This window comes from Mesorhizobium sp. ORM8.1 (assembly GCF_053005525.2).
The window spans coordinates 57,672-172,123 of sequence record NZ_CM132600.1 but is presented as its reverse complement, the minus strand read 5'-3'; the positions used below and the strand labels follow the sequence as shown (position 1 = coordinate 172,123).

At 63.0% G+C, this 114,452-nt stretch carries 99 protein-coding genes, 2 tRNA genes and 10 pseudogenes (2 of these 111 cut by a window edge); 67 read left to right on the top strand and 44 right to left on the bottom strand.

The features are described 5' to 3' along the window. A protein-coding gene (locus tag ACVDG8_RS00820; RefSeq protein WP_447253009.1) for a hypothetical protein crosses the window boundary here: on the bottom strand, positions 1–258 show its 5' end (the start). It extends 369 nt beyond the left edge of the window; 258 of the gene's 627 nt are visible here — the first part of the coding sequence; it begins with the start codon at positions 256–258; the stop codon falls past the left edge of the window. Positions 259–362: 104 nt separating this feature from the next. After that, positions 363–1,010: a 5-formyltetrahydrofolate cyclo-ligase gene (locus ACVDG8_RS00815; RefSeq protein ID WP_447253008.1), complete on the bottom strand. Its 648-nt coding sequence runs from the start codon at positions 1,008–1,010 to the stop codon at positions 363–365. Between the two features lie 172 nt (positions 1,011–1,182). Here ACVDG8_RS00815 and ACVDG8_RS00810 point away from each other — a divergent pair. The 21 genes and pseudogenes from ACVDG8_RS00810 to ACVDG8_RS00710 all read left to right on the top strand — a co-directional run bounded on the left by ACVDG8_RS00810 (position 1,183) and on the right by ACVDG8_RS00710 (position 18,687). Beyond that, positions 1,183–2,444, top strand: a pseudogene (locus ACVDG8_RS00810) (NAD(P)/FAD-dependent oxidoreductase). A gap of 131 nt (positions 2,445–2,575) precedes the next feature. Further along, a pseudogene (locus ACVDG8_RS00805) lies at positions 2,576–4,563 on the top strand (bifunctional 2',3'-cyclic-nucleotide 2'-phosphodiesterase/3'-nucleotidase). Between the two features lie 66 nt (positions 4,564–4,629). Next, positions 4,630–4,851, top strand: a complete 222-nt coding sequence (locus tag ACVDG8_RS00800; protein WP_447253006.1) for a hypothetical protein — start codon at positions 4,630–4,632, stop codon at positions 4,849–4,851. Positions 4,852–4,950: 99 nt separating this feature from the next. Continuing rightward, entirely contained in the window at positions 4,951–5,241 is a 291-nt protein-coding gene (locus ACVDG8_RS00795; RefSeq protein WP_447253005.1) for a Dabb family protein, read from the top strand. Positions 5,242–5,303: 62 nt separating this feature from the next. Next, a complete protein-coding gene (locus ACVDG8_RS00790) occupies positions 5,304–6,179 on the top strand; it encodes a VOC family protein (RefSeq protein ID WP_447253004.1) in 876 nt (291 codons plus the stop codon). Further along, entirely contained in the window at positions 6,176–7,021 is an 846-nt protein-coding gene (kdsA, locus tag ACVDG8_RS00785; RefSeq protein WP_447253003.1) for a 3-deoxy-8-phosphooctulonate synthase, read from the top strand. The genes ACVDG8_RS00790 and kdsA overlap by 4 nt, the downstream gene beginning before the upstream one ends. A 95-nt stretch (positions 7,022–7,116) precedes the next feature. Beyond that, a complete protein-coding gene (locus ACVDG8_RS00780) occupies positions 7,117–7,323 on the top strand; it encodes a dodecin family protein (protein WP_447253002.1) in 207 nt (68 codons plus the stop codon). A 65-nt stretch (positions 7,324–7,388) separates the two neighbouring features. Continuing rightward, positions 7,389–7,754, top strand: a complete 366-nt coding sequence (locus ACVDG8_RS00775; RefSeq protein ID WP_447253001.1) for a PRC-barrel domain-containing protein — start codon at positions 7,389–7,391, stop codon at positions 7,752–7,754. A gap of 362 nt (positions 7,755–8,116) precedes the next feature. Then, positions 8,117–9,391, top strand: coding sequence for a phosphopyruvate hydratase (gene eno, locus ACVDG8_RS00770; protein WP_371012049.1), 1,275 nt, complete (start codon positions 8,117–8,119; stop codon positions 9,389–9,391). A 158-nt stretch (positions 9,392–9,549) separates the two neighbouring features. After that, positions 9,550–9,873, top strand: coding sequence for an FtsB family cell division protein (locus ACVDG8_RS00765; protein WP_447253000.1), 324 nt, complete (start codon positions 9,550–9,552; stop codon positions 9,871–9,873). Between the two features lie 174 nt (positions 9,874–10,047). Continuing rightward, positions 10,048–11,085, top strand: a complete 1,038-nt coding sequence (gene pdhA, locus ACVDG8_RS00760) for a pyruvate dehydrogenase (acetyl-transferring) E1 component subunit alpha (protein ID WP_447252999.1) — start codon at positions 10,048–10,050, stop codon at positions 11,083–11,085. A gap of 14 nt (positions 11,086–11,099) precedes the next feature. Continuing rightward, positions 11,100–12,491, top strand: coding sequence for a pyruvate dehydrogenase complex E1 component subunit beta (locus ACVDG8_RS00755; protein WP_447252998.1), 1,392 nt, complete (start codon positions 11,100–11,102; stop codon positions 12,489–12,491). 11 nt (positions 12,492–12,502) lie between these two features. Further along, entirely contained in the window at positions 12,503–12,790 is a 288-nt protein-coding gene (locus ACVDG8_RS00750) for a hypothetical protein (RefSeq protein ID WP_447252997.1), read from the top strand. A gap of 3 nt (positions 12,791–12,793) precedes the next feature. Next, on the top strand, positions 12,794–13,318 hold the full coding sequence (locus ACVDG8_RS00745) for a biotin/lipoyl-containing protein (protein ID WP_455707485.1): 525 nt from the start codon (positions 12,794–12,796) through the stop codon (positions 13,316–13,318). Then, positions 13,246–14,206, top strand: a pseudogene (locus ACVDG8_RS00740) (2-oxo acid dehydrogenase subunit E2); the annotation flags it as partial. The gene ACVDG8_RS00745 and the pseudogene ACVDG8_RS00740, both read left to right, overlap by 73 nt. A 13-nt stretch (positions 14,207–14,219) precedes the next feature. After that, on the top strand, positions 14,220–14,645 hold the full coding sequence (locus ACVDG8_RS00735; RefSeq protein WP_447252996.1) for a hypothetical protein: 426 nt from the start codon (positions 14,220–14,222) through the stop codon (positions 14,643–14,645). Further along, on the top strand, positions 14,642–15,280 hold the full coding sequence (locus tag ACVDG8_RS00730; RefSeq protein WP_447252995.1) for an SGNH/GDSL hydrolase family protein: 639 nt from the start codon (positions 14,642–14,644) through the stop codon (positions 15,278–15,280). Before ACVDG8_RS00735 ends, ACVDG8_RS00730 begins: the two co-directional genes overlap by 4 nt. Before the next feature lie 21 nt (positions 15,281–15,301). Further along, positions 15,302–16,750, top strand: coding sequence for a dihydrolipoyl dehydrogenase (gene lpdA, locus ACVDG8_RS00725; protein ID WP_447252994.1), 1,449 nt, complete (start codon positions 15,302–15,304; stop codon positions 16,748–16,750). Between the two features lie 99 nt (positions 16,751–16,849). After that, entirely contained in the window at positions 16,850–17,107 is a 258-nt protein-coding gene (locus ACVDG8_RS00720) for a GlsB/YeaQ/YmgE family stress response membrane protein (RefSeq protein ID WP_447252993.1), read from the top strand. Positions 17,108–17,259: 152 nt separating this feature from the next. Continuing rightward, the gene (gene lipA / locus ACVDG8_RS00715; protein ID WP_447257194.1) at positions 17,260–18,225 is read left to right on the top strand and encodes a lipoyl synthase; all 966 of its coding nucleotides are present in this window, start codon (positions 17,260–17,262) and stop codon (positions 18,223–18,225) included. Positions 18,226–18,231: 6 nt separating this feature from the next. Beyond that, positions 18,232–18,687, top strand: coding sequence for a type II toxin-antitoxin system RatA family toxin (locus ACVDG8_RS00710; protein ID WP_447252992.1), 456 nt, complete (start codon positions 18,232–18,234; stop codon positions 18,685–18,687). On the opposite strand, the gene ACVDG8_RS00705 is transcribed toward ACVDG8_RS00710, so the two are convergent. Both ACVDG8_RS00705 and ACVDG8_RS00700 read right to left on the bottom strand, forming a co-directional pair. Then, the gene (locus tag ACVDG8_RS00705) at positions 18,684–19,172 is read right to left on the bottom strand and encodes a CinA family protein (RefSeq protein WP_447252991.1); all 489 of its coding nucleotides are present in this window, start codon (positions 19,170–19,172) and stop codon (positions 18,684–18,686) included. The two genes, ACVDG8_RS00710 and ACVDG8_RS00705, sit on opposite strands and share 4 nt — an antisense overlap. Beyond that, positions 19,169–20,397: pseudogene (locus tag ACVDG8_RS00700) on the bottom strand (bifunctional 2-C-methyl-D-erythritol 4-phosphate cytidylyltransferase/2-C-methyl-D-erythritol 2,4-cyclodiphosphate synthase). Before ACVDG8_RS00700 ends, ACVDG8_RS00705 begins: the two are co-directional and overlap by 4 nt. A gap of 140 nt (positions 20,398–20,537) precedes the next feature. On the opposite strand from ACVDG8_RS00700, the gene dusB reads away from it, so the two are divergent. The 8 genes and pseudogenes from dusB (at position 20,538) to hflX (ending at position 30,799) form a co-directional block, all read left to right on the top strand. Continuing rightward, the gene (gene dusB, locus ACVDG8_RS00695) at positions 20,538–21,566 is read left to right on the top strand and encodes a tRNA dihydrouridine synthase DusB (RefSeq protein ID WP_447252989.1); all 1,029 of its coding nucleotides are present in this window, start codon (positions 20,538–20,540) and stop codon (positions 21,564–21,566) included. After that, positions 21,563–22,705 carry a two-component system sensor histidine kinase NtrB gene (locus ACVDG8_RS00690; protein WP_447252988.1) on the top strand — a complete coding sequence of 381 codons (1,143 nt, stop codon included), beginning with the start codon at positions 21,563–21,565 and terminating at the stop codon, positions 22,703–22,705. The genes dusB and ACVDG8_RS00690 overlap by 4 nt, the downstream gene beginning before the upstream one ends. Continuing rightward, the gene (gene ntrC, locus ACVDG8_RS00685; protein ID WP_371012033.1) at positions 22,702–24,162 is read left to right on the top strand and encodes a nitrogen regulation protein NR(I); all 1,461 of its coding nucleotides are present in this window, start codon (positions 22,702–22,704) and stop codon (positions 24,160–24,162) included. The genes ACVDG8_RS00690 and ntrC overlap by 4 nt, the downstream gene beginning before the upstream one ends. A gap of 215 nt (positions 24,163–24,377) precedes the next feature. Continuing rightward, the gene (locus ACVDG8_RS00680) at positions 24,378–26,669 is read left to right on the top strand and encodes an ATP-binding protein (RefSeq protein WP_447252987.1); all 2,292 of its coding nucleotides are present in this window, start codon (positions 24,378–24,380) and stop codon (positions 26,667–26,669) included. Continuing rightward, a pseudogene (ntrX, locus tag ACVDG8_RS00675) lies at positions 26,659–28,019 on the top strand (nitrogen assimilation response regulator NtrX). The gene ACVDG8_RS00680 and the pseudogene ntrX overlap by 11 nt, the downstream one beginning before the upstream one ends. Positions 28,020–28,157: 138 nt before the next feature. Further along, on the top strand, positions 28,158–29,018 hold the full coding sequence (locus ACVDG8_RS00670) for a D-amino-acid transaminase (RefSeq protein ID WP_447252985.1): 861 nt from the start codon (positions 28,158–28,160) through the stop codon (positions 29,016–29,018). A gap of 143 nt (positions 29,019–29,161) precedes the next feature. Then, positions 29,162–29,407, top strand: a complete 246-nt coding sequence (gene hfq / locus ACVDG8_RS00665) for an RNA chaperone Hfq (RefSeq protein ID WP_006202172.1) — start codon at positions 29,162–29,164, stop codon at positions 29,405–29,407. A gap of 3 nt (positions 29,408–29,410) precedes the next feature. Further along, entirely contained in the window at positions 29,411–30,799 is a 1,389-nt protein-coding gene (hflX, locus tag ACVDG8_RS00660) for a GTPase HflX (protein ID WP_447252984.1), read from the top strand. A gap of 8 nt (positions 30,800–30,807) precedes the next feature. Here the strand turns inward: hflX and mazG are convergent, their stop codons facing one another. Further along, complete coding sequence (gene mazG / locus ACVDG8_RS00655) at positions 30,808–31,632, bottom strand: nucleoside triphosphate pyrophosphohydrolase (protein WP_447252983.1); 825 nt, start codon at positions 31,630–31,632, stop codon at positions 30,808–30,810. An 80-nt stretch (positions 31,633–31,712) separates the two neighbouring features. After that, entirely contained in the window at positions 31,713–32,897 is a 1,185-nt protein-coding gene (locus tag ACVDG8_RS00650; protein ID WP_447252982.1) for an amino acid aminotransferase, read from the bottom strand. A gap of 229 nt (positions 32,898–33,126) precedes the next feature. On the opposite strand from ACVDG8_RS00650, the pseudogene ACVDG8_RS00645 reads away from it, so the two are divergent. The 6 genes and pseudogenes from ACVDG8_RS00645 to ACVDG8_RS00620 all read left to right on the top strand — a co-directional run bounded on the left by ACVDG8_RS00645 (position 33,127) and on the right by ACVDG8_RS00620 (position 37,328). Continuing rightward, positions 33,127–33,673: pseudogene (locus ACVDG8_RS00645) on the top strand (sigma-70 family RNA polymerase sigma factor). Next, positions 33,673–34,446 (top strand): anti-sigma factor family protein, encoded by a 774-nt coding sequence (locus ACVDG8_RS00640; RefSeq protein ID WP_447252980.1) that lies wholly within the window; start codon positions 33,673–33,675, stop codon positions 34,444–34,446. Before ACVDG8_RS00645 ends, ACVDG8_RS00640 begins: the two are co-directional and overlap by 1 nt. A gap of 47 nt (positions 34,447–34,493) precedes the next feature. Next, positions 34,494–35,210: a Bax inhibitor-1/YccA family protein gene (locus tag ACVDG8_RS00635; RefSeq protein WP_447252979.1), complete on the top strand. Its 717-nt coding sequence runs from the start codon at positions 34,494–34,496 to the stop codon at positions 35,208–35,210. Positions 35,211–35,395: 185 nt separating this feature from the next. After that, positions 35,396–36,265 carry an aldose 1-epimerase family protein gene (locus ACVDG8_RS00630; protein ID WP_447252978.1) on the top strand — a complete coding sequence of 290 codons (870 nt, stop codon included), beginning with the start codon at positions 35,396–35,398 and terminating at the stop codon, positions 36,263–36,265. A gap of 42 nt (positions 36,266–36,307) precedes the next feature. Beyond that, positions 36,308–36,742, top strand: coding sequence for a hypothetical protein (locus ACVDG8_RS00625; RefSeq protein ID WP_447252977.1), 435 nt, complete (start codon positions 36,308–36,310; stop codon positions 36,740–36,742). A 46-nt stretch (positions 36,743–36,788) separates the two neighbouring features. Then, a complete protein-coding gene (locus ACVDG8_RS00620; protein WP_447252976.1) occupies positions 36,789–37,328 on the top strand; it encodes a hypothetical protein in 540 nt (179 codons plus the stop codon). Here ACVDG8_RS00620 and ACVDG8_RS00615 read toward each other — a convergent pair. From ACVDG8_RS00615 to ACVDG8_RS00580, 8 genes are all read right to left on the bottom strand, one after another. Then, entirely contained in the window at positions 37,291–38,205 is a 915-nt protein-coding gene (locus tag ACVDG8_RS00615; protein WP_447252975.1) for an agmatinase, read from the bottom strand. The two genes, ACVDG8_RS00620 and ACVDG8_RS00615, sit on opposite strands and share 38 nt — an antisense overlap. Before the next feature lie 226 nt (positions 38,206–38,431). Further along, the gene (locus ACVDG8_RS00610; RefSeq protein ID WP_447252974.1) at positions 38,432–39,253 is read right to left on the bottom strand and encodes an MBL fold metallo-hydrolase; all 822 of its coding nucleotides are present in this window, start codon (positions 39,251–39,253) and stop codon (positions 38,432–38,434) included. A gap of 3 nt (positions 39,254–39,256) precedes the next feature. Then, positions 39,257–40,051 carry a TatD family hydrolase gene (locus tag ACVDG8_RS00605; RefSeq protein WP_447252973.1) on the bottom strand — a complete coding sequence of 265 codons (795 nt, stop codon included), beginning with the start codon at positions 40,049–40,051 and terminating at the stop codon, positions 39,257–39,259. After that, positions 40,051–41,601 carry a methionine--tRNA ligase gene (metG, locus tag ACVDG8_RS00600; RefSeq protein WP_447252972.1) on the bottom strand — a complete coding sequence of 517 codons (1,551 nt, stop codon included), beginning with the start codon at positions 41,599–41,601 and terminating at the stop codon, positions 40,051–40,053. Before metG ends, ACVDG8_RS00605 begins: the two co-directional genes overlap by 1 nt. Positions 41,602–41,727: 126 nt before the next feature. Then, the gene (locus tag ACVDG8_RS00595; protein ID WP_447252971.1) at positions 41,728–42,783 is read right to left on the bottom strand and encodes a DNA polymerase III subunit delta'; all 1,056 of its coding nucleotides are present in this window, start codon (positions 42,781–42,783) and stop codon (positions 41,728–41,730) included. Then, a complete protein-coding gene (gene tmk, locus ACVDG8_RS00590) occupies positions 42,780–43,454 on the bottom strand; it encodes a dTMP kinase (protein WP_447252970.1) in 675 nt (224 codons plus the stop codon). The genes ACVDG8_RS00595 and tmk overlap by 4 nt, the downstream gene beginning before the upstream one ends. Before the next feature lie 72 nt (positions 43,455–43,526). Next, positions 43,527–44,705 carry a D-alanyl-D-alanine carboxypeptidase family protein gene (locus ACVDG8_RS00585; protein WP_455707484.1) on the bottom strand — a complete coding sequence of 393 codons (1,179 nt, stop codon included), beginning with the start codon at positions 44,703–44,705 and terminating at the stop codon, positions 43,527–43,529. Between the two features lie 76 nt (positions 44,706–44,781). Beyond that, positions 44,782–46,023: a septal ring lytic transglycosylase RlpA family protein gene (locus tag ACVDG8_RS00580; protein ID WP_447252969.1), complete on the bottom strand. Its 1,242-nt coding sequence runs from the start codon at positions 46,021–46,023 to the stop codon at positions 44,782–44,784. Positions 46,024–47,360: 1,337 nt separating this feature from the next. Between ACVDG8_RS00580 and ACVDG8_RS00575 the strand changes: the two genes are divergently transcribed. Further along, positions 47,361–47,450 (top strand) — tRNA-Ser (locus ACVDG8_RS00575). 540 nt (positions 47,451–47,990) lie between these two features. Here ACVDG8_RS00575 and ACVDG8_RS00570 read toward each other — a convergent pair. The 3 genes from ACVDG8_RS00570 to ACVDG8_RS00560 form a co-directional block, all read right to left on the bottom strand. After that, positions 47,991–48,368: a hypothetical protein gene (locus tag ACVDG8_RS00570; protein WP_447252968.1), complete on the bottom strand. Its 378-nt coding sequence runs from the start codon at positions 48,366–48,368 to the stop codon at positions 47,991–47,993. A gap of 255 nt (positions 48,369–48,623) precedes the next feature. Further along, positions 48,624–49,001 (bottom strand): phospholipid-binding protein, encoded by a 378-nt coding sequence (locus ACVDG8_RS00565; RefSeq protein WP_447252967.1) that lies wholly within the window; start codon positions 48,999–49,001, stop codon positions 48,624–48,626. A gap of 65 nt (positions 49,002–49,066) precedes the next feature. Further along, a complete protein-coding gene (locus tag ACVDG8_RS00560) occupies positions 49,067–55,981 on the bottom strand; it encodes a hypothetical protein (RefSeq protein ID WP_455707483.1) in 6,915 nt (2,304 codons plus the stop codon). Between the two features lie 499 nt (positions 55,982–56,480). Here ACVDG8_RS00560 and ACVDG8_RS00555 point away from each other — a divergent pair, with 499 nt between their 5' ends. The 3 genes from ACVDG8_RS00555 (at position 56,481) to rimO (ending at position 59,215) form a co-directional block, all read left to right on the top strand. Then, a complete protein-coding gene (locus ACVDG8_RS00555) occupies positions 56,481–56,888 on the top strand; it encodes a DUF930 domain-containing protein (protein ID WP_447252965.1) in 408 nt (135 codons plus the stop codon). Positions 56,889–57,056: 168 nt separating this feature from the next. Then, complete coding sequence (locus tag ACVDG8_RS00550) at positions 57,057–57,722, top strand: TerC family protein (protein ID WP_447252964.1); 666 nt, start codon at positions 57,057–57,059, stop codon at positions 57,720–57,722. Positions 57,723–57,901: 179 nt separating this feature from the next. Beyond that, positions 57,902–59,215, top strand: a complete 1,314-nt coding sequence (rimO, locus tag ACVDG8_RS00545) for a 30S ribosomal protein S12 methylthiotransferase RimO (protein ID WP_447252963.1) — start codon at positions 57,902–57,904, stop codon at positions 59,213–59,215. A gap of 113 nt (positions 59,216–59,328) precedes the next feature. Here the strand turns inward: rimO and ACVDG8_RS00540 are convergent, their stop codons facing one another. The 10 genes from ACVDG8_RS00540 to ACVDG8_RS00495 all read right to left on the bottom strand — a co-directional run bounded on the left by ACVDG8_RS00540 (position 59,329) and on the right by ACVDG8_RS00495 (position 68,569). Next, positions 59,329–59,775, bottom strand: a complete 447-nt coding sequence (locus ACVDG8_RS00540) for a hypothetical protein (RefSeq protein WP_447252962.1) — start codon at positions 59,773–59,775, stop codon at positions 59,329–59,331. 329 nt (positions 59,776–60,104) lie between these two features. Continuing rightward, complete coding sequence (locus ACVDG8_RS00535) at positions 60,105–61,172, bottom strand: BMP family ABC transporter substrate-binding protein (RefSeq protein WP_447252961.1); 1,068 nt, start codon at positions 61,170–61,172, stop codon at positions 60,105–60,107. A gap of 52 nt (positions 61,173–61,224) precedes the next feature. Next, a complete protein-coding gene (locus tag ACVDG8_RS00530; protein WP_447252960.1) occupies positions 61,225–62,145 on the bottom strand; it encodes an ABC transporter permease in 921 nt (306 codons plus the stop codon). Then, positions 62,145–63,275 (bottom strand): ABC transporter permease, encoded by a 1,131-nt coding sequence (locus ACVDG8_RS00525; protein ID WP_455707482.1) that lies wholly within the window; start codon positions 63,273–63,275, stop codon positions 62,145–62,147. The genes ACVDG8_RS00530 and ACVDG8_RS00525 overlap by 1 nt, the downstream gene beginning before the upstream one ends. Further along, positions 63,272–64,849 (bottom strand): ABC transporter ATP-binding protein, encoded by a 1,578-nt coding sequence (locus ACVDG8_RS00520; RefSeq protein WP_447252959.1) that lies wholly within the window; start codon positions 64,847–64,849, stop codon positions 63,272–63,274. The genes ACVDG8_RS00525 and ACVDG8_RS00520 overlap by 4 nt, the downstream gene beginning before the upstream one ends. Before the next feature lie 108 nt (positions 64,850–64,957). After that, positions 64,958–65,110: a hypothetical protein gene (locus ACVDG8_RS00515; protein WP_455707481.1), complete on the bottom strand. Its 153-nt coding sequence runs from the start codon at positions 65,108–65,110 to the stop codon at positions 64,958–64,960. A 16-nt stretch (positions 65,111–65,126) separates the two neighbouring features. Beyond that, positions 65,127–66,104 carry a quinone oxidoreductase family protein gene (locus ACVDG8_RS00510; protein ID WP_447252958.1) on the bottom strand — a complete coding sequence of 326 codons (978 nt, stop codon included), beginning with the start codon at positions 66,102–66,104 and terminating at the stop codon, positions 65,127–65,129. Between the two features lie 128 nt (positions 66,105–66,232). Then, the gene (gene pcsA, locus ACVDG8_RS00505; RefSeq protein ID WP_447252957.1) at positions 66,233–67,051 is read right to left on the bottom strand and encodes a phosphatidylcholine synthase; all 819 of its coding nucleotides are present in this window, start codon (positions 67,049–67,051) and stop codon (positions 66,233–66,235) included. After that, complete coding sequence (locus tag ACVDG8_RS00500) at positions 67,048–67,662, bottom strand: DUF1326 domain-containing protein (RefSeq protein WP_447252956.1); 615 nt, start codon at positions 67,660–67,662, stop codon at positions 67,048–67,050. Before ACVDG8_RS00500 ends, pcsA begins: the two co-directional genes overlap by 4 nt. A gap of 13 nt (positions 67,663–67,675) precedes the next feature. After that, the gene (locus ACVDG8_RS00495; RefSeq protein WP_447252955.1) at positions 67,676–68,569 is read right to left on the bottom strand and encodes a DUF2182 domain-containing protein; all 894 of its coding nucleotides are present in this window, start codon (positions 68,567–68,569) and stop codon (positions 67,676–67,678) included. Positions 68,570–68,661: 92 nt separating this feature from the next. Here ACVDG8_RS00495 and ACVDG8_RS00490 point away from each other — a divergent pair, with 92 nt between their 5' ends. Together ACVDG8_RS00490 and hspQ are read left to right on the top strand one after the other, a co-directional pair. Continuing rightward, positions 68,662–69,873 (top strand): UbiH/UbiF family hydroxylase, encoded by a 1,212-nt coding sequence (locus ACVDG8_RS00490; RefSeq protein ID WP_447252954.1) that lies wholly within the window; start codon positions 68,662–68,664, stop codon positions 69,871–69,873. A 206-nt stretch (positions 69,874–70,079) separates the two neighbouring features. Continuing rightward, on the top strand, positions 70,080–70,403 hold the full coding sequence (gene hspQ / locus ACVDG8_RS00485) for a heat shock protein HspQ (RefSeq protein ID WP_447252953.1): 324 nt from the start codon (positions 70,080–70,082) through the stop codon (positions 70,401–70,403). A gap of 110 nt (positions 70,404–70,513) precedes the next feature. Here the strand turns inward: hspQ and ACVDG8_RS00480 are convergent, their stop codons facing one another. Next, entirely contained in the window at positions 70,514–71,140 is a 627-nt protein-coding gene (locus tag ACVDG8_RS00480) for an invasion associated locus B family protein (RefSeq protein WP_455707480.1), read from the bottom strand. 265 nt (positions 71,141–71,405) lie between these two features. On the opposite strand from ACVDG8_RS00480, the gene ACVDG8_RS00475 reads away from it, so the two are divergent. The 5 genes from ACVDG8_RS00475 to mgtE all read left to right on the top strand — a co-directional run bounded on the left by ACVDG8_RS00475 (position 71,406) and on the right by mgtE (position 78,105). Continuing rightward, positions 71,406–73,226, top strand: a complete 1,821-nt coding sequence (locus ACVDG8_RS00475) for an extracellular solute-binding protein (protein WP_447252951.1) — start codon at positions 71,406–71,408, stop codon at positions 73,224–73,226. Between the two features lie 26 nt (positions 73,227–73,252). Further along, positions 73,253–73,933 (top strand): DsbA family oxidoreductase, encoded by a 681-nt coding sequence (locus ACVDG8_RS00470; protein ID WP_447252950.1) that lies wholly within the window; start codon positions 73,253–73,255, stop codon positions 73,931–73,933. A gap of 43 nt (positions 73,934–73,976) precedes the next feature. Continuing rightward, on the top strand, positions 73,977–74,225 hold the full coding sequence (locus tag ACVDG8_RS00465) for a hypothetical protein (RefSeq protein WP_447252949.1): 249 nt from the start codon (positions 73,977–73,979) through the stop codon (positions 74,223–74,225). 360 nt (positions 74,226–74,585) lie between these two features. Beyond that, positions 74,586–76,478, top strand: a complete 1,893-nt coding sequence (locus ACVDG8_RS00460; RefSeq protein WP_447252948.1) for an ABC transporter ATP-binding protein/permease — start codon at positions 74,586–74,588, stop codon at positions 76,476–76,478. Positions 76,479–76,740: 262 nt separating this feature from the next. Then, a complete protein-coding gene (mgtE, locus tag ACVDG8_RS00455) occupies positions 76,741–78,105 on the top strand; it encodes a magnesium transporter (protein ID WP_447252947.1) in 1,365 nt (454 codons plus the stop codon). 52 nt (positions 78,106–78,157) lie between these two features. On the opposite strand, the gene gor is transcribed toward mgtE, so the two are convergent. From gor to rpiA, 3 genes and pseudogenes are all read right to left on the bottom strand, one after another. Further along, entirely contained in the window at positions 78,158–79,546 is a 1,389-nt protein-coding gene (gor, locus tag ACVDG8_RS00450; protein WP_447252946.1) for a glutathione-disulfide reductase, read from the bottom strand. 172 nt (positions 79,547–79,718) lie between these two features. After that, positions 79,719–80,347: pseudogene (locus tag ACVDG8_RS00445) on the bottom strand (DUF2059 domain-containing protein). Continuing rightward, positions 80,334–81,065, bottom strand: coding sequence for a ribose-5-phosphate isomerase RpiA (rpiA, locus tag ACVDG8_RS00440; protein ID WP_447252945.1), 732 nt, complete (start codon positions 81,063–81,065; stop codon positions 80,334–80,336). The pseudogene ACVDG8_RS00445 and the gene rpiA overlap by 14 nt, the downstream one beginning before the upstream one ends. 150 nt (positions 81,066–81,215) lie before the next feature. Here rpiA and ACVDG8_RS00435 point away from each other — a divergent pair, with 150 nt between their 5' ends. Further along, a complete protein-coding gene (locus tag ACVDG8_RS00435; RefSeq protein WP_447252944.1) occupies positions 81,216–81,896 on the top strand; it encodes a phosphoglycolate phosphatase in 681 nt (226 codons plus the stop codon). A gap of 123 nt (positions 81,897–82,019) precedes the next feature. Next, positions 82,020–82,094, top strand: a tRNA-Val gene (locus ACVDG8_RS00430). Between the two features lie 66 nt (positions 82,095–82,160). On the opposite strand, the gene ACVDG8_RS00425 is transcribed toward ACVDG8_RS00430, so the two are convergent. The 4 genes from ACVDG8_RS00425 to ACVDG8_RS00410 all read right to left on the bottom strand — a co-directional run bounded on the left by ACVDG8_RS00425 (position 82,161) and on the right by ACVDG8_RS00410 (position 88,612). Beyond that, positions 82,161–82,964 carry a hypothetical protein gene (locus ACVDG8_RS00425; protein WP_447252943.1) on the bottom strand — a complete coding sequence of 268 codons (804 nt, stop codon included), beginning with the start codon at positions 82,962–82,964 and terminating at the stop codon, positions 82,161–82,163. A 152-nt stretch (positions 82,965–83,116) separates the two neighbouring features. Then, positions 83,117–83,332 (bottom strand): hypothetical protein, encoded by a 216-nt coding sequence (locus tag ACVDG8_RS00420; RefSeq protein ID WP_447252942.1) that lies wholly within the window; start codon positions 83,330–83,332, stop codon positions 83,117–83,119. A gap of 92 nt (positions 83,333–83,424) precedes the next feature. Beyond that, positions 83,425–84,945 carry an MBL fold metallo-hydrolase gene (locus ACVDG8_RS00415; protein ID WP_447252941.1) on the bottom strand — a complete coding sequence of 507 codons (1,521 nt, stop codon included), beginning with the start codon at positions 84,943–84,945 and terminating at the stop codon, positions 83,425–83,427. Then, positions 84,938–88,612, bottom strand: coding sequence for a S8 family serine peptidase (locus tag ACVDG8_RS00410; RefSeq protein ID WP_447252940.1), 3,675 nt, complete (start codon positions 88,610–88,612; stop codon positions 84,938–84,940). The genes ACVDG8_RS00415 and ACVDG8_RS00410 overlap by 8 nt, the downstream gene beginning before the upstream one ends. Positions 88,613–89,205: 593 nt before the next feature. On the opposite strand from ACVDG8_RS00410, the gene ACVDG8_RS00405 reads away from it, so the two are divergent. Next, positions 89,206–89,889: a Crp/Fnr family transcriptional regulator gene (locus ACVDG8_RS00405; protein ID WP_447257192.1), complete on the top strand. Its 684-nt coding sequence runs from the start codon at positions 89,206–89,208 to the stop codon at positions 89,887–89,889. Between the two features lie 106 nt (positions 89,890–89,995). Here ACVDG8_RS00405 and ACVDG8_RS00400 read toward each other — a convergent pair whose 3' ends face one another. From ACVDG8_RS00400 to ACVDG8_RS00390, 3 genes are all read right to left on the bottom strand, one after another. Next, positions 89,996–91,432 carry a Dyp-type peroxidase gene (locus ACVDG8_RS00400; protein ID WP_455707479.1) on the bottom strand — a complete coding sequence of 479 codons (1,437 nt, stop codon included), beginning with the start codon at positions 91,430–91,432 and terminating at the stop codon, positions 89,996–89,998. Further along, positions 91,392–94,298 carry a cytochrome P450 gene (locus tag ACVDG8_RS00395; RefSeq protein WP_455707478.1) on the bottom strand — a complete coding sequence of 969 codons (2,907 nt, stop codon included), beginning with the start codon at positions 94,296–94,298 and terminating at the stop codon, positions 91,392–91,394. Before ACVDG8_RS00395 ends, ACVDG8_RS00400 begins: the two co-directional genes overlap by 41 nt. A 118-nt stretch (positions 94,299–94,416) precedes the next feature. Continuing rightward, positions 94,417–96,198 carry an adenylate/guanylate cyclase domain-containing protein gene (locus ACVDG8_RS00390; protein WP_447252937.1) on the bottom strand — a complete coding sequence of 594 codons (1,782 nt, stop codon included), beginning with the start codon at positions 96,196–96,198 and terminating at the stop codon, positions 94,417–94,419. A gap of 409 nt (positions 96,199–96,607) precedes the next feature. Here ACVDG8_RS00390 and ACVDG8_RS00385 point away from each other — a divergent pair, with 409 nt between their 5' ends. The 3 genes from ACVDG8_RS00385 (at position 96,608) to ACVDG8_RS00375 (ending at position 98,243) form a co-directional block, all read left to right on the top strand. Further along, positions 96,608–96,865 carry a PepSY domain-containing protein gene (locus ACVDG8_RS00385; RefSeq protein ID WP_447252936.1) on the top strand — a complete coding sequence of 86 codons (258 nt, stop codon included), beginning with the start codon at positions 96,608–96,610 and terminating at the stop codon, positions 96,863–96,865. A 76-nt stretch (positions 96,866–96,941) separates the two neighbouring features. After that, positions 96,942–97,670, top strand: coding sequence for a lysozyme inhibitor LprI family protein (locus ACVDG8_RS00380; RefSeq protein WP_447252935.1), 729 nt, complete (start codon positions 96,942–96,944; stop codon positions 97,668–97,670). A 108-nt stretch (positions 97,671–97,778) separates the two neighbouring features. Continuing rightward, a complete protein-coding gene (locus tag ACVDG8_RS00375; protein ID WP_447252934.1) occupies positions 97,779–98,243 on the top strand; it encodes a hypothetical protein in 465 nt (154 codons plus the stop codon). A 23-nt stretch (positions 98,244–98,266) separates the two neighbouring features. On the opposite strand, the gene ACVDG8_RS00370 is transcribed toward ACVDG8_RS00375, so the two are convergent. Then, positions 98,267–100,144, bottom strand: a complete 1,878-nt coding sequence (locus ACVDG8_RS00370) for a L,D-transpeptidase family protein (protein ID WP_455707477.1) — start codon at positions 100,142–100,144, stop codon at positions 98,267–98,269. A 220-nt stretch (positions 100,145–100,364) separates the two neighbouring features. Continuing rightward, entirely contained in the window at positions 100,365–101,111 is a 747-nt protein-coding gene (locus tag ACVDG8_RS00365; protein WP_447252932.1) for an SDR family NAD(P)-dependent oxidoreductase, read from the bottom strand. A gap of 102 nt (positions 101,112–101,213) precedes the next feature. Between ACVDG8_RS00365 and ACVDG8_RS00360 the strand changes: the two are divergent. Beyond that, a pseudogene (locus tag ACVDG8_RS00360) lies at positions 101,214–101,821 on the top strand (TetR/AcrR family transcriptional regulator). A gap of 62 nt (positions 101,822–101,883) precedes the next feature. Further along, positions 101,884–102,282: a rhodanese-like domain-containing protein gene (locus tag ACVDG8_RS00355; protein WP_447252930.1), complete on the top strand. Its 399-nt coding sequence runs from the start codon at positions 101,884–101,886 to the stop codon at positions 102,280–102,282. Positions 102,283–102,439: 157 nt separating this feature from the next. On the opposite strand, the pseudogene ACVDG8_RS00350 reads toward ACVDG8_RS00355, so the two are convergent. Then, positions 102,440–103,347, bottom strand: a pseudogene (locus ACVDG8_RS00350) (alpha/beta hydrolase). A 47-nt stretch (positions 103,348–103,394) separates the two neighbouring features. Between ACVDG8_RS00350 and ACVDG8_RS00345 the strand changes: the two are divergent. After that, on the top strand, positions 103,395–103,847 hold the full coding sequence (locus ACVDG8_RS00345) for a MarR family winged helix-turn-helix transcriptional regulator (RefSeq protein ID WP_447252928.1): 453 nt from the start codon (positions 103,395–103,397) through the stop codon (positions 103,845–103,847). Between the two features lie 17 nt (positions 103,848–103,864). Here ACVDG8_RS00345 and ACVDG8_RS00340 read toward each other — a convergent pair whose 3' ends face one another. Together ACVDG8_RS00340 and ACVDG8_RS00335 are read right to left on the bottom strand one after the other, a co-directional pair. After that, entirely contained in the window at positions 103,865–104,476 is a 612-nt protein-coding gene (locus ACVDG8_RS00340) for a pyridoxamine 5'-phosphate oxidase family protein (RefSeq protein ID WP_455707476.1), read from the bottom strand. 66 nt (positions 104,477–104,542) lie between these two features. Then, a complete protein-coding gene (locus tag ACVDG8_RS00335) occupies positions 104,543–104,896 on the bottom strand; it encodes a gamma-butyrobetaine hydroxylase-like domain-containing protein (RefSeq protein ID WP_041006636.1) in 354 nt (117 codons plus the stop codon). 196 nt (positions 104,897–105,092) lie between these two features. Between ACVDG8_RS00335 and moaA the strand changes: the two genes are divergently transcribed. From moaA to ACVDG8_RS00275, 12 genes and pseudogenes are all read left to right on the top strand, one after another. Beyond that, positions 105,093–106,088, top strand: a complete 996-nt coding sequence (moaA, locus tag ACVDG8_RS00330; RefSeq protein WP_447252926.1) for a GTP 3',8-cyclase MoaA — start codon at positions 105,093–105,095, stop codon at positions 106,086–106,088. Between the two features lie 53 nt (positions 106,089–106,141). Further along, positions 106,142–106,654 carry a hypothetical protein gene (locus tag ACVDG8_RS00325; RefSeq protein WP_447252925.1) on the top strand — a complete coding sequence of 171 codons (513 nt, stop codon included), beginning with the start codon at positions 106,142–106,144 and terminating at the stop codon, positions 106,652–106,654. Positions 106,655–106,744: 90 nt separating this feature from the next. Further along, positions 106,745–107,101 carry a hypothetical protein gene (locus ACVDG8_RS00320; RefSeq protein ID WP_447252924.1) on the top strand — a complete coding sequence of 119 codons (357 nt, stop codon included), beginning with the start codon at positions 106,745–106,747 and terminating at the stop codon, positions 107,099–107,101. A gap of 127 nt (positions 107,102–107,228) precedes the next feature. Then, positions 107,229–108,149 (top strand): DMT family transporter, encoded by a 921-nt coding sequence (locus tag ACVDG8_RS00315; RefSeq protein WP_447252923.1) that lies wholly within the window; start codon positions 107,229–107,231, stop codon positions 108,147–108,149. Positions 108,150–108,154: 5 nt separating this feature from the next. After that, on the top strand, positions 108,155–108,787 hold the full coding sequence (mobA, locus tag ACVDG8_RS00310) for a molybdenum cofactor guanylyltransferase MobA (RefSeq protein WP_447252922.1): 633 nt from the start codon (positions 108,155–108,157) through the stop codon (positions 108,785–108,787). Further along, the gene (gene mobB, locus ACVDG8_RS00305) at positions 108,784–109,299 is read left to right on the top strand and encodes a molybdopterin-guanine dinucleotide biosynthesis protein B (RefSeq protein ID WP_447252921.1); all 516 of its coding nucleotides are present in this window, start codon (positions 108,784–108,786) and stop codon (positions 109,297–109,299) included. The genes mobA and mobB overlap by 4 nt, the downstream gene beginning before the upstream one ends. Positions 109,300–109,452: 153 nt before the next feature. After that, positions 109,453–110,238: an ABC transporter substrate-binding protein gene (locus tag ACVDG8_RS00300; RefSeq protein ID WP_447252920.1), complete on the top strand. Its 786-nt coding sequence runs from the start codon at positions 109,453–109,455 to the stop codon at positions 110,236–110,238. 79 nt (positions 110,239–110,317) lie between these two features. Further along, positions 110,318–111,034, top strand: a complete 717-nt coding sequence (locus ACVDG8_RS00295) for an ABC transporter permease (RefSeq protein WP_447252919.1) — start codon at positions 110,318–110,320, stop codon at positions 111,032–111,034. Next, positions 111,031–111,855 (top strand): ABC transporter permease, encoded by an 825-nt coding sequence (locus tag ACVDG8_RS00290; protein WP_455707475.1) that lies wholly within the window; start codon positions 111,031–111,033, stop codon positions 111,853–111,855. Before ACVDG8_RS00295 ends, ACVDG8_RS00290 begins: the two co-directional genes overlap by 4 nt. Before the next feature lie 201 nt (positions 111,856–112,056). Continuing rightward, positions 112,057–112,925: pseudogene (locus ACVDG8_RS00285) on the top strand (NAD(P)-dependent oxidoreductase). An 8-nt stretch (positions 112,926–112,933) separates the two neighbouring features. Next, positions 112,934–113,638 (top strand): DNA alkylation repair protein, encoded by a 705-nt coding sequence (locus tag ACVDG8_RS00280; RefSeq protein ID WP_447252916.1) that lies wholly within the window; start codon positions 112,934–112,936, stop codon positions 113,636–113,638. After that, entirely contained in the window at positions 113,598–114,176 is a 579-nt protein-coding gene (locus ACVDG8_RS00275; RefSeq protein WP_447252915.1) for an N-acetyltransferase family protein, read from the top strand. Before ACVDG8_RS00280 ends, ACVDG8_RS00275 begins: the two co-directional genes overlap by 41 nt. A 42-nt stretch (positions 114,177–114,218) precedes the next feature. On the opposite strand, the gene ACVDG8_RS00270 is transcribed toward ACVDG8_RS00275, so the two are convergent. Continuing rightward, positions 114,219–114,452, bottom strand: partial view of a hypothetical protein gene (locus ACVDG8_RS00270; RefSeq protein WP_447252914.1) — the 3' portion only. It continues 1,116 nt past the right edge of the window; only the last 234 of its 1,350 coding nucleotides appear in the window; its start codon lies beyond the right edge, outside the window; its stop codon occupies positions 114,219–114,221.

Sequence of the window (114,452 nt, the reverse complement as noted above, 5' to 3'; positions counted from 1 at the left end):
TATGTCGGATCCCGGGGTACCAAAGCATTCATCGTCGCCAGGGCAGTCAAGTCCCAAAGTGACATCAGATATTCTAACTTTTGGAGACACATTCGTGAAGCGGTATACCATATATGGCGGCGAAGCATCGCGGCCATTTTCACTTGTCTCATAGCGCAGATACGGCGTGGTGCTTATGTGTTCGTAATACGTAGACAGAACCCACGTAATTACCGACATTAAAACCGTAATGACGTAAGGCGCCGATGTACCAAACATCTTATATTCCCCCAACGTCCAAATCTATCAAGATCGGAGACTGGGTGCAAAGCAAATCTTGGCCAATCAAAAAAGGCACAAGAGCCAGCCAGTAGCTCTCGGCCCTAAACCTCCGTCACCACCTCGCTCATCGGGATGTCGTGCGGCTGCGGATAGATGGTTGGAATGCGCTGCAAGTCGTAACCGACGCCGATGACCAATGGCCTGAATGGCATGGCGGCCAGCGTTCGGTCGAAGAAACCGCCACCATAGCCCAGACGATAATTGCCGGGATCGATGCCGACGATCGGTGAAATGACGATGTCCGGCAGCACCGGTTCACCTTCGGCAGGGATCGGAATGTTCCACACACCTTTGTCCAAACGGTCGCCCGGCTTGTAGGCCCGGAACACCAAAGGCTGGCCTTTCTCGATCACCACGGGTAGGGCGGTGCGCCCGCCGCGCGCATTGACCGCCGCCATCCAGCCGCGCAAATCCGGCTCGCCGCGAAACGGCCAGTAGAGGCTGACCATGCGGCCGGCGATGTCGCCGATTCGTGCGTCGAGACCTTCGGCAATACGCGTCGACATGGCCGCGCGGACATCCGCCGAGACCGCAAGCCGAGCGCCGATCAATCTCTCGCGTTCCGCCTTGCGCCAGCGCCGGACATCGGCCCATTCGGTGAGCGGGGCCCGGTATTCCGGATCGAGCTCATGCATGAAACAGGGTGGCGAAGCGTATTGCGCCGGGTCGTCGTCGAGATTGTCGGCCATGCTTGGCTCCCATGGTTTCATTTCACGCTATACCTGCCTTTGTCCCGGCGACATGTGCATTCACGACGCCGCGCGACGACTCCGAGGCATAGGTCTCGCTCGCCGCGACGTTGTTGCAGCGCACAAAAATACCTACATAAATGTGGTACTTTTTATGCCGCGAGGTGGGATGATGAGCGAAAACAGGCATCATGTCGTCGTTGTAGGCGCGGGGTTCGGCGGCCTCGAACTGACCCGCGCACTGAACGGTGCGCCGGTACGCATCACCATGATCGACAAGCGCAACCACCATCTGTTCCAGCCGCTGCTCTACCAAGTGGCGACCACATCGCTCGCCACCTCGGAGGTCGCCTGGCCGATCCGTCACCTGCTGCGCAAGCGCAAGGATGTAACCACGCTGCTTGGCACCGTCACCAGCGTCGACCGCGCCGGCAAACGCGTCCTGCTCGAGGACGGCAGTTCGATAGGCTACGACACGCTGGTGCTCGCTACCGGCGCCCGCCACGCCTATTTCGGCCATGACGAATGGGAGCCGTTCGCGCCAGGGCTGAAGACGCTCGAGGATGCCACGACGATCCGCCGCCGCATCCTGCTCGCCTTCGAGCAGGCGGAGCGCGAGACCGATCCCGCCAGGCGCCAGGCGCTGCTGACGCTGGTCATCGTCGGCGGCGGGCCGACCGGCGTCGAGCTTGCCGGCACCATCACCGAACTCGCGCATGACACGCTGCGCGGCGAGTTCCGCAACATCGACACGCGCCAGGCGCGTGTGGTGCTGGTCGAGGCCGGCGACCGCATCCTGGCCAATTTCGCACCACAGCTATCCGCTTACGCAAAGGCGTCGCTGGAACGGCTTGGCGTCACGGTGGAGCTCGGCCGACCTGTCACAAAGCTCGACGCGGAGGGTGTCGTCTTCGGCGACACATCTGCCGGCACGCACGATCCTGTGGGCCGCCGGTGTTGCCGCTTCGCCCGCGGGAGAGTGGTTAAAGGCACCGGTCGATCGCGCGGGCAGGGTGCTGGTCGAGCCCGATCTCACCGTGCCAGGCAGCCCGGAGATCTTCGTCATCGGCGACACCGCGCATGTCTTGCGGCCGGATGGCAAGCCTGTGCCGGGCGTGGCGCCTTCCGCCAAGCAGGAGGGCAAGCATGTTGCGGCGACGATCAAGGCGCGGCTTGCCGGCGATATCGCAGCCCGTCCTTTCCGCTACAAGCACGCCGGCGACCTGGCGACCATCGGCAAGCGGGCGGCCGCGATCGACTTCGGCTGGATCAAGCTCACCGGCTGGCTCGCCTGGTGGCTCTGGGGCATCGCGCACATCTATTTCCTGATCGATTTCCGCAATCGCCTGGCGGTTTCGCTTAGCTGGCTATGGATCTATTTTACCGGCCAGCGCAGCGCGGCTGATCACCCAGGGCGACGACGACAAGAGCTGACAGGCTCGGCTTCATCGCGGCGTCACCTTGTCGTGATCGAAAGGGTTTCCGTACGCATGGACTCGAAGGACCTCTAGCGCGATGCTCCGTGCCGGGGCAGGGGTTGGTGTGTTGTCGAAGAGGAGAGAACGATGTCACCACTGCCCATCTCCAGTCGCGAATTCTCCCGCCGGGAATTCCTGGCCGGCGCCGCCGCGAGCGGCGCGCTGATCATGCTGCATCCGTTCTCCGCCCGCGCCGCGACCAATCAGGCGCATCTGAGAATCATGGAAACGACCGATATCCATGTGAATGTGCTGCCCTATGACTACTACGCCGACAAAGCGAACGACACGATGGGCCTGTCGCGCACCGCCTCGCTCATCGATGCGGTGCGCAAGGAAGCCACCAATGCGATGCTGATCGACAATGGCGACCTTTTGCAGGGCAACCCGATGGGCGACTACATCGCTTATGAGAAAGGCCTCAAGGATGGCGACCTGCATCCGATCATGAAGGGCATGAACCTGCTCGGCTACGAATGCTCGACGCTCGGCAATCACGAATTCAACTACGGCCTGCCCTTCCTCGACAAGGTGCTGGCCGGTGCCAATTCCCCTTCGTCTGCGCCAATTTGATCCGCGGCACGACGCTTGCCGCCAACCCGCGCGACGACAAGCTCTATCTCAAGCCCTATGTCATCCTCGAAAGGAAGATCAAGGACGGTTCCGGCGCCGAACAGCCGATCAAGATCGGCGTCATAGGTTTCGTGCCGCCGCAGATCATGGTCTGGGACCTGAAGAACCTGGAAGGCAATGTCCAGACGCGCGACATCGTCGAGGCTGCCAAGGCCTGGGTGCCGCAGATCAAGGAGGAGGGCGCCGACATCGTCATTGCGCTCTCGCATTCGGGCATCGACGTCAAGCAGGGCGATAAGATGGAGAACGCCTCGTTCTTCGTCGCCGGCGTCGAGGGCATTGATGCCGTCTTCACCGGCCACCAGCACCTGGTCTTCCCTGGCAAGAAGGATTTCCAGGCGCTTGCGGGCGTCGACACCGAGAAAGGCACGTTGCAGGGCAAGCCGGCGGTGATGGGCGGCTTCTGGGGCTCGCATATGGGCCTGATCGACCTGTTGCTGGAGCGCGACGGCTCGAAATGGCGCGTGGTTTCGGCGACCTCGGAGGCGCGTCCGATTTATGAGCGGGCCGACAACAAGAACAAGCCGACCGTTGCGGACGACAAGCGCATCATCGCCGCGCTCGAGCAGGATCATCAGGCAACGCTCGCCTATGTGCGCCGTCCGGTCGGCAAGACATCGGCGCCGCTTTATTCTTATTTCGCCCTGGTCGCCGACGATCCGTCGGTGCAGATCGTCAACCAGGCGCAGAGCTGGTACCTCAAGGACATCTTGAAGAGTACCGAGTGGAAGGACGTGCCGCTGCTGTCGGCGGCAGCGCCCTTCAAGGCCGGCGGGCGCAACGGCGCCGACTATTATACCGACGTCCCGGTAGGCGATATTGCCATCAAGAACGTCGCCGACCTCTACCTCTATCCGAACACTGTGCGTGCGGTCGAAATCACCGGAGGTGAAGTCAAGGAATGGTTGGAGATGTCGGCCGGCATTTTCAACCGGATCGAGCCTGGCAAGGCCGATCAGGCGCTGATCAACACCGAGTTCCCATCCTATAATTTCGATGTGATCGACGGTATCACTTACAGGATCGATCTGTCGCAGCCGCCGAAATATGATTCGAAGGGCGGCATCGCCAATGCCGGCTCCAGCCGCATCGTCGACTTGAGTTTCAACGGAAAGCCGATTGATCCGGCAGCGAAATTCGTCGTCGCCACCAACAATTACCGCGCTGGCGGTGGTGGCAATTTCCCCGACATCAATGCCTCGAAGATCATCTACGAAGCGCCGGACACCAACCGCGATGTGATCGTGCGCTTCGTCATCAGCCAGGGCACCATCAATCCGTCGGCCGACGACAATTGGTCGTTTACACCACTGCTGGGAACCAGTGTCGTCTTCGAGACCGGACCGAAGGCCAAGGACTTCATCGACCAGGTGAAAACCCTGAAGATAGAAGCCGCGGGCGACGGCGACGCGGGATTTGCCAAATACCGCATCACGCTTTGAAGCTTCGTGCCCACATCGTCTCACGAGCATGTGGTTTGCGGCCTGCCACGTCGTCGGAGGCCCGCTTTGGTTAAGGCCGGGCGGCCCGGTAAAAAAGCCGTGGAGTGGAACACCCGCTCTGGCCCCGACGGCCTGCATACGATAGTTTTAGCTATGCGTTATGTGATCGTCATCGCCGCCATCGCCTTTTTCCTGATCTGGGATGGCCTCTACAACCATGGCTACTACCTGGATCAGACGGTGAGGCAGATGTCGCGGATCGTGCGCACCGTCACCGGAGCGGTCTGAGCTGCGGGCATCTCCGTATCGCGGGCGCGACATCGTTGCCGGTTGACGCTTGCGTGTTGCTCCCACAAGAAAGCTGAATTGACGATCAAGGAGGCTGGGTTGATCCGGCACATCGTTTTCTTCAGCGTGCGGCGCAAGGAAGATGTCGAGGCCGTGCAGACAGGTCTGCAGGCTCTCGGCAACATCCCGCATTCGAGCCATTTCGAAGTGACGCTCAACACCAAGGTCGACCTGTTCTCCAACGCGATCGACGTTGTCGTCTATGCCGAATTCGAGGATGAGGCGGCCCTTGCGGCTTACAAGGCGCATCCGACCTATGCGGAGACGACCAACAAGGTGAAACCGCTGCGCGAGCTCCGCTATTCGGCGGATGTGGTCGCCGCCGCTTGAGGTCGCCGATCCATCTCAGTTGCACTTGAACCGCCGGCAGGAATGAGGCACACCGCGCCGGCATGACCAAAACATCACCTCATCCGCTCGACCATCTGGTGCTGCCGACCGGAAGCCTTGATGTCGCGCGCTCACGTCTGACCGCGCTCGGCTTTGTCGTCGCGCCGGTTGGCGTTCATCCTTTCGGCACCGAGAACGCCTGCGTCTTTTTCGCCGACGGCACCTATCTTGAGCCGCTTGCCATCGGCAACGAACAGGTGGCGGACCGGGCAATAGGCGAGGGCAACGTCTTCGTCGGGCGCGACCGCCTTTACCGCCAGAACCTTGGCGAAGAAGGCTTCTCCGCTGTCGCGCTCGGTACCGGCAACGCCGATGCCGACCACGCGCGCTATCTGGAGGCCGGCCTGTCGGCAGGCAACATGCTGAGCTTCTCGCGGACCTTTGCCGATGCAAACGGCAAGAGCGACCTAGCATCCTTCAAGCTCACCTTCTGCGCCAGCAAGGATGCCGACGATGCCTTCCTCTTCGCCTGCCAGCGCATCAACGCGCCAAGCATTGACCGAACGGCCCTGCAGGCGCATGTCAATGGCGTCACCGGCATCGTGGAAATCGTCGCTGTCAGCGACAGGTCGTCCGCGCAGATCGGATTGATCGCGACCGCTGCCGGCGCGAGCGTAACCAACGGCGACGCGGTGCGGCTGCCGAATGCGATGCTCAGCGTGCTCTCGCCCCAAGATTATAGAGCGCGCTTCGGCCTGCCGGCCGCGCCATCGCCGGATATGCGCTTCGCGGCCGTTGTTTTCTCGGTCCGCGACAACGCCGCCGCCAAGCGTGTGCTTGCGAACAGCGCAATCGAACACGACATGAGCGGCAACGATATCGCCGTGCCGGCGGCGCCCGGACAGGGCGCCGCCTTTATCTTTCGGGAGATTCCATGAGCAAGCCCCTGGCCCCTAATTCGTCCGTCACCGTCGGCAATGTCGTCTTCGCCAACAGCGCGCCGCTGTCGCTGATTGCCGGACCCTGCCAGCTTGAATCGCGCCAGCATGCCTTCGACATGGCTGGCGCCCTGAAAGAGTTGACGGATCGGCTGGGCATCGGCCTCGTCTACAAGACCAGCTATGACAAAGCCAACCGTACCTCGCTGTCGGCGACGCGCGGCGCCGGGCTCGATGCGGCCATGCCGATCTTCGACGATCTGCGCAAGGAGTTCGGCCTGCCGGTGCTGACCGATGTGCACACCGAGGAGCAATGCGCGATCGTCGCTCCGCATGTCGATGTTCTGCAGATCCCGGCCTTCCTGTCGCGGCAGACCGACATGCTGGTGGCCGCGGCCAAGACCGGCAAGGTCATCAATGTGAAGAAGGGGCAGTTCCTGGCGCCCTGGGACATGAAGAACGTAGTCGCCAAGATCACCGGCTCCGGCAATCTCAATGTGTTGACCACGGAGCGCGGCGCCTCCTTCGGCTACAACACGCTGGTGTCCGACATGCGCGCGCTGCCGATCATGGCCGAGATCGGTGCTCCGGTGATTTTCGACGCCACCCATTCGGTCCAGCAGCCGGGCGGGCAGGGCGGTTCCTCCGGCGGTGAGCGCCGCTTTGTCGAGACGCTCGCCCGCGCGGCGGTCGCCGTCGGCGTTGCCGGCGTCTTCATCGAAACCCATCAGGACCCGGACAACTCGACGTCTTCCGACGGCCCCAACATGTTGCCCCTCAAGGACATGCCGGCGCTGCTGGAAACGCTGATCGCCTTCGACCGTATCGCCAAGGGGCACTGACCCGGGCGCTTCACGCGGATCCTGCGCCGGCTTGTGAATGGGCCAAGCCGGCAGTACGCTCGACCTGCAACTGAGCGTCTTGGCAGGAGAAAGCCATGTCTGTCGCCCGCGTCACCGAAATCACCTCATCGTCCAAGAAGAGTTTTCAGGATGCCATCGAGAAGGGGATCGCCCGCGCATCGAAAACCCTGAAGAACGTCGAAGGCGCCTGGATCCAGGACCAGAAGATCGTTGTCGAGGACGGCAAGATCGCCGCTTACCGGGTCAACATGAAGGTGACGTTCATTCTTACCGACAACTAACTCGGGAACCTTCGCCAACTCCTCTCATTGTCCATTGAGGCAATTCAATTGAGAGGAGTTCCACTATGACCACCCCGTCCGGGCATACCGAAGCCATTGCCGCCTCGCGCGTCATCGGCACGTCCGTCTACAACACCGAAGGCAAGAGTATCGGCAGCATCGAGGACGTGATGCTGGACAAGATGTCGAATGGCATCATGTTCGCCGTGATCGGGTTTGGCGGCTTCCTTGGTATGGGTGAGAAGTATCACGCCGTTCCCTGGGCCACCCTGGACTACGACACCGACAAGGGCGGCTATGTGGTGCCGTTCACCAAGGAGCAACTTCAGGCCGCGCCGGCCTATTCCATCAACGAACTGACCGGCGCCGACAGCGAAGCCGCGCGAGATGCGTCCTTCGATTACTACAAGGTCACGCCTTACTGGCACTGAGCCAGGATTGAAGGAGAAGGCCCCACCGGTGGGGCCTTCTTTTCACGCTCAGCGCAGGCCAGACAGCTCCATCGAGCTCTGCTGGGGTTTCTGGGTGTCGCAGGACGTCATGAACGCCGCCGCGATCAGAAACAAACTCACGATACCGCTCAACTGGGACATGGCGAAACTCCTCCTGTTTCGCCCCGCGCGAACGCGACCATAGATCAGAAGGTCGCTCAGCGTGCATGACTTATGATGACAGAAATTTGCGCTTCGTGACTCTTTCTCGGGGAAATTATCGCCGGACGGCCGATTGCCTTTTGCGCCGCTTTGGCTAAGACGGGCGCGACGCTTCAATCGATCAATCGGGGACATCGCAAATGACCGCCATCATCGACATTGTCGGGCGTGAAATCCTGGACAGCCGTGGCAATCCGACCGTCGAGGTCGACGTGGTGCTGGAGGACGGCTCGATGGGCCGCGCCGCCGTGCCATCGGGCGCTTCGACCGGCGCGCATGAAGCGGTCGAGCTCCGCGACGGCGGGCCGCGTTATCTCGGCAAGGGCGTCCAGCGCGCCGTCGAGGCAGTGAACGGCGAGCTGTTCGAGGCGATCGGCGGCATGGAGGCCGAGAACCAGATCCATATCGACCAGACGATGATCGAGCTTGACGGTACGCCCAACAAGAGCCGCCTCGGCGCCAACGCCATCCTCGGCGTGTCGCTGGCGGTCGCCAAAGCCGCCGCCGAAGCCGCCGGCCTGCCGCTCTACCGTTATGTCGGCGGCACCAAGGCACATATCCTGCCGGTGCCGATGATGAACATCATCAATGGCGGCGCGCATGCCGACAACCCGATCGATTTCCAGGAATTCATGATCCTGCCGGTTGGCGCGCCGACGCTGCGTGAAGGCGTGCGCTGGGGCTCCGAAATCTTCCACACGCTGCGCAAGAAGCTCAAGGACGCCGGCCATAACACCAATGTCGGCGATGAAGGCGGCTTCGCGCCCAACCTGAAAAGCGCGCCGGCCGCGCTCGACTTCGTTATGGAATCGATCGTGCAGGCTGGCTTCAAGCCCGGCGAGGATGTGGCGCTCGGCCTCGACTGCGCCGCGACCGAGTTCTTCAAGGACGGCAACTACGTTTACGAGGGCGAGAAGAAGACCCGCGATCCGAAGGCGCAGGCCAAGTATCTAGCCAAGCTCGCCGCCGACTATCCGATCATCACCATCGAGGACGGCCTTGCCGAGGACGATTGGGAAGGCTGGAAGATCCTGACCGACCTGATCGGCAAGAAAATCCAGCTCGTCGGCGACGATCTCTTCGTCACCAACACGGCGCGGCTGCGCGACGGCATCCGCATGGGCGTCGCCAACTCGATCCTGGTCAAGGTCAACCAGATCGGCTCGCTGACCGAGACGCTCGATGCCGTCGAGACCGCGCACAAGGCCGGCTACACCGCCGTCATGTCGCACCGCTCGGGCGAGACCGAGGATTCGACCATCGCCGACCTCGCCGTCGCCACCAATTGCGGGCAGATCAAGACCGGCTCGCTGTCGCGCTCGGACCGCACCGCAAAGTACAACCAGCTCATCCGCATCGAGGAAGAGCTCGGCCAGCAGGCGCGTTACGCCGGCAAGTCGGTGGTCAAGAGCTGAACCCAGCCAAATTCGGATTGTTCGAAAAGGGCGGGTTCTTCCTGCCCTTTTTCGTTACCCACCGGCCACCTACCGCCGCTCCGTAACCGTCCATTAAGCACAATTGGGCGAAATAGGAGTCGATGCCGCCTGCGTTCGCGGCCTTAAGGGTTCGGGTTATGTGGACACGTCAGCACAAGCAGAGAAACACCGGACGGCTGATCATTCCGTCACTCTGCGTGCTCTTCCTGGCCTATTTCGGCTTCCATGCCTATCACGGCGAATTCGGCATCTACTCCAAATACCGGCTGGAGGCCCGCACGGTCGAGTTGCAGGCTCAGCTCGACGCCGTCAAGGCGCGCCGGATCGACTTCGAGCGCCGCGTTCAGCTGCTGCATGAGGGCACGCTGGAGAAGGACATGCTTGACGAGCAGGCGCGAAAAGCGCTCAATCTGTCCCAGCCCGACGAAATCACCATCATGTTGCCTGTCTCGGCGAAATAACCTAATTTCGGTTAATTGCTCTTATTTGCAATGATTCTAATCGCTTAGACGCATGCCAGCCATGCATTTTTCAGCATGGCGCAACGCATTCTTGCATGTTAGCCTCTCGCAAATCGGTGGGAGGCAATCGATCTCCCTGAATGTCCGCAAAGAGACGCCAACAGGGAGTGATGCATGGCCACCGCCGCCAAAAAAGCGCCTGCCAGATCCAAATCCGACAAGCAACCAAATCTGTCCGCGCCCAAGCCGGCCGATTTCACCAAGGAAGAAGAGCTGTCCGCCTATAGGCACATGCTGCTCATCCGCCGCTTCGAGGAGAAGGCGGGTCAGCTTTACGGCATGGGCTTCATCGGCGGCTTCTGCCACCTCTATATCGGCCAGGAGGCCGTCGTCACCGGCATGAAGATGGCGCTGATCGAAGGCGACCAGATGATCACCGCCTATCGCGATCACGGCCACATGCTGGCGATGGAGCTGTCGCCGCGCGGCGTGATGGCCGAGCTCACCGGACGCCGCGGCGGCCTGTCGAAAGGCAAGGGCGGCTCCATGCACATGTTCTCCAAGGAGAAGCATTTCTACGGCGGCCACGGCATCGTCGGCGCGCAGGTGTCGTTGGGCACCGGTCTGGCTTTCGCCAACCGCTACCGCGAGAACAAGAATGTCTCGCTGACCTATTTCGGCGACGGCGCCGCCAACCAGGGCCAGGTCTATGAAAGCTTCAACATGGCCTCGCTGTGGAAGCTGCCGGTGATCTACATCATCGAGAACAACCGCTACGCCATGGGCACCTCGGTGTCGCGCTCGTCGGCCGAGACCGACTTCTCGCATCGCGGCGCCTCGTTCAAGATTCCGGGCATCCAGGTTGACGGCATGGACGTGCGCGCCGTGAAGTCGGCCGCCGATCTCGCCACCGAATGGTGCCGCTCCGGCAACGGTCCGCTGATCCTCGAGATGCAGACCTATCGCTATCGCGGCCACTCGATGTCCGACCCGGCAAAGTACCGCTCCAAGGAAGAAGTGCAGAAGATGCGCTCCGAGCACGACCCGATCGAGCAGGTCAGGGCGCGGCTGCTCGACAAGAAGTGGGCGAGCGAGGACGAGCTCAAGGCCATCGACAAGGAAGTCCGCGACGTCGTCGCCGATGCCGCCGAATTTGCCCAGCACGACGCGGAGCCGGATCCGTCCGAGCTCTGGACCGACATCGTATTGTAAGGGAGGGCAAGGACATGCCGATCGAAATTCTCATGCCCGCGCTCTCGCCGACCATGGAAGAGGGCAATCTTTCCAAGTGGTTGAAGAATGAGGGCGACAAGGTCGTCGCCGGCGACGTCATCGCCGAGATCGAGACCGATAAGGCGACGATGGAAGTCGAAGCCGTCGATGAAGGCACGATCGGCAAGATCGTGGTTCCGGCCGGTACCGAAGGCGTCAAGGTCAACGCGGTGATTGCCGTTCTGCTGCAGGACGGCGAAAGTGCCGGTGATATCGGCAAGGCCGCTGCGCCTGCCAAGGCTGAGGCGCCGGCAAAGACGGAGGCTCCGGCTGAACAGCCCACACCCGTCGCCAAGCCGGCTCCGGTCGCAGCCTCGCCGAAACTGGAAGTCGCCGCAGATCCGGATATCCCGGCCGGCACCGAGATGGTGTCGACCACGGTGCGCGAGGCGCTCCGCGACGCCATGGCCGAGGAAATGCGCCGCGATGGCGACGTCTTCGTCATGGGCGAGGAGGTCGCCGAATACCAGGGCGCCTACAAGATCACGCAAGGGCTGCTGCAGGAATTCGGGCCTCGCCGCGTCGTCGACACGCCGATCACCGAACACGGCTTTGCCGGCGTCGGCGTCGGCGCGGCGATGTCCGGCTTGAAGCCGATCGTCGAGTTCATGACCTTCAACTTCGCCATGCAGGCGATCGACCAGATCATCAACTCGGCCGCCAAAACCCTGTATATGTCCGGCGGCCAGATGGGCGCGCCGATCGTCTTCCGCGGCCCCAACGGCGCGGCTGCCCGCGTCGCCGCCCAGCATTCGCAGTGCTACGCCGCCTGGTACAGTCACATCCCCGGCCTGAAGGTAGTGATGCCGTATACGGCGGCCGACGCCAAGGGCCTGCTCAAGGCGGCGATCCGCGACCCGAATCCGGTCATCTTCCTCGAGAACGAAATCCTCTACGGCCAGTCCTTCGACGTGCCGAAGCTCGACGATTTCGTGCTGCCGATCGGCAAGGCGCGCATCCACAAGCAGGGCAAGGACGTTACCCTCGTCTCCTTCGGCATCGGCATGACCTATGCGGTCAAGGCGGAAGCCGAACTGCGCGGCATGGGCATCGATGCCGAGATCATCGATCTCAGAACCGTTCGGCCGCTCGATTTCGACACGATCATCGCCTCGGTGAAGAAGACCAACCGGCTGGTGGTCGTGGAAGAAGGCTTCCCGCAGAACTCGGTCGGCGATCATATCGCCAACCAGGTGTCGCAACGCGCCTTCGACTTCCTCGATGCGCCGGTGATCACCATCGCCGGCAAGGACGTGCCGATGCCTTACGCGGCCAACCTCGAAAAACTGGCATTGCCCAATGTCGGCGAGGTCGTCGAGGCCGTCAAAGCCGTTACCTATCGCTAGGAACAGTGCGTATGCCATCCTTCTGGATTCTAGCTGCCGTTATCGTCCCTACCGTTGCTGTGGCCTTTTGCGTGCGCCGCATGACCGGGAAGTTCGATGCGGTTCTGCTGATGCTCAGCGGTGCCGCCTCGCTAGTCCTGGCAATTGTTGCAACCGGTTCCGCACAGCTTGATCAGACCGGTGGCATGATGAACCTCGAAATGAGCAAAGCCAGCTTCCATTTCGGGTTCTTGCCGCCCGTGTTCATCGTCGCCACGCTGACCGTCATGCGCGGCCTGTTCAAATTCATTCAGGAGTGAGCGATGCCCATCAACATCACCATGCCGGCGCTCTCGCCCACGATGGAAGAGGGCAATCTCTCCAAGTGGCTGGTCAAGGAAGGCGACAAGGTTTCGCCCGGCGACGTCATCGCCGAGATCGAAACCGACAAGGCGACAATGGAAGTCGAAGCCGTCGATGAAGGCACCGTCGCCAAGCTGGTCGTTCCGGCCGGCACCGAAGGCGTGAAGGTCAATGCGCTGATCGCCATCCTGGCCGGCGAAGGCGAGGATGCGGGCGCCGCGGCAAAAGGCGGTGGTGATGCCGCGCCGAAGGCCGAGGCCAAGCAGGACAAGGCGCCAATCTCCCCACCCGTGGGGGAGATGTCGGCGAAGCCGACAGAGGGGGGCGCTGTCCCGCCGACCTCTCAGCGCGAGGCGCCCTCCTCTGGCCTGCCGGCCATCTCCCCCACAAGGGGGAGATCAGCCAATCGCACGGCGAGCGCGTGTTCGCCTCGCCATTGGCGCGCCGTATCGCCAAGGACGCCGGCGTCGATGTGGCTGGGCTGACCGGCTCTGGTCCACATGGCCGCGTGGTTCGCGCCGACGTCGAGGCTGCGATCTCTTCCGGCGGCGCCACAGCAGCCCCTGCCGCGAAAGCTCCGGCGGGCGCGCCTGCTGCGGCTCCCGCAGCCGCGCCCAAGGCGATGTCGGACGACCAGGTGCTGAAGCTCTTCGAGCAGGGCTCCTACGAACTTGTCCCGCACGACAATATGCGCAAGACCATCGCGCGCCGCCTGGTCGAGGCCAAGTCGACCATCCCGCATTTCTACCTGACGCTCGATTGCGAGCTCGACGCGCTGTTGGCGCTGCGCACGCAGCTCAATGCGGCAGCCCCGACGAAGAAGACCGACAAGGGCGAAGCTCCGGTCTACAAGCTCTCGGTCAACGATATGGTCATCAAAGCGATGGCGATGGCCTTGAAGGCTGTGCCGGATGCCAACGCCTCCTGGACCGAAAGCGCCATGGTCAAGCACCGGCATGCCGATGTCGGTGTTGCCGTCTCGATCCCCGGCGGCCTGATCACGCCGATCATCCGCCATGCCGATGAAAAGACGCTGTCGACCATCTCCAACGAGATGAAGGACCTCGCCAGCCGCGCCAGGAGCCGCAAGCTGAAGCCGGAAGAATATCAGGGCGGTACCACGGCGGTGTCCAACCTCGGCATGTTCGGCATCAAGGACTTTGCCGCCGTCATCAACCCGCCGCATGCGACGATTTTGGCGGTCGGTGCCGGCGAGGAGCGGGCGGTGGTCAAGAATGGCGAGATCAGAGATCGCCACCGTCATGTCGGTGACGCTCTCGACCGATCACCGCGCCGTCGACGGCGCGCTCGGCGCCGAACTGCTCGGCGCCTTCAAGCGCATGATCGAAAACCCGATGGGCATGCTGGTCTAGGAAGGAAAAGGCGGTGCGGATATTCTTCACCAGCCTTTTCGCGTTTATCCTTTCCGGCCTCGCCGGCGGGTTGGTGGCGCAGTGGCAGGCTGTCGCCACCGACGATCAGGGAGCATACATCGTCGCCTTCGCAGTCTCGATGCTGGTGACGTTCGTCGTCACCTTTGTCTTTTTCATCGCCCAGTTGACGAACGCCCCCGTCGCGGCAGTGGCCAAAACTGGCAAGTGGACACTGATGGTGTTTGCCGTGCTGCTTGTCCTGCTGGTTGCGTTGACCCTCTACAGCGACAGCAGTGCGGCGGTCGTCAGGAACGACATGCCGTTCCTTGCAGGCCTTGGCTTACCCGGACTGGCGACCATCATCGTGCATTGGCTGTTCGTGCGCTGGCGGGTCGGGCGCGCTCAGATAGGCTTTGGTAGAAGCGGGGCAAACGCGTGAAGACCATTCTCTGCTACGGCGACTCGCTGACCTGGGGTTATGACGCCGCCAGCCTTGGACGGCATGCGCTGGAAGATCGTTGGCCGAGCGCGCTCAAGGCTGAACTCGGCAGCGATGTCGAGGTCATTGCCGAGGGGCTGAACGGCCGCACCACCGCCTTCGACGACCATCTGGCCGGCGCCGACCGCAACGGCGCCCGCGTGCTGCCGACAATCCTGACCAGCCACGCGCCGCTCGACCTGATCATCATGCTGCTCGGCTCCAATGACATGAAGCCGTGGATCCATGGCAATCCTGTCGCCGCCAAGCAAGGCATGCAGCGCTTGATCGATATCGTGCGCGGCCATGATTATCCATTCGACTGGGCGCCGCCGCAGATCCTGCTCGTCGCGCCGCCAACTGTCTCGCGCACCGACAATGCCGAATTCAAGGAAATGTTCGCTGGCGGCGACGACGCCTCGCGGCGGCTGGCGGCACAATATTCGGCGCTCGCCGACGAGGCCGGCTGCGGCTTCTTCGATGCCGGCAGCGTAGCGACCACCACGCCGCTCGACGGTGTCCATCTCGATGCTGAAAACACGCGAAACATCGGGCAGGCGCTGGCGCCGCTCGTGCGCGTGATGCTGGAACTCTAGAAAGAAAATCGGAGAAAACCCGTGGCTGAATCCTACGACGTCATCATCATCGGCTCCGGCCCCGGCGGCTATGTCACGGCGGTGCGCTCCGCCCAGCTCGGCTTCAAGACGGCGATCGTGGAGCGCGAGCATCTTGGCGGCATCTGCCTTAACTGGGGCTGCATCCCGACCAAGGCGCTGCTGCGCTCGGCCGAGATCATGCATTATTCCGATCACCTCAAGGATTATGGGCTGAAGCTCGAAGGCGGCAAGATTAGCCCCGATACGGCCGCTGTCGTCGACCGTTCGCGAAAAGTGTCGCTCAGGCTCAACACCGGCGTCGGCTTCCTGATGAAGAAGAACAAGGTCGACGTCATCTGGGGCGAGGCGAAACTGTCCAAGCCCGGCGAGATCGTCGTCTCCAAGACCGCCAAGAAGCCGATGGAGCCGCAGCCGCCGGTGCCGAAGGGCGTCAAGGGCGAGGGCACATATACGGCCAAGCACATTATCCTGGCGACCGGCGCCCGGCCGCGCGCGCTGCCCGGCATCGAGCCCGACGGCAAGCTGATCTGGACCTATTTCGAGGCCATGGTGCCGAAGGAGATGCCGAAGTCGCTGCTGGTCATGGGCTCGGGCGCCATCGGCATCGAGTTCGCCTCCTTCTATCGCACCATGGGCGCCGAGGTGACCGTGGTCGAGCTGCTGCCGGCGGTGATGCCGGTCGAGGACGCCGAGGTCTCGAAATTCGCGCAAAAACAGTTCGAGAAGCAGGGGATGAAGATTATCCTCGAAGCCAAGGTGACCAAGGTCGATAAATCGGCCAATTCGATCACCGCGCATGTCGAGATGAAGGACGGCAAGGTCGAGAAGATCACCGCCGACCGCATGATCTCGGCTGTCGGCGTGCAGGGCAACATCGAAAACCTCGGCCTTGAAGCGCTTGGCGTGAAGACCGATCGCGGCTGCGTCGTCGTCGACGGTTACGGCAAGACGAATGTGCCCGGCATCTACGCCATCGGCGACGTCGCCGGACCGCCGATGCTGGCCCACAAGGCCGAGCATGAAGGCGTGGTCTGTATCGAAAAGATCGCCAACTTCCCCGGCGTGCACGCCATCGACAAATTGAAGATCCCCGGCTGCACCTATTGCAACCCGCAGGTCGCCTCGGTCGGCTTGACCGAAGCCAAGGCCAAGGCCGAAGGCAAGGATATTCGCGTCGGCCGCTTCCCGTTCAGCGCCAACGGCAAGGCCATCGCGCTCGGCGAGGACCAGGGTTTCATCAAGACGATCTTCGACAAGAAGACCGGACAGCTGCTCGGCGCCCATATGGTCGGCGCCGAGGTGACCGAGCTGATCCAGGGTTTTGTTGTGGCGATGAACCTGGAGACCACCGAGGAAGAGTTGATGCACACCATCTTCCCGCATCCGACGCTGTCGGAAATGATGAAGGAAAGTGTGCTCGACGCCTATGGCCGCGCCTTGAACGCATGATAAATTGCGCTTGCGAGACTCACACGCAACCGCCGGAGGCACCTGACGGCAAGGCAGTTCGTATCCGGCATTTTCACCTGACACAGGAGGAGTTGGCATATGCACATGAATGGCGTCGGCTGGATTACAGCAATTATCGTCGGTGGTCTGGCGGGCTGGCTCGCCGAGATGGTCATGAAGAGCAACACCGGCATCGTCATGAACATCATAATGGGCATCGTCGGCGCGATTGTGCTGAATGCCATCCTACAGGCCTTGAATATTGGCGTCTTCGGTGTCGGCTGGGTCGCCTATCTGATCACCGGTTTCATCGGCGCCTGCCTGCTGATCTTCGTCGGGCGGCTGGTGCGCCGCTAAGGCGCGAATGCGTCGCTGAGGCGCGCCAAGCGTCGCTATGCGAAAACGGTCGTGGCGGCATGCGCCGCCGCGGCCTTTTTCTTTGCCTCGAAAAGTCCTAGATGACTGAAAACAGGCGGCTGCACGGGAAGCGCGGCCGCGAAGGGTTTGAGATGGTCACTGTTCTCGACACGATCGCCAACGCGCCGCGCCTGCGGCATCCCGAGAAGGCGCACAAGCCCGACCAGGAGGTGCTGCGCAAGCCCGACTGGATCCGCGTCAAGGCGCCCGTATCGAAGGGCTACGCCGAAACCCGCGAGATCGTGAAGTCGCACAAGCTGGTGACGGTGTGCGAGGAGGCTGGCTGCCCCAACATCGGCGAGTGCTGGGAAAAGAAGCACGCCACCTTCATGATCATGGGCGAGATCTGCACGCGCGCCTGCGCCTTCTGCAATGTCGCCACCGGCATCCCGACCGCGCTTGACGCTGACGAGCCGGCGCGCGTCGCCCACGCCGTCAAGCAGATGGGCCTCAGCCACGTCGTCATCACCTCCGTCGACCGCGACGATCTCGCTGATGGCGGCGCACAGCATTTCGCTGACGTCATTCGCGCCATCCGCGCGGCAACGCCTTCGACCACGATCGAAATCCTGACGCCGGACTTCCTGCGCAAGGACGGCGCGCTGGAGATCGTCGTGGCCGCCAAGCCCGACGTCTTCAACCACAATCTGGAAACCGTGCCGTCGAACTACCTGACGGTGCGCCCCGGCGCCCGTTATTTCCATTCGATCCGGCTGCTGCAGCGTGTCAAGGAACTTGATCCCTCCATCTTCACCAAGTCCGGCATCATGGTCGGCCTCGGCGAGGAGCGGAACGAAGTGCTGCAATTGATGGACGATTTGCGTTCGGCCAACGTCGACTTCATGACTATCGGCCAGTACCTGCAGCCTTCGAAGAAGCATCATCCGGTGGTCCGCTTCGTCCCGCCGGACGAGTTCAAGTCGTTCGAGACGATCGGCAAGACCAAGGGCTTCCTCCTGGTAGCGTCGAGCCCGCTGACGCGTTCCTCGCATCATGCCGGCGAGGACTTCGCCAGGTTGCGCGCGGCGCGCGAGGCACAGCTCAAGAAGGCCAGCTGACGCTCTATGCCGAAATTCGAGGCGACCCGCCGCGTCGCGCATACACCGGAAGAGATGTTCGCGCTGGTGGCCGACATCGAGGCCTATCCGCAATTCCTGCCGCTTTGTGACTCGCTCACCGTGCGCTCGCGCAAGGAACGCGACGGCCGCACCATTCTGGTTGCCGATATGAGCATCGGCTACAAGGCGATCCGCGAGACTTTCGCCACGCAGGTGCTGCTCAATCCGGCCGAGCGCGCCATCGACGTCAAATATATCGACGGCCCGTTCAAATATCTCAGCAACATCTGGCGTTTCGATCCTGCCGACAAGGGCTGCGAAGTGCACTTCTTCATCGACTACGAATTCAAGAGCCGCATCCTCGGCGCCCTGATGGGCACGATGTTCGATCGCGCCTTCCGCATGTTTTCAGAGGCCTTCGAAAAGCGCGCCGACGTGATCTACGGACCGAGAACGGCCTAGTCCTTGCCGAGCGCACGCAGCCCGAGCTGCAGCGCGCGCCGCACGGTCTCATGGCGGATGAATTCGCGGCCCTTCTGGCCGAACAACTGTCGCTCGGCGACGACCGGCTGGCCGGCAAGCGCGATGCCGAACCAGACCAGGCCGACCGGCTTTTCCGCCGAACCGCCACTCGGGCCGGCAATGCCGGTGACGGCGAGCGAGAGGCGTGCTTGCGAATGCGCCAGCGCACCCGCCGCCATTTCCAGCACCGTCTCGCGCGAGACAGCGCCATGCGCGTCGAGCGTCGCCCCGGAGACGCCGAGCATCTCCATCTTGGCTTCGTTGGAATAGGTGATGAAGCCGCGATCGACCACGGCCGACGAGCCGGCGATGTCGGTCAGCGCCGCGATGATCAGGCCGCCGGTGCAGCTTTCTGCCGTCGCCAGCATGATGCCGTGCTGCTGGCAGGCCTGGAGCAGGGCGTTGGCTAACTCTGCGTTGCTCATGCCGGCACGTCTCCCGGATAGACGACGCTTGCGGTGGCGATCGCCGCGATGCCTTCGCCGCGCCCGACAAAGCCGAGCTTTTCGTTGGTCGTCGCCTTGATCGAAATGCGCTCCGGCGCAATGCCGAGCATGGCGACAAGCGCCTGTGTCATCGCCGCGCGATGCGGCCCGACGCGCGGCGCCTCGCAGATCAGCGTGATGTCGGCATTGGCGATGCGCCCGCCGCGCTCGCGCACCAGTCTTGCCGCATGCTCGACGAAGATCTTCGAGGCAGCGCCTTTCCATTGCGGGTCAGACGGCGGGAAATGCGTGCCGATATCGCCTTCGCCGCATGTGGCAAGCAGCGCGTCGGTGAGCGCGTGCAGCCCGACATCGGCATCCGAATGGCCGGAAAGCTTGCGATCAAACGGGATGGCAATTCCACAGAGCGTCACGTGATCGCCGGGCTCGAACGCATGGACATCGTAGCCATTGCCGGTGCGGATATCGGGAAAGCGCGCCAGAGCGCTGGAGAGCCGCTGATCGGCCAATGCGATATCCCTTGCCCAGGTGAGTTTGACGTTGTCCGGCGATCCGGGAACGATCTTGACCGGGATCTGCGCCCATTCCGCAATGGCCGCGTCATCGGTAAAATCTTCCTTGCCGAGGTATGCGCCTTCTCATGCGCCGCAAGCAGCGACGCATAGGGAAAACCCTGCGGCGTCTGCGCGGCGTGCAGGCCGGCTCTCGACACGGTTTCCTCGATCATGCCGGTAGCGGATTCGCGCTTCAGTGTGTCGGCGACAGGAAGACAGGGCAACGCACCCTGACGATCGTCGATCGCCTCGATGGTGCGGTCGATGATCGCCGCATCGACGAAGGGCCGCACCGCGTCATGAACCAGCACCTTTCCAGGCGCGTAGTCCTTCAGCGCCAGCAGCCCCAGTCGTACCGAAGCCTGCCGTGAGTAGCCGCCGATCACCGTGACGAGGCGCTCACCATGTCCACTAGCCGCGCGCTCGAAGAGCTCGGCATCGTCGGCATGGATGGCAACGACCACCGTGCCGATCATCGGGTGCGCGAGAAAGATGTCCAGCGTATGCGCGATGACGGCGCGGCCGCCGATGCGCTGGTACTGCTTCGGGCCGTCGGCCTGTCCGGCGCGCGCGCCACGGCCGGCGGCGACGATCACCACCCCAATACCGCCGCTTGGGCTAGACGCTTGCTTTTCGCTTGCCTCGCTCATTCGGATCGGTCCTAGTCGCGGTCTTGGCCGAAGGCCAGCATTTTCCAAAATGCGCCTTAATGTGACGTCATTGCGCGTTGCACAATGCCACACTTCTGTCTAGAGAATGTGCAACGAAAGAACATGCTTGGTTTTTGTGCATGGCTGAACTGACCAAATTGGCGTCGCCACTCGACGTCGGCGATGTGCGGATTCGCAACCGTATCTTCCTCGCGCCGATGTCGGGCATCACCGACGAGCCGTTCCGCAGGCGTGCCCACGCGCATGGCGCCGGGCTGGTCGTGTCCGAAATGGTGGCAAGCGGCGAGCTGGCCAAGGGCAGGGCCGGTTGCGACCTGCGCATCCGTCATTCCGGCCTGCCTGTGCACATGGTCCAGCTTGCCGGCCGCGAGGCCGCGCAAATGGCCGAAGGCGCGCGCATAGCGGCAGGTGAGGGCGCCGACATCATCGACATCAACATGGGCTGCCCGGCCAAGAAGGTGACCGGCGGTTATGCCGGTTCCGCGCTGATGCGCGATCTCGACCATGCGCTGTCGCTGATCGAGGCCGTGGTTGGCGCCGTTTCGGTGCCGGTGACGGTCAAGATGCGGCTTGGCTGGGACGAAGGCGCGCTCAACGCGCCGATGCTGGCGCGCCGCGCCGAACAGGCGGGCGTCAGGATGGTGACGGTGCATGGCCGCACGCGCTGCCAGTTCTACCAGGGCAAGGCCGACTGGCGGGCGATCGCCCGCGTCAAGCAAGCGGTCTCGATTCCCGTGGTAGCCAATGGCGACGTCGGCTCACCGGAAGAGGCAGCAGCAATCCTCGAACAATCCGGCGCCGACGCGGTGATGATCGGCCGCGCCCACTATGGCGCGCCGTGGATTGCGGGCGCCATTGCGGCCCGAGCCATCGGCGCGGCGGCAAGCGGCGTCCCTGAAACGGCGGAAATGCTCGCCGATTACATCGTAGCCCACCATGAGGACATGCTCTCGCTCTACGGCGTTGAAAGCGGTCTGCGCCAGGCGCGCAAGCATCTCGGCTGGTATCTCGACCGCCACGCTCCCGATGTTCCCGCCGACCAGCGCAAGCGCATCCTCACATCCTTTGAACCGGCCGAGGTCATTACCGAATTGCGTCGAACATTTTCCGAAGGGTCTGCAACGCCTGGAATGCGGAGCGCGGCATGAAGGCCAACGTCCCGCAGTCAAACGACATGGCGGATGCCGCCAACATTGTGCTCAACACCATTCGCCGGCCAGTGATTATGGTCGATCCGGACGGCTTCATCATCTTCGCCAACGCGGATGCCGAGGATTTCTTCCGCTCCAGCGCGACCATGCTTGCCCGCAACACGCTGTCCAAGCTGGTGCCGTTCGGCAGCCCGCTGCTGACACTGGTCGACCAGGTGCGCGAGCGCCGCGCGCCGGTCAACGAATATCGCGTCGACGTTTCCTCGCCCCGTCTCGGCATCGAGAAGATGGTCGATCTCTACGTCGCGCCGGTACCGGAGTTTCCGGGTTCCGTCGTGGTGATGTTCCAGGAACGGTCGATGGCCGACAAGATCGACCGCCAGATGACGCATCGCGGCGCTGCGCGTTCCGTTACCGGCCTTGCCGCCATGCTCGCGCATGAGATCAAGAACCCGCTTTCCGGTATCCGCGGCGCCGCCCAGCTGCTCGAGCTCTCCGCCTCTGACGAGGACCGCGCGCTCACCCGCCTGATCACCGACGAGACCGACCGCATCGTCTCGCTGGTCGATCGCATGGAAGTGTTTTCCGACGAACGGCCGATCGAGCGCTATCCCGTCAACATCCATGTCGTGCTCGATCATGTGAAGGCGATCGCCAAGAACGGTTTTGCCAAGCGGATCAAGATCTTGGAGGAATATGATCCATCGCTTCCTCCAGTCTTCGCCAACCGCGACCAGCTGATCCAGGTGTTCCTCAACCTGGTCAAGAATGCCGCCGAGGCGATCGGCGCCGACCCGCAGGGCGAGATCGTCCTGTCGACGGCTTTCCGGCCCGGCATCCGCGTTTCGGTGCCCGGAACGCAGGATCGCGTCTCGCTGCCGCTCGAGTTTTGCGTGCATGACAACGGTCCCGGCGTGTCCGAGGACATCCTGCCGATCCTGTTCGATCCGTTCATCACCACCAAGCCGAACGGCTCGGGCCTCGGCCTGGCACTGGTCGCCAAGATCGTCGGCGAGCATGGCGGCGTCATCGAATGCGATTCGACGCCGCGCGGCACCAATTTCCGCGTCTTGATGCCGGCCTGGAAGGCAAACCCGCCCGGCCCCGGCGACGAAACTGAAGGAGACCGCCAATGACCGTTCGCGGCAATATTCTGGTCGCCGACGACGATGCGGCCATCCGGACCGTGCTCAATCAGGCGCTGTCGCGCGTCGGCCATGAGGTGCGCGTCACCTCCAACGCCTCGACGCTGTGGCGCTGGGTGGCGGCCGGCGAGGGCGACCTGGTCATCACCGATGTGGTGATGCCCGACGAGAACGCCTTTGATATGCTGCCGCGCATCAAGAAAGCGCGCCCAGAGTTGCCGGTCATCGTCATGAGCGCGCAAAACACCTTCATGACCGCGATCCGCGCCTCCGAAACCGGCGCCTACGAATATCTGCCCAAGCCCTTCGACCTGACTGAGCTGCTCAGCATCGTCAACCGGGCCCTCGCCGAGCCGAAACGGCCCAAGCTCGACTCCCGTGCCGACGAGCAGCCCGATGCCATGCCGCTGGTCGGCCGCTCCGCCGCCATGCAGGACATCTACCGCATGCTGGCGCGCATGATGCAGACCGATCTGACGGTGATGATTTCAGGCGAATCCGGCACCGGCAAGGAGCTGGTGGCGCGCGCGCTGCACGAATATGGCCGCCGCCGCGGCGGCCCCTTCGTTGCGATCAACATGGCGGCGATCCCGCGCGACCTCATCGAATCGGAACTGTTCGGCCACGAGAAAGGCGCCTTCACCGGGGCGCAGAACCGCTCCACCGGCCGCTTCGAGCAGGCCGAGGGCGGCACGCTGTTCCTCGACGAGATCGGCGACATGCCGATGGAGGCGCAAACCCGCCTGCTGCGTGTGCTGCAGCAGGGCGAATACACCACCGTCGGCGGCCGCACGCCGATCAAGACCGACGTGCGCATCGTCGCCGCCACCAACAAGGATCTCAGGACACTGATCAACCAGGGCCTGTTCCGCGAGGACCTGTTCTACCGCTTGAACGTCGTGCCGTTGCGGTTGCCGGCGCTGCGCGAGCGTTCCGAGGACATTCCCGACCTGGTGCGGCATTTCTTCAAGCAGGGCGCCAGTGAGGGCTTGCAGACCAAGCGCATTTCGGCGGGCGGCATCGAGTTGATGAAGCGCTATCCCTGGCCGGGCAACGTGCGCGAGCTGGAGAACCTGGTGCGCCGGCTGGCGGCCCTTTACTCCCAGGACGAGATATCGTCGGAGATTATCGATTCCGAGCTGAAGACCGGCGACAGGCCGGTCGTTCCCGGCGGCGGCCCGCTCATTCCCGACGATCTGTCGATCGGCCAGGCGGTCGAGCATTTCCTGCAGCGCTATTTTGCATCCTTCGCCGGCGACCTGCCGCCGGCTGGGCTCTACCAGCGCATCCTTGCCGAGGTCGAATTCCCGCTGGTGCTGGCATCGATGACGGCAACGCGCGGCAACCAGATCAAGGCGGCCGAACTGCTCGGTCTCAACCGCAACACGCTGCGCAAGAAAATTCGCGAGCTTGGCGTCAACGTCTATAAGTCCACCCGGCAGCCTTGAACCGCAGCGAAAAACACGCCGCAGCTGGGAAAAGATACCATAAAACAACGACTTAGATGCCTAGCCGGGTCGACTTTGTGCCCATCCCGTTTGGCGTCTTCTCGTCCTGTCGGTGAATTGATCGGGGGAAAGATTTTCCTCACGGCCACACTTGTTGCATAATCGCCACAATGCGTTGCATACATCCGACCCAATGACCGACTCTGTACAGCGACATGGCAGCTGAGGCTCCGATCCTGACCCAACCGCTTTTCAGCCAGGCGGGCACGCGCGACGGCCGCCGGCTGCTGGCGCTGCCCGGTGTGGTCGCGATTGCCGGAGCGATGATCACGGCCGCGATCTCATTTGCGATTCTGGTCGGAGCAACACCGATCGCGCCGACCGCCGACACCACTTTGGCGCTGATCGCCGCCAACGCCGTGTTCGTCCTGTTCCTGATCGCGCTGGTGGCCCGCGAGGTTCATCGCATCGTCATGGCGCGCAAGCATGGCAGGGCCGCCTCTCGGCTGCATGTGCGCATCGTGGCGATGTTCGCGCTGGTCGCCGCGATTCCGGCGATCATGGTGGCGATCATCGCCTCGATCACGCTCGATATCGGCCTCGACCGCTGGTTCGAGCTCCGCACCAAGGCGATCGTCAACTCGTCGTTGTCGATCGCTGACGCCTATGTCCAGGAGAATGCGCGCAATCTGCAGGGCACGACGCTGTCAATGGCCTATGATCTCGACGCTTCGCGCACGCTCTGGGGTCTCGACCGGGGCGGTTTTCTCGATCTTATGAACAAGGAAGCCGTCGGTCGCGGGCTGGCGCATGCGGCCCTGGTCAAGTCGGACGGCTCGTTCGTGATGAACGCCCAGACCGATGCCGATTTCAAGATGCCCGACCCGCCGTCGGGCGCGGTCGAAACCGCCTCGGACGGCAAGCCGGTGCTGATCGAGCCGAAAACGCGCAACATCATGGGCGCCATCATCAAGCTGCGCGAGATCGAAGGGCTCTATCTCTACACCATTCGCCTGGTCGATCCCGACGTGATCAAGGCGCGCCAGATCGTCAGGGCCAACACGGACGAATACCGCAATCTCGAGGACAACCGTCGCACATCGCAAGTGGCGTTCGCGCTGCCTTATCTGTCGCTTACGCTGATCATTATCCTGTCGGCGATCTGGACCGGCATTGCGGTCGCCGACCGTCTGGTGCGGCCGATCCGGCAGTTGATCGGCGCCGCCGATGAGGTGGCTACCGGCAACCTCGACGTCGCCGTCGCGGTGCGTCATTCAGATGGCGACGTCGCCTCGCTCGGCGAGACCTTCAACAACATGATCCTGGAGCTCAAATCGCAGCGCAACGAGTTGCTCTCGGCCAAGGATCTGATCGACGAGCGCCGCCGTTTCTCCGAGGCGGTGCTGGCCGGCGTCACCGCAGGCGTCATCGGCGTCGATCCCTACGGCATCGTCACCATCGTCAACCGCTCCGCCGAAACCATGATGGGGATATCGGCCAACGCGGCGCTCGGCCAGAACCTGTCGGCGATCCTGCCGCATGTCGGTCGCGTCTTCGAAATCGGCCGGCAATCCGGCAAGCCGGTCTATCGCGAGCAGGTGACCTTCTTCCGCACCGGCGTCGAGCGGACTTTCAATGTCCAGATCACCGTCGAGGCCGGCGACGACGGCTCGGAAGAGAAATCCTATGTCGTCACCGTCGACGACATCACCGATCTCGTCCAGGCGCAGCGCTCCTCAGCCTGGGCGGACGTGGCGCGGCGCATCGCGCATGAGATCAAGAACCCGCTGACGCCCATCCAGCTCTCTGCCGAGCGCATCAAGCGCCGCTACGGCAAGGTCATCACCGAGGACCGCGAGGTCTTCGATCAGTGCACCGACACTATCATCCGCCAGGTCGAGGATATCGGCCGCATGGTCGACGAGTTCTCGGCCTTCGCCCGCATGCCCAAGCCCGAGATGAAAGCCATCGACCTGCGCGAATCGTTGCGCGAGGCCTCTTTCCTGGTTGAAGTCAGCCGCTCGGATATCGCTTTCCAGCGCGATTTCGGCAGCGAACCGCTCAAGGGCACCTTCGACAGCCGCCTGATGGCGCAGGCTTTCGGCAACGTCATCAAGAACGCCGCCGAAGCGATCGACGGGCTTGATGCGCAAGACCGTTCAGACGGCACAATCCGGATTCAAGCCGGGCGCCAAGATGGCGCCATACGAATCGACGTTATCGACAACGGCAAGGGCCTGCCGCGTGAGAATCGCCAAAGGCTGCTCGAGCCCTATATGACGACACGCGAGAAGGGCACCGGGCTCGGCCTCGCTATCGTCAAGAAGATTGTGGAGGACCATGGCGGCCGTCTCGAATTGCACGACGCGCCATCGGATTTCCACGGTGGCCGCGGCGCGATGATCTCGATCATCCTGCCGCCGGCAACGGTCATTGCCGCGCCGCCACGCGGTGAAGGTCGAAGCGAACACGAACGAGAAACTGAAAAGGTCGGTAATGGCGTCTGACATTCTCATCGTCGATGACGAGGAAGACATCCGCGAGCTCGTCGCCGGTATTTTGAGCGACGAAGGTCACGAAACCCGCACGGCTCATGATGCCGACAGCGCGCTGGCGGCGATTGCCGATCGCGCGCCGCGCTTGATTTTCCTCGATATCTGGCTGCAGGGCTCGCGCCTCGATGGCCTGGCGCTGCTCGACGAGATCAAGACCATGCACCCCAGCATGGCGGTGGTGATGATCTCCGGTCACGGCAACATCGAAACGGCGGTCTCGGCCATCCGCCGCGGCGCCTATGATTTCATCGAAAAGCCGTTCAAGGCCGATCGCCTCATCCTTGTCGCCGAGCGCGCGATCGAGACCTCCAATCTGCGGCGTGAGGTCTCCGACCTCAAGCAGCGCAGCGGCGAAACCTTCGACCTGATCGGCATGTCGTCGGCGATGAGCCAGTTGCGGCAGACTATCGAGCGCGTCGCGCCGACCAACAGCCGCGTCATGATTGTCGGCCCGTCCGGCTCCGGCAAGGAGCTGACGGCGCGCGCCATCCACACGCTATCGTCGCGCAAGGCCGCCCCGTTCGTCACGCTGAGCGCCGCCACCATCACGCCCGAACGTATGGAGATCGAGCTGTTCGGCACCGAATCGAACGGCACCGAGCGCAAGGTCGGCGCGCTGGAAGAGGCGCATCGCGGCATCCTCTACATCGACGAAGTGGCCGACATGCCGCGCGAGACGCAGAACAAGATCCTGCGCGTGCTGGTCGAACAGCAATTCGAGCGGGTAGGCGGCACCAAGCGCGTCAAGGTCGATGTCCGCATCATCTCGTCCACCTCGCAGAACCTTGAGGCGATGATCGCCGACGGCCGCTTCCGCGAGGATCTCTACCATCGCCTCGCGGTGGTCCCGGTCATCGTGCCGGGGCTCGCCGAGCGGCGCGAGGACATTCCCTATCTCGTCGACAATTTCATGAAGCAGATCGCCCGCCAGGCCGGCATCAGGCCGCGCCGCATCGGCGATGACGCGCTCGCAGTGCTGCAGGCCCACAACTGGCCGGGCAATGTTCGCCAGCTGCGCAACAATGTCGAGCGATTGATGATCCTGGCGCGCGGCGACGATGCGGACGCGCCGATCACCGCCGATCTTTTGCCCTCCGAGATCGGCGATGTCATGCCGCGCACGCCCAACCAGTCGGACCAGCACATCATGGCGCTGCCGCTGCGCGAGCGCGCGAACAGTTCGAGAAGGACTACCTGATCGCCCAGATCAACCGCTTCGGCGGCAACATCTCGAAAACCGCCGAGTTCATCGGCATGGAGCGCTCCGCGCTGCATCGCAAGCTGAAGTCGCTTGGGGTCTAAGCAATTCCAGGAAGAGTGCGAGGCGGTTTTCCGTCCGGAATTGCGTCAAGATGGAGAGCGGGCCGTGGCCCACGTGATTGTCCATTACGGTCGCGCCGGAATCGCCTAAGAAAGCCGGACGTTTCGCTGAGGTAACCCATGCCGCGCATTGCCTATGTCAACGGGCGTTACGTCGTCCATGCTGAAGCCAGCGTCCATATCGAGGATCGCGGCTACCAGTTCGCCGACGGCGTCTACGAGGTCTGCGAAGTGGCGCGCGGCTACATCGTCGACATGCCGCGCCATCTTGCCCGGCTCAAACGCTCGCTGAAGGAGCTGTCGATCGCCTGGCCCGTCTCGGAAGGCGTGCTGCCGATGCTGCTGCGCGAGGTGGTGCGCCGCAACCATGTCGTCAATGGCCTCGTCTACCTCCAGGTGACGCGCGGCGTCGCCAGCCGCGACTTTGTCTTCCCGGCGAACGCCAGGTCGGCGCTTGTCATCACGGCGAGGAAAGCCGATCCGGCGGCCCAGGCCAAGCGCGCGGAGACCGGCGTCAAGGTCATCACCGTCCCGGAGAATCGCTGGGATCGCGTCGACATCAAAAGCACGGGTCTTCTGCCCAACGTGCTCGCCAAGCAAAGGGCCAAGGAAGCCGGCGCCCAGGAGGCCTGGTTCGTCGACGCCGATGGCACCGTCAAGGAAGGCGGCTCCTCGAACGCCTGGATCGTCACCAGGGACGGTGTATTGGTCACTCGGCCTGCCGAGCATGGCATCCTGCGCGGCATCACCCGCACGACGCTGTTCGATGTCGCCGCCAAGCTCGGTTTGAAGGTCGAGGAACGCTCCTTTTCGGTCGCCGAAGCCAAGGCCGCCCGGGAAGCGTTCATCAGCTCAGCGACCACAATCGCCATGCCCGTGGTTGAAATTGACGGGGCTCCGGTGGCAAATGGCCATCCCGGTTCCATGACACTTTCGTTGCGGCAGGCCTTTTTTGACATTGCGGAAAAAAGTCCAGCCTGATAACCGCACAACTGGAATGAACCTCAACTATCTCGTTCTGCTTGCCGTTGTGACGGCAAGAGGGGGTTTGCGCGCTTGACAGGTGCCACGTAATTTGGCGCATTGGCCTGCAGACCGAAGGGGATCGGCGAAAGACAAGAAAAATGGCGGAACGATCGCAAAACCTTCAGGACCTGTTCCTGAATTCAGTTCGCAAGAGCAAAAATCCACTTACCATCTTCCTCATCAATGGCGTGAAGCTGACCGGTGTGGTCACTTCGTTCGACAATTTCTGTGTGTTGTTGCGGCGGGACGGCCATTCGCAGCTCGTCTACAAGCACGCCATTTCCACGATCATGCCGAGCCAGCCGGTTCAGATGTTCGATGGCGAGGAAAGCCAGGGCGCCTGATTATTGGCACGTGAGAAAGACGCGGACACCACCGTTCGCGGAAAACCAGCGCATCATCCCGGGACGGAAGCCAAGGGCCCGACCCGGGCTGTCGTCATTGTGCCTGTGCTTACCCGGCATCAACGAGGTGATGACGAAACCAATCGTCCACGCCTGACGCGCTCGGCCGACGCCAGGCATGACGAAGCGGTCGGCCTTGCCCGAGCCATCGATCTCGATCTCGTCCACACCGCGGTGGTGACAGTCAACGATCCGCGCCCGGCAACCTTGCTCGGCAGCGGCAAGGTCGCGGAGCTCGCTGAGATCGTCAAAGAGGGTCATGCGGAGGTGGTCGTCGTCGACCATCCGCTGACGCCGGTTCAGCAGCGTAATCTCGAAAAGGAATTCAACGCCAAGGTGCTGGACCGCACCGGGCTGATCCTCGAGATTTTCGGCGAGCGCGCGCGCACCAAGGAAGGCACGCTGCAGGTCGAGCTCGCCCATCTCAACTACCAGAAGGGCCGGCTGGTCCGGAGCTGGACCCACCTTGAGCGGCAGCGCGGCGGCGCGGGCTTTCTCGGCGGCCCCGGCGAAACCCAGATCGAATCCGACCGGCGGCAGTTGCAGGAAAAGATCATCAAGCTGAAGCACGAGTTGGAAACGGTTCGCCGTACCCGCGACCTGCACCGCGCCAAGCGCAAGAAAGTGCCGTTCCCGGTGGTGGCGATCGTCGGCTACACCAATGCCGGCAAGTCGACGCTGTTCAACCGGCTGACCGGGGCAGGCGTGCTGGCTGAAGACATGCTGTTTGCCACTCTCGATCCGACGCTGCGCCGCGTGCGGCTGCAGCACGGCACGCCGATCATCCTGTCGGACACGGTCGGTTTCATCTCCGATCTGCCGACTCATCTGGTCGCCGCCTTCCGGGCGACGCTGGAAGAGGTCGTCGAGGCCGATCTCGTGCTGCATCTGCGCGACATTTCCGATCCGGACACCGCAGCGCAAGCCGAGGATGTCGCGCGCATTCTTGGCGATCTTGGCGTGGATGCGAGCGACACGAAGCGCGTCATCGAGGTCTGGAACAAGACCGACCTGTTGGATGACGGCAACCGGGAGCGGCTGCTTGCCGAAGGGGCGGGCGGCAAGGCGCCGCCCATTGCGATCTCGGCCGTAACCGGCGAAGGGATCGACGCCCTGAAGGCGCTCATCGAAACGCGGCTTTCGGGTGAGTTGGAAAAGACGACAGTGACGCTCAGTCCTGCCCAGCTCGGCCAGGTCGACTGGCTCTACCGCAATGGCGACGTCGTATCGCGGACCGACAATGAGGACGGCAGCGTCACCATTTCGTTGTTGGCAACGCACAGCGCCAGGCAGGAGATCGAAAGCCGGCTGTACCGCAAAAACGGCAGCTAAACTTTTGTTTATTTTGCGCTTTTGGCCTGCTGCCAGAGCGCTTCCATCTCGTCCAGCGTTGCCTTCTCCAACGAGCCGCCCGTAGCCTCAAGCGCCTGCTCGACATAGTGGAAGCGCGAGCGGAACTTCTCATTGGTGCCGCTCAACGCAGCCTCGGAATCGAGCTTGAGGTGGCGGCCGAGATTGACGACGGCAAACAGCATGTCGCCGAACTCGTCCTTGATGGATGCGGTTTCGCCCTTGGCGAGCGCTTCGCGCAATTCGCCGATCTCTTCTTCTATCTTGTCGAGGATCGGGGCGGCCTCGCTCCAGTCGAAGCCGACGCGGGCCGCCTTCTCCTGCAGCTTCAACGCCCGGGTGAGAGCGGGCAGGGCGACCGGCACGCTGTCCAGAAACCCCTTGCCGTGGTCCTCGGGATCGAGGCCGCGGGCGATGCGGGCATTGCGCTTCTCGGTTTTTTCCTCGGCCTTGATCTTCTCCCACATGCCCTTGGCCATGCCGGCACTGCGCGCCTTCTCGTCTCCGAAGACATGCGGATGGCGGCGGATCATCTTGGCGGTGATCGCCTCGACGACATCGCCGAACGCAAACTCCCCGATCTCCTGCGCCATCTGTGCGTGGTAGACGACCTGCAGCAGGAGATCGCCGAGTTCGTCACGCAAATCGCCCAGGTCGCCGCGCGCGATGGCATCCGAGACTTCATAGGCTTCCTCGATCGTATAGGGGGCGATGGTCGAGAAATTCTGCTCGACATCCCAGGGACAACCGGTCTCCGGCGCTCTCAGCGCCGCCATGATCTCGATCAGCCGGGAAATGTCCTTGGAGGGTGTCATGACGCCAACCCTAGCGCGCCGCGCCGCGGGCGACCAACGCTGCGGCTGGGCGGCCACGACTTGTCCACAGTTGCGGCTTCTCAGTCGAGGACCGAAACAATCGCCTTGGCGAGCTCGTCCATGCCTTCTTCCGGCAAACCAGCGACGTTGATGCGGCTGTCGCCGACCATGTAGATGGCGTGCTCGGCGCGCAGGCGCTCGACCTGCGCTTCGGTCAGGCCAAGGCGGGAAAACATGCCGCGATGGCTGGCGACGAAATCGAAACGGTCGGAGTTGGACTGCCGGCGAAGCGCCTCGGCGAACGCCACGCGCAGCCGCAACATGCGCAGGCGCATCTCCTCGAGCTCGGCTTCCCAGTCTGCCTTCAGCTTGGCGTCTTCCAGCACCATGCGCACCGCCGCGGCGCCATGGTCCGGCGGCATCGAATAGAGCGCGCGCGCCGCGGCCAGCATCTGGCCCAGCGCCAGGTCGGCCTGGGCGCCATCCTTGGCCAGGATCATCGCGGCGCCGACACGGTCGCGATAGACGGCAAAATTCTTCGAGCAGCTCGAGGCGACGACCATTTCCGGCATTGTCTCGGCCAGCAGCCGTAAGCCAGCGGCGTCGGCGTCGAGACCTTCGCCAAAACCTTGATAAGCGATATCGACGAAAGGCAGCAGGCCGCGCTCCAGGAGGACATCGGCGACCTGCGCCCACTGCGCGAGATCCAGATTGGCGCCGGTCGGGTTGTGACAGCAACCATGCAAGAGCACAATGTCGCCGCGGTTCGCCGTCCGCAGCGCCGCCAGCATGTCGTCGAAACGCACGCTGCCCGAAGCCGCGTCGAAATAGGGATAGTCGCGGACCTGCAGCCCGGCGGCGCGCATCACGGGCGGATGGTTCGGCCATGTCGGGTCGGACAGCCAGACGGTTGCGCCCGGACGGCTGCGCTGCAGGAGCTCGGCCACCAGCCGCAGCGCCCCTGAGCCGCCCGGCGCCTGCGCGGCGCGGATGCGTGACAAATCTGCCGTCTCGCCAAAGGCAAGCTTGATCATCGCGGCGTTGAATGCGGTATCGCCGGCAAGGCCGAGATAGGTCTTGGTGTCCTGGCTGGCGAGCAGCCGCTTCTCGGCTTCGCGCACGGCGCGCATCACCGGCGTCCTGCCGTCGACGTCCTTGTAGACGCCGACGCCGAGGTCGACTTTGCCGGGTCGCGGGTCGGCGCGGTAGAGGCCGATCAAGGCAAGGATCTTGTCGGCAGGCGCCGGTTGCAAGGCTTCGAACATCGATAAGAACTCCAATGGCAGCGGAGTGATACGCAAATCGATATCGGCGCGCCAGCGGTTTTCCGGCCCGGATCAGCCCTGTGTAAAGTGCCTGGATCGCTCAGGAGCTCTTGTGTAGGACTCGGCGAACGGTCGAACAGAAACGCCTTGGCCTTGCCGCAGGGCTGCCCTGCCTGGATGCGTGCTCTCCGCAAAAGAAAATGCCGGGTCACGGGATTAAAGTCCCCACATGCTCCGTAAACAGGGCATGAAACGGTCGATGGCACGCTTCGATATTGTCGGGCAGCTTGGCTCGCTGCGCCGCTATGCGCGCTCGCTGACGCGCGACGGCGCGGATGCCGAGGATCTCGTGCATGACGCGCTGGTGCGCGCCTATGAGCGGCGCGGCACCTTTCGCGCCGGCGGCAATCCGCGCGCCTGGCTGTTTGCGATCATGCACAACCTCTTCATCGACCGCATGCGCTCGCGTCGGTCGGAGGTAGCGCGCATCGAACAGGCCGGCCATCTGACTGACGCCAGCATGCCGGCGCCGCAGGACCATTCGGTGCGGTTGGCGGAGGTCAGGCAGGCCTTCCTGGCGCTGCCGCACGAGCAGCGTTCGGCGCTGCATCTCGTCGCTGTCGAGGGGCTTTCCTACCAGCAGGCGGCCGATGTCATCGGCGTGCCGCTCGGAACCCTGATGTCGCGCATCGGCCGAGCGCGCCGCGCTGCGCGACATGGAGGAGGGCGGTCCGGCAAAGGCCCGGCCCAATCTCAGGATTGTTGGAGACGAGTGATGAGCGAGCTTGTCGATCCCGTGACGGATGCCGACCTCGACGGTTATGTCGACGATCAGCTGGAGGTCGCCCGCCGCATCGAGGTCGAGGCGTATCTCGCCGCGCGCCCGGAAGCCGCGGCGCGCGTGATGGCGGATCTCAGGACACGCGACGAGCTGCGCGTCGCGCTTGCCCGACCCGCTGGCATGGCGCGGCCGGCAACGACCGAAGCGGCGCGACGGCTGGAAAGGGGGCTTGCCAGGGTCCGGATCTTTTCCGTGCTGCAGCGGGCCGCGGCCGCCGTCGTGCTGATTGCCGCCGGCTGGCTGGCCAACAGCATCTTCGGACCGATTGCGGTCACCAAGGTGGTCGCCTCGACGCAGCCGCCAGCCTATGTCGAGGAGGCGGTGCGGGCGCACAGGACGACGCTGGTGCGCGAGACTATGTCCTCGCAGGCGGAAGCGCCGGGTTACAACGTCGACGAAATCCGCGCCGCCACCGCGATCGTCATGCCGTCGCTGCCCGATGGCTGGAAGATCCGTGACGTCCAGGTTTATCCGTCGCAATTTGGGCCAAGCGTCGAGATGGCGCTCGAGACGAAGGACCTCGGCCTGGTGTCGCTGTTTGCCATCCGTCCCGGCACATTCGACGTGGTGAAGCCCACGGTCGCGCCCTCGGACGATATCTCGTCGGCCTATTTCCAGATCGGCGAGGTTGCCTATGCGGTTGTCGGCCGAAGCGATGCCGGCAATCTCGACCGCGCCGCCGAAAAACTCGCCAGAACGCTCTACTGAGCAACACGCTTGAGAACCCTGCCTTCCCAAGAACAAAGGAGAACCAGATGAACAACCCCAATCCGGGATATCGCATGGGCGCCGGCGTCCAGGCCGGAGCCGTCTATGACGAGGGCCTGCGCCAACACATGCTGCGCGTCTACAACTATATGGGCCTCGGCCTCGTCGTCACCGGCCTTGTCGCCTTCTTCGTGGCCTCGACGCCGGCGCTTTACGTGCCGATCTTCTCCAGCCCGCTGAAATATGTGGTGATGCTGGCGCCGCTCGCCTTCGTCATGATCTTCTCGTTCAAGATGCAGACCATGTCGGCCGCGAGCGCGCAGATGATGTTCTGGGCCTTCTGCGCCGTCATGGGCCTGTCGCTTGCCTCGGTGTTCCTGGTCTTCACCTCGACCAGCATAGCGCGCACCTTCTTCATCGCCGCCACGATGTTCGGCGCCACCAGCCTCTATGGCTACACGACGAAGCGCGATCTGACGCAATTCTCGTCGTTCCTGATCATGGGCCTGATCGGCGTGGTGATCGCCAGCCTCGTCAACCTGTTCCTCGGCTCGACCGCGCTGCAGTTCGCCATTTCGGTGATCGGTATCGCCGTCTTCATCGGCCTGACCGCCTGGGATACGCAGACGATCAAGGAGCAGTATGCCGAGAATTTCGACGCGGAATCGCAGCAGAAGCTCGCCGTGTTCGGCGCCTTCTCGCTTTATCTGAATTTCATCAACATCTTCCAGCTGTTGCTGAATTTCACCGGCGAGCGTGAATAACAAGAACCGTCCAAGCAACATTCCTGACCTATGGCCGGAGGGGAACCTCCGGCTTTTTTGCCTTTGGCGGCACATGGCATGCTCGATCGCCGCCCCAGCACAAGAACGAAGGTAGCCTGGCCGCTCTTGAGTTTACGTGCGGCCCTTTGCTAGCCTGTCACCATGACAGCCAGCCGCGAGGGCACATGGAACAGGTGACGCTTCATGGTGACGGCATCACGGCGACCATAGTCGACCAAGGAGCCGAACTGGTCTCCTTGATCGATGCAGAAGGAACCGAGCTTCTATGGCAGGCCGGCCCCGAATGGCGCCGGCATTCTCCGGTGCTGTTTCCGATCGTCGGACGGCTGAAGGGCGATCGGCTGCGGCACTGTGGGCAAAGCTACCCGATGACGCAGCATGGTTTCGCCCGCGACAAACGCTTTACCTGGGCGGAGCAGGGACCTTCATCCTGCACCCTGGTTCTGACCGACGATGCCGAGACCCGCGCCCACTACCCATTCGCCTTTCGCCTGGCGATCAGCTATTGGCTGGGCGATCGGCAGCTCGAGGTGCGTTACGAAATCACCAATCCCGGCGAGGAGGTGCTGCCGGCCTCGATCGGCGCGCATCCGGCCTTCAACTGGCCGCTGCTGCCGGGCCTGCCCAAGGAAGCCTATCGGTTGACCTTTGCCGAGGCTGAGCCGGAACCAATTCGCCGCCTGAAGGACGGCCTGCTGTCGCCGGCAGCCCGGCCCACGCCCATCGAAGGCAGAACCCTGGCGCTGTCGGAGCGGCTCTTCGATGACGACGCCGTCATCCTGGACCGGCCGGTCAGCAAAAGCGCGCGTTACGCCGCAGAACAAGGCCCCGCGATCGAGGTGTCATGGCAGGGATTGAACGAACTCGGCATCTGGTCGAAGCCCGGCGGCGCGCCGTTCCTGTGCATCGAGCCTTGGCATGGCATTGCAAGCCCCATCGACTTCGACGGCGAGTTCGCCAACAAGCCCGGCGTGATGCTGATCGAGCCTGGCGCCAAGCGTGCGCTGAGTTATCGGATTAGTGTGGGCAGCTAGCGGCGCAATCGTACTGACAGGGTTGAACGCGGGAGGCTTCCAATGAAGCCGGTGATAAGCCGATCCTTTCTGGACCGCCTTTTTGCGGCCAGCGACTATGATGGCCTGGTTCAGCTTTCGTCATTCTTCCTGGGAACGTCGACCTGTCGACTGGAGAAGGCGGATTACGGCCTGCCGCGGGCGTTCTTCCTGATCATCGAAAGCCTGGTCTGGTTCGCGCAGGCCGAGCGCTCCGGTGTGTGGACCTATTTCGAGGCAACATCGGCGCCACGGCAGCAAGCGATGCTGGCCGCGCTGACCGCCGAGGCTCCGGCAGGCTTTGCGCAGGCCTATGCCGCAGGCATCGACGGATGGAGGAACGAGGCCGAGATGGCCAAGCTCGACAGATGGCTGTCGGAACGCGACGGCGAAAACAATCGCTGGCTTTGGAAGCTGGCAAACGCCAACCGCGCGCAGATCGACGAGCTTCTGTCATAGGCGTGGCGGCTGCTGCTCCGGCAAGCTCGGTCAGACGGGAGATGCAATGGCATTCGCGATCAAGGCCGAGGTCCAGGATACGCGGGCGATGACGTTTACGTTCACCGCGCAGAAGACCATGTATGGCGGCAAGCGCATCGCCGAAGGCGACACGGTCTTCGTGTTCGCCAGCGAGAACGAAGGCAGGCAGGGGCTTGTCGCGCGCGGCGTGGTCACGTCGTCAGAGCCCGTTGCAAAACGACCCGACATCGAACGCCAGACGCCGCGCATCAGCGTCGCGATCCGCCGTACCGCCCTGGCCACGACACGACTGGGCCGCGATGAACTCAAGCGCTTCAAGGACTGGCAGGACGGCCGGTCCGACAGAACTCAACTTCAAATTCTATCGCCAGGCAACGAACAAAATCGTCGGCATCTCAGACGACACGGCGGCGTTTCTCGACGGGTTCTTCTAGACGGGTGGGACCAGCCCGCTTCTATCCAAATAGAGATGGCGCATAGGAAGCGGAACTCTCTTTCAGCGCAGGCGAGGGCGCATCGACCGGACGTCAGCCGAGCTGCCGGACGATGGTTCCAATCGCATTGACCAGAAGGCGGGCCGCGGTGAGGGCCGATAGGCCGCCAATGTCGGCCGGCGGATAGAGTTCGACAAGGTCGAACCCGACGATTCTCGCTCTCTTGCCAAGGCCGGCGATGAGGTCGATCGCCTGCGTGTAGGTGAGGCCACCGGGCGTAGGCGCTGCCACACCCGGCATGATGCCGGGATCGAGACCGTCGCAGTCGAGGGTAACGACAACCCACGCGCCTTCCGGAATATGCCGAAGAGCGGCTTCGACGCCGTGAGCATGAACCTCGCGCGCGGTCACGAAGCGGCTGCCGTAGTGCTTCGCCGCTTCGATCTCGGCGAGACGCGCGCTGCCGACGCTGCGCAGGCCGACCTGCACCATGCCGGCGACATGGCCCATCTCGCTCGCCCGCCGCATCGGGCTCGAATACCCGTAGCGTTCGCCACGAACCTCGTCGCGCCAGTCGATATGGGCGTCGATCTGCAGGATCCAGATCGGTCCGTTGTCGGCAAAACCGGCAAGGAATGGAACGACGACGGAATCGTCACCGCCAAGCAGGATCGGCACGGCCGGCGACGACAGAACCTCGCGCGTCTTCGCCTCGATCCTGGCCCGGTTGCCGGCGTTGGCGGTCATGGCGGTCGCGATGTTGCCGGCATCGATGCACGAGATCGGCTTGCCGTCGAACAACGGCCCGCCGAGATCGAAATCCCAATGCTCCACGAGTGGCGTATCGCCCTGGCTGGCGGCGCGGATGGCATCGGCAGCCAGGGCTTGGCCGACGCTGTCCTGACCCGGATAGGTAGTGCCGTAACCGGCGCCAAAGATCACCGCGCGCGGCACGCGATCATCGGCGAGGCGATCAGGAAGGCCGAGAAAGGAAGGCAAAGCTGTCATTGCAATTTTGGATCCCGAAGCGGAGCGCGACCAGCACCTTGGCGCAGAGCAATCGCGCCGTCCATGCATACCCGAATCGATACCCGTAAGTCGCATAAGATAGATTATGGAACTAGCGTTATGCGCTGACGTGGGAATTGCTCGGTTTTATCGCATGGGACCGTCACGACGCCTACCGCTGACAACAGATTCAAGACAGGCAGAACAGCCGAACGAGCGAGAGCCGCTATCGCGCTGACTCATAAGGGATTTCGATCACCATGCCGTCATAGGCCGGCACCACGTGTTCAGGCGTCTCGGCCATCACCGTGGCGTAGTCGAGCGGCACATGCATGTGTGTCAGCACGGCCTTCGACGGTTTGAGTTTCTCTATCCAGCCGAGCGCCTGGCCGAACGACAGATGGCTAGGATGCGTGTTGTACTGCAGCGCGTCGATGACCAGCATGTCGAGGCTACGCAGCCGCTCGACGGTCGCAGCGGGGAAATCGCTGATGTCCGGACAATAGGCGAGCCCGCCGATGCGAAAGCCCAGCGAGACGATGTCGCCATGGATCTGCGGCAACGGCTCAAGGGCGAGGGCACCGCCCTCGCCTTCGATCACGACCGGCTTGGCGTGGTCGATAATATGCGCCTCGACGATCGGCGGATAGGAACTGCCGGGCGGCGTCTCGAAGCAATAGCCGAAGGCTTCGCGCAGCCGCAGCATGGTCGGCTCGTCGGCATGGATATCGATGCGGTGGCGCTGCTCGAGCACATAGCCGCGCAGATCGTCGATGCCGTGGATGTGGTCGGCATGCGGATGCGTGTAGACGACGGCGTCGATACGCTTCACCGATGCCATCAGCATCTGCTGGCGAAAGTCCGGCCCGGTGTCGATCACGACCGTGGTGCGAGCGCCATTGGCGGTAATCCGCTCGATCAGAGCCGCCGCGCGCGTGCGCCGGTTCTTCGGATTCTTTGGATCACAATTGCCCCAGTCGCCGGTGATGCGCGGCGTACCGGGCGACGAGCCACAACCAAGAACGGTAAGGCGCAGCTGGTCGCTCATCGTTCAGCCTGCCGCCTCGGCCGGACGCGGCATCTTCGTAAACAGCCGGAAGAAATTCTGCGTCGTGATGGCGGCGATCTCGGCATCACTGACGCCGATGGTCTCGGCGAGCACCTTGGCAGTGTTGGCGACATAGGCCGGCTCGTTGCGTTTGCCGCGATGCGGGACCGGCGCGAGGTAAGGCGCGTCGGTCTCGACCAGCAGCCGCTCACGCGGCACATCGGCGGCGATGGCCCGCAACTCCGTCGAATTCTTGAAGGTCAGGATGCCCGAGAACGAGACATAGCCGTCCAGCGCCACGCCGACTTCGGCCAGCCGGCGTCCGGACGAAAAGCAGTGCAGGATGAAAGGGAAGGCGCCCTTCCCTGTCTCTTCCTCGAGGATATGAGCCATGTCGTCGTCGGCGTCGCGCGAATGGATAACCAGCGGCAGGCCGGTCCGGCGCGCGGCGGCAATATGGGTGCGGAACCCTTGCGCCTGCGCGTCGCGCGGCGCCTTGTCGTAGAAATAGTCGAGCCCGGCCTCGCCGATCGCCACCACCTTAGGGTGACCGGACAGGCGCACCAGCTCGTCGGCGGTGATGTCGAGCTCTTCGGCTGCATTGTGCGGATGGGTGCCGACCGAGCAATAAACTTCGCTGAATGTTTCAGCAATTTCAAGTATTTGCTGAAGCCGCTTCACGCGCGTCGAGATCGTCACCATGCGGCCGATTCCGGCGGCCAGGGCGCGGGCGACGATGGCCGCCCGCTCCTCGGCGAAGTCCGGAAAGTCGAGATGGCAGTGACTGTCGACCAGCATCAGCTGTTGCCGTCCTGCTCGACATAACGCGGAAACACGCCCTCCGGCACCGGCAAAGCCGTGCCGGGCACCAGCGCATGGTCGGCGTGAACATGCTCGAAAGCGCGCTTGTCCGCCGGCACGGCCAGGAGATCGAGCAGCTTCGCCGCCGACGCTGGAATGAAAGGCTGGCAAAGAAGCGTCACGCGACGGACCAGTTCGGCGGTCGTCCACAGCACCGTTTCCATACGCTCCGGATTGGTTTTCCTGAGCGCCCAGGGCTCCTGCGAGGCGAAATAGCGGTCGGCTTCGGCCACGACGCCAAAGATCGCCGCTAGCGCCAGATGGATACCCTGCTCCGCCATCGCCCGGCGCGAAATCGCCAGCGCTTCGACGGCCTGGTCGAGGATCGCCGCATCGGCCTCGGTGAGCTCACTGCGGGCCGGCACCTTGCCGTCGCAATTCTTGGCGATCATCGACAGCGAGCGCTGCGCAAGATTGCCGAGGCCGTTGGCAAGGTCGGCATTGGTGCGGTTGACGATCGCTTCATGGCTGTAGTTGCCGTCCTGGCCGAACGGCACCTCGCGCAGGAAGAAATAACGCACCTGGTCGACGCCGTAGTGGTCGACCATGGTGAACGGGTCGATGACATTGCCGACCGACTTCGACATTTTCTCGCCGCGGTTGAACAGGAAGCCGTGACCGAAGACGCGCTTCGGCAAGGCAATGCCGGCCGACATCAGGAAGGCCGGCCAATAGATGGCGTGGAAGCGAACGATGTCCTTGCCGATGATATGCGCATCGGCAGGCCAGAACCGCCATTTATCATCCTTTTCATCGGGATAGCCCACGCCGGTGATGTAATTGGTGAGAGCGTCGACCCACACATACATCACGTGCTTCTCATCACCCGGCACCGGCACGCCCCAGTCGAAGGTGGTGCGCGAGATCGACAGATCCTTCAGCCCCGACTTGACGAAGCTCATCACCTCGTTGCGGCGCTCGGCCGGGCCGATGAAATCGGGCTGGCCTTCGTAGAGCGCGATCAGCCTGTCCTGGTAGGCCGACAACCGGAAGAAATAGCTCTCTTCCTCGACCCATTCGACGGGCGTTCCCTGCGGTCCGTAGCGGACGTTGTCGGCGCGCACCTCGGTCTCTTCCTCGCCGTAATAAGCTTCGTCGCGCACCGAGTACCAGCCGGCATAGCCACCCTTGTAGATGTCGCCGTTGGCGGCCATCGCCTTCCAGATCGCTTGCGAGGACGCGTAGTGCCGCTCCTCGGTGGTGCGGATGAAATCGTCGTTGGAGGCGTTGAGCGCGGTGGCCATGCGCCGGAACTGGGCCGAGTTGCGATCGGCAAGCTCGCGCGGCGAAATGCCTTCCTTGCGCGCCGTCTGCAGCATCTTGATGCCGTGCTCGTCGGTGCCGGTAAGGAAGAAGACTTGCCTGCCGTCGAGTCGCTGGAAGCGGGCGAGCGCGTCGGTGGCGATCAGCTCATAGGCATGGCCGATATGCGGCTTGCCGTTCGGGTAGGAGATCGCGGTGGTGATGTAGAATGTGTCGCGTGACATGAATGAACCGTCATGAATGTCTGAATGTCAGTTGTGGCGGTGGATATCGCATCGGAACGTCGATTGCCATCCCGAGGCAGATGCATGTCGCCCAAAAGCAGGCGGCGGCATGCATCAGGCAAACCGTCACATTCGCATCGCAGAATTCAGGCGTTCGATCATGGTCAAGGCGTGCTGCTTCTTGTCGAGATTGTAGGTCTCGGCTTCAGATATCGTGTTCATCGCCTCGTGCCAAGCCTCGGACAGCGTTTTGGCCCTGGCGAGATTGCCGGCCGAAGCTGCATCGCTCGCCGCCGACGAAAGCAGATCGAGCGCGCGACTGTTGAAGATATCGAACTGGATCGCCTGGTCGCGGCCGGCCACGGCCTCGGCCAGGCGGTGGGCGCCAGCGATGTCCGGCCTGTTGGCCGCCACCAGCGTATCGAGCGCGCCGGCAATCTCCAGCCCGCCATACTGGGTGAGCAGGATGGCGTTGCGGGCGCTGCCCCCTGCCCGCTCGGCCAATGCCGCGCGCGCCGCCGGATCGTCGGGCGGCGGCGGCTCGATGCCTTGCAGCACCGCCATCAGTTCGTCTTCGCCGAGCGGCGCAAGCCGGACCATCTGGCAGCGCGAGCGGATCGTCGGCAACAGGCTGCCCGGCGCATGCACGATCAGGATGAACAAGGTGCGCGCCGGCGGCTCCTCGAGATTCTTCAGCAAGGCATTGGCGGCATTGATGTTCATGTCGTCGGCCGGATCGACGATGACGACCCGGTAGCTGCCGTCATGCGAAGTCATCGACAGGAAGCGGTTGACCTTGCGGATTTCGTCGACGGTCAGCACCGTCTTGAAGCTTTTGGTCTTGTCGTTGGCCGGACGCGTCAGGTGCAACACCGAAGGATGTGCGCCTGTCGCGATCTGGCGAAACAGCGATGATGCCGGATCGGGAATGGCGAGTGTTTCCGGCGCAGCCTTGAAGTCCGGATGTTTCAGCAGGTGGTGCGCCAGGTGGAAGGCGAATGTCGCCTTGCCGATGCCGTGCGGCCCGGCAAGGATCAGCGCATGCGGCAGCTTGCCCGACCGGTATGCGGCGGTCAGCATCGCCGCCATCTGGGCATGGCCGATCAGCCGCGGTGTTTCCGACGGCTCCGGCACGCCATCCAGCGTGTCGTGCTGCTCCGGGGCGATACGTTCGAAGATCATGCCGGCGCCGCCTGCTTCCTTGGTGCCGGCATCCGCTCCTCCAGCGCCGCGAACACGGTGGCGGTAACGACATGCTCCACCGTGTCGGGATCGGCCGAGGCATCGATGACAATGCAACGCTGCGGCTCGGCGGCGGCGATCGCCAGAAATGCCTCGCGGCGGCGTTGGTGGATGGCAAGCGTCTCCTTCTCGAAACGGTCTGCCGCGTCGCCCGCGCCGCGGCGTGCCGTAGCGCGCCTCAACCCTTCCGCGGGATCGATGTCGAAGATCAGCGTCATGTCCGGCATCATGCCGTTGATGGCGACCGCTTCCAGCGCCTGCATGAAATCCGGATCGAGGCCGCCGGTCACACCCTGGTAGACGCGCGAGGAATCGATGAAGCGGTCGCACAGCACGATCGAGCCGCGCTCGACGGCCGGCCGGATGACCTGCTCGACATGGTCGGAGCGCGCGGCCGCGAAAAGGATCGCTTCCATCTTGGGGCCGAACGGCTCGGCGGCACCCGAAAGCAGCACGTGCCGCACCGCTTCCGCGCCCGGCGAACCACCTGGCTCACGCGTCACCAGCGCCTGGTACTTCTTGGCGCGCATGCGCCGCGCCAGCCGCTCGATCTGTGTCGACTTGCCTGCGCCTTCGCCGCCTTCGAAGGTGATGAAAAAACCGCTCGTCAATCGAGACTGCCTTTGTCCGCGTTGGCCGCTGTCATAGCTCTCGTCTGACAAAAGGTCCACGAACCAACCCAATTACAAACGCTTCTGGCGCAGCCAGCCGACAGCCAATTCCTTGGCCGCATCGAGCGCCCGTTGCGGCAGCGTGCCGACCGTCACGGACTCGGCGGCGAAAAGCGGCGTTTGCTGGCTCAACGTATCACCAATCCAAACGCGCAACTCGCCGACCGGTTGCCCGGCCTCGACAGGCGCCGACACCGGACCGTTATAGACGATCTTGGCAGTCAGCTTGTCGCGGTTGGCGATCGGCAGGAATATGTCCACCGGTCCCTTGGCTTTCAAGGCCACGCCGGACTTGGCGCCGCCAAAAACCTGCGCCTCACCGACCACCTCGTCCTTGGCGAAGATCTCGGTTTTCTGGAACGAGCGCGAGCCCCATTCGAGCAGCTTGCGCGCCTCTTCCGAACGCTCGCGGTCGTTCGCCAGGCCGCTGATCGCCGCGATGACCCGTGTACCGTTGTGGCTGACCGTGCCGACCAGGCCAAAACCCGCCTGCTCGCTGGCGCCGGCGACGAAGCCGTCGGCTTCGATGCCCATGGCGATCAGCGGATTACGGTTCCTCTGCGCGATCTTGTTCCAGGTGAAATCCGGCTGGCCGTAATAGTGGAAGAATTCCGGGTAATCGCGCCAGATATGCAGCGCCAGCATGGCGAGTTCGCGCACTGTCGTCTGCTGGCCATCTGCCGGCAGGCCGGTCGAGTTGACGAAAGTCGATTTCGAAAGCCCAATCTGGCGGGCGCGGTCCGTCATCTGCGCGGCGAAATTCGCCTCCGAGCCGGCCATGCCTTCGGCAAGCACGATGCAGCCGTCATTGGCGGCCTGTACGGCCACGCCCTGGATAAGGTCCTCGATCCGGACGGCCGATTTGAGCTTGGCGAACATGGTCGAGGTTCCCGAAGGCGCGCCGCCGGTGCGCCAGGCGTTTTCGCTGACGACAAACGTGTCGTCGAGCGTCATGCGCTTCGCCTTGATGGCATTGAAGACCATCTCCAGCGTCATCAGCTTGGCCATCGATGCGGGTGGGATCGCCTTGTCGGCATCCTTGGCGAACAACACGGTGCCGGTGTCGGCATCGATCATGAAGGCTTGCGTCGCCTTGGTCTCGAAAAGCTGGGCGCTGGCCGGGACCAGCCCAAGAAACAGCAGGGCCAACCCCAGGAAACTGGCGAAAGGCGAAAAAAAGCGGAATTGCATGAAATACCGACCACCCATTACCCGGGCCAAGCTATCAGGGTTCGTTTGGCCGGATCAACGGGCAGCGAAAAATTGATCAGTCCCGCACAACCAGCGCATCCGGCGCGCCATGCGACCAGGCGGCCTTGAGCAGATCGTCGACGCTGCCATGGCCGTCCGGATACACATTGACCGCGTACCAGTCATTGCCGTCGAGTTCCGTGCGCTGGATCTCAGTCCTGCCGAAGGGTTTCAGCGCCGCGGCGACCTGCTTTGCCTGGGCGGCATCGTCAAAGGAGCCGGCGGCGACATAGTCCGATGCCGGCGCCTGTTGCTGGCGCTTCTTCCACGATTGCAGGATGTCGGCCGGAGACATGCCGCTGGCGTCGAGCGCGGCAAAGACATCGGCGCGCTGCACGCGTTCATCCGCATAAGACAGCGAGGCCATGGCGAAAGGCGAGTTCGCCGGCAAAGTGAGCTCGGGCCGCTGCGGCACGATGGGGCCGAAATCCGGCAAAACGACATCGCTGGCGTTCTGCACCGATGCCGGCTGGTCCGACAGACCGGGCTGCGCGTCGAAAGCCTGTCCGGAATTGGTCAACTGTCCAGGGAACGGCACGGCGGCCGGCGGCGCGCCGACCGACACGCTCGGCGACGGGCCGTTCATGGCCACCATCACGCCGGTCGGCAAGCCGTCCGACGGATCCGGCCGGTTGTTGCCGGGGTGATAGGATGCCACCAGATACTGGTCGTCGTCGCCATCGAGCGGCGCACGGCCGACATATTCCACCTTGACCTTGGCCGTGCCGACCTTGTCGTAGTCGAGCATCTGGGCCGCGCGTTCCGAGACGTCGATGATGCGGCCTTCATGGTAGGGACCGCGGTCGTTGACGCGCACGATCACCGAGCTGCCGGTCTCGAGGTTGGTGACGCGGGCATAGCTCGGCAGCGGCATCGTCGGATGCGCCGCCGTCAGATGCGTCATGTCGTAGACTTCACCATTGGCGGTCAGCCGGCCGTGGAAAGCGTCGCCATACCAGGAGGCCAGGCCGACTTTGGCGAAGCCCTTCCTGTCTTCCTTCGGATAATACCACTTGCCGCGCACCTGGTACGGCTTACCGAGCTGGTCGCGGCCACCGCCGCGCCGCATGAAGTCAACCCGCGGGCTGGCCTTCACGCCATATTCGGCTTCGGAGAAATATTCCTTGGAGCGCGCCTTCTTGTAGACCATGCCCTTCGGCTCGGGCTGCGAAGCGCAAGCAGCCAAAAGCAGCCCCGAAAGCGCACACAGGGCGAAAGCAGAAGCGCGACGAAGACGCGGGCGCGCCGAAGCCTGCATGTTTTCGATTGTCCCCTACCGTGCTGCCATTCGACGGAGCCAGAAGTCACCGCTATGCCAGCAACACCTTGGTCCCCAATCCCTTTTGCACAGGAATTGCTTATCACGATGTTAATCGATTATGGCCGCAACAGGGCGAGATTATGGCATGCGGCCTTACAATCCCCAGACCTCCCGACTTCGGCGGCGACCCGCAACCACACCCTGCCTTGCAACCTGTGGATAGTAACCGGTTGTTCACCGTCGCAAATCCTCACATCCTGATTCAGAATCCAGACGAGGCCTCCAATGACCTGGCTTTCAGCACATCCCTAGCCTACGGACGTTGACGCCGCATCGCAGCCTGTCCCGACGATCGTCAGCGAGCATTCGTTTCGACCTCGCCCGCGAAGCATGTCCCGAGCCCGGTCGACACCCTCGCCAGTGAAGTTGCCGGCGTCGCCATAGTCTGGGTCCTGTCCCTTCCCTCGCCTGCCACCAGCTACAGGTTGTGTAGCGGATTTACGGGTTCTTGAGAATATCAGCGCATCGCAATATTCGGACATGATAAGTATCTCGTACATGGCTAAGGCCCCGGCGATTCACCTTGCGCCGGGCCTTTCGCATCCAGGAAGCATGTGGACGGCAAGCTCGCCGGACGAAGACCCCAACAACCTCGAGTCCGACGAGCCTACAACCTGATCAGAGTACGCGATCAGGGCCGGGATCAACCGGCACGCTGTCGGATGCAAAAGCAGTGCCAGCACCGCCCGTCCCGAAATGGGACAAATCGGGGGAAAACAGGCCGGTCTGGGTTTTGTTGCAGGTTTGCTAACATTACGGTCGCGTTAGCCGGCTTGCCCGAGTCGGTTAGGCCCGACGGTCAGCCAAACTTACCCCAACGGACTGTCGGGCCGCAGGAAGCCCCCAAGTTCGCGCCAGGCGATCCTTTGCCCGGTCTCCTCGGTCAGATCGCTGCATCTCGCTTCCGCTTCTCCGGCGTCATCGCATGGTTCGTGAACTGTAGGTTCCGATCATCACGGCCGGCGCCGCGGGCGTTCCGCAAGTCACCTTTCATGGCCTCAGACATACCCACATCACACATCTGTTGCGCAGCGGCGTTCCTGTGCATGTCGTGTCGGCCCGCCGGCCATGCCAATCCGTCGGTCACCCTGAACATCTACCGCATTTGTTGCCAGGACAGCAGGAAGGCGCCGCAGCGGTGGTTGACGCGGCCCTCAATGCCGCTTTACAGGAATGAACAGCGAACCGGTCGGGAACGCCTTCGGTGCCAATCCGGCGCCAACCGCTCAAGATCGACCGGTCTCGATTATCCTAAGTGATTGAAATATCACGATGGAGGGATGGCCGAGCGGTTTAAGGCACCGGTCTTGAAAACCGGCGTGGGCGCAAGTTCACCGTGGGTTCGAATCCCACTCCCTCCGCCATCCGGCATCGCTCTGCGAGCTTCCCACGATCCGCGCAATCCTTCGGGCGAAGCAGGATGCCCTCCGAAGCCTTAGCCATAAGCATACACCTTGCAGTGAATCCGACTGCCGTCGACAGGCGTCATAAGAACTTCGCCATTAAAAGGCAGATCGGCGAATCCATTTCATTGCTTATTGGTCACCCTGATTTGAACGCCACACCATGCGCACGTGCAGGAACATTGTTGACGATCCCGCCGAAGCGGTGGCTAAAAGAAAAGCTGGGACGGGCGCGAGGGGGACAAATCGACGTAATGGGGCACCGATAGGGCCAGGTGTGCGATGACGAATGCGCTATATTTCGTCGCGTTGGCGGTCCTCATGATCGGGGTGCCTTTCATCCTATATGTGCTCAACATAAGGATTTGGCGGCACATCCATGAGCAGGTTAGGCGAAAGAGAGAGCGCCAGATGAGGCAGCCGAATGACGATCCCAGGCGGAAGACGGGTTAGAGTCCCTTCCTATCTAGTTTCGCCCTAGGGGTGCCGGACTGTCGAACCTTATTCCCGGGCGCCGCAACGAGCCTCTGTCCGGCGAATAAACAGTGTGGCTCGACCGGCAACATAATCCTTCTTCTCTTGTTTCGAGGAGAAATTGTGTTGCTTGTACGTGCCTCCATTTATTAAATCTTCGTACATCGTCTCTGCCTTCGCCTTGTCGTTGGACGCGAGGAATAACTCAAGCATCGGATCGTTATCGGTCATTCCCTCCGATACTTTAACGATGCAATCACAATAAGCGTCCGGCGCGTCTTTCTTCACAATGCGGCATTCATCGACTCTCCTGGCATGAAGTCCCCTGTCGTTTGATGCGCTTGCACTTTCGGGTATTTGCGACCCCAACAATAGGCCCAATACCATCAATCTCGTAAGCTGCATTTTTCTCGCTCCCTTCAGACGCCGCCGCGTCGGGCCAAGATATGATCAGCTCTCGAATAAGGGCAAAGTCTTATCGATCAGGACGAGGCAACAAAACGTTACTCGCAACTGATTGTTCGAATATACAGCCTCTAGCGCGCATCAATCAACCGCTGCACCTGCGACGCCGAGAGCGGCTGGCCCTTCGCAGTCATGTGGCCGAGTTGGGCCCACGGTCGCCAGGCTTGCAGCCACACTCCTTGGATGAGCCGGCTTCTACTTTGAAGAAAATGGCTGGGACGCAGAACCGCTGGCCAATACTTTTCCTGTCGCATCCATCGCCTTCACGGTGATGTTGTAAAAATGGGTTCCGCTGTCTGGGCACGGCCCTTTGTAATGGAACGCCCCGTAAGGCAAAGATGTCTGCCCCTTATAGGCAACAGTCCCACCTCCATGATTGTAGGATGAACTGCTGTCTGTCATCTTTATTTCGAGTTTTGTCGTCCCCTGGGGTACGCCGGAAACTGTTATCGGTGGTGATTTTGGATCAAAACACTTCTTTGTCGGGCCCCACGCGAAAGAAACGCCCACGCCGGAGGCAAACGCATTCGATGCGACGATCGCAAACCCAAACGCAATCAACAGTCTTTTCATAATTTCCCTTGCTTAGAATAACGAAAGAACCGGTCGGCGATTTGTAGCAGACCGCGCTCCGATCCCTACCAGTTCACCTTGAGCCCGACATCGCCGCCATAGCTCTTGACGCCGTCGCCGAACTTGCCGTCGAAGGCGGCGAATATCGAGGTGTTGTTGCTCCAGTTCATCTTCAGGCCGGCATTGACGGCAACCGCGTCCTCGGCTGCGGAGGTACCCTGGATGACGAAGGAGGTGCCGGGCGCCGCCTGGAAGCTCGGCTTCACTGAACGGTCCGGCTCGAATTCGTGCACCCAGGCCGCGCGGGCCCAGGCCTGCAGCGATTGACCGTCGCCGACGCCGATCGTGGTGTCGAGCTGCAGGCCCAGCGAGACCGGCAGCGAGGTGACGACGTGGTGATCGAAACTCAGGCCCAGGGCTCCGCCATCGGTCGACGTCTCGTCGAAAGCGTCCATCGAAAGGAAGGCGAACTGCAGCCCGGCGAAAGGCGTGATGGCGCCAGCACCCACCTGCTGTCGCCAGCCGGCCTCGATGTTGGTGCCGAACCCGGCGCTCAGGAAATTGCTGCGCCAGTTCTCGGGCGTCACGCCGGCCACCGGATCAATCGGCGAGTCCGAGCCGGGCACGGCCGCGGTGCGGTGGATGTTGTTGTTGTAGAGGCCGAAGGCAAGCGCGCCGTCGATATAGAACTGATCCCATTTGTGCGCGACATAAGCACCGGCCTGGGCGCCGACGATATTGCCCGAAGTCTGGCGGTCCTCGACGGCGAATGAACCCGCAGAGCCACCCAGCGCAAAGCCCACCAGCGTGTCGGGATCGCCGGTGGTTTCCATGCCCGCGGCGAGGTTGCCGCCCCTGTAGACAGTACCGGCACTGCCCACGGCCGCATCGCCGCTGATCTCACCGCCATTGCCGCCGGCGCTCGCCCAATAGCTCCAGCGCCGCTGATCGGGCTGCAGCGCCTTGAATGGATTCTTCTTGGGCTTCGCCGGCTCGGCATAGGCCTGCGGCGCGGCCGTGACATCCGTCGGATCAGTGCCGACGCCACTGCGCCAGAAATCGGCCTGGCGGCCCATCGAGGCGAAGAAGCTTTCATAAGCGCCGAACTGCGGCTGCTCGACACCGGAAACGCCCTCGCCCGAGATCGAATCATAGACGGCGCCGAGTTGCTCGACCGTCGGAATATAGAACAGCGCCTCGGCGATCTTCTGGAAACTCGGTGATGTCGGGCCGCCGCTCTGAATGGCGTTGACAGCGTTCGCGACCGGAATCTGGTTCGCGGTCAGGCCGGTGGGAGCGAAATTGATGTCGACGCCGAGATAGGCATCGTTAAGGCCTTGATACTGCAACTGATATTGCGCAACCGCGCTTGCGATCGCACTCAGCTCCAGTCCGGTGTGCGAAATACCGCCATCGGCGTGCAGGATGTGGAACGTCTGGCTCCCGGGCTTCGCCGCGGCCGCATCCATGATGTTGAGATCGACCGCGCCACCGAGATCCGCCGTGCCCGTGACGTTAATGAGGTCGGCTGCCGGATCGAGGTCGACGTCGAGCTTGTAGGCGCCGGTCGAGGCCTGGTTCCAATTGCCGACGAGATTGGTGGTCATCACATTGTTCTCGCCGCCCGGCGAGAAATAGCCGCTATCGGCAAAGAGGTTGCCGGTGCCGAGCTTGGCGTCGGCGCCGGCATTGAAGATGGCATTGGCTGCGTTGGTGAAGCTGTTGGCGCCGGCGCCGAGATCGAAGGAGCCGGTGACCGTGCCGTAATTGGTGACCGCCTCCTTGCTGTCGCCGGAAAGGATCGCCCACCCGCCGGCGGTGCCGCTCGCGGTCGTGATCGTGCCCTTGTTGCTGATCGTGTTGTTGTTGCCGTCGATGATCCAGACGCCGACGCCGATATGGTTTGCGTCGCTGGCGCCGCCCGAGACCTTGCCGGTGGCGCTCGTCAGGTTGATAGCAATGTCGCCATTGCCTTCTGACGCCTTGCTCTGCGCGACAATGGCGCTGGTGCCGGCGGCATGGGTGACGACCGAGCCCGCAAAATCGACGGTGACATTGCCGGCGACGCCCTGGAACAGCGGGTTGAGCGGATGGAGAGTATCCTTTGTGCCGCCCGCGCTCTGCGCAAAGATGCCGATGGAGCCACTGCCATAGGTGTCGATCGTACCGGCATAGTTGACATGGATGACGCCCGAGTCCCCAAAGTCGCCATTGCTGCCGACATGGTAGTCTGTGATCGTCCCCAGCACCGGGAGGTCGTTGCCGAGCGTGCCGAGTATGCCGCCGCCGCCGCCGATCGACTGGGCGAAGATGCCGGCCGAGGACGAGCCGTGGGTGATGATCGCACCGTTGCCCTCGACAGTGACATCCTTGCCCGAGCCGCCACTGCCGCCGCCTTGGCCAAAGGCCAGGCCGATGCCGAGATTGAGCGCCGGGATCGGCCCCATCGCTTGCTCAAGCACGCGGTCGACATTGCCGGCGACACCGCCGCCGCCGCCGACCGACTGCGCGAAGATGCCGTTGGAGGCCGCGCCGAAGGTCTCGATCTTGCCGTTGCCGTTGTTGATCACGTGGACGATGCCGCCGTCGCCGCCACTCGTGCCCTTGCCGCCGACGCCGATCGTGCCGGTGGCGCCGATATTGGCCTTGCCGCCGACGCCGCCGCCGCCGCCGACCGACTGGGCGAAGATGCCGTTGGAATTGCTGCCCTTCGTGGTGATGTTGCCGGTGTTGGTGACCTCGACAAGGCCGCCAATGCCTGACCCGCCGCCATTGCCGCCGACGGCTGCGCCGAGAGAGCTGTAAATCTTGGTCTTGCCGAACAGCACATTCGCGATCAGCGCCGCCGGGACCGGGATCAGTTCGCCGGTGCCGAGCAGGCCATTGCCGCCCGCGCCGCCGCCGCCGCCCACGCTCTGCGCATAGATGCCGTCGGCAAGCGAACCGTTGGTCGTGATGCTGCCATCGTTGGTGACGGTCACATGCCCGCCATCGCCGGCCGCGCCGCCCTGACCGCCGACCGCGATCGACATGGCGACGTTGATCAGCGCATCCGGGGACGCATCGCCCTTGCCGACCAGTACGTTGATCGAATTGGCGCGGCCGCCGATACCGCCGCCGCCGCCGATCGATTGCGCAAAGATGCCATAAGCGCTGTTGCCGGTGGTCACCGTATCGCCGGCGATGTCCGTGTTGGTGGTGATGAGGCCGGTCTCGATGTTTCCGTGGTTGTTGACGGTGACGTCCTTGCCGTCGCCCGCCAAGGCGCCGTTGCCGCCGATCGCCACGGAGATGTTGGTGTTCTGTGCGCTCGAGCTGGTCGCGTTAGCCCAGCTTCCGACCGCCGTGATCGCATTGCCGCCATCGCCGCCGCCGCCGCCCGCGCTCTGCGCGAAGACACCGGCCGAATTGTCGCCATAGGTCCGGATGACAGACCAGTTGTTGACCGTCGCAGTCGAACCGTCGCCGCCAAGCGCGCCCTGGCCGCCCACGGTGACGCCTATCGACGCCAGTGGCAGGTTGCTGTTGTTGATGCCGAGGTTGACACCGATCGCGAAGCCGCCATCGCCGCCGCCGCCGCCAATCGACTGCGCCCTGATGCCGTCGGCGCCAAGGCCGAAGGTGGTGATGGTGGAGCCGGCGACGATCGCGCCGAGCGCGTCCTTGCCCGCGTCGACGATGACGGCGCCGCCGTTCCCGCCTGTGCCGCCCGTGCCGCCGACGGCGACCGATATGTTGGCCCCCGGCCCCATTGAGCCGGCGCCCGATGCGGCGTAGCCGCCGGTGCCTCCGCCGCCGCCGACAGACTGCGCCCAGATGCCGTGGGCTTGCGTGCCATGGGTGGTGATATTGCCGCCATTGGTGACATGCACCGTGTCGCCGACGCTGCCTGTGCCGCCGCTGCCACCGACCGCGATCGAGACGGCAACCGCCGGAATCTCTTCTGGATCGGGCGAAACCGCGACCGAGAAAGCGATCGCCCCGCCGCCGTTGCCGCCGCCGCCGCCGACAGACTGCGCGAAGATGCCATAAGCCTTGATACCCGTGGTGCTGATGTCACCCTGGTTGCTGACCGTGACGGTGCCGCCGCTGCTGCCATCGCCGGCATCGCCGCCGATGGCGGCCGATATCGCGCCGACCGCGAGTGCGCCGGCGATGGAGAAGCCGCCATTGCCGCCGCCGCCGCCGAGGCTTTGCGCGTTGATGCCGATCGACCCGTCGGCATGGGTGATGATCGTCGAGGCGTTGTTGACGGTAACTGCCTTGGCGAGGCCACCTTCCGCCCCCTTGCCACCGAGGGTAACGGTCAGCGCAACCGCGCCGATCGTGCCGCCGCCGGCAAAGCCACCATTGCCGCCACCGCCGCCGACCGATTGCGCGAAAATGCCAAAGGCCTGGAGACCGTAGGTCTCGATCGTGCCGCCCGTGGTGTTGACGTTTACGATGTCGCCGATGCCTCCAACGCCGGCAGCGCCACCCATGGCGAGACCGAAACTGAACGCGCCGCCGCCACTCACCGCGACGGCGCCGCCGCCATCGCCGCCGCCGCCGCCGACGCTCTGCGCGAAGATGCCGTAGGCGCTGTCGCCCTGGGTGGTGATGTCGCCCTTGTAGTTGACGGTTACGTCCTTGCCATCGCCGCCAGGGCCGCCCTTGCCGCCGAGCGCGAAGCTGGCGCCGGCGCCGGAGGTGCCGTTCGCGACCGAGACCGCAAGACCTCCCCTGCCGCCGCCGCCGCCGACCGACTGCGCGAAGATGCCATAGGCCTGGGCGCCGGTGACGACGGTTTGGCCTTGACCGTTGGTGGTGCGCATGCCGGTACTGATGTGGGAGGTGAGGAGGCCGCTGAGATTGCCCGGCGTGGTCACGTGATTGACCTCCACCGATCCGCCGTTGCCGCCCTTGTCGCCAGCGCCACCGATGGCGATCGAGATCGGCGCTCCCGCAGTATAGGAGCCACCGCCATTGCCGCCACCGCCACCCAGCGACTGCGCGAGGATGCCGACGGAATTGTCGCCGCTTGTCGTGAGGTAGCCGGAGGAATTGGCGGTGACCTTGAGGCCGTCGCCGCCGCCGCCGCCCGAGCCGCCGATGGAGAAGAGCCCGCCGCTGGAGCCGCCGTCGCCACCGCCGCCACCGACCGACTCCGCCTGGATGGCGGTGCCGACCGTGGTGATGCGGCCGGTGTTGTTGACCGTGACGGTGCCACCATTGCTGGTAGCGCTGCCAGCGCCACCGATGGCGACGAGGCCGCCGCTGTCGCCGCCATTGCCGCCGCCGCCGCCGACTGACTGGGCGAAGATGCCGCGTGCCTTCGGGCCGATGGTGATCAGCGTGCCGTCATTGTTGACGGTTACGGAGCCGCCGATGCCGCCGGCCGAACCGTCGCCGCCGATGGCGACAAGGCCGCCACCACTCGAGCCCGAGCCGCCGCCGCCGCCGATCGACTGCGCCACGATCGCGTCGGCGCCGACGTCATGGGCGTCGGGATTGGTACCGCCATAGGTTATGATGGTGGTCCCGGCCGCATTGTTGACGATGACCGTGCCGCCATCGCCACCGGCCGCGCCGGTGCCGCCTATAGCGACGAGGCCGCCGACATCGCCTGCCGCGCCGCCGCCGCCGCCGATCGACTGCGCGAAGATGCCGTAGGCGCCGGTGCCGTGGGTGGTGATGTCGCCGCCGGCATTGTTGTTGATCGTGACTGTGGAACCGGTGCCGCCGCCGCCGCCGAGCTTGCCGCCAAGCGCGACGATGCCGCCGGCATCGCCCGCATTGCCGCCGCTGCCGCCGAGCGATTGCGCCCAGATACCGTGCGATTCCTTCTGCGACGTTTCGATGATGCCGCTGTTGGTGACGGTGACCGTGCCGCCATTGCCGCCCGAGGTGGCCGAACCGGGCAGGCCCACGATGCCGAAGCTGTCGCCACTGCCGCCGCCTGCACCGCCGATCGACTGTGCGAGGATGCCGGGTGACTTCTGGCCGGTCGTGATGATGTGGCCGCTGTTGACGACCGTGACCGGGCCTCCAGTCGTTGCCGGCCCACCCGAGCCGCTCGGGCTGAGGATGTAGCCATCGCCGCCGTTGCCCCCCTTGCCGCCCTTGCTGAGCGCGAAGATGCCAGGTGAGTTGTTGCCTCCGGTGGTCAGGTCGACCGAATTGTGCAACGTGACCGTTCCGCCCGCGCCCGCCGCGCCGCCATTGTAGGGCCCGAGCGCGCCGTAGGCATCGCCGCCATTGCCGCCATTGCCGCCGATGCTGGCGACGGTGACGGCCGGCGTGTTGTCGGCATTGTTGCCATAGGGACCGTTGACGCCGCCGACCAGCGTGACGTCGACGGTCGGGCCGTTGCCGCCGGGGCTGCCATCGGAGCCGTCATAGCCGATGGTGATGCTGCCGAGGATGCCTAGGTCGATATGGACGCCATAGCCATTGCTACCGCCTGCGCCTTGGGTGCCAACCTGACGGTTGACATAGACTTGGCCGTCGGCGTTGCTGCTGCTGCCACCATTGCCGGCGCCGCCAGCCGCGCCGCTATTGTCGAAAATGTTCGGCTTGAAGGCGTCTACAACCGAGGTCGGATGGCTCGAATCCGTCTGGTTGGTGACGTTGATCCCGGTGATGAGACTGGTAGTCGGGTTCGTGATATAGCTGTCGACTTTATAGGTTACGCCACCCGACACATAGGTGGAGTTAAGGGCCGGCGCGTCGACAAGGATCGCATTGTACTCGGTGACCGAGCCAACGGTGACCGACGTAAGCGCCCAGCCGGAGCCGAGGTCCTTGACCACCGTTTCCAATGCGTTGGTGTCGGGGTTGTGTACCTGACTGCCGACGACGACGGCGGCCAGCGCCGCCTCGGGGGCGAACAACAGGAACGAGGCCGCGACTGCGGCGACCGCAGTTGGGCCGGGACGAGGAGCGCGCAAAACGTATCCAAGGCCGAACTTCGACCCCTTGGTCGTCTCAATTTTCGCCATTGCCACAGTCCCCCCGGGCCGTCCGACCCGTCCCCATCCGACTATGGCCTGACCCAAGGGCAGCCTACTGTCAACGTCGACGCGACAGGGATCCGTTGGCGGAATTCGTGGCTCTGCTGTAGCCGGAAAGTAATCGACGCTCTCTCTTGACAGCTTGTCGAGTAATGAAACGCTTGGATTTCTTGGCTTTTCCTACAGATCGGATAGGTTTGATTTCGCCCGATTTGATGATGACAGCGCTGAACATGGCCAGCCAAGCGAGCCTGAACCGGCGGCTTTGAGGTTGACTTTTTCTGGGTGTATCAACGTTGGCCGCCTGTTTGCCCGGGAGCGACAAGACGCAGTGCGACTACGGCCTGAAAACGCCGTTGGTGATTCTGCAAGTCGAAATCACCTGCGGTTACAAAAGGGTGTATCCGGTTGCCGGGGTGCAGGCGCTGCGCAACCCCACCGGTTAGCGGCGCGTAAAATACCGTTTATTTGATTTCTCGGTCAAAATATGCTGCTTGTCGCGCCCATGAAAAAGCTCTGCCTGATGGTTCTGGCGTCGCTGACGCTGGCTTTGCCGGCCAAGGCGATGGACAATGCGCTGCGTGCCGGCCTGTTGAAGCTCGATCCGGAGACCCGCCTGGAGCAGCGCTGCGACGCCGAGGTGCTCGACCGCATCAGCCACGACGATCGCAGCTACAAGGCTGACCGTGTGGTGGCCTATGCCTTTGCCACGCCCCAGATGAGCGCCGACGCCATCAAGAGCTCCGGCGCCGCCTTTCGCAGCAAGGGCCAGTGGTACCGGCTGAAGTTCAAATGCCAGACCGCGCCAGACCATATGGAAGTGCTGCAATTTCGCTACAAGATCGGCGATGAGATCCCGGAATCGGACTGGGCGAAATATAATCTCTACGACTAGTTTCCCCACGCCATTCGAGCTCCCGGCTGCCGCTGGGAATCCCCGGCTCTACGGGAGCAAACCCATTTTGCCATGATGCTGAAACCCTGCGCCTTGACGCCGATGGACCATGCCTTTAGGGCCGTCTCAGCACAGGCGACGCTCATTTCAGGCAAGGATTTCTAGTTTATGGAAATATTCACTGCCGCAGGCCTTTCCGCTCTCCTCCAGGTCGTTGCAATCGATCTCGCGCTCGCGGGCGATAATGCAATTGTGATCGGCCTCGCCGCCGCCGGCCTTCCCGCCGACCAGCGCAAGCGCGCCATTCTCGTCGGCATCGCGGCAGCCACCGTGCTGCGCATCATCTTTGCCCTGATCACGCAATGGTTGCTGAGCATCGGGCCGATGCTGCTGCTGGCCGGCGGCCTGCTGCTGTTGTGGGTGTGCTGGAAGATGTGGCGTGAGCTGCGCGTCAGTCACGAGGACGAGCGTGACGCGACCGAGGCCCTTTCCAACGGCACGGTCGCCGGTAAAGGACGCAAGACCTTCTCCCAGGCCGCCTGGCAGATCGTCATCGCCGACGTTTCGATGTCGCTCGACAATGTGCTGGCCGTCGCCGGCGCCGCCATGAAGCACCCGACTGTGCTGATCATTGGGCTGGTGCTCTCGATCGCGCTGATGGGCTTTGCCGCGTCCTTCGTCGCGCGCCTGCTGCACAAATACCGCTGGATCGCCTATATCGGCCTGCTGATCATCCTCTACGTCGCCATAAACATGTTCCTCGAAGGCGCCGTGCAGCAGTTTCCGCAACAGTTCGGTTTTCTGGCGCCCTGGTTCGGACCGGACGGTCACTGACGCCTCCGTCAGGCTGAACGGCTATCGGATCGCGCCGGTCTCGACCGTCGGGCAGGTTTGCTTCTGTGCCGAAGCATGCTATTGCGCCGCACAAATTGGCCTAAAGCCGCGCGCGTAGATCGACACAGTCAAGGCCTCGAGCCCGATCCGCGAGCTCTTGTTTCTTGGAAAATAGCCCCATGTCCGCCCCTCGCGTCAGTTTCGTCAGTCTTGGATGTCCGAAGGCGCTCGTCGATTCCGAGCGTATCATCACGCGCCTGCGCGCCGAAGGTTACGAGATCGCGCGCAAGCATGACGGCGCCGACCTCGTCGTTGTCAACACCTGCGGCTTTCTCGATTCCGCGCGCGACGAGTCGCTCAACGCCATCGGCTCCGCGCTGTCGGAAAACGGTCGCGTCATCGTCACAGGCTGTCTCGGCGCAGAGCCCGACGTCATCCGCGAGAAGCACCCCAACGTGCTCGCGATCACCGGGCCGCAAGCCTACGAGAGCGTGATGGCCGCGGTGCATGAGGCGGCACCGCCAAGCCACGACCCCTATATCGATCTTCTGCCGCCGCAAGGCGTGAAGCTGACGCCGCGCCACTACGCCTACCTGAAGATCTCCGAGGGCTGCAACAACCGCTGCACCTTCTGCATCATTCCCGCACTGCGTGGCGACCTCGTCTCGCGGCCGGCGGCGGATGTGTTGCGCGAGGCAGAAAAGCTTGCCAAGGCCGGCGTCAAGGAACTCCTGGTCATCTCCCAGGACACCAGCGCTTACGGCATCGACATCAAGTACCAGACCTCGATGTTCGGCGACCGCGAGGTCCGTGCGAAGTTCCTCGACCTGTCCGAGGAGTTGGGCAAGCTCGGCATCTGGGTGCGCATGCACTACGTCTATCCTTATCCGCATGTCGCCGACGTCATCCCGCTGATGGCCGACGGGAAAATCCTGCCCTATCTCGACATCCCGTTCCAGCATGCCTCGCCGCAGGTGCTGAAGAACATGCGCCGTCCCGCCCATGGCGAAAAGACTTTGGAGCGCATCCGCGGCTGGCGCGAGGTCTGCCCCGACCTGGCGATACGCTCGACCTTCATCGTCGGCTTCCCCGGTGAGACGGAAGAAGACTTCCAGATGCTGCTCGACTGGCTCGACGAGGCCAGGATCGACCGCGCCGGCTGTTTCAAATACGAACCGGTCAGAGGCGCGCGCTCCAACGAGCTTGGTCTGGAGCAGGTGCCGCAGGAGGTCAAGGAAGCGCGCTGGCACCGCTTCATGCAGCGCCAGCAGAAGATTTCGGCGACGCAGCTCGCCAAAAAGGTCGGCAAGCGCCTGCCCGTGCTGATCGACGAGGCGCATGGCATCTCAGCCAAAGGCCGCACCAAATATGACGCGCCAGAGATCGACGGCTCGGTGCACATCCAGTCGCGGCGGCCGCTGCGCCAAGGCGAGATCGTCACCGTCAAGATCGACCGCGCCGACGCCTACGACCTTTACGGGTCGGCGGTCTAGATTCAAAAATCTTCCAGGCCGGCTCGGCAAGCCACGTCCGGGCCCAAGCCGCCGAAAGGGCGCCCTTCGCCGCGCCCCCGGCTATCGATAGCTCTCTCGGCCTTAGCGTCTGATCAGAGCTTTACCGCCTCGATTGCGACCAGGGACCGGTCGATCGCCTGATTGAGAGTGGCATCAAGGCTCTTGCCCGCCGACCCGGTTGCGACCGCCGACAGCCTTGCGGCAAATCCCAAATGAAAATCCACGAACCACTCGGGGTGCGGCTCGGGTTCCGGAAATGGCCACCACCACCACGGAGGAAACTTCGGGATCTTCGGTCGCGTCGGACACCAATCGTCGAGATCGCTGAACAGTGCCTTCATATCGAGTCCGCTTCGCCCGGCCAACCAGGCGTTGTGGACGAATTCGTCAGCGACCGCGGCGCCCAGTTCATGCGGCGGCAGCGGCTGAGGATTGAGGGCGACCTGCGCAAGCCGGCCCTGTGGCCCGCGCGGGATGACATCGTAAATGGCGGGAATACGTTTCCCGATGATGGCCAAAAGCTTTTTATTCAATTGCATAAGACCTCCTTCTGCGGGCGCTTGTTACGCCGGCTGGTTTCGTCTGATCTGCATGATCAGCATGGAAGTAGAGGTCGCTAATGTATGTGAAAGCATTCACGGAGCCGGCCACAGATATTGCACCGGAGTCGTCAAAACGAAATTCTAGAAGAAGATACGACGATATTTAGGTTGAATATTTAACAATCAAAAACAATGGATTGGTCTTTAGCCGGTTGGCAAGAAGCGAAGTGAAAATTCAACCCTGGAGCAGGAAACCCCCGCCAATCTATCTGCAAACGAATGAGGGCGCCACGAGGCGCCCTCTCCGGTTAGAACTTGGTCGCCGCTTACTGCGGCAGCTTGTCGTCGATGCCCTTGACGTAAAAATTCATGCCGAGCAGCGTGCCGTCGTCGGCGACTTCGCCGTCCTTCAGCCACGCCGAACCGTCCTGCTTCGAGACGGGGCCGGTGAACGGGTTCCAGCCGCCGGCGATCTTCTTCTCGGTCGCCTCTGCCATCGCCTTCACGTCGTCGGGCATGTTGGTGTAGGGCGCGAGCTTGACCGCGCCATCCTTGATGCCCAGCCAGACATTGTCCGGCTTCCAGGTGCCGTCGAGGGCCGCCTGCACGCGGCTGATGTAATACGGGCCCCATTCGTCGGTGAGCGAGGTCAGCTGCGCGTTCGGCGCGAACTTGATCATGTCCGACGACTGGCCGAAGCCGTGCAGCTTGCGCTCCTCGGCGACCTGCAGGGCGGCAGTGGAATCGGTGTGCTGGACGATGATGTCGGCGCCCTGGTCGAACAACGCCTTGGCGGCGTCGGCTTCCTTGCCCGGATCGAACCAGGAGTTCACCCACACGATCTTGACCTTGAAGTCGGGATTGACCGACTGCGCGCCGAGGATGAAGGAGTTGATGCCCATCACCACTTCCGGGATCGGGAAGGAGACGATGTAGCCGGCAAGGCCCTTCTTCGATTCCTTGGCCGCGATCTGGCCGAGCACATAGCGGCCCTCATAGAAACGCGCATTGTAAATGCCGAGATTGTCGCCGGTCTTGAAGCCGGTGGCATGCTCGAACATCACCTTCGGGAATTTCTTGGCGACCTTCACCTCGGCATCCATGAAGCCGAAGGAGGTGCCGAAGATGATCTTGCAATTCTCGCGGGCCAGACGCTCGAAGGCGCGGTCGGCGTCGGGGCCTTCCGAGACGTTTTCGAGATAGGCGGTCTCGACCTTGTCGCCGAGCGCCTTCTCGACTTCGAGCCGGCCCTGGTCGTGCTGGTAGGAATAGCCGAAGTCGCCGATCGGACCCGTATAAACCCAGCAAGCCTTGAGCTTGTCGGCCGCCTGGGCGGTTGCCGCCAGCGACAAGGCCGCCGCCGTGGTCATCAACGCAATAAGCAGTTTTTTCATTGTGTTACCTCTCTGAGTTTAAGCCTTGGAGCTTCCCGTCTTTTTGTTGTTGTCAACGATCCGGAACGAATGGCTGCCCCAAGGAAGCCGGCGTGTTCATCATCGTCAAACGCTTGTTGCGCGAGATTAGAACGAGAACCACGACGGTTGCCAGATAGGGAAGCGAAGAAAGAAACTGCGACGGCACAGGAATGCCAAAAGCCTGTGCATGAAGCTGGCCGATCCACACCGCGCCGAAGATGTAGGCGCCGGCCAGCACCCGCCACGGACGCCAGGAGGCGAACACGACCAGCGCCAAGGCGATCCAGCCACGGCCCGCGCTCATGTTCTCGACCCATTGCGGCGTATAGACCAGCGACAGGTGGCCGCCGGCAAGACCAGCGCAGGCGCCGCCGAAGATCACCGCGAGATAGCGATAGCGGATCACCTTGATGCCCAGCGCGTGCGCCGACGTATGGCTGTCGCCGATCGAGCGCAGCGTCAGGCCCATGCGCGTCTTGAACAGGAACCACATCACCGCCGCCGTCAGCGCGATCGAGATGTAGAAGATCGGGTCCTGGCCGAAGATCAGCCGGCCGATGACGGGAATGTCGGTGAGGACCGGAATATAGAGGTTTGGCAGTCTTTCGCCGGGTTGGCCGACGAAGCTCGTTCCCATCATGCCGGACAGGCCAAGCCCGAGAAGCGTCAGCGACAGGCCGGTCGCCACCTGGTTGGTGGCCAGCGACAGCGTCATGACGGCAAAGAGCAGCGAAAACAGCGCGCCGACGATGATCGCCGCGAGCAGGCCGATCCAGGGCGATCCGGTGAGGTAGCCGGCGCCGAAACCGCCGACCGCGCCCATGATCATCATGCCCTCGACACCGAGGTTGAGGACGCCGGAGCGTTCCACCACCAGTTCGCCGATCGCCGCGATCAGAAGCGGCGTCGCCGCGGTCGCGATGGTCAAAAGAATGTTGATGGCAATGTCCATCAGCGGGCCTCCCCGAGCTTGGGCGCTGCTTCGAGTTTCGGCGCGCCATTCGACTTCGTCAGCGCCATGCCGATCACGCGAATGCGGTAGTGGATGAGCGTGTCGCAGCCGAGCACGAAGAACAAAAGCATGCCCTGGAAGACGCGCGCCACCTTGTCGGAGATGCCGAGCGCGCTCTGCACCGCCTCCCCGCCGAGATAGGTCAGCGCAAGCACCAGCCCCGCCGCGATGATGCCGAGGGGGTTAAGCCGGCCGAGGAAGGCGACGATAATGGCGGTGAAGCCATAGCCGGGCGAGATCACCGGTTGCAGCTGGCCGATAGCGCCGGAGACTTCGGAAATGCCCGCCAGTCCCGCCAGCGCGCCGGACAACAGGAAGCTGAAGAAGACCATGTAGTTGAAGCCGAAGCCGGCAAAGCGCCCTGCCCTTGGGCTGGAGCCGAGCACGCGCACCTCGAACCCTTTGAGCATGCGGCTCATCATCAGCCAGACCAGCACGGCGGCCACCAGTGCGAAGACGAAACCCCAATTGGCGCGGCCGGCATCGGGCATCAACTGCGGCAGCACCGCCCAGTCGCCGAACTGGATGGTCTGTGGGAAACCATGGCTCTGCGGATCGCGCCAGGGTCCGCGCACCATCCAGTCGAGGAACAGCTGCGCGACATAGACCAGCATCAGGCTGGTCAGGATCTCGTTGGTGTTGAAGCGCGTCTTGAGCAGTGCCGGGATGGACGCGTAGAACGCGCCGCCGACCATGCCGAGCAACAGCATCAGCGGCAGCACCAGCGGCCCCTCGAACCCGGGGAACAGCACCGGAATGATCGATCCGAAGATGGCGCCGAAGATGAACTGGCCCTCGGCGCCGATGTTCCAGATGTTGGCCTTATAGCAGACCGACAGGCCGACCGCGATCAGGATGAGCGGTGCCGCCTTGATCGCCAGCTCGTGCAGCTGCCAGACCTGGCTGATCGGCTCGACGAAGTAGATCTCGAAGGCAGTGAGCGGATTGACGCCAAGCAATGCGAACATGATTGCGCCGGCAATGATCGTCAGCGCGAAGGCGATGAAGGGCGACAGCACCGAAAACAGCACCGAGCGCTGCGGGCGTTTGACCAGTTCGATGCGCATCATGCCACCTCCAGGCTGTGTTCGGCGTGGCCAGGTTCGGCGCCGCCCATCAACAGGCCGATTTTCTCGAAGGTTGCCTCGGCGATCGGCAGCGGCGTCGACAATTCGCCATTGTGCATGACCGCGACCGCGTCCGACAGTTCGAACAATTCGTCGAGGTCTTGGCTGATGACCAGCACCGCCGAGCCGCTGCGCGCAAGCTCGATCAGCGCCTGGCGGATATGCGCGGCAGCGCCGGCGTCGACACCCCAGGTCGGCTGGTTGACGACAAGCACGCTCGGTCGGCGGTCGAGCTCGCGGCCGACAATGAATTTCTGCAGATTGCCGCCCGAAAGCGCTGCCGCTTCCGGATCGGGAGCGCTCTTGCGCACGTCCATCGCGGTGATGATGCGCTGGGAGGCGGCGTAGACGGCCGCAGACTTGACCATGCCGCCGGAGCCGACGAAGGCCTTGCCGTCGGTCGCGTGGCGCGACAGGAGCAGGTTCTCCGAAAGCTTCATGCGCGGCGCGGCACCATGGCCGAGGCGTTCCTCCGGCACGAAGGCGGCGCCCATCAGCCGCCGCCCGGTGATCGACAGCGCGCCGGCGTCCTTGCCGCGGATACGGATCGAGCCGGCGTCCTGCTGCAGCACTTCGCCCGAAACGGATTCGAAGAACTCGCCCTGGCCGTTGCCGGCGACACCGGCAATGCCGATCACTTCCCCGGCGCGGACGCTGAGATTGATATTCTTCAGGGGAACGGCAAACGGCGTCGCCGGTTTGCGGCTGAGCGCACGGATTTCGAGCAGCGCCGGCGCGGTCTCAATGCCTTCGGCCGGTGCGCGCACCACGGCCTTCACCTCGGTCCCGACCATCATGCGGGCGAGCGAAGCGGCCGTCTCCTGGCGCGGATTGCAATGGCCGACCACCTTGCCGTGGCGAAGCACGGTGGCGCGGTCGCAGATGCGTTTGACCTCTTCCAGCCGGTGCGAAATGTAGAGGATCGACTTGCCCTCAGCACGCAGCCTTTCCAGTGTCTCGAACAGCTTGTCGGCTTCCTGCGGCGTCAGCACCGAGGTCGGCTCGTCGAGGATGATAAGCTGCGGCGTCTGCAGCAGGCAGCGGATGATCTCGATGCGCTGGCGCTCGCCGACCGAAAGATCGCCGACCAGCGACTCCGGGTCGAGTGGCAGGCCGTAGCTGAAGGAAAGCGCCCTCGCCTTCGCCGCGATCGTGCCGATCGGCGAGCCGTCATTGAGCGACAGGGCGATGTTCTCGGCCGCCGTCAGCGCCTCGAACAGCGAGAAATGCTGGAACACCATGCCGATGCCTAGCTTCTTGGCCACGCCCGGGCTGGTGATCCTGACGAGCTTGCCGTCCCAATAGATCTCGCCCGAGTTCGGCTCCAGCGAGCCGAACAGCATCTTGACCAGCGTCGACTTGCCGGCGCCATTTTCGCCGAGCAGCGCGTGGATCTCGCCTTTTGCTATATTGAGATCGATATGATCGCACGCCGTCAGCGTGCCGAAAATCTTCGTTAGGCCGCGGACCTCAAGCAGGTTCGCGCCGTCATGACTGTTATTCACAGTGCCTCCCATCCAGTTTCCCGGACATGTTCTGTGTTCCCGGCTGCATGGTATGCGCGGCCGGCTCCCGTCGGAAAGCAGCACCCGACTTGAAAGAGCTTCAAGAATTTCAGCGGAAACTCAAGGGCTAAGATAGACCCGGCGCGAATGCCCGAACAGCCGGTGCGCTTTTCGGGCAAACTCTGCCTCCGGTCCCGGCAAGACGCTGAAAAACAAGGCAGCCGGCTGCAGCACGATGCCGAAAAGCGTTAAGCGGCTTTCGGGTGACATCATGCTCTATCCCTTTGCTTTAGGGAATGAGGATGGTCGTTCCTGTCGTCTTGCGGGCCTCGAGATCGGCTTGCGCCCGTCCCGCATCCTTCAGCGCATAGCGCTGGTTGATCTTGATCTTGACGGCGCCGCTCAGCACCACGTCGAAAAGCGCGTTCGCCGACGCCACCATGTCCTCGCGCCTGGCGTTGTAGACGAAGAGCGTCGGCCGTGTGGCAAACAGCGAGCCCTTCTGCGCCAGGATCGACATCGAGAATGGTGGGATCGGCCCGGAAGACTGGCCGAAACTGGCGAACATGCCAAGCGGCCGCAGGCAATCGAGCGAAGCGGGAAAGGTGTCGTTGCCGATCGAGTCGTAGACAACATCGCATTTGCGGCCCTGGGTCAGGGCCAAAACCGCGGCTACGAAATCCTGTTCCTTGTAGTTGATGACATGGTCGAAGCCATGCGCCCTGGCGAGCTCGATCTTGTCGGTGGAACTTGCCGTGCCGATCACCGTCGCGCCGAGATGCTTTGCCCATTGGCCGAGGATGAGACCGACGCCACCGGCCGCCGCATGGTAGAGGATCGTGTCGCCGGCCTTTACCGGATAGGTGCGGCGCAAGAGATACTCGGCCGTCATGCCTTTCAGCATCATGGCGGCGGCCTGCTCGTCGCTGATGCCGTCCGGCAGCTTGATCACGCGGTCTGCGGCAACGATGCGCTGCTCGGCATAAGCGCCGACATTGACCGCATAGGCTATGCGGTCGCCGGGCTTCAGCCAGTCGACGCCGGCGCCTAGCGCCAGCACCACGCCGGCCGCTTCGCTACCCGGGATCAGTGGAAAGCCGCCCGGCGGCGGATAGAGCCCGGTACGATGATAGACGTCGATGAAATTGAGGCCGATCGCGGTATGCCGGATCAGGATCTGCCCGGCGCCGGGCTGCCCAGGATCGGCATCTTCATAAGTCAGGACTTCAGGGCCACCATGGGCGTGGATGCGGATTGCCTTGGACATCGCTCAACTCTCTCGGGATAGGGACAGCACTGGGTCATGATCCGAAACCGATTTTTCGGAAAAGATCATGCTTCGATAAACAGCTAGGTCAGGATGACGATCCTGCCAAAAATTATCCTGATCCAGGGTCAGGACTTCTTGGCGCCAAGGCTGGGAAACATCTGCATGATGCCCCCGATGGAGGCGAGATAGAGGCCGCTGATCGTGATGCCGATCTTGGTGAAGTCGCTGACCTGTTCGCTGAGCACGCCGATCTTGTCGTAGAAGGCCGCGAGCGCCGCTTGCGCCAGCGCCAGCGCGCCAAAGGCGCACCACAACAGCGTCATGCCGAGATTGACCGGCCTGAGCCGCACCACCCGCACCGGGTGGATGAAATTGATCGGCAGGAAAGTGAGGATGCCGGCGACCACGACCACCGCGAAGGACACCCACTGCCCCGGCTCGATAACGAACAGCGTGAACACGACCATGTTCCAGACGACGGGAAATCCCTTGAAGAAGTTCTCCTTCGTCTTCATGCCGGTGTCGGCATAGTAGATGGCGCTGGACACGACGATGATCGCCGCCGACAGGAAGGACAGGTTCTCACCCATGAAGCCGCGCTGATAGAGCGCGAAGGCGGGGATCAGCACGTAGGTGACATAATCGATGATGTTGTCGAGGAGCTCGCCCGACCATGTCGGCAGGATTTCCTTGACCTCGAGCCTTCGCGCGATTGGGCCGTCGATGCCATCGACGAACAACGCCAGCCCGAGCCACCAGAACATCGACGTCCACCGCTCTTCGCTTGCCGCCACCAAGGACAGGAAGGCAAGGAACGAGCCCGAAGCGGTAAGCAGGTGCACGGAGAAAGCGCGCGCCTGCGGCCAGGTGACCTTCTTTTTCGGTCGCGGAATCCGATCCGCGATCTTTCTGGCCGCTTTGCGGGCCGCTGTATCCTTGCTCACGGTCCCCGCCAGTCCAGTTTGCAGATTTCGGCAGAACGTCCGGCAAAATTCCAGTTGCGGCCGAAGGCGCGCATCTTGCTCTTGTCGGACTTCGCCACAATGATCTCCGGCGCGATCCAGTATTCAGAATTGGTGATCACCGTATCCTTCTCGCGATCCTTGCCGGCAATAGGCGTCACCGCGCCATCGATGATCTTCGGTATCTGGAAGATACGCGTTTTGTCACGTGTCTCATAGGTGATCGGCACCTGCTCGACGCCAAGGAATTTTCCGACCAGGATCGACAGCAGCGAGGTGGTCCCGCCGGCCTTGCCGGTAAAAATCTTGGTCAGCGCCTTCACCGCATAGACCGAGGCGCGCTTGTCGATGAACAGGCCGGCTGTCCAGTTGCCGCGGCTCATATAGCCCGGAATTTCCATGACCAGTCCGAGATTGAGACCGGAGAGCTCGACCTCGCCGAAATGGCCTGCGTCTATGCGGAAACCCGCCCAGGTCTGGCAGTAGCCTTCGGTCGGCGGATGGCTGCCGAGCGACAGCACGCAAGGACAGAAAACCGTGCAATTGCAGGAGAGTACCAGTTCTCCCTTCATCGCCCAGCTTTGATCGGTCATCCGATTTTCCCCCTCACGCCGAAACTAATAGCAGGGCGGCTGCCCACACAAGCAGTATCGCACCGGCCACCCGGCTGGCCACCCTGCCGCTGGTCTGTTTTTCGATCAGGGTGAAGAGGCCGATCAGCGCCATCCAGAAGACATTCATGGCGCCGACCGCAAACATCACCAGCATCAGGGCCCAGCAGCAGCCGAGGCACCATACACCCTGCTCTAGGCCGAGGCGGAAGATGCGCCGCGGCTTCGCGCTCCAATTGGCAAACAGGATCGAGAACGGGTTCCGGCATTTTTCCAGGCAGGCCTGCTTCAAGCCGCTGAACTGATAGAGGCCCGCCACTAGCAACGCCGCGCCGCCGGCCAGCCCGACGATGGGATCGAGCATCTGCCCGGAAGTCGTGGAGGCGTAGATCGCAAGTGTCAGCGCGGCAAACAGCACCGAGGCGGCAAGCCATGTTGTAAGATAACCGGCAACGAGAACAAGCGGATGAACCACCGGCTCTCCCTTGATCCGGGCCGTATCGGCGATCTCGCAATAGGTCCGGATCATCGGCGCGGCGGAAGGCAGCATCACTGCCACCGCCATCAGGAACCACATCAGGGCAAGCGCCAGGCCCTGCGCCCCGATCGAGCCCCCAAGCGGCGCCGGCGCCAGGCACAGGCTGAATATCCGGGACAAAAAGCCAGGCAAGGGCAATTGCGGCAAGTGTCTCAGCAGCGCGTCGCCCGCGGCATTGCCGCCAATGCGGCTTTCGGCGCCGCGGACCGCCATGGCCAAAAGGATGAACCACGACAAGGCGATGCCGGCCCCGATCGTCAGCGTCACCGTCAGGCGCGGGCTGCGCGCAAGCTCCGCCGTGGCGCGGCCGGCGCGGTCGAGATGGCCGAAATCATGCTCCTGGCCGGTCATGGCACTCGAATGGGCTGAATCGCCGCGTTGATCAAGCCGGCTGATCCGACCTATATCCTGACCCAGGATCGCCTCTCATTCGGAGACCTGGCATGCAGCAGAACGAAAATGCCCGGATCCTTGTTGCCGGCAGCGGCCCGGCCGGGTTGACCGCCGCGCTGGGTTTTGCCGAAGCAGGCTTTGCCGTCACGCTCGTTGGCCCGGAAGCCGCGACCGGTGACGGCCGCACCACCGCCCTGATGAACCCTGCCTTGAAAGTGCTCGACCGGCTCGGCGTCCTTGCCGGGCTTCGCCCTCAGGCCGCGCCGTTGAAGGTCATGCGCATCGTCGACGCCACCCGGCGCCTGGTCCGCAGCCCGACGGTTACCTTTCGCGCCAGCGAGATCGGCGAGGAGCAATTCGGACTGAACCTGCCGAACAAGGTGCTCATTCCGCTGCTTGCCGGGGCTGTGTCCGACCACGCCGGCATCGAATGGCGCAAATCAATGGTCGAGACATGGCGGCTTGATGTCGACCAGGCCCACGCCGTCCTTGCCGATGGCGGCGAGATCTCGGCCGCGCTCGTCGTTGCCGCCGACGGCCGCACCTCTCCGGCGCGCGAGGCTGCCGGCATCAAAGCGTCCGCGCGGCCCTACCCTCAGTCGGCGCTGGTGGTCAATTTCAGCCACCGCAGCGAGCACGGTTTTGTCTCGACCGAATTCCACACCGAAACCGGCCCGTTCACCCAGGTGCCGCTGCCCGGCAGACGCTCCAGCCTGGTCTGGGTGGTTGAGCCTGAGACCGCGCAGGAACTCGCGGCACTCGATGATGATACCCTCTCCACACGCATCGAGGAGCAGATGCAGTCGATGCTCGGCCGCGTAGCTGTCGAACCGGGCCGTCAGGTCTATCCGTTGTCGGCGGCCTCGCCCGGCCGCTTTGCGCAAAACCGCGTGGCGCTTGTCGGCGAAGCGGCGCATGTGTTCCCGCCCATCGGTGCGCAAGGCCTTAACCTCGGCATCAGGGATATCGACGATCTGATTGGAATCGCCAGCGAAAATCGCGACGATCCAGGCTCTCGCAAGTGCCTCGCCACATACGACACCAGGCGTCGGCCCGACATCTGGGCGCGCAGCGGCGCGGTCAATCTGCTCAACATGTCGCTGCTGTCGGACATGCTGCCGGCGCAACTCGTGCGAAGCGCCGGTCTCAATGCGCTGGGCAGCTTCGCGCCGCTGCGGGCTTTCTTCATGCGCGAAGGGTTGCGGCCCGGCAGCGGCTTTCGCGCGCTTGCCGGCGGTTCGCGAAAGGAGACCACGCGGTAGAGCATTGACGGCCAAATATTGGTCTCAGGCACAAAACGCCGGGCCTCGGTTGCGCCGTAACGAAACGACACAACGCCATTGAATTGAGATGCAGCCTGCGCCAAATAGTCCCCAACCCAAAAGTCGGGGTCGATTTTTGGCGCCATAGTGCGTAATTTCAAGGTGTTAGGGGTGTTTTGCGTAGAGCGCACCCAGTGGTGAGCGCGATGAAAACAGCCAAGTTCTCGATTGGGCAAGTGGTTCGCCACCGGCTGTTTCCGTTCCGTGGCGTGATTTTCGACGTCGATCCGGAATTCGCCAACACCGAGGAATGGTACGAGGCGATCCCGGCGGATGTGCGCCCGCGCAGGGACCAGCCCTTCTATCATCTGCTCGCCGAGAACTCCGAGACCGAATACATCGCCTATGTATCGGAGCAGAACCTGCTCGAGGACCGTTCGGGCGAGCCGGTCCGGCATCCGCAGATCGGCGAGATGTTCGACAAGCGGCCGGATGGCCGCTACGAGCCCAAACGCCAATCGCGGCACTGACGCCCCTGCATGGCGACGACAAAAAGCGGGGCGACAACAAAAGGCGGGACGGCAACAAAAAAAGCGGGGCAATTGCCCCGCTTTTGTATTTCCGAAGAACGTTTGTGCGATCAGTTCGCGGTCTTGGCCTTGTCCTGCTCGTCCTTGAGCTTCTTGGCGAAGTCCTGGTTGTTCTTGTTGACGAACTCCTGAAGCTTCTTCTGGCGATCGTCGAGGTCGGGCTGCTGCAGCGGCGGGCCGTCATAGGCTCCGCTGAAGCCGGCGAGCGCAACCTTGATCGGGTTCGGCTGGTTCTGGAAGTTGATCGAGGTAAGGGTGATCTGCTGGCCCTTCTTGAAGGCGGCAACGATCGGGTCGGTCAGCGGCACTTCAGCGACGCAACGGTCGGGGAAGCAGACGACGTAGTCGAGCTTCTGCGCCTTGCCAGCGTCGATCTGCAGGCCGATGCCGGCGCCGATGATACGGCCGGTCGGGACGGTCACCTGGAAGACCTTGCGGTTCACCTTGCCCTTGATTTCGATCAGGCCGACGCTGGTGACGAGCTGTCCGTTGCCGGCAGTGATGTTGTTCTGCACATTGCAGATGTCGACATCTTCCTGCTTGGCACATACCTTGTACCAGCCCTGCGGCGGCTGCTGCTGTTGCTGTTGCTGCGCCGAGGCGGTGAAAAGCCCGGCGCCCAGGACGCCGACCACGCCTGCGGCCAGCACCGAAAGGCGATACGCGTTGCTCGTCATATGGTGCACTTTCCTCTCAAAAGATCCGGGGACCGGCTTCTTCGTGCCGTGTGGTCCAGCTACCTGTTGCCGAAATGAGGCAACAGGATGACTTCAGAGCGCGTGTTACACTGCCCGCCGCGCCGAATCCAGCCCGCTTTCCGCGATTTTCTCCCGGCTGGCGGTGTAAGGCAGGTCGGAATGGAGGAGCCCGCCGATTCAATCGGCGGGCGAAATGCTCTAGGGTGCATGCCGAATCACAAAGCCGCCCGGCAAGGAGACGGTCATGGACCGCGTTCTCGTCCGGCTGATCGCCGCGACCTCGTTTCTGGCCCTATCGCTCTTTCCAGCTCTCTCGGAGCCGAAGCACGGCATTGCCATGCAGGGCGAGCCGGCATTGCCGCCGGACTATCAGCACTTCGACTACGTCAATCCCGATGCCCCCAAAGGCGGCAGCATCACCTATTGCGTCGTCGGCAGCTTCGACAACCTCAATCCCTTCATCCTGAAAAGCCTGCGCACCACGGCGCGCGGCATGATCGACACCGTTTACGGCAACCTCGTCTTCGAGCCGCTGATGCAGCGTAACTACGATGAGCCCTTCAGCCTCTACGGACTGCTCGCCGACAGCGTCGACATGGATCCGGATCGCAAGAGCATCGAGTTTCATCTCAACCCGAACGCAAAATGGTCGGACGGCCAGCCGGTGACGCCGGAGGACGTGCTGTTCACCTACGATGTTTTCACCGACAAGGGCCGTCCGCCCTATCGCGATCGCATGAGCATGGTCGCCAAGCTGGAGAAGACCGGCGAGCACAGCGTGAAATTCACCTTCAACGACAAGGCCAATCGCGAAATCCCGCTGATCATCGCGCTGACGCCGATCGTCCCCAAACACGCCTTCGACAAGGACACATTCGACAAGACCACGCTGAAGCCGGTGATCGGCAGCGGCCCCTATACCGTGGACAAGGTGCAGCCCGGACAGCGCATCGTCTTCAAGCGCAATCCCGACTATTGGGGCAAGGATATCCCATCAAAGCGCGGCTTCGACAATTTCGACCAGATCACCATCGAATATTTCCTCAACGCCAACGCCAGGACGGAAGCCTTCAAGAAGGGAATCTGCGCCCTCGATGACGAGACCGATCCGGTAAAGCGCGAGCGCGACATCGACTTTCCCGCCTTCCGAAGAGGCGAGGTGAAAGAGGAGTATTTCACGACCGGCATTCCGCCTGTCGTGAACGGTTTCCTGTTCAACACCAGACTGCCGAAGTTCGCCAATCCGGCCGTGCGCCACGCGCTCGGCATGCTTTACGACTTCGAATGGGCGAACAAGAACCTGTTCGGCGGCAAGTTCGACCGAACCATGAGTTACTGGCAGAATTCCGAGCTCTCCGCGCTTGGCCATCCGGCCGATGACCGCGAAAAGGCGCTGCTTGCCCCTTACCCGGGCCGCGTGCCGCCCGACGTGATGGACGGCACCTGGCGGCCGCCGGTCACCGACGGCTCGGGGCAGGACCGCAAGGTGCTGAAGGCGGCTTTCGATCTGCTCAAGGCGGCCGGCTACCATGTGCAGGACGGCAAGATGCTCGACCAGCAGGGGAACCCTTTCAGCTTCGAAATCCTGACCTCCTCGCAGGACGAAGAGCGGCTGGCGGCCGTCTATCAGCGCACGCTGGAAAAGATCGGCATCGATGTCGGCATCCGCCCGCTCGACGGCGACCAGATCCAGTCGCGCAAGCAGCGCTACGACTTCGAGGTTCTGATCGGTTCGAGTGGTTTCAACAACTCGCTGTCGCCCGGTAGCGAGCAGGTCGGGCGCTGGGGATCGGTGGCGGCCAAGACCGAAGGATCATTCAATCTTGCCGGTGTCGCCGATCCGGCAGTGGATGCGGCGATCAACGCCATGCTGAACGCGCGAACCAAGGAAGACTATGTCGCCGCGGTGCGCGTCCTCGACCGGCTGCTTATTTCCGGCAATTATATGGTGCCGATGCAATACAACACGCAGCAATGGGTCGCTTACTGGAACTATCTGGAACATCCGCAAAAGACTCCCATATTCGGCTATCAGCTGCCGGCCTGGTGGCGAAGGCCCAACTGAGGCAGGCCGACACGGAGGAGACGACCATGAGTGCCGAGAACGCGATCACCGTCGATGTCGTATCCGACGTCGTCTGCCCCTGGTGCTTCATTGGCCAGAAGCGGCTGGACAAGGCGATTGCCGCCGTGGGCGATGTCGACGTGCGGATACGCTGGCGACCGTTCCAGCTCGATCCGACCGTGCCGGCTGGCGGCATGGACCGCCGCGAATACATGCTGGGCAAGTTCGGCAGTGAAGAGCGTATCCGCCAGGCCCATGCCCGCATCGAGCCGCTTGGCGAGGCCGAGGGCATCCATTTCGCCTTCGACGCCATCAAGGTGGCGCCGAACACGCTTGATGCGCATCGCGTCATCCGCTGGGCGGGCGCCGCCGGTGAGGACGTTCAGAACCGGCTGGTGCGCCGTCTCTTTCAGCTGAATTTCGAGGAAGGCGCCAATATCGGCGACCATGCGGTGCTCACCGAAGCCGCTCGCGAGGCCGGCATGGACGCGGCCGTGGTCGAGACGCTGTTGCCGACGGATGCCGACGTCGAGGCGGTGCGCAACGAGATCGCCACCGCATCGCGCATGGGCATCACCGGCGTGCCTTGCTTCCTCTTGGAAGGCAAATACGCCGTCATGGGCGCGCAGGAACCCGAAGCGCTTGCCGATGCCATCCGCCAGGTCGCCCAGGCCAAGGCGCGCGGCGAGCTCGAAGCGGCAGGCTGAAGCATGATCCCGAAAAAGCGGAAACCGGTTTTCGGAAAAGATCATGCTCCTTGTCGGCAGCTATCCGCTCAAAACCGGCTCTCCGGCGAACAGCGCCAACTTCAACATTCTCGATTCCGGCGCCATGGTCGGCCATGTCCACTTTGGCAGCGGCGAGATCGTCATCGACAAATACGATGCCGCAACCAAGACCATTTCCGGCCATTTCGCCGCCTCCGGAAAAGACGAATCGGGCAAGCCCGAAGCGCTCATGGACGGTAAGTTTTCAGGCATCCCGGTCGCCACGCAGTAGTGGTTCGGACCCGATCCGAGGCCATTTCCGTTCACAAAGCCGTGTTTTTTGCTTCCCCAGGGGAAGGTCGACGCCGGCTGCGCAACCCTCCGCCAACCCACTGGGATAAAACACGAAATCAGCCCTAGAGACACCCATTTGCGGGTGGCGTCCTGTTGCCTTGATGTCACGGCGCGTGGGCCGATTCACATCCAGGGGGTGAAAATTAATAGAAAATGATCAATTGGTGTTACCCTGTGTAACAAAACTAAAAAAGGTTTGGGCGGGATCGTGATTCGGGTCGGCAGACCGCGACGTACAGTACCGGCAGAACTATCTGGCGAGGCCGAGAAGCCCTCGCCCCTCACGCCGGTATCGACGATGCGTACCTTCTGGGGGCTGATGCGGGCCTACTGGTTCTCTGACCGGTGGAAAGAGGCTTGGACGCTCACCTTCGTCATCGCTTTGCTGACGGCGTTGTCCAGCAAGGCCGGTGTGTGGTTTGCCGTGGCATTGGGCGAGTTGGGCAATTCGATCGCCTTCCTCCACGATGCGGCCAACACCCACCCGTTGCAGACGATTTTGACCAATGCCGGCATCCTCGTGCTGCTGGTGGTGCTCAAGGATGCCGGCTTCACCGGTGTGCGCGGCCTTGTCTCTGCAACCTTGCACCGAAAATGGCGCGGCTGGCTGAACAGCCAGTTCAATCAGGCCTTGCTCGACGGCAACCATACCCATTTCCATGCTCAGCACGGTTCCGCGGCCGGCGGCGTCGTCGCGCCAGACAACATCGACCAGCGCATCCAGGAATCAATCAAGGACATGACCGGCGGCGCGATCGGTCTCGCTATGGGCGTTCTGGGTGTCGCGACCTCGCTCTACTTCATCGGCGAAAATCTGATCGGATCCTCGGTTGAGGTCAAAGGGCTGGAGTTTCTCGGCAGCTACGGCAGCGCGGTGCTGGCTTTCCTGGCGGTCGCGACCTATGTGCCGTTGAACACATGGATCGCGGTCAAGCTCGGCAGGTTGCTGGAGCGTCTCAACATTCGCATGCAGAAGGCCGAGGGAAGTTACCGCAGCGAATTGACGACATTCCTGCGCCGCAGCTTCCACGTCGCCGCCTCGCATGGCGAGCACGTGCAAAAGTCGATGCACGACAAGCTCTATGTCGATATCGACAAAACCTGGGGTCAGCTCAATGTCGTCAACAACAGCTATACGTCCTTCGAACTGATCTACAATTTCATTGGCGCGCGTATTGTCGCCTATGGTCCCGGTCTGGTGTCGTTCATCCACAACCGCTTGGACTACAAAGGCTATATCACCGGCTCCGAAATGGTCGCCCAGCTGATCAGCCAGTGCTCGTGGTTCATCCATGTGATGCCGGCCATTGCGGCGCTCAGGGCCAACAGCCAGCGCGTAACCGAACTCGCCAACGCGATCGAGAATGTCCAGCAGCCGCAGGACTTCTATCGGCAGACCGGCCGCTCCGACTTCGCCTATGGCAGCCAGAACCCGGTGTTCGGCCTGACCATCCAGAAGCTGGAGCTGGCGCATCAGGGTGAGGACGCGACCCCCTTCCTCAGCGCCGCCAATCTGCGCTTCCGCCGCGGCGAATGGACCTTCCTCAAGGGCGAGTCCGGTTGCGGCAAGACCTCGCTGATCAAGGCGATCAACGGCTTGTGGCCTTACGGCCGCGGCGCCATCGTGTTCCCGGAAGGCGTGACGAGCTTCTACGCCGCGCAGGAGGTCAAGCTGCAGCAGGTCTCGCTGAAGCAGCTGGTCTGCCTGCCGGGCTCGGAGAACGATCACAGCGACACCCAGGTGGCGGCCGCGCTGTACAAGGCTGGCCTTGGCGACTTCATCGGGCACCTTTCGGACGAAAGCCGCGAGGGCAAGGTCTGGGATCAGGTTCTTTCCGGCGGCCAGAAGCAGAAGCTGGTGGTTGCCCGCATCATCCTGCAGCAGCCGGGCCTGCTCTTCCTCGACGAGGCGACCGGCGCCCTCGATCCCGAAGGCAAGATCGCCTTCCACCAGGCGATCAAGGACAATTGCCCCGCCGTCACCGTGATCAGCGTCATGCACGAGGCGGTGGCCCCGCGTTCGCTTTCAGGCGAAGAATTCTACCACAGCGTGGTTTCGATCAGCGACGGTGTCGCGACCAAGAAGCCGCTCGCCCCCAACCTGCCGCGCGAGCTCACGAAGATACTCGCCCAGCAACCCAGGCCGGCCGAGGACAAGTGGCTGCGCTTCCGCCGGATGAAGCAGAAATAAGCCAGCCATACCAAGCATTTGGCGGCGACCACCAATGCTGCCGATCACAGTCTCGCGATCCGGTCTGCCCTCAACCAATTTCCGCGCTCTTTGCGATTGACTCGGCAAAAAGCACTCCTATGTTGCGGCCGCTCGCAGAATTCCAACCCGCGAGCAGAAAGGTCAACGCGCCATGCCTGGCGACAGTCACAGTCGAACGCAATCGCCGTCTGCTTGACGTGACCTGATGGCTCACGTCCTGCCGGACGGCAAGGAGTGAGCCATGAACGAATTCGCACCCGTATTGGACGACGAAGCCGTAGCCGTCGCCCGTGTCCTTGCTAATGACCACGTCGCCGACGTCGTCGAGGCGCTCAACCATGAATCGCGCGAGACAGCCATCGAGCTGCTTTGCGTCGTCCCGTTCGAACGGCTGGTCGAGATCTTCGATCAGCCGGAGCTCGAGGACGCGCCCGAGCTGGTCGACGACCTGCCGCGCGCCAAGGCGAGCAAACTTTTGACCGCCATGTCCGTTGACCGCGCCGCCGATATTCTGCGCGAGCTGGACGAGCCGGCCCGCTCGGAACTGCTCGGCGCGCTTGCGGCACCGTTGCGCGCCACGCTGCTTTCCATCCTGGGATATCCGGAAGGCAGCGCCGCCTCGATCATGACGACGGAGTTCGTCAGCGTGCCCGCGGATTGGACCGTCGGCCGCACGCTCGACTACATCCGCAAGGTCGAGCGTACGCGCGAAACGATCTATGCCATCTACATCGTCGATCCGCAGACGCAGCTTTTGCTGCGCTCGACCGGGCTGCGCCGGCTGATCACCGGCAATGCGGAGGATTCGATCCTGACGGTGGCCCCTGACCGCATGCCGGTGACGGTGACGCCGCTGACCGACCGCGAGAACCTGGCGCAGACCATCTCCAAATACGATCTGCTCGCGCTGCCCGTGGTCGACCATGGCAAGATCCTCGGCATCGTCACCATCGACGACATCATCGACACTATGATCGAGGAGACGACCGAGGACGCGCATCGTTTCGGCGGCATGGAGGCGCTTGACGAGCCCTACATGAAGATGGGCTTCCTGGCCATGATCCGGAAGCGTGGCGGCTGGCTGTGCGCGCTGTTCATCTCGGAGATGCTGACCGCCAATGCCATGCAGAGCTACGAGGGCGAGCTGGAGAAAGCGATCGTGCTGACGCTGTTCATCCCGCTGATCATGAGCTCCGGCGGCAATTCCGGCTCGCAGGCGACCTCGTTGGTCATCCGGGCGCTGGCGCTGCGCGAGATCGGCCTTCGGGACTGGTGGCGGGTGGCGCTGCGTGAACTGCCCACCGGCCTCGTGCTCGGCGCCATGCTTGGCGTGGTCGGCATCTGCCGCATCGCGCTCTGGCAATATATGGGCTTCTACGACTATGGCCCGCATTGGCCGCTGATTGCCACGACGGTGGGCGCCGCATTGGTCGGCATCGTCACCTTCGGTTCCCTGTCGGGATCGATGCTGCCCTTCGCGCTGAAGCGCATCGGCTTCGACCCGGCCAGCGCCTCGGCGCCGTTCGTCGCCACGCTGGTCGATGTCACCGGGCTGGTGATCTACTTCTCGGTGGCGCTGGTCATCCTGCGCGGCACTTTGCTCTGACTTCGGCCTTGCCGCCGCCGGTATCCTCCGGTGGCGATCAGGTCAGTCCACCTTAAACACGCTCGCCGTTTTTCACGCGATAGGTCGGCTTGTACATGGTGACGAGCTCTTCCGCCGCGGTCGGGTGCACGGCCATGGTGCGGTCGAAAGCGTCCTTGGTCAGCCCCGCTTTCAGCGGAATGCCGAGCAGCTGCGCCATCTCACCGGCATCCGGCCCGAGAATATGCGCGCCGATAACTTTTCTTGTGGCGCCGTCGACTACCAGTTTCATCAGCATCTTCTCGTCGCGGCCGGACAGCGTGTGCCGCATCGGGCGGAACGAAGCGCGATAGATCTCGATATCGGCAAAGCGCTTGACCGCCTCGTCCTCCGACAGGCCGACGGTGCCGATCTCCGGCTGCGAGAACACCGCCGTTGGGATGGTGTCGTGGTCGGGCGCGGTCGGGTTGTTCTTGAAGGCGGTTTCGATGAAGCACATCGCCTCATGGATGGCGACCGGCGTCAGCTGCACGCGGTTGGTGACGTCGCCGATCGCCCAGATGTTGTCGATGTTGGTACGCGAATAGTCGTCGACCGCAATCGCGCCGGTCTTGCCAAGTTCGACGCCGATGCCTTCCAGGCCCATATTCTCGGTGTTGGGAATGCGCCCGATCGCCAGCATGACCTGGTCGACCGTCAGCACCTCGCCGCCGCTCAGAAGCGCATCCAGCCTGCCGTCTGGGCGCTTGCGCACGCCTTCCGAAACGGTGTGGCAGAGGATCCTGATCCCCTTCTTCTCCATGGTCTCGTGCAGCATACGGCGCAGGTCCATGTCGAAGCGCGAGAGGATCTCCATGCCGCGGTAGACCAGCGTGGTCTCGACGCCGAGGCCGTGGAAGATGTTGGCGAATTCGACAGCGATATAGCCGCCGCCCTCGATCATGATCGCCTTCGGCAATTCCTTCAGGTCGAAAGCTTCATTGGAGAAGATGCAGTGTTCGTGGCCGGGCAGCGCCGGATGCGCGGCCGGACGGCCGCCGGTGGCGATCAGGATCTGGTCGGCGCTGACGGTACGGTCCTCGGCAACCAGATAGATCGAGTGCGGATCGACGAGCACGGCACGTGAATGAAACGTCTCGCCGCCGGCGCCCTCGACATTCCGCTTGTAGATCGCCTCGAGCCGGGCGATCTCCTTGTCCTTGTTGGCGACCAGCGTCGGCCAGTCGAAGCTTGCCTCGGGCACCGTCCAGCCATAGCCGGCCGCGTCGGCGAAGTGCTCGGGAAATTGCGAAGCATAGACATAGAGCTTCTTCGGCACGCAGCCGCGGATGACGCAGGTGCCGCCAAAGCGGTACTCCTCGGCGATGGCGACGCGCTTGCCCAAAGCCGCCGCCACCCTGGCCGCCCTCACCCCGCCCGAGCCGCCGCCGATGACGAAAAGATCATAGTCGTAACCGGCCATAACGGAGCTCCTGAACTAGAGCAATTCCAGGAAAAGTGTGAAGCGGTTTTCCGTCCGGAATTGCGTCAAAACAAAACGAAAGGTCGAGGCAGAGGTAGGCTGCCAGACGGCAAAGAAAAGCCCGGACAAAGCCGGGCTTTCTGGTCCAGTCGCCTTGACTGATCGAACTCGATCAGTTCGCCGAATTGTCCGCCGGAGCCGAGCCATCGGCCGGAGCCGAATTGTCGGCGGGAGCCGAGTCGTCGGCGGGGGTGTCGCATCCGGCGCGGGTGCCGGTGCAGGCGCGGCCGGCGCCGCGGCCTTGGCGGCGGCGCCGATCGTCTCGCCGACCTGCTGGGCGAGATCCCGCGCAACACCGTTCTGCCAGATGTCGGCAGCCTTCACGAGATCACGCGTCACCGTGGGGCCGCTGTCCAGCAGCTTCTTGCCGGATTCGGAGCTGTAGAAGGCCGCTATGTCGTTGAGTTCCTTTTCGGAGAACACCTTGGCATAGGCGAGCGCGGCCTCCTTTTCGAGGTCGGCGCGCCGCGAGGCCAGGCCGAGCGCCTTCTCGTTGATGGTCTTGCCGATCAGCTCCTGCATGTCGGGGTTCTTCTGGATGAGCTGCGACTCCAATGCGGCGGCGGCTTGCGGCAGGATGTTGTCGAACGAGTCCGTGGCATGGATCGCGGCAACGGCCGCGCGGGCGGCCTTCAAATGCGAGTCGCTGACATCCTGCGCGAACACCGGCGAGGACAGCGCAAGGACGGCCGAGGCCGCCAGAAGCATCGAAAGGCGACGAACTCGATTATGCAACATCATGGTCGGTAGAACTCCCTGGTTTTCGGGCGGCATGGACGGTTTCTATACCGTCGCCGCCGGCGATGATGGCCGTTGACGCCAGCCCGATGAAAAGACCGTGCTCGACAACGCCTGGAATGGCGAACAGAGCATTCGAAAGCGCTCTTGTATCCGGAATGCGGCCAAAAGATGCATCGAGGATAAAGTGGCCGCCGTCTGTAACAAATGGCTGGCTTCCCGTCATCCTCAATGTAACCGGCCCGGAAAGGCCGAGGCTGGCAGCGGCGGCGCCAATGGCGATCTCTGTGGCGCGCAGGCCGAATTTGTTGACTTCGATCGGCAGCGGGAAGCGGCCGAGGATTTCGACCATCTTGGATTTGTCGGCAATGACGATCATGCGCTGCGAGGTTGCGGCAACGATCTTTTCGCGCAGCAGCGCGCCGCCACCGCCCTTGATCAGCGTCAGGTCCGCATCGACTTCGTCGGCGCCGTCTATGGTGAGATCGAGCTCGGGCGTCTCGTCCAGCGTCGACAGCGGCACGCCCAGCTCGCGGCAAAGTGCGGCGGTGCGCTCGGAGGTCGGCACGCCGACAATGGTGAGGCCGGTCGCGACTTTTTCGGCCAGCAGTCGCACGAACTCTTCCGCCGTGGTGCCGGTGCCGATGCCGAGCCGCATGCCGCTGGCGACATGGGCAAGGGCTGCCCGCGCCGCCTCGACCTTCAACTGCCTTGCATCCATACCAAGCCCCGATTTTTCGCCGGTTTCGCGCGCCTCCTAGCATTTTTGCCCGCTCCGTCAAAGGCTGAGCTGTGGACCGATCGAGGCTTCTTGCTAGAAGGCGGCGCAGCCTGTATCGGCTCCAGCACTTCAATAGCGTAAGGATTGACCATGGCCCGACCGATCATCGTGTTCGACCTCGACGGAACGTTGGTCGACACCGCGCCCGATCTGCTCGACAGTCTCAATCACAGTCTGGCGGCCAGCGACCTGGCGGCCGTCGACGAGACAGGCTTCAAGCGCTTCGTCGGCCAGGGCGGCCGCGTCATGATCGAGCGCGCGCATGCCGCGCAGAACAAGACGCTGATGGCGCAAGAGCACGATCGGCTCTTAAAACTCTTCCTCGACCACTACACGCTCAACATCCCCGGCAGGTCGCGCGCCTACCCCGGTGTCATCGCGGCGCTCGACCGCTTTCAGGCCGCCGGCTACCTGATGGCGGTCTGCACCAACAAATATGAAGCCAACTCCGTGGCGCTGATCGGCGCGCTCGGCATGGACAAGTATTTTGCCGCGATCTGCGGCCAGGATACGTTCGCCTTTCGAAAACCCGACCCACGCCACCTCACCGAGACGATTCGGCTGGCCGGCGGCGATCCGGACAGCGCCGTGATGGTCGGCGATTCGCAAACCGACATCGACACCGCCAAGGCGGCCGGCGTTCCGGTAGTCGCGGTCGACTTCGGCTACACCGACCGCCACGTGCGCGAGTTCGAGCCGACGCTGGTCATCTCGCATTTCGACACGCTGACGCCGCAACTGGCGGAAAAGCTGATCGCCGCGGCGCGCTGAGCCGCCCCCAAGTGGGCAAGCGGAGCCGCGAAACAATCCTCAGCAGATCGCCGGCTCATCGCCTTGACTTAACACACCCGCCTCCCTTATATCGCGGCTCGCTTCGGCCTTCGGGCCCAAGGCGGGCGATTAGCTCAGCGGGAGAGCACACCCTTCACACGGGTGGGGTCGCAGGTTCAATCCCTGCATCGCCCACCATCCAACTTGCTGATTTGGTTAGATGATTATCTCTGAGTCGCGAAGGCGGCTCGGATGCGGCGAGGATTACCCACCGCTGGGCAGAACGATCTTCACCCCAAGATACGTCCCGAACATCCCTACCCCGGCCAGAACGAAAAACGTCACCAGCGCTATCGAAAGGCGCTCATAGAGTTTTCGGACACCCGCACTGGGAGCAAGCGCGTACATGCGCAGGGAATAGATCGTCAGGCCCGCAAGAAAAAGCACGATGCCGACCAGTATGATACTGCTCAGCGAAATTCCCGCAAAAACCCCGGCGTCAGGCTTGGGTGTTGGCACCGGAACCTTGTGGGTTTTGCGGGTAGCGTTAGCCTGGTCGAAAAAGCTGAAGGACGAAAAGGTGTCGTCGGGAACCTCAACTTCAATGTCCAATCTGTCCCGTATCTCGGCTACAGATTGGTTGGCCTCGCGCAACTGATCGAGAGCCTTGATAGCGGGCTCGGGCGGAGCGGGAGCAGGCGTAGGGGCAGGTTGAGGGGCTTCGCCGGCAGAACCTTCCTTGTTGCCAATGTCCGCCTCGGCTTTTTGCTCTGGCGGCTTCGGCAAATCGGGAGAAACGCCATTGGCATCGAACACAACCTTGAGGTTCTGCTGGGCGTTGGCGGCCAGTTTTTCGGCACTGCCGACTGCGTCGTCAAACTGGTCGACCGCCTGGGCATACATCTCGCTGCGTATCGCAACGCCGGCGAATTGAGATTGAATGAACTGGCCAAGGCTAAATCCTGCCACGAGCGCCGCGATGGCGACGAGGGAAAGCACCGGCCAGAGGGAACGAAGCAGGCCGCCTTCGGGCTCCGGCTCGAGTTCTTTCAGCCCCCAACTTGACATGGTCTCCCCTCCGTCACGCCAACGTACCAAGTTTCCCCCGTGAGTCACTTGGCTGTGCTATGAAAAGTAGCGTCAACCTTGAGCGGCCGGTCGAGCTGACAAAATCAAGGCGGAGAATTGGACAAACTCGGCGATGTCGGAACGCTCGCCGCCTAAATCAGCCCTCGTCTCACATTCATCCGCGTCACCGCTGTTACCAACACAGCGCCGGTCATGAAGTACAGCGTGGCAACTATGTGGCCCTGGTGGAAATGCAGCCCGGCGAACAGCAGGGCCATGACCACGGCGAGAAAGGCAATGACGCGCGAAAATTGATCGGGCATGGGGCGGCCTTGTAGACGCAGGATGCGTTGGGTGGCCGCCCTCATTCAGCCGATTGCTGCATAAATGGATTTTGGATCTTTCGCAATCGATCAGCCGCAAAAGCCGGGCTTGGCGAGGCGACCTTGCGTCGATTTGCTCAAATCAAATCCACCTCCACCCACAGCCCACCGGGGCCGCGCGCGGCATCGCGTGGCGCGCTGCGCACGGCCTGGATCGAACCGGACGGCGTGGCGAAGGCCGGCTTGCCGTTTGCATCGGCGAGCCACGGATCGTCGGCGCGGATGACGCGGCCCTTGGTCTTGGTTTCCAGCGCCGTCAGGATGCCGTCATAGGGCATCTCGCCCCAATGCACCTTCACCGCGTCGACCTTGTTGGTGGGGATGAAGGCCGAAAGGTCGGCGCTCGTCAGCAGATCAAAGCCCTGCTTTTCCGGCGTGGCGTTCTGGCTGCCGTGATGGGCGACCTTGAGATAGACGGTGCGCGAAAGCAGATCGGCGGTGGTGACCGTCGCCTGCTCGATCGGCCATTTCAGATCCTTCCAGCTCAGCCAATTGCCGATCTGGGCGTCGCCCGGGAACAGGAAGACGCGGCCGCTGTCGATGAATTCGAAGGCAAGCACCAGGCTGGTGTTGTTGACGCCGCGGTCGAGCTGCATGGCGAGATCGGCTGCAATCCCCATCCAGTCGGCGTCGATGCGCCGCCAGGACTGGTCGCGATCCTCCATCGCCGCAGCACCCGACACCGGTCCGGAATAATGCTTGCGGACATAGGCGCCGATATTGATGGCGGGGTCGCTGCCCGTGTCGCCGTTCAGCGCCGCCGACAGCGGTGTGCCGATATTGCGTTCGAACGGGCTGAGTTCATCGACAAAGGCCGGATCGTCCACCGCGTTCATCTTAAGCCCGCTCGCCAGCGCCCGCGCGAACGGGCCGCCGCTCGCCAGCGGGAACATCTCGCTGGCCTTCTCCTCCAGGCGCAGCGCTGTCTTGTCGCGCGGCGGGCCGAAGACGTAGATGCGCAGATTGGGCAGCCCGTCGATCGACAGCGGCGGCCCGCCGGGCTCGAAATAGCTCGGCGGTTGTTTCTGCGACAGCTTTGCCGCCGCGTCACGGGCCGAACGCACGCGCTCGCCGGCGGCGCCGAACTGGAAGCCGAGCAAAGCCTGCAGGCCGTCGCGAACCCCCGCCATATAGGGATTGAGCCCCTGCATGCCGTCGAGCTTCTGGCCGGCATCCTGAAGCGCTGCAAGCGCCTGGCCCTTGAACTTGTCGAGCTCGGCGGCTCCAGGGTCGTTGGCGTTTTCCGTCCAGGCCATCCAGACGTCGCCGATCTCGAAATCCGCAAACAGGTCCTTCGCTGTCAGGAACCCGGAGACATGGTCCCAATGCTCATGGGTGACGACGAGGACGTCGATCTTGCCGCCCGTCGTTTGCTTGAGATTGGCGACGATATCGGCGACCAGCGCCGGGCCGCCGGTGACCGAGACATGGACGCCGCAATCGATCAGGATGCGGAATGGCGAGCCATCGGGCTTGGTGAAGGTCAGCAGATGGCAGTCGCCGATGCCCTGGCAATAATGCCGGACCGTCATGCCGGATGCATGCGCCGCCACGGGAGCGCCCGCCGGCTTCTTCTTCGCGGCTGGCTTTTTAGACATGGTCGTCGTCTCCGTCGCTGGCATGCAGCATGGCGAAGGGTTCCGACACCTCGCCGCCGAAATAGAGTGCCCTCAGCGGCGACAGATAGTTTTGCGCCGCCGTCTGCGCCTGCCGCGTCCGCCGGTCTGCGCTGCCGGTGTTCTTGATGATCGAATAACGGATTTCCTCAAACCCCTCGCGCGGGTCGATGATGATGGTGGCGCCGCCGCGGAACCAGAAGAAGTCGTCGCCCGGTTTCACACCCTGCGGCATCGGCGTACCGTCGAGCGCGACGGGAACGCGTTGCTGGATGACGGCCACCACCTCGACGCGGAACGAGCCGTCCGGCTCGACGCGACGCGTCGGGCGCACGCTGTAGATGTCGAAGGTCGTCTCGCCCTTCTTGGCCGCATGCATGAGCGTGCCGTCTTCATTATAGCGCGGCAGATCGAGCAACAGGCCGAACTGCTTGTAGAGGTCCGGCTCGGTGGCGAAGACCCGATGCATCGCCCGCCACAGCGCAAAGCGGTTCTTGTCGTTGAGAGCGAATATCTCGGCGCGCTTGAGCTTCTGGTTCCAGCCGAGATCGATCTTGCTCAGGAGCCCCTTCAGCCAAGTCGGCGACGGGTCGTCGGGCGCGCTCCAGGCCAATGTCTCTTCCGAGATGGTGCGCACGTCGCGCGGCAGAAGCTTCCATTTGCGGAACGACTCCAGAAAGGCCAGGCGATAGTGCAGCGGGTCGTCGGGATAGGCATCGCGATCGGCGGTGATCAGGGCACGCAAATATTCGCCGAAGGTAATGTCGATGGCCGGGCAGTAATCGAGCGCGCGGATGCACATGGTCAGCATCTGCCTGGCGGTCTTGGCGACCTCCTCGGTCAGCCGCTCGACCAGGCTCGGATGCAAGGTTCCCGCCGGCAGGACACCGGTGCCGCCGGTGGCAAGCTGGATCAAATCGTCGGTACGGCGGTCGGCGATCGCCAAAAAGGCCTGGTAGACGGCAAAAACCAGGATCGAGCCGCGGTCATGCGCCTCGAAGGTCTTGCCGTAGTCGAGATCGGCCATGCCGGCGGCGCCATATTCGCGCAGCGGTCCGGCGCGTCCGCTGCCTTCGCCGAACTGCTGGGCAATGCCTGACAGCAGCGAGGCTGTCGACACGTCGCCTCTTGCCTTGGCAATCGAGAACCTTACCAGCTCCGTCAGCATAAAATGCTGGAACAAGGCGACGATGTCGGCAAAGGCCTCGTGGAAGGCAGGCACGTCCGGGTTGGACGCATCCTGGAAGCGGCGATGCAGGCCGTCGAGCAGCGCATGCGACATCTCATGCGCGACGATGTCGCTGGACAGGCAGGAAAACACCGTCGTGCCCGGCGTGGTGACGTCGCCCTCGCTGCTCGTCGCCGGAAAATAGCCGAACAGCAGCGCCTTCTTTTCGGGACTGTAATAGGCATTCTCGGCGCGCAGCGCGTGCGGATAGATGCGCAGGCGCGGCACATAATGCGCCTTCACCGTCATGTCGCCGGTGCGGCCCGGAGCCTCGGCATAATGCGGCGCCCACAGCGCGCGCCGGCCAAGCGCCCGCTCGAAATGGCCGATCGTGGTCATGGCCACCGCATAGACCATCTGTTGATGGAATTTCGGGTTGCCTTCCGAGGGCGCCAGGCCGTCCTGCGCCAACAACTGCTTGTCGTTGAGGTCGACCGGATCGTAGACGCGGTCGGACGCGGGATCGACATCGACCACTTCGAGATATTCGCCGATCGGACCCAGCAGCAGCGGCTTGTCGGTGGACGGCTCATCGTCCCACGGCACGGAAAGCGTTGCCTGGTAGACCGACACCGAATCCAGCCGCTTGGCGACGGATGGATCGAGCGCAAAGATGCGCAGCTGGCGTTGCGGCGGCGGCAGCGGCCGCGGCTTGCGCTTGATGGGCGGCGCCGACGGCTTGGAAACGGGCGGCGAAGCCGAAAGAGACGTTGCGCCGGGCCGTCCCAGCACGCCTTCAAGAAAGGTTTTCAGCGGCTTGGAGGGGTTGCCCTGGTCGAGCGCCGCTTCCAGGTAGCGGTTGCGCGCCGCGGTCGAGACGTTGTCCGCGATATCATCCGGATCGGCGATCGTCTGCTCGACGGCCGGGTTGGCTTGAGCCATCTGCATCAGCTCCAGCGCAAACATCCTTTGTTGACGCGTCGCCTCGGGCGATTGCGGCGCCAGCGAGTTTCCTCCGGTCAGCATGTCCAGCCAGCTCCATGTGTAGGTGGCGGGCGCGAGCTTGGTGAGATTTGCCGCCGACGGTGGCGCGAAGCCCAACGCGTCGAACGCCCGCAACACGCCCTGCCCGATCTTCTCCTTAGTTTCCGTCGCATTCATTTTGGCGGTCGATTTGAGCGCCGTGGCGAACAGCGCCTTGCGCACCGCTTCGATGCGCATCCATGGCTGGGGATAGGCCTTCACGACATCCCAGTGCTCGGCCAGCCAAAGTGCCGCCGCGGCGGCGATCTGCGGGGTCGCCGCCGAGGTGCCGCTGCCGTCCATGTCGACCACCTTGGGGCACTCGATCTCGGCCCAGGGCACGTTCGGCGTATAGGCTCCGAGCGCCGTTGCCATCTTCGAGGGCGGTCCGTAATTGCCCTGCATGGTGTTGAGGGCAAGCCCTGAATAGGCACGGCCATCGCCCATCACGCCGCAGGCCGCGAGCACACGGTTGTAACGCGCCGGATAGACGATGCTGCTCGGCGTCAGCGTAAAATTGTTGCCGGCCGCGGTGACCATGACCAGGCCGTGGTCGTAAGCAAGGTTGACGGCGTCGACGAGGGCTTGCGAGGCAAGGCCGCCCATGCTCATCGACAGCACCTGCGCGCCCTGCTGGCGCGCGTGGTCGATGCCTTGCACCATGGTGCCGGTGGTCAGCCGTACCACCCAGTCGGCGATCCGCACCGGCAGGATTTTCGCCAGCGGCGCGCCGCCGACGTAATCGGTGAAGCCTGGCCAATGCGGCGAGGCGCCATCGAGTTTGTTGCCGGCAAGCAGGCTGAGCGTGCCGGTTCCATGGCCGCGATTGCTGGCGAGCCCGCCGGCCGGCGCGTGGTCGGTCGCGTTGTTCGGACCGGTCCCGTCGTCGACGAAATTGCGCTGCTGCGCGGCAAGGAACCCTGCCGGCAAGGTGCGATGTCCGGGGTCGAAGCCGGTATCGAGATGGGCAATCGTGATGTTGGCCTGCTTGGCGCCCACCTGGTTGCGGGCCGCCAGGAACTGGCTGAAGTCGGCATCGGCATTCCAGGCGACGCGCCCCGCGACCACCGCCTTGCCGCCTTGCGGGTCCTGGTCGTCGAAAGCGCAGACGGGGCTGGCGCTCGCCGCCATGCCGCGATCACCGCCGCTGTTCTTGTACGGCCATGGCTGAAGGATGTCGGGCTCGACGGCAAGCACCTCGCCGCCGGCCGCCAGTGCCGGATTTTGCGCAACCAACTCGTGGGCGTGATCCCAGGGATTGTCGGTATCGGCAGCCGTGGCGGCCAAACGCAGCCAGGTGGCGCCGCTATCCGCGGCCGCCGCCAGACCTGCACCGGCCGCGACGGGCGGCAGCGAGAGGATCGGTTCGGCATCCATGCCGCCAAACCGGCCGCCTTGCGCCGCAAGCCCCACGCCGTCGCCGCGGACCTTGACCAGGAGTCCTTTCGTAACTGCCATGGCAATCCCCTCCCGTAGAGACCATGGTGTCGACCGCCAACTCCAAGTCAAGCCGACGTCCAATCGATACTTCAAATGATCTCTTTGCCAGCTAGCAAATCATGCCGATTTTCTTTCGACACGAAGATTGCCCGGCGGCATAAACCATCGATCTCTAAAATAACAATCGCTCCCCTCGCCCCGGACATCTGTGAGTGCCTTCACATACGCCAGGCGAGTTCCGGGCTCAGATGTCGGTACCGGCGGCATCGAGGTCGCGAGCTGATTGCAGTTCGACGACCGCTTCCGGACTGGAATAGAAGCGGTTGTTTGGAAGGAATTTCGATCACCTAGCCATTTTCAGATTTGCTGTCTGCGCGCATGGGCACCTCCCTCCCAAGCGCGCGGACGGCGTTTCTCGGATCGGCCCGCAACCGCCAATGCGCCCGGTCTCCTTAAAATTTGCCGGCTAGACTTCAACGCGACGGACATGGCACCGATATCTCCGCCATATGCCCGGTCACGTTGGATTAGCCTTCACAGAAGGAGACGACGCTTTGATCGAACATGCACTTGTCCTACAATTTCCGCTCAACGAGAGGCGGAATCGTATGATGTCTTCAATTGGCGCGGACGACGCGAACCTGCCGCGCCTGGCGCGGATTGACCCGCGCCAGTTCGACCTTCTGTTCGGCGGCTGCAAGCTGGAACGCTACGCCGCCGGGCAGCATTTGTTCGTCCAGGAAGATACGTCCGACCGTATCTACGGCGTGATGAGCGGCACCGTCGAGATTTCGATCTATTCGCCGGGCGGGCAGAAGCTGGTGGCCAATATCGAGCTGTCACGCAGCCTCATCGGCGAGATCGGAGCGCTGGACGGACGTCCTCGAACCGCGACCGCGATCTGCCTGACGGCCTGCGAGCTGGTCTCGCTCAGCCGGACACAACTCTTTGACCGCATTGAGAAAAACCCCTTGCTTGCGCGTGCGATGATCGAGTTGCTGTGCGCCAGGCTGCGTTGGGTCAGCGGCGAGCTGGGCGACCAGGCCTTTTTCGGCGTCGAGGCCAGACTTGCAAAGCGGCTGGTGTTCCTCAGCGGCGTCATGGCCGACTCGGCCGGCTGGATTCCGATCTCGCAATCGGAGCTCGGCGAGTTCCTCGGCGCGACGCGCGAGTCCGTCAACAAGACGCTCAACGAATGGCGCAGCCGGCAGATGATCGCCATCAAGCGCGGCGGGCTGCGCATCACCAACTTCGGCGCGCTGAACCAGATCGCCGAATCGCAGGACGACGATTGAGCAATTAGGCTCAGCGGCTTCGTCGTAGCCTCCCGCCGGGATAGCGCTTAAACAAACAGGGCGGTCGTCGTTTCCACGAAACGACGACCGCCCTGCGCGTCCTCAATCAGAGCCGCGAAATCAGGTAACGCAACGCTGAGCGGCTCGGCATGAAGAAATAGCCGCCGCCCTTGGTGGTGACGAATTGCGGCATGTCCTTGAGCACGGTCACCTTTTCCCATGACGGGATCGAAAACCGGCCACCGCCGTTGCGCGCGCCGATCGTGGGATCCTTCTCGCCGACGAGGCCCTGGAACGAGCTCGACGAGACCCAGGTCTGCTGGATGAACTCATATTGGCGCTCGATGTCGGCGTTGAGGCATATGAAGAGCAGGCCCTTCTCGGTCTTGCCGCCTTTTTCCTTCTTCTCATAGGTGCGGCCGACGCGCAGGATGCGGTGGCGCTTGCCGATCCTGATCTGCGTTTCGCGGTCCTCGCCGAGCAAATCGCGCGGATTGGAGCGGCGTATGTGCGAGCCGAGCGGACAGGCGTGCCCTTGCGGATCCTCGGCGCCGAGCGCGAAATCATTGTCGGCGCCCCGGCCCGGACGGCCGTTCGGATTGCGCACCAGCGAGCTGCCGTCCTGCCAGCGTCCGAGCATCTTGGCCGCGACCCAGCGCGGCGTAATGGTGGCATCGCCGGTCTCGCCGGCGGCCTGGGCGGCAGCCTTCCTGCAATAGTCGTCGAACAGTTCGACATGCTGCTCGAACTGGCGCACGACCATGAAAGAGCCGTTGCGGCCGAAATCGCGCGGCGGCGGCGGTTGGCCCGGTACCTGGCGGTTGCGCCGCACCTGCGAGAGGATGCCGGTGCGATCCTGCGCCGCCTTGACCGAGGGCGAAGCCGGGTAAAAACCATGCTCGTCGCGATAGCCGAACAGGAATTCGCCGGGCGCGACCACATGCATGGGTGCGGCGCCCCTGTTGGCGCGCGACGTGCCTCTGACGATCGGTTGCGAGACACCGTCGACGAAACCGAAATGCTCGTACGCGCGGGCGCGCTCCGGCTTGCCATGCCTTGCGCCGTCGCCGTTCTTTGCAGGCTGCTCAGCGGCCGCGCCGTCCTTTTTCGGCTCTCGCTTGACCATAAGCGGCAGCTCGGCAATCAAGGACATGCCCGCATCCGCCGTCCGCCGTTTCACGGCCGCGATCTCGGTATTCAGCACAGCCGGCGTTTCGGCGTAACAGACGATTACGGCATCGACCCGCTTGTCGGGCGAACCCCACTGCCATTTCGAGGGAGCATCGGGACCGATGTCGTCGAGGATGCGGCTACGCTCCGGTGTGCCCATGCCTTGGCGGAATGCGACAGAGAATGTGTCGAGCGGATTGTCGTCGACGCCGCCTTCCAGTCCGAGCTGGTGGAGACCGGCGGGGCCGAAGGCCACGGTCATGGCGCGGCCGGCTGGCACGCCGTCGCCGAAACTTGTCTTGCCGATAACGAAATCCAGCCACGCCTTGCGCTTAGTAGCCGGCAGGTTTTCCGGCACCTGGATCGCAAGCATATGCGCACGGCCGAGCGCGCCGAACGGGCCAAAGAAGATCGACTGGATTTCTCCGGATTCCAGCTCTTCGAGGAGTCGGCGGAGGGGCAGCCGGGCCGGCCGCGTCCGCCGGCCGTGCCTGCGGGCGCGGCAGGGAACCGAACAGGCTCAGCCAGTCGCGCGCCTCGTTACCGGTGGCCGAGGCAATGCCGCGCCTGATTCCGGAATTGATGCGGATGCGTATAGTGTTGAGATGCGGATAGGCGCTGTACCAGAACAATGTCGGCACCTGCTGGCGCCGCGCCCAGCGCTTGAAGCGGTCGCCGTCGCGCGCGCCGTCGAGGAACAGCAAGCGCGTGCGGGGATAGCCCAGCGTGTTGCTCCACACGCCGGTCAGGCCCTCGGACGCCTTGGCGATGAAATCCTCAAGATAGCTTTCCCAGCTGCCGCCGTAGTTGGAGAAGAACACCAGCCTATCGGTGCCGGGCAAAAGCACCCAGCGGGCGAAATGAATCGTATTGATGTTGGCGAGAAAGCCCGGTTTGAACACCTTCTGCGCCGCTATCGAGATCACGTAGAAGGAAAACCTGAGCGCCAGTCGCCGCAAGATGCCGGCCTTCATCGTCGAGATCGCCGTCAGATGGTTTTGCGCAGCGAGATCCTCATGGGCGAGGATTTTGTTCAGCGCCTCCGGCTCGATCGAGGCGTTTTGTGGTTGGTCACGGTCATCGAGGCGTTGCAACGCCCAGAGGGCCAGCAGCGCCAGCAATGCCACCAAAATCAGCAACCCGGCAAATGCCAGCACAAGCGAGGTTACGGCTACGGCGATGCCGGTAAGCGAGATGTTGCTTATGCCGACGGGCCGGCCGAACACCAGATGATAGGTCATAAACCAGGAAGCAGCCAGGATGACTGCCACCGTCGCGAAAACCGGCGGCACCAGCAGCGTCGTCTTCAGAGCGCGACCAAAAGTGCCGGGCGGCTTTTCCAGCAGGCTTTCAGCAGGCTCGAACGCCCAGTCGAACTGTCCGAGGCACCGGACATGCCGGCGCGCCTCGGCTAGCACGTCCGGGGCATTGCCGGTGCCGGTGCGCGGCTTCTCGGCGATCTCGCGCACGCTGTCGGCAAGCTTGGCTTCGGCAAGGATGCGGCGCACCGAATGTCCGGGCGTGCCGGCGAAAACCAGTCCGGCGGTGCTGCCGAAGGACGGCGATATCTCGATGTTGTGCTTCTTGAGAAAGTCTTCCAGCGCGCCGCCATCCGGCAGGCCGCAGACATCCCTGAAGATCGGCCGCAGCCGGTGACCAATGGCTCGCGCGATGGCGGCAATGACATCGTCGGCGCTGCCGTCGCCGGAGATTTCAAACACCAGCATGCCGGTCTCGAGATCCGATCTGTCGTCCTTGCCGGTGGCTGCGACGGCGAGGCTGGTGAAATGAATGGTGCCGGCCTCGTCGAGCGCCTCGCGGAGCTCGCCGCCGCAAGGATTGCCGAGGTCGCCGATTTTTTCGCGCACGGTGTCCAGCGGTACCGCACGGGTGATCGGACAGACCACCGTCACCATGGACTGGTCGACGGTGCTGCAAAGCGGCGATCGCTCGAAATCGACCTTGAGATTTGCCGGATAGGCGCCGACGTCGACCATCTTGCCGGCCCGGCCCCGCGCCCGGGTCAGCTTCGGTTTGCTGAACAGGGCGCGCACGCACTCGCCGATCTGGATGCGGGCGATCTCGGCGCCGATGCACAGATGGATGCCGTAGCCGAAAACCATGTAATCGCGATGCGGCCGCGACGTATCGAACTCGTTTGGCCTCTGCACGATCTCCGGATCGAACATGGCCGAAAGCGTCGCCGGCATCACCACGGTTCCAGCCTTCACCAGGCGCTCGCGACGTGTGCCTTTGCCAATCACGGCGTCACGCGCCGTGTAGCGCCACGGCCCGATCCAGATCGGCTTGAAGCGCATGGCCTCCAAAACCGCCCGGTCGAGCTTATCGGTGTCGTTCGCGACGATCGCCGCATCGACGGCCTGCCTTGCATCGGCGCGCGACAGGATCACATCCAGGCAGTTGCTGCCGGCAAGCACGTTGGTCGGCACGAAGCCGGCAACCATGCCGAGCATGATGGAATGGACATCCGGCTGCGACAGCCGCCCCTGGTCCATAAACGCGACGAGGCGCGCCAGCGGCCGGTCATCCTTGCCCGCCTTCTCCCTGACCGCGGCGATCGAACGGTCGATGATCTTGATCAGGCGGTCGCCGGCGACGACGGCGAGCTGCCGCGTGGTGGGGCTCGCCGTCGGATCGGAAAAGAACAGCGCGCTCAGCGCGATCGACCATTCGGCGAATTCGGTTTCATCGTCGATCTCGAGACCGAAATAGTCGCGGCAGATACGCACCGGCACGATCTTCATCAGCCCGGCGATAGCATCGAAGCCGGGGCTGGCGCGGGTCATGATGTCGCGCGAATGGCGCTCGGCAATCGGCCTGACGGTGGCTTCGACCTCCGCCGGCGGGAAGGCGCTGAGCACCGCCGACTTCATCTGCCGATAGGCAGCGCCGTCCTGCATGCCGAGGATGAAATTCGAGCCCCGCGCCAGCTCGGTCATTTCCGGCCCATAGGGTGTCTCGAACTCGTCGCCGCGCTCCAATATGTCGCGCACATCGGCGCCCTTGGTGACGAGCAGGAAGTTGCCGAAGCCGACATTCGGCCGGAAACGGCGCAACAGCGTAAGCAGCCAGCGCGGATCACCAAGAAGATAGCCGGCGATGCGCGAGACCAGGCCCTTGGAGGCGAGCCGGTTGAGGTCGAATGGCGGCATGTCGACAACCGGCCGCTGGGCTTTCTGAGCCGCCCTGACGGCATCGAAATATTTTAACTTGATCATGCGCGTTCGAGCCCCCCGGCTGTCCACGTCAATACAATGCCGGCACTTCCTGGCCTAGGTTTGCATCGTTCCGGCGTATGTGAATTCGTTCACAGTTATTTGTCGTCGACAGCAGAGATCATGCTGCGGACTTGGCTTTCTCGAAGTTGGCGATCAGGACATTGTTCCTCGCCGGATCGACGAACGGTATCCAGCGTATGCGTTGCTCGGAGAAATCCGGGTGCCTGGTGGCGAAAATGGCAAGCTCGCGCGCCGCCTCGTCCCGGCGGCCGCTCCTGACCAGCGCGCCGATCTTCAAGAACCTGGCATAGAAGTAGGCTGGCGACAGATTGAGCGAGCGCTCGGCGACGGCGATCGCCGCCTGCCAGTCCTCGACGAAACAATAGGCGGCCGCCAACTCACCCAGATTGTGGAAGCGGTAGAGGTCGAACGGGCTCAATCGCTCGGTATCGAGGAAGAACGGTATCGCGCCGGCCGCGTCGCCAAGCAGCAGTTTCGCGCTGCCCATCGCCGAGCGCGCAAAGGCGAAGCTTGGATTGATGTGGATTGCCTCGGCAAGGTGCTCGGCCGCCAGCGCCGGCAGGCCGCGCATGATGTCGGCCGCGCCGAGATAGGCGTGCGGCCGTGCGTCGAGGCTGTCCATCAGCAGCGCCTTGCGCGCCAGCGTTTCGACTTTTTCCAGATCGTCGCTGTCGCCGAAACGCAGCCAAGCACGCCAGAAATACCACCAGGCAAGTTCGTTCAGCACGGCGCTCGAATTGGGATCCTCGCGATAGGCCTTGTCGAAGAACTCAAGCGCGATTTCGGTGTCGCGGCGTGTGCGCCTGTTCATGTGCCAGCGGCCGCGCCGCACCAATTGCCAGGTCTCCAGGCTTTCCCACGGCACCTGGAAGGTGCGCGCCTGCTCGGCGCGGTCGACCTCCTTGTCGAGGATCGACACGATCTCGCTGCCGATCTCGTCGCGCAGGCTGAAGATGTCGCGCACGTCGCGGTCGAAGCGCTGCGACCAGACAAGACGCCCGTTCGACGTGTCGGTGAGCGAGGCGTTGAGGCGGATCTGGCGGTCGTAGCGTGTCAGCGCGCCGCTGACGATGTAGCGCGCGCCGAGCGCGTTGCCGATCAACCGCGTGCCCAGGCTGTCGTCACGGAACTGGAAGCTGGATCCTTTGGCGATCACGGACAGCCAGCGGGTGTTGGAAAGCCCATAGATGATATCTTCGGAAATGCCGTCGGCCATGTAGCCGACATCGGGCTCGGCTCCCTCGCCCCGGAACGGCAGCACGGCGATCGCCGGCGGACCCTTTGCAAACGGCTTGTAGTGGCCGGGGGCGGTCGGAATCGTCGCGAATGCCATCGGGGCGGGGGCGCCATTGCCGCCGCGCCCGGCAATCAGCACATGCACCGGCAAGGCGATGTTCTTGAGGCTGAATTCGCCGAGATCGGTAAAGACCGCGGCGGTTTTGTCCTTCACGTGATGCCAGGTGGTCGCCGATATGGCGACGCCGTCATGCGGCGCGAATTCCTGAAGCCGGGCGGCGATGTTGACATCGTCGCCGTAGAGACGGCCCTCGCGCACGATGACATCGCCGGTGTTGATCCCGGCGCGAAACGGCATGCGCATGTCCTCGGCGACCGAGGTGTTGAGCACCACGATCTTTTCCTGGAAATCGAAGGCGGCGCGCAAAGCCTCGATCGGATTGCCGAACTCGGCCATGATGCTGTCGCCGGCGTCGCCGAAGGTGCGCCCACCAAAGGTGCCGCAGCTGTCGGCGATAATGTCGCGCCTTTCCTCGAAGGCGGCCACGGCAAGCTCGTCGTCGATGCCCATCAGCCGCGAGAATCCCACGGCATCGATTGAAATGATTGTCGCGAGCTGACGGGTATAATTCCGTTCAGCCATGGTTGAGCCCCCAGTCCCTGCTTCCAGTCCAGATCAGGCGACTTGCGCTCAAAACACTTCGCCGTTTGCCGGTGAAAATCCCCGGCAGGCTCGGCGCGCCGTTGCCACCCTGTAATTATCGACAATTCTAGCAGGCTCTCGCCGAAAGCTCTACCACGAAGCGCTAATATGACGAATTCGCGTTCTGGCGCATGGTTAGCCATTCGTTGCGTAAGAAACCACTGTGGGATCGCGCCGTTGCGCATTGAAATCAAACGATTTTTCTTTCCAAGCCCCGGCGAATTGATGCGCGCGCGACAGGATCGAGACAGGCGCCCCGAGACGCGCTATTTTTGCTTTGCGGAACCAACCTGCATGTGTGCGAGTTTTTGAGCGCATCTCATGCCAACACGAGATTGAGGGGCAGTCCATGCGCACTGTTGTTTTGGCGACCGGTATCGCAGCCTTGCTTGCCGGCGGACCGGCCTTCGCGGCGGACGACCAGGCGCTGCCGCCGCAAAATGCCAAGAAGCTCTCGGAAATCATCACCAAGGTCGAGCAGCGGACCGATTTCCGCTATGTGAAGGGGGTCGATTGGGACAGCGACGGCTATACCGTCACCTACTACACGACCGACAAGGCCAAGGTCGAAATCACCTACGATCCGGTGACCGGCGAGCCGAAATAACCGCCCCAGCGTGTTTCGCCATTCCGCGATTGCACCTAGACTGAACCGTCGAAGCCGACATCGCCCGGAGGAGAATATGCGGCGTCTCAACCGAGTGTTCGCTGGGCTCATTCCCGCGCTGGCGCTGATGACATCCGCGCCGGTGCTGGCGGACGGCCCCTCCTTCGATTGCCGCAAGGCGCAATTGCCGACCGAGAAAGCAATCTGCGCCGACCCGCAAATGTCGGCCATCGACGCTCTGGTCACCAAGGCCTATAGCGGCTTCGAACCGGCCTTCGGCGGCGACAAGCGCAAGATCGCCAGAGGCCTCGCCGCGGACCGGAACGCCTGCAAGTCTGATGCCGCCTGCATCGTCAGCGCCCAGAACAATGCTTTGCAGACCTTTGGCTTCTCACCGTCCTGGGTGCAGGACTACAACATGGCGCTGATCGGCAAGAAGGCGCTGGATTTTGCGGCACGCACACCCAAACCGACCGACCAACCCCTGCCCGAGGCCGTGGGGAAATGCGGCTTCACCCATATCAAGACGCTGACGACGAGACTGGGCGACGACCCGCTGGAAACCGCGCCGCCGGAAGGCGGTAGCGCGGCGACGTTCACCAATGGCGGCGGCACCGTGTCCTATGACCGGGAACCGGGGCTTGCCAGCTCCAAAATTGGCGATCCGGTCGTCATGTGCCTGATCTCCATCCCGCGCGATTGTCCGAAGGGCGACCTACGCGGCAGGGTTTTCTACGCCGTGGATCTCGCCGCAAAGGGGACATGGGCCCTGCCGGACGCGGAGCATCTTTGCGGCGGGGCGTGACGGCGGTCTGCAAATCCGAGGCCGTGCCGTCCCCTGCCCGGCCCTTGCATCGGCACAACTTTAGTGGCTGATTGCGCGCCATAATTGCGGGCACGGGGGTGCATGGCAATGGTTGGCTACGTTCTGAAGCGCATTCTGATGGTGCTCGCCGGCTATCTGGTGGCGGTGCTTGTGGGGCTGATCGCGATCGTCGTGCTCTGTATCGTGCTGAGCTCGCTGCCCGGCGCGCCTGGCTATTTCGATTTGATGGAGTTCACCCCGATTGCGGTGCTGGTGGTGCCGCCGCTTGGCATGTTCGTCTATTTCCTGACGATCATCGTCACCGGCTTGCAGGCACTTGTCCTTGCACTGATCGCCGAATTCTTTTCGCTACGCAGCTTCTGGCTGCACATGCTGTTCGGCGCCATCGCCGCGGTCGCCGGTTTCATGCTGTTCTGGTCAGGCGCACTGGACAGTTCGGAGCATTGGCCCGACACAGCCATCATCGCCGCGGCCGGCCTTGTGGCCGGTCTGATCTACTGGCTGATCGCCGGGCGCGACGCCGGCTTCCGGCGTCCGCTCATCGAGCGCTAGACGAGCCTGGCCTGAGACGAACCTTAGCTTGACGGCGTGCGCACTGCTTCGGTTGCGTCAAGCGCCTGCATCAGCCTTGAATCGCGGTCATAGACGTCGTCGAAATACTCGACCTTGCCTGACATATCCGGCCATGCCGTGAAGTAGGCGACATAGACCGGGATGACGCGCGTGACATTCTCGGTCGAATGGCCGTGGCTCAGCTTCTCGGCGATATCGTCGACCGTGGTGTCGAGCACTGCCGCCGCCATGCCGCGCGGATCCTGCAGGCGTACGCAGCCGTGGCTCAGCGCGCGCATGTCGCGGGCGAAGAACGACTTCTGCGGCGTGTCATGCATGTAGATCGCATGCTTGTTGGGGAACAATATCTTCAATTCGCCAAGCGCATTGGCCTCGCTCGGCTGCTGGCGCACGTTGAAGGGGATGTTGGCGCCATAGGCGCCCCAATTGACCGACGACGACGGGACATGCTTGCCGCGGGCATCCGTCACCTCATAGCCGGCGCGATCGAGATAGCCCGGATCGCTGCGCAGCCTGGGCAGCATCTCGTTGACGATGATCGACTGCGGCACGCCCCAGAACGGGTGGAAATCGACCTGCTTGATCTGGTCGTAGAAAAACGCGGTCTGGTTGGCGACCCTGCCGATGACCGCGCGGGTCTTCAGCTTTTCCTCGCCATTGTCGATGTAGCTGGCGGTGAAGGCAGGCTGGTTGATGAAGACGCGCGGACTGCCGAGATCGGAGGGCAGCCAGCGCAGTTCCTCGAGCGCAACCTTGACCTTCTCGATCTTGTCGGCCTTCGAAGCGCCGACATACAATGCCACGGTGCGCGGGCCGATGACGCCGTCGCCCTTCATGCCGGCTTTCACCTGCACTGCCTTGATGACCGGCACCAGTTCGGGATCGTACACCTCGCTCTTGCCGAGCCTGGCGAGGATTTCGCCGTAATTGCCGCCCATCTCGTCATCGAGGTTGCGTGCAATAAGCGTCAACAGTTTCGGCAGTTCCGGGCTGCTCTCGCCGGGTTTCAGCAGCAGCTTCTGGTCTATGACGATTTCGTTTTCCTCGCTGGCCTCCAACGCCTCAAGCTCGACACGCAGCGCCTGGTACTCGGCGTTCTGCGGATGCCGCGATTCGAGATAGGTGCGCACTTCCTGGGTATGCGCCAAGGTCTTGAGCGCGCCCTCGAGGTCGAACGGCTTGGCCGGGAAATCGTAATAGGCGGTCATGCGGTTGGGCTCGACGCGGCCGCTTTGGGCGTCCTGCGCATAGCGCAGCACGCGCGCCGACAGCGCCATTTCGAAGCGGACCAGTTCCTTGGTGCGCTCTTGCGGGGTGGCCGTGGTCGCAGCCGCCGGGACATCGACATTGTAGTCGGCCGGCGTCAGTCCGTAGCTTGCCGCTTCGCCAAGCACCCGCACTGCATCCTGCGCGCGGGCATTGGGGGCGTTGTCGCTCACCCAGATGAAATCCGGATTGGCCGAATAGTAGGCGACCAGCGCCTTGGCGATATCCGGCTCGGCGAGAAGCTCGTAGTCGGTCAGACCAGCCAGCGCGTCATGGAACGCGTTACCGGCCGCGGACGGCACGTAGGCGGCGTCTTGCGCCGAAGCCGGCTGTGGCGGCGTCGCCCCGATCAACGACTTGAAATCGACGCGCACAAGCTTGTCGGCTTTGTAGGTGTTGTAGGTCGGGCTGCTGATCCTGACACTGGGGCCGCCGCTGGGCTGGACTCTGCGCGGCTTTGGCGGTGGTGGGAATTCCCCTTGCGGATTGTGCCTAATGCCGCCGCCAAAGAGCATGTCGAACAGCCCTTGAGCACTTGCCGGCTGCTGGCCGAAGGCAAGTGCGGCCGCAATGGCAAGCGGCACTGCGACTTGCTTGTTGCCGAGGAATTTCATGAATCACCCGTACCGGTTGAAACCGGTTCCCGTTCCGCGCCGCTTGACGGTCTCGCCCACCGCATGGCGGATCTAAGGCGTGACTATACCGATTCATACCGATTTCGTTAAGCTTCCATAAATTTTCGCGGGCGTGTTGCAGAACGGTTTCACATCATTGTGAGACCCGCAGCATCGATTGCACCGGGTCTCACACGCTCCAAAAGCGCCTCTGGAACAATCAAGCGTTGGCCCCGCCGTCGATGGTCAGCGAGGCCCCGGTGACGAAGCGGCCTTCGGAACTGGCGAGCCATGCCACCATGCCGGCGATCTCATCTGCCTCGCCGAAACGCGGCGTCGCCATCTTCTGGCGTTGGTGCTCGGCATGCGGTCCATCGGCCGGATTCATGTCCGTATCGGTGGAGCCCGGATGGACGATGTTGGCGGTGATGCCCCGCGCGCCAAGGTCGCGCGCGAGCGCCTTCGTCAACCCGACCAGCGCCGCCTTGCTGGTCGAATAGGCGCTGAGGCCCGTATCCGTCACGCGCTCGGCCAGATTGCTGCCGATCGAGATGATCCTGCCGCCATCCTGCATATAGCGGGCGGCCGCCTTCGAGGCGACGAACGGCGCCCTCAGATTAACCTCCATGCTTTCATCGAAGTCGGCGAGCGACAGCATGTCGATCGGCGCGGCGCGCCAGATGCCGGCGCTGTTGACCAGGATATCCAGCCGGCCAAATGCGTCCATTGCCTGATCGACGGCCTTTTCCAGCGCCTCGGCGTTACGGCTATCGGCCTTGATCGCGACGGCGCGCCCGCCGCCGGCCTCGATCTCATCGACAACGGCGCGCGCCTGCCCTTCGCCATTGACATAGGTCAGGGCAACGCTTGCGCCGTCGCGCGCCAGCCGCTTGGCGACGGCGGCGCCTATGCCGCGGCTGCCGCCGGTGACGAATGCGACCTTGCCGGCAAGCTGTTTTGAAGACATCGATTTTCTCCTTTTCTATAGCGATCGATACATAAATACCTGTCAGCCTTGCCTGCTATCGTCAAGTGAATTATGTATCGATTGACACAGAAAAGAAGCGCCATGTCGGACAGAGGTCGCCCAAGGAGTTTTGATCGAACCGCCGCCTTGCGGCGGGCAATGGAACTGTTCTGGGCCAAAGGCTATGAGGGCACCTCGATTGCCGACCTGACGGCGGCGATGGGCATCGGCTCGCCCAGCCTCTATGCCGCGTTCGGCAGCAAGGAGACGCTCTTTCTCGAAGCGACCGAGTACTACACCCAGGCCGAAGGCACCGAGATCTGGGCGGCGCTCGACAAGGCGCCGACCGCGTGCAAGGCGGTCGAGAATTTCCTGCGCCAGACAGCCAAGGCCTATTCGCGGAGCGACCGTCCGCAGGGCTGCCTGATCGCGCTGGGCGCGCTGCATGAAGACTCCAGCAGCGGCGCGATCTGCGATGATTTGCGACGCCGCCGGGCGGAGAACCGGGCCGCCTTGCTGCGCCGGCTCGAACGCGCGGTGGTTGAAGGCGAATTGCCGGCGAACTTCGACAGCGGCACCGCGGCGACCTTCTACGCTACGGTCCAGCACGGCATGTCGATACAGGCGCGCGACGGCGCCTCTGCGCAGCGCTTCTGGCCACGGTGGCCGGCGCGATGGCGGCCTGGCGGGGGCTGGCTGGAACGACGTGACAAACAGCTGGCATTGTGCTGGAAATCCGGTCGGCGGCGAAAAAGCGCCGGGAGGATCGTCGATGAAAAAAGGATATCGCCAGCTGCTCGACGAGGCCAATGCCGAGATCGAGGTCGTATCGCCGGAGGAAGCGGCCTCGTTGCTGGAGGATGACGGCACGATCTTTGTCGATCTGCGCGATCCCCGCGAGGTCGAACGCGATGGCCAGATCCCCGGCGCCAAGCATGTGACGCGCGGCATGCTGGAATTCTGGATCGATCCGGAAAGCCCCTACCACAAGCCGTTCTTCGCCTCCGGCAAGACCTTTGTGTTCTTCTGCGCCGGTGGCTGGCGTTCGGCGCTTGCAACGAAAACCGCGCAGGACATGGGCCTGACGCCGGTCAAGCACATCCTGGGCGGCTACACGGCCTGGAAAGCGGCCGGCCTGCCGGTCGAGCCGGCGAAGAAGAAGGCCGACTGAGCGGGTTTGAATTCGAAAGGTGTGTCGAGATTCAGGTCAGGCCGAGTCGAAAATGACGGGTTCTGAGAACCGGAGCGGAGCGTACTGAAGTACGTGAGCACCGGAAGCGCAGGAAACCGGCATTTGCAGGCCGGCATCATCTGAATATCGGCACACCTTAGTGTAGGGTGGCTTCGTGCGGCCCGGCCACGAACCCCACGGCACGCTTGACGACATCCTTGTCGGCCAGGATGCGGCGATGGCCAAGACCGTCGGCCCAGTGCAATCGCACATGTTCGCCTGCGCCGGCGTATCGCCTGGCATGGTCGGCGTTGACTTCGCGATCGTCGGGCGCATGGATGATCAGCGTCGGCACGGATGCAGCGGCCAGTTGGCGGTCGCCGGTGAAGTCGCTGAGCGGCCGGCCCGACAGGTGCCTTACCCTGTCCGCCATGGCGACCCGCGAGCGCGGCCCGACATTCATCATGTCGCTGAAATCGTCGAAGATCGCGGGCAGCGAGCTCGGCGCCGCGATCAGCACCAGCTTTTCGGCTACCAGCGGCGGCATGCCCTTGACTGATGCCGCGACGGCGTTGGCGGCGATCGCGCCGCCGAACGAATGGCCGACGACGGCGGCAAACGGACCGAACCATTCGCCGGCTACGCGCGCTGCATCCACCGCATTGACCATGTTGAGATGGCGGCCGAGCGAATGCCCGTGACCCGGCAGGTCGAGCGACACGACCTTGTAGCCGGCAGCGCGAAAGCCTTCGATCAGGCTGCGCATATACTCGGTGCGCGAGCGCCAGCCATGGATGACCAGCACCGTGCCGCGCGCCTCCTGCCCGGTTCCGGCCGGAACTCATGCACGGCGACGCAGTCTTTCCTGGTTTTCAGCCGGTGATGGCGCGCTTCGGCCATGAAGCCGGCGGCGCGCGCGACGGCGCGACGCTCGCCATCGCTCAGCGCTTTGACATTGGGTGTGCGGCAAAACAATTCGAAGGCGGCGCGGCCGCTGAGACGCGGCACGACATGCTCGGCCGCGCCAAAGACGCCGCGGATGACCTTCAATCCAAATGATGCCATATTGGCGATCCATCCATTCGTTCAAGCATGAACATAATAGTTCAAACATGAACATTAAACAAGAGCTGCCCTGGGACAACCCGCGCTTCCGCAACTGGGTTGCGGTGGCGCGCGCCTGCCATGTGCTGGAGCGTACGCTGGCCGTGAAGCTCGCGCCGCTCGACCTGAAGCCGGCGCAACTCGACGTGCTGATGAACCTCTACCGCCACCCCGGCATGTCGCAGCACGACCTTGCCCGCAAGCTCCTGGTCGGCCGCTCCAACATCACCATGCTTTTGCCGCAGCTGGAAGCCCGCGGCCTGTTGCGGCGCGAAAGCGACGAGAAGGACAAACGCGTGCTGCGCCTAAACCTCACCGAAGCCGGCGAGGCTTTGCTGATGCAGGCGCTGAAAGTGCATATGACGCTGATCGAAAAGGCAATGAGCCAGTCGACGCCGGAACAGTGCGACATGATCGGCGAGCAGATGCGCAAGATCTACGACGTGCTGAAGGAAGCCTGACTTTCAGGGCGCGCCGGCTACCACATCGTCTTCTTTGCTCGTTCCGGCCATTCGTTATCATAGGTCTCGCCGTCGATATTCCGGCGGCTGGTGACCTCGAGGATCTGCCCGGGCGTCGGCAGCGACTTCGGATCGACATGCTTCGCCGAATTCCACAGATCCGAGCGCACGATGGCGCGGGCGCACTGGAAATAGACGGTATCGACCGCAATGACCGTGACCGATCGGGCCGGCTTGCCGTCGACAATAAAGGACGCGCAAAGCTCCGGATCGGTGGTGATGTGCGCGCGGCCATTGATGCGCAGCGTCGTGCCCGAGCCCGGCACCAGGAACAGCAGGCCGACGCGCGGATCGCGAATGATGTTCTTCAGCAAATCGGCGCGGTTGTTGCCGCGCCTGTCGGGCATCATCAGCGTCTTGTCGTCCACCATGCGCACGAAGCCGGCAAGGTCGCCGCGCGGCGAGCAGTCGAGCCCTTCTGGTCCGCTGGTCGCCAGCGCCACGAAGGGCGACGCCTCGATAAAGGCGGCATATTCGGGAATCACATGGTCGAGTTCCTTGACGATCGAGGCCTCGCCCGGCAGGCCGTAAAGGGCTTCGAGCTGTTCGACCGATGTGATGAGCGGCATGTTTCGTCCTCCGAACCTTTGCCGGCGCTACGCCAAGTCGATGACGGTTTAACGACAAATGCCAGGCTAGCGATCCCGGCTGAGCCCCTTTTCGGCAAGCTCTGCCAGATAGGCGTTCCAGCGCTCGTCCTTCTCATGACCAAGCGTATGCAGGTAATTCCAGGTGAAGATGCCGGTGTCATGGAAATCGTCGAAGGTGATGCGCACCGCGTAGTTGCCGACCGGCTCGATCTTCAGGATCGCGACATTGCGCTTGCCGGGCACCGTCACACGCTGCTCCGGCGAATGGCCCTGGACTTCCGCCGAAGGCGACGCGACGCGAAGCAATTCCGCCGGCAGTTCGAACGGCTGATGGCCTGGAAAAGTCACGGTGAGCAGCTTGCGGTCTTTCGAGACCCGCAGTTCCTTCGGTGCCGTCATGATCGGTCCTGTTTCGGTAGCGCCCTTCCCTACGCTGCTTCGCAAGGTGCGGGAAGCCATTTGAGGGCAGCCGACAGAGAATGTCGGTCGGGGAATGTTACCAAAGATCAAGACCTTCTATCTTGAATGCGGCATTGGATCGTATCACATAGCTGTATATAACGACGACGCCACAGGCCACGGAACGCTTGAAACCATGAACATGATCGACCCATTTGGTCGCACGATCAGCTACCTGCGCGTGTCGGTCACTGACCGCTGCGATTTCCGTTGCACCTATTGCATGGCCGAGGACATGACCTTCCTGCCGAAGAAGGACTTGCTCTCGCTTGAAGAACTCGACCGTCTCTGCTCCGTCTTCATTGAAAAGGGCGTCAGGAAGCTCAGGCTGACCGGCGGCGAACCGCTGGTGCGCAAGAACATCATGCATCTGGTGCGCCAGTTGTCTCGGCATCTGGAAAGTGGTGCGCTGGAAGAATTGACGCTGACCACCAACGGCTCGCAGCTGTCGCGCTTTGCCGCCGAGCTTGCCGATTGCGGCGTCAAGCGCATCAACGTCTCGCTCGACACGCTCGATGCCGACAAGTTCCGCCAGATCACCCGCTGGGGCAATCTTGGCAAGGTCATGGAAGGCATCGACGCCGCGCAAAAGGCGGGGTTGAAGATCAAGCTCAATGCGGTGGCGCTGCGCGATTTCAACGACGCCGAAATCCCCGAACTGATGCGCTGGGCCCATGGCCGCGGCATGGACCTCACCCTCATCGAGACCATGCCGATGGGCGAGATCGAGGCCGACCGCACCGACCAGTACCTGCCGCTGTCGCTGCTGCGCGCCTCGCTGGAGCGCCAGTTCACGCTCGCCGACATTCCCTACAAGACCGGTGGCCCGGCCCGCTACACCCATGTCGCCGAGACCGGCGGCAAGCTCGGCTTCATCACGCCGATGACGCATAATTTCTGCGAGAGCTGCAACCGCGTGCGGCTGACCTGCACCGGCACGCTCTATATGTGCCTCGGCCAGGAAGACGCGGCCGATCTCAGGGCGCCGCTGCGCGCCTCGGAAGGCAACGAGCTGGTCGGCGCGGCCATTGACGAGGCGATCGGGCGCAAGCCCAAGGGTCATGATTTCATCATCGACCGCCGCACCAGCCGCCCTTCAGTGTCGCGGCACATGAGCGTCACCGGCGGCTGATTTTTTCCTTGGCTTGGTGCATGATCACCTGCGGTCATCGGCCGAGGGGTACAATGCAACATATCCGTCGTATCGGCTTGTCATCATTGTCCGCGCTTCTGTTTCTGTCGGCGAACATGGCCCCAACGGCGCTGGCCAAGCCATTCACCTATATCAACGCGCGCTTCAGCACCGTTTGCACTTTCCCGGACCAGATTTTCACCGAGCGCATGCCCGAGCCGGAAAATGGCGACGGCCTGGAATGGCATAGCGCCGACGGCGCCAGCGTGGCCTGCTACGGCAGCTACAATGCGCTCGATGCTACGCCCAAGAGCCTGGTTGAGAACGAAAAAGCCAGCCCCGATCCGGGCGAGAAAGTCACTTACTCCAAGACCGGCAAGGACTGGGCGGTGCTGTCGGGGACCAAAGGCGACAACATCTTCTACGAGCGATCGGTGTTTGGAAAGGAGGACATCATCCATACCGTCTTCATCCAATATCCCGCGGCGCTCAAGGCGAAATACGACCCGCTGGTCGGCGCCATTGCCGCCAGCCTGCACGAGGCGTCCGGGGCACACTGGAAATAAACCTTCTCGCAAGTCGCGAGCCCCGATTTACCACGCGCTTTTTCCAGCCTAGCGTGTTGCTGCGGTTTTGGCTCTATGGGGGAAATCCACATGCGTAAATTCATGCTTACGATTGCAATGCTTGGGGCTGCCTGCCTGCCGGCGGCGGCTCAGTCGATCGGTGGCACCTACACCGTTGACGGCACCAACTTCGATGGCTCCAAATACGGCGGCGAGGCAACGATCACGCTGACCAGCGACACGACCTGCAAGATCCATTGGGAGACCGGCGGCTCGACCTCGGACGGTATCTGCATGCGCAACGACGATGCCTTTTCCGCCGGTTATGCGATGGGCAAGGAAATCGGTCTCGTCGTCTACAAGATGGAGAAAGACGGCTCGCTGCACGGGTTATGGACAATCGCCGGCCAGAACGGCAACGGCACCGAAGTGCTGACGCCGAAATAAGCCTTCGACACAGCTGCAAATCGATCTGTTGGGCCGCGGAGAACATCCGTGGCCCATTTCTTTGGCGTTGCTGTTTTTCCGTCGCCTGCTAGGGCTGACTTAAAAATAGAATCCGGAAACGCCGCCCTTGCCTCTTTCGCCAAATCTGCGCGGCGCGCTGTTCATGATCGTGGCCATGATCGGCTTCACCTTGAATGACGCGATCACGAAATACTCCTCGGAATCGATGAACATGGCGCAGGTCATGCTCGTGCGCGGCGCGTTTGCCTCGCTTTTCGTCGGCCTGCTTGCCTGGCAGCGCGGCGCGCTGACCAATCCGGCGGCGATGCTGCAGCCGATGGTGGCGACGCGTGTCGCCGGCGAAGCCGGCGCCACATTGTCATTCCTTATCGCGCTCTCCCATTTGCCGATCGCCAACGTTTCCGCCGTTCTGCAGGCGTTGCCGCTGGCAGTGACGATGGGAGCGGCTCTGTTCTTCGGAGAGGGCGTCGGTTGGCGGCGATGGCTGGCCATCGCTGTCGGCTTCGCCGGTGTGCTCATCATCGTGCGGCCGGGCTTCGAGGGGTTCAGCGTCTATTCGCTGCTGGCGCTGACCAGCGTCGCCTGCTGCGCGGTGCGCGACCTCGCCACCAAGCGCATCCCGCAAGCGATCCCGACCATGCTGGTGTCGACGGCGACGGCGATCGCCATGACCGTTCTTGGCGCCCTGCTGCTGTCGCCGATGGGCGGGTGGACGCCGATGACCGGCAACGCCACCGCGTTGCTGGCGCTGGCAGCGGTGCTGGTGGTCATCGGCTATCAGTTCATCATCAAGGCGATGCGCTCGGGCGACATCTCTTTCGTCGCACCGTTCCGCTACACGGCGTTGCTGTGGTCGATCCTGCTCGGCCTCGTCATCTTCGGTGATGTTCCGGATCTGCCGATGATCGTCGGCGCCACGATCATCATCGGCTCGGGTCTTTATGCGCTTTACCGCGAGCGCATTGTCGGCCGGCGCCAACCCGCAGCCGAAAGCGCTGGACCCGACATGGCGCCGGACGGCATATAGGCGCGATGGTCACAGAAATTGCCGGCATCATCCTGGCGGGCGGCCTGTCGCGACGCATGGGCGGCGGCGACAAGCCCCTGCTTTCCTTGAACGAAGCGAGGTTGATCGACCATGTCGCCGCGCGCCTGAAGCCACAAGTCGCCACGCTGGCAATCAACGCCAATGGCGACCCGATACGATTTGCCGACATCGACCTGCCGGTGTTTGCCGACACGGTGCCGGACTATGCCGGACCGCTGGCCGGCATTCTGACCGGACTGGAATGGGCGGCGACGCAGGCCGGTTGCGAGGCGATGGTGAGCGCCGCCGGCGACACCCCCTTCTTCCCCGGCGATCTGGTCGAGCGCCTGGCTCAGGCGGCGGGCGAACGGCCGGGCAGGATCGCCGTCGCCAGTGCCGACGGCCGATGGCACCCGACCTTCGCGCTCTGGCCGCTCGGCATGCGCGATTCCTTGCACCGCTTCCTGGTCGACGAGCACAACCGCAAGGTTTCCGCGTTCATGAAACGGCACGATTTCGTTGTGGTGGATTTTCCGATGATCGAGGTCGAAGGCCAGCGCATCGACCCATTCTTCAACGTCAACACGCCGGACGACCTTGCGGTGGCGAAACGTCTGTTGCAAAGCCTCCAGCCATGAGACGCGTATTCGGCATCACCGGCTGGAAGAATTCCGGCAAGACGACCTTGACCGAGAAGCTGGTCACGGAACTGGTTCGGCGCGGCTGGACGGTCTCGACCGTCAAACATGCGCATCACGACTTCGATATCGACAAGCCGGGCGCCGACAGCTTTCGTCATCGTGAGGCGGGCGCGACGGAGGTTGCGATCGTCTCCGGCCGGCGCTGGGCCCTGATGCACGAATTGCGGGGCGAGGACGAGCCGAAGCTGGACGATATCCTGGCCAGGCTCACGCCCAGCGATATCGTGCTGGTCGAGGGCTACAAGCGCGAAGGCCACAAGAAGATCGAGGCAAGGCGGCTCGAGGCCAAGGATCGCACGCCGCTTTCCGCCAATGATCCGAACATTGTCGCCATCGCAGCCGACTTTGCGGTCGAGGGCGAAAAACTGCCGGTTTTCGACCTCGACGACACCAAGTCGATAGCCGACTTCGTCGAGCGCAGCACAGGTCTCGTCGCTCAAACCAAGTAACGCTGCGGCAGGCAGGGATTGTCGTTTGCCGTTGATTTGCGGTTGCTTTTTTCTCGCAAAGAGTGGGAGTATCCGCTGCAGCGGGCGGTCAACAAACCACCGCCCACAAGAGCCGCACGGGACAGCGGCCATGATAGTTATGAGAGGATCATCATGCGTATTGCACTGCGTATCGCGCTTGCCGCTTCGGCCGCGCTGCTGACACTTGGCGTCGCCCAGGCTCAGGAAAAGACCCTGAGGATCGGCACTGAAGGTGCCTACCCGCCCTTCAACAACCTGACCTCCGACGGCCAGCTGGTCGGCTTCGACATCGATATCGCCAAGGCCCTCTGCGACGAGATGAAGGTGAAGTGCACTTTCGTCGCGCAGGATTGGGACGGCATCATCCCGGCACTTCAGGCCGGCAAGTTCGACGCCATCGTCGCCTCGATGTCGATCACGCCCGAGCGGGCTCAGAAGGTCGACTTCACCCACAAATACTACAACACACCGTCGGCAATCGCCGTGCCGAAGGATTCCCCGCTCAAGGGCGTGACCAAGGCGGACCTCGCCGGCAAGAACATCGGCGTCGCCACCACGACCACACACTACAACTATGCCTCGAAGACCTATACCGACAGCACCATCAAGGGCTATCCGAGCAGCCCCGAGGAGCAGGCTGATCTGGCCAATGGCCGTCTCGACGCCATCGAGGACGACATCGTCGTGCTGCAGCAATGGCTCGATTCGCCTGACGGCGCCTGCTGCAAGATCCTCGGCCAGCCTTCGCCGCAGCCGGTCGAGATCTTCGGACCGGGCGCCGGCATTGCCGTGCGCAAGGGCGAGACCGACCTGGTCAACAAGCTGAACAGCGCGATCGACGCCATCCGCAAAAACGGAAAGTACAAGGAAATCAACGACAAGTACTTCAAGTTCGACGTCTTCGGCGCCGAGTCCTGATCGTTAAGCCAAAAGCGGCGAGGCATCCCCTCGCCGCTTTTCCTTCTTCAAGCGATCGCCACGGAGACACGACCCGTCAATGCCGGCCCAAAGCATTTGGACTCTTCTCAGCTGGGGACCGGATGGCTGGAGTGACGACATTGCCTATGGCGTGCTGGTCACGATCGCCCTAGCGCTTGCCACGCTTCCTATCGGCCTGGTGATCGGCTTTTTCGTCGCTTTCGCCAAGCAGCACGAAGAGCCGGCGTTGCGGCTGGCCGGCAACATCTACACCACCGTCTTTCGCGGCCTGCCGGAACTGGTGACGCTGTTCCTATTCTTCTTCGGCATGCCGATCCTGCTGCAATATCTCGTGCGGCTGTTCAATCCGGACGCCACGATCGACGTCAACAGCTTCATCGCCGGCATGATCGTGTTGTCGCTGATCTTCTCCTCCTATGCCAGCGAGGTCTTCCTCTCCGCGTTCCGCGCCATTCCCAAAGGCCAGTATGAGGGCGGCTACGCCATTGGCCTGTCGAAATGGCAGACGATGCGGCTGGTGGTTCTGCCGCAGCTGATACGCATCGCCTTCCCGGGTCTTGAGAATTGCTGGCTGAGCCTGCTCAAGGACACGTCGCTGGTTTCCGTCGTCAACCTTGCCGAGACCTTGCGCAATGCCGGTGTCGCGGCGCGCGTCACCAAACATTCCTTCCTGTTCTACAGCGTGGCAGCGCTGGTCTTCCTCGTGCTCGCCATCCTGTCGTCGATCGCCACCGGCTTCATCTTGCGCTCGCTCGGACGGAGAGAAGCGCGATGAGCGTCAGCCAGGCCGCCGCTGTCGAAAGGCCGCCGCCTCTGGCGCGAGGCTGGTCGCGCGCCCGTATCCTGGGCTATGCGCTGGTCGGGTTCTGGATCCTCTTCGGTCTCGGCATCGTTGCCTATCTGGTCTATGCCTGGAACGCCGAGTTCTTCGCCAGATACGCGCCGGCCTACCTGCAGGGGCTTGGAACAACCTTGTCGCTGGTGGCGATCTCGATGGTGCTGGGCGCGCTCATGTCGCTGCCCGTTGCTTATGGCCGCATGTCGAAGAACCGGGTGCTGTCCGGGCTCGCCTATTGCTACGTCTATTTCTTCCGCGGCACGCCGCTTCTGGTGCAGACCTACCTCGTCTATTACGGCGTCGGCTCGTTCCGACCGGAGCTCGAGACAGTCGGGCTGTGGTGGTTCTTCCGCGAAGCGTTCTATTGCGGTGTCTTCGCCTTCTCGCTCAACACCGCCGCCTATCAGGCCGAGATTCTGCGCGGCGCCATCGAAAGCGTTCCGCGCGGTCAGTGGGAAGGCGCGGCTTCGCTCGGCCTGCACAGGCTTCAGACGCTGCGCAAGGTCATCCTGCCACAGGCGATCATCGTGGCGCTCAGGCCCTACGGCAACGAGTTGATCCTGATGATCAAGGCCTCGGCTATCGTCGCCATCATCACGGTCTACGACCTGATGGGCAACGCCAAGCTCGCCTATGCAAAGTCCTTCGACATCCAGGCCTATATCTGGGTCGCCATCGTCTACCTGGTGATGGTCGAAATCCTGCGCCACGGCGTCGAATGGATCGAGCGCCGGATCACGGTCCACCTGCATCGCTAATGCATGTCGCGCAATAGTGTGCAGCGGTTTTGCGGCAACGACATGCATAAAAACAAAGACCTAAAGCGCGTCACATGAATCCGTTTCAGCGCGACGCGCTTTAGGCTGTACCAGTCGATACGGCTTTGCGCGCCTTGACGAATTTGCTGCAGCGCATAGAGCTTCCGCAACAGCAAACTCTGTCTTCGGAAGGTACGGCCTATGGTATCTGTGGCATTTCTCGGTCTGGGCGTCATGGGTTATCCCATGGCCGGGCACCTCAAGAACAAGGGCGGCCACGACGTCACTGTCTATAACCGCAGCCCGGCCAAGGCTGAGCAATGGGTCGCCCAGCACGGCGGCGGCTTGGCGCTGACGCCGGCGGAGGCCGCCGAGGGCAAGGATTTCGTCTTCTCCTGCGTCGGCAATGACGACGATTTGCGCTCGGTGACGATCGGCGCCAACGGCGCCTTCGCTGCGATGACGAAGGGCGCCATCTATATCGATAACACCACGGCTTCGGCCGAGGTCGCGCGCGAACTCGACGAAGCAGCGCGCAAGGCCGGTCTTTCCTTCCTCGATGCCCCGGTTTCCGGCGGCCAGGCCGGCGCCGAGAACGGCCTGCTGACCGTCATGGTCGGTGGCGAACAGGCGGCGTTCGACAAGGCCAAGCCGGTGATCGACGCCTTCGCCCGCATGGTCGGGCTGATGGGTCCGGCGGGTGCCGGTCAGCTCACCAAGATGATCAACCAGATCACCATCGCCGGTCTCGTCCAGGGACTGGCCGAAGGCATTCATTTCGGCAAGAAGGCGGGCCTCGACATCGAAAAAGTGATCGAGGTGATCTCCAGGGCGCCGCCGGCTCATGGCAGATGGAAAACCGCCACAAGACGATGAATGCCGGGAAATATGATTTCGGCTTTGCCGTCGACTGGATGCGCAAGGATCTCGGCATTTGCCTCGCCGAAGCCAACCGCAACGGCGCCAGGCTGCCGGTGACAGCGCTCGTCGACCAGTTTTACAAGGATGTGCAGGAGATGGGCGGCCGCCGCTGGGACACGTCCTCGCTGCTCGCCAGGTTGGAAAAGTAGGCGGCGCGATGGCCCTGCCCGATCCGAGCTGGAGCGCCGACGACATCGTCGCGCATTTGCGCTCGATCGGCACAGAGGCCAACCGCACTGGCATGGCGCGCTTCGGCATCAACACCGAACGCGCGCTCGGCATCGGCAATGCCGAATTGCGGCCGCTGGCGCGCAAGCTGAAAAAGAACCACGAGCGGGCGCTGCTGCTATGGGACAGCGGTATCCGCGAGGCGCGGCTGCTGGCGGCCTTCACCGGCGAGCCGAAAAAGATCGATATTGCGCTGTGCCGGCGCTGGGCCGGCGATTTCGATAGCTGGGAAATCGTCGACACGGTCGTCGACCTCTTTATCGAGACACCGTTCTGGCGCGACCTGATCGAAGAGTTCGCCGCTGACGAGCGAGAATTCGTCCGCCGCACCGCCTTTGCCATGCTGGCCTGGAGCGCGGTCCATCTGAAGAAGGAGCCGGACGCGACATTCCTGGCCTATCTGCCGCTGATCGAGAGCCATGCCGGCGATCCGCGCAACTTTGTCCGCAAGGCGGTGAACTGGGCATTGAGGCAGATCGGCAAGCGTTCGATGACGCTGCACGCCCCTGCCCTTGCGTTGGCCGAGAAGCTTGCGGCATCCTCCGACAAGACGGCGCGATGGATCGGCAAGGACGCGGTGAAGGAACTGACGGATGCCAAACAGCTCGGAAGGCTCGCAGCCGCAAAAGCCTGATCTCGCCGGCATCCGCTTCGTCGAAGTGACGCAGAAAACACGCGGCCGTTTCGAAACCCTGTTCGAGCAGCCGGGCGCGCCGAAATACTGCTGGTGCATGGCCTGGCGCCACTCCGGCCGCGCGCACGTGCAGAACGACGAGAAGAAGCGCATGATGATGGCACGCATCGATTCCGGCACGCCGGTCGGCATTCTGGCCGAGTTGGACGGCAGAGCGATCGGCTGGTGCTCGGTCGCGCCGCGCGAAACCTATCGCAGGCTTTCAAAGCAGCAGGACGACAGCGAGACCGGCATATGGTCGATCGCCTGCTTCTATGTCCCTAGGGCTTTGCGCGGCGGCGGGCTTGCCTCCGCCCTGCTCGATGCGGCGATCGACCATGCTTTCGCCATGGGCGCGCGCGTCGTCGAGGCTTATCCCGTCGACGAGGCCGCGCCGAGCTATCGCTTCATGGGCTTTCGCGACATGTTCGTCGCGCGCGGCTTCCACGAGATCGGCACCGCCGGGACACGCCGGCATGTGATGCGGCTGGACCGTTGAACCCGGTCTGGGTGGATCGTCACGACACGGATACGGAAGCTGCTATCGGCGCAGATCGTGAACGCCGAGTTCCTTCCACATCCACTCGAAGCTGTAGGTTGCCATCGGATGGGTCGGATCCGGCTGCTTGGCAGTCTGGTTTTCGAGGTATTTCAGCCAATCGGCAACCTTTTGGCGCCCGGCCGCGGTTTTGGCAGTCTGACGCGGCGTCTTGTTGCCCAACGCCTTGACCGGTTGGTCGAGCGTCTCCAGATAGTGCCGATCTAGATACTCGCG

Coding starts and splice junctions, on each gene's coding strand:
- ACVDG8_RS00815 (WP_447253008.1), bottom strand. CDS start 1,010: ATGGCCGACAATCTCGACGACGACCCGGCGCAATACGCTTCGCCACCC.
- ACVDG8_RS00790 (WP_447253004.1), top strand. CDS start 5,304: ATGACCAAAACATCACCTCATCCGCTCGACCATCTGGTGCTGCCGACC.
- kdsA (WP_447253003.1), top strand. CDS start 6,176: ATGAGCAAGCCCCTGGCCCCTAATTCGTCCGTCACCGTCGGCAATGTC.
- ACVDG8_RS00780 (WP_447253002.1), top strand. CDS start 7,117: ATGTCTGTCGCCCGCGTCACCGAAATCACCTCATCGTCCAAGAAGAGT.
- ACVDG8_RS00775 (WP_447253001.1), top strand. CDS start 7,389: ATGACCACCCCGTCCGGGCATACCGAAGCCATTGCCGCCTCGCGCGTC.
- eno (WP_371012049.1), top strand. CDS start 8,117: ATGACCGCCATCATCGACATTGTCGGGCGTGAAATCCTGGACAGCCGT.
- ACVDG8_RS00765 (WP_447253000.1), top strand. CDS start 9,550: ATGTGGACACGTCAGCACAAGCAGAGAAACACCGGACGGCTGATCATT.
- pdhA (WP_447252999.1), top strand. CDS start 10,048: ATGGCCACCGCCGCCAAAAAAGCGCCTGCCAGATCCAAATCCGACAAG.
- ACVDG8_RS00755 (WP_447252998.1), top strand. CDS start 11,100: ATGCCGATCGAAATTCTCATGCCCGCGCTCTCGCCGACCATGGAAGAG.
- ACVDG8_RS00750 (WP_447252997.1), top strand. CDS start 12,503: ATGCCATCCTTCTGGATTCTAGCTGCCGTTATCGTCCCTACCGTTGCT.
- ACVDG8_RS00745 (WP_455707485.1), top strand. CDS start 12,794: ATGCCCATCAACATCACCATGCCGGCGCTCTCGCCCACGATGGAAGAG.
- ACVDG8_RS00720 (WP_447252993.1), top strand. CDS start 16,850: ATGCACATGAATGGCGTCGGCTGGATTACAGCAATTATCGTCGGTGGT.
- lipA (WP_447257194.1), top strand. CDS start 17,260: ATGGTCACTGTTCTCGACACGATCGCCAACGCGCCGCGCCTGCGGCAT.
- ACVDG8_RS00710 (WP_447252992.1), top strand. CDS start 18,232: ATGCCGAAATTCGAGGCGACCCGCCGCGTCGCGCATACACCGGAAGAG.
- ACVDG8_RS00705 (WP_447252991.1), bottom strand. CDS start 19,172: ATGAGCAACGCAGAGTTAGCCAACGCCCTGCTCCAGGCCTGCCAGCAG.
- dusB (WP_447252989.1), top strand. CDS start 20,538: ATGGCTGAACTGACCAAATTGGCGTCGCCACTCGACGTCGGCGATGTG.
- ACVDG8_RS00690 (WP_447252988.1), top strand. CDS start 21,563: ATGAAGGCCAACGTCCCGCAGTCAAACGACATGGCGGATGCCGCCAAC.
- ntrC (WP_371012033.1), top strand. CDS start 22,702: ATGACCGTTCGCGGCAATATTCTGGTCGCCGACGACGATGCGGCCATC.
- ACVDG8_RS00680 (WP_447252987.1), top strand. CDS start 24,378: ATGGCAGCTGAGGCTCCGATCCTGACCCAACCGCTTTTCAGCCAGGCG.
- ACVDG8_RS00670 (WP_447252985.1), top strand. CDS start 28,158: ATGCCGCGCATTGCCTATGTCAACGGGCGTTACGTCGTCCATGCTGAA.
- hfq (WP_006202172.1), top strand. CDS start 29,162: ATGGCGGAACGATCGCAAAACCTTCAGGACCTGTTCCTGAATTCAGTT.
- mazG (WP_447252983.1), bottom strand. CDS start 31,632: ATGACACCCTCCAAGGACATTTCCCGGCTGATCGAGATCATGGCGGCG.
- ACVDG8_RS00650 (WP_447252982.1), bottom strand. CDS start 32,897: ATGTTCGAAGCCTTGCAACCGGCGCCTGCCGACAAGATCCTTGCCTTG.
- ACVDG8_RS00640 (WP_447252980.1), top strand. CDS start 33,673: ATGAGCGAGCTTGTCGATCCCGTGACGGATGCCGACCTCGACGGTTAT.
- ACVDG8_RS00635 (WP_447252979.1), top strand. CDS start 34,494: ATGAACAACCCCAATCCGGGATATCGCATGGGCGCCGGCGTCCAGGCC.
- ACVDG8_RS00630 (WP_447252978.1), top strand. CDS start 35,396: ATGGAACAGGTGACGCTTCATGGTGACGGCATCACGGCGACCATAGTC.
- ACVDG8_RS00625 (WP_447252977.1), top strand. CDS start 36,308: ATGAAGCCGGTGATAAGCCGATCCTTTCTGGACCGCCTTTTTGCGGCC.
- ACVDG8_RS00620 (WP_447252976.1), top strand. CDS start 36,789: ATGGCATTCGCGATCAAGGCCGAGGTCCAGGATACGCGGGCGATGACG.
- ACVDG8_RS00615 (WP_447252975.1), bottom strand. CDS start 38,205: ATGACAGCTTTGCCTTCCTTTCTCGGCCTTCCTGATCGCCTCGCCGAT.
- ACVDG8_RS00610 (WP_447252974.1), bottom strand. CDS start 39,253: ATGAGCGACCAGCTGCGCCTTACCGTTCTTGGTTGTGGCTCGTCGCCC.
- ACVDG8_RS00605 (WP_447252973.1), bottom strand. CDS start 40,051: ATGCTGGTCGACAGTCACTGCCATCTCGACTTTCCGGACTTCGCCGAG.
- metG (WP_447252972.1), bottom strand. CDS start 41,601: ATGTCACGCGACACATTCTACATCACCACCGCGATCTCCTACCCGAAC.
- ACVDG8_RS00595 (WP_447252971.1), bottom strand. CDS start 42,783: ATGATCTTCGAACGTATCGCCCCGGAGCAGCACGACACGCTGGATGGC.
- ACVDG8_RS00585 (WP_455707484.1), bottom strand. CDS start 44,705: ATGCAATTCCGCTTTTTTTCGCCTTTCGCCAGTTTCCTGGGGTTGGCC.
- ACVDG8_RS00580 (WP_447252969.1), bottom strand. CDS start 46,023: ATGCAGGCTTCGGCGCGCCCGCGTCTTCGTCGCGCTTCTGCTTTCGCC.
- ACVDG8_RS00570 (WP_447252968.1), bottom strand. CDS start 48,368: ATGCAGCTTACGAGATTGATGGTATTGGGCCTATTGTTGGGGTCGCAA.
- ACVDG8_RS00565 (WP_447252967.1), bottom strand. CDS start 49,001: ATGAAAAGACTGTTGATTGCGTTTGGGTTTGCGATCGTCGCATCGAAT.
- ACVDG8_RS00560 (WP_455707483.1), bottom strand. CDS start 55,981: ATGGCGAAAATTGAGACGACCAAGGGGTCGAAGTTCGGCCTTGGATAC.
- ACVDG8_RS00555 (WP_447252965.1), top strand. CDS start 56,481: ATGCTGCTTGTCGCGCCCATGAAAAAGCTCTGCCTGATGGTTCTGGCG.
- ACVDG8_RS00550 (WP_447252964.1), top strand. CDS start 57,057: ATGGAAATATTCACTGCCGCAGGCCTTTCCGCTCTCCTCCAGGTCGTT.
- rimO (WP_447252963.1), top strand. CDS start 57,902: ATGTCCGCCCCTCGCGTCAGTTTCGTCAGTCTTGGATGTCCGAAGGCG.
- ACVDG8_RS00540 (WP_447252962.1), bottom strand. CDS start 59,775: ATGCAATTGAATAAAAAGCTTTTGGCCATCATCGGGAAACGTATTCCC.
- ACVDG8_RS00535 (WP_447252961.1), bottom strand. CDS start 61,172: ATGAAAAAACTGCTTATTGCGTTGATGACCACGGCGGCGGCCTTGTCG.
- ACVDG8_RS00530 (WP_447252960.1), bottom strand. CDS start 62,145: ATGGACATTGCCATCAACATTCTTTTGACCATCGCGACCGCGGCGACG.
- ACVDG8_RS00525 (WP_455707482.1), bottom strand. CDS start 63,275: ATGATGCGCATCGAACTGGTCAAACGCCCGCAGCGCTCGGTGCTGTTT.
- ACVDG8_RS00520 (WP_447252959.1), bottom strand. CDS start 64,849: ATGGGAGGCACTGTGAATAACAGTCATGACGGCGCGAACCTGCTTGAG.
- ACVDG8_RS00515 (WP_455707481.1), bottom strand. CDS start 65,110: ATGATGTCACCCGAAAGCCGCTTAACGCTTTTCGGCATCGTGCTGCAG.
- ACVDG8_RS00510 (WP_447252958.1), bottom strand. CDS start 66,104: ATGTCCAAGGCAATCCGCATCCACGCCCATGGTGGCCCTGAAGTCCTG.
- ACVDG8_RS00500 (WP_447252956.1), bottom strand. CDS start 67,662: ATGACCGATCAAAGCTGGGCGATGAAGGGAGAACTGGTACTCTCCTGC.
- ACVDG8_RS00495 (WP_447252955.1), bottom strand. CDS start 68,569: ATGACCGGCCAGGAGCATGATTTCGGCCATCTCGACCGCGCCGGCCGC.
- ACVDG8_RS00490 (WP_447252954.1), top strand. CDS start 68,662: ATGCAGCAGAACGAAAATGCCCGGATCCTTGTTGCCGGCAGCGGCCCG.
- hspQ (WP_447252953.1), top strand. CDS start 70,080: ATGAAAACAGCCAAGTTCTCGATTGGGCAAGTGGTTCGCCACCGGCTG.
- ACVDG8_RS00480 (WP_455707480.1), bottom strand. CDS start 71,140: ATGACGAGCAACGCGTATCGCCTTTCGGTGCTGGCCGCAGGCGTGGTC.
- ACVDG8_RS00475 (WP_447252951.1), top strand. CDS start 71,406: ATGGACCGCGTTCTCGTCCGGCTGATCGCCGCGACCTCGTTTCTGGCC.
- ACVDG8_RS00470 (WP_447252950.1), top strand. CDS start 73,253: ATGAGTGCCGAGAACGCGATCACCGTCGATGTCGTATCCGACGTCGTC.
- ACVDG8_RS00465 (WP_447252949.1), top strand. CDS start 73,977: ATGCTCCTTGTCGGCAGCTATCCGCTCAAAACCGGCTCTCCGGCGAAC.
- ACVDG8_RS00460 (WP_447252948.1), top strand. CDS start 74,586: ATGCGTACCTTCTGGGGGCTGATGCGGGCCTACTGGTTCTCTGACCGG.
- mgtE (WP_447252947.1), top strand. CDS start 76,741: ATGAACGAATTCGCACCCGTATTGGACGACGAAGCCGTAGCCGTCGCC.
- gor (WP_447252946.1), bottom strand. CDS start 79,546: ATGGCCGGTTACGACTATGATCTTTTCGTCATCGGCGGCGGCTCGGGC.
- rpiA (WP_447252945.1), bottom strand. CDS start 81,065: ATGGATGCAAGGCAGTTGAAGGTCGAGGCGGCGCGGGCAGCCCTTGCC.
- ACVDG8_RS00435 (WP_447252944.1), top strand. CDS start 81,216: ATGGCCCGACCGATCATCGTGTTCGACCTCGACGGAACGTTGGTCGAC.
- ACVDG8_RS00425 (WP_447252943.1), bottom strand. CDS start 82,964: ATGTCAAGTTGGGGGCTGAAAGAACTCGAGCCGGAGCCCGAAGGCGGC.
- ACVDG8_RS00420 (WP_447252942.1), bottom strand. CDS start 83,332: ATGAGGGCGGCCACCCAACGCATCCTGCGTCTACAAGGCCGCCCCATG.
- ACVDG8_RS00415 (WP_447252941.1), bottom strand. CDS start 84,945: ATGTCTAAAAAGCCAGCCGCGAAGAAGAAGCCGGCGGGCGCTCCCGTG.
- ACVDG8_RS00410 (WP_447252940.1), bottom strand. CDS start 88,612: ATGGCAGTTACGAAAGGACTCCTGGTCAAGGTCCGCGGCGACGGCGTG.
- ACVDG8_RS00405 (WP_447257192.1), top strand. CDS start 89,206: ATGTCTTCAATTGGCGCGGACGACGCGAACCTGCCGCGCCTGGCGCGG.
- ACVDG8_RS00400 (WP_455707479.1), bottom strand. CDS start 91,432: ATGCTTGCGATCCAGGTGCCGGAAAACCTGCCGGCTACTAAGCGCAAG.
- ACVDG8_RS00395 (WP_455707478.1), bottom strand. CDS start 94,298: ATGATCAAGTTAAAATATTTCGATGCCGTCAGGGCGGCTCAGAAAGCC.
- ACVDG8_RS00390 (WP_447252937.1), bottom strand. CDS start 96,198: ATGGCTGAACGGAATTATACCCGTCAGCTCGCGACAATCATTTCAATC.
- ACVDG8_RS00385 (WP_447252936.1), top strand. CDS start 96,608: ATGCGCACTGTTGTTTTGGCGACCGGTATCGCAGCCTTGCTTGCCGGC.
- ACVDG8_RS00380 (WP_447252935.1), top strand. CDS start 96,942: ATGCGGCGTCTCAACCGAGTGTTCGCTGGGCTCATTCCCGCGCTGGCG.
- ACVDG8_RS00375 (WP_447252934.1), top strand. CDS start 97,779: ATGGTTGGCTACGTTCTGAAGCGCATTCTGATGGTGCTCGCCGGCTAT.
- ACVDG8_RS00370 (WP_455707477.1), bottom strand. CDS start 100,144: ATGAAATTCCTCGGCAACAAGCAAGTCGCAGTGCCGCTTGCCATTGCG.
- ACVDG8_RS00365 (WP_447252932.1), bottom strand. CDS start 101,111: ATGTCTTCAAAACAGCTTGCCGGCAAGGTCGCATTCGTCACCGGCGGC.
- ACVDG8_RS00355 (WP_447252930.1), top strand. CDS start 101,884: ATGAAAAAAGGATATCGCCAGCTGCTCGACGAGGCCAATGCCGAGATC.
- ACVDG8_RS00345 (WP_447252928.1), top strand. CDS start 103,395: ATGAACATTAAACAAGAGCTGCCCTGGGACAACCCGCGCTTCCGCAAC.
- ACVDG8_RS00340 (WP_455707476.1), bottom strand. CDS start 104,476: ATGCCGCTCATCACATCGGTCGAACAGCTCGAAGCCCTTTACGGCCTG.
- ACVDG8_RS00335 (WP_041006636.1), bottom strand. CDS start 104,896: ATGACGGCACCGAAGGAACTGCGGGTCTCGAAAGACCGCAAGCTGCTC.
- moaA (WP_447252926.1), top strand. CDS start 105,093: ATGAACATGATCGACCCATTTGGTCGCACGATCAGCTACCTGCGCGTG.
- ACVDG8_RS00325 (WP_447252925.1), top strand. CDS start 106,142: ATGCAACATATCCGTCGTATCGGCTTGTCATCATTGTCCGCGCTTCTG.
- ACVDG8_RS00320 (WP_447252924.1), top strand. CDS start 106,745: ATGCGTAAATTCATGCTTACGATTGCAATGCTTGGGGCTGCCTGCCTG.
- mobA (WP_447252922.1), top strand. CDS start 108,155: ATGGTCACAGAAATTGCCGGCATCATCCTGGCGGGCGGCCTGTCGCGA.
- mobB (WP_447252921.1), top strand. CDS start 108,784: ATGAGACGCGTATTCGGCATCACCGGCTGGAAGAATTCCGGCAAGACG.
- ACVDG8_RS00300 (WP_447252920.1), top strand. CDS start 109,453: ATGCGTATTGCACTGCGTATCGCGCTTGCCGCTTCGGCCGCGCTGCTG.
- ACVDG8_RS00295 (WP_447252919.1), top strand. CDS start 110,318: ATGCCGGCCCAAAGCATTTGGACTCTTCTCAGCTGGGGACCGGATGGC.
- ACVDG8_RS00290 (WP_455707475.1), top strand. CDS start 111,031: ATGAGCGTCAGCCAGGCCGCCGCTGTCGAAAGGCCGCCGCCTCTGGCG.
- ACVDG8_RS00280 (WP_447252916.1), top strand. CDS start 112,934: ATGGCCCTGCCCGATCCGAGCTGGAGCGCCGACGACATCGTCGCGCAT.
- ACVDG8_RS00275 (WP_447252915.1), top strand. CDS start 113,598: ATGCCAAACAGCTCGGAAGGCTCGCAGCCGCAAAAGCCTGATCTCGCC.